Below are 115343 nucleotides of genomic sequence, written 5' to 3' on the forward strand. Positions count from 1 at the left end.
GCCTACTACGCCGGGCCGCTCTACCCCTACGGCCTCGCGGTGCTCCGAAAGCTCTTCGGATCGCCGTTTTTGCCCGCGCGGCTGCTTCAGCTGCTGCTCGCGTGTCTCGCTTCGGCTGCCCTTGCTGCGGCGGTCCAGAGACTCGGAGAAGATTTTCTCAGAAGGGGTAAGAGGGGAGAAGAGCCGGGTGACGGCGGCCCTTCGCGTGCGGCCGGTTGGTGCGCGGTGGGGGCGGGGGTCCTCTACGGCGCCTACGGACCCCTCGTCTTCCACGACTTCTTCCTCTACCGCGACGGCCCCGTCGCGCACCTGTCCACGCTGCTCGTCGCGCTGCCGATGTTCCTCGGCGGCGGCGCCGCGTTCGGACTGGGTCTCCTCGGCGGCGCGGCCGTCCTCATGAAACAAACGGTCCTGCCCCTCGCCCTCTTCTCTCTTTATTGTCTTTCTTCCCATTCACCTTCTAAGAACTCTTCCGGCGGCGCGCAGCGCCGCCGCAGAGTCTTTCTCTTCGGTCTCCTCGGTCTCTCTCTCCCCCTCGGCGTCCTCGCGGTGCGAAACATTTCCGCCGGCGTGCCGCCGCTGACCTTCGACACGCGGCAGGCGATCGGCATCGTGTGGGGAAACGGATTCGGAGCCGACGCGACGACGAACCCCCCGCCCGGCATGAAGGAGATCCTCGAGGAGGCCGGCGGCTCCACGTCGAAGACCGCGAGGCTCGTCCTCTCGGGCTACAGAGAGCAGCCGCTCGAGCTGCCGAAGCTGTTCCTGAAGAAGTTCGCGACGTTCTTCAACCGGTTTGAGGTGCCCGACAACGCGAACTGGTACTTCTTCCGGGAGCGCCTGAAGATTCTGAGAGTGCTCCCGGTCTTTCCATGCCTGCTCGGCATCGGGGGAGTCGGGATTTGCGCGGCGCTGACGCGCCGCGTTCTTCGAAAGGATGAATTCGCCCTCGCGCTCGTCGGGGTCCTTGCGCCTCTCGCGGCGTGCCTCCTCGTCCAGACGACGTCCCGCTACCGGGTGGGTGCGATCGGGCCGCTGGCCCTCGGCGCCGGCCTCTTTCTTCTCTTCACACTCGAAGAAATTCGTGCTCGCCGCTGGCGCGCCGTGAGCCTCCTGGCTGGAGCGGCGGCCGTGCTGTCTCTCGTCGCTCTCCTGCCCTCCACGATCTACGACGCCCGCCACCGTTTTTCCGACACGCTCGTGTACGCGACGCTCGCCGAGGCCGAGCTCGGCCCCGAGGCCGCGGCCGAGGAGATCCGGCGGTACGTGGAGGAGGGCGGCGACGACCGTGCGTACGACACCGCGGTCCGGGCGTTCCGGTACTGGGTCCGGACGGGAGAGCGCGCGCACGCGCTCGTCGAGCCCTCGGGAATGGCGCCGCCCGAGCGCCGCCTGAGGGAATTCCCGAAGACGAGCCGGGACGCGCTCTTCGCCCGCTAGGTTGCGCCCAGCGGGCGCGCGGCTTTCGGCGGGGGCGGCGCCGCACGCTTCTCGTCGCGCAGGTGGTGGTAGGCGAGGATCGGGTGCCGCAGCAGCATGCGCGGCCCCGCGAAGCGCATCACCTCCTGCATGAGGTCGCGCTTGGCGCGCGTGTAGCAGTGGATCGGGCACTTCTTGCACGTGGGCTTCTCTTCGCCGTACGGGCACTTCAGCAGGCGGTAGCTCGCGTAGTCGAGCAGGGAATCGCACCCCGCGCAGAGCCCGCCGTAGCGCACGCGGACGTGCAGCGGATGCGCCTCGCACCAGATGTGGAGCATGGCCTCGATCGTCCGCTGCTCGCGGCGGAGGCGGGGCGTCGTGAGGAGGACGCTCTGGAATTCGCCGGGGACTTCGCTCACGGGGAGATCCTGTCTCACCTCGCCAATCTGCGTCTTTCATGCACCTGCATCAAGAGCCCTGCATGACGCGCGTCATACGGAAGGGGTGAAATCAGGTCCGGAAGAGCCCCGTGTCGAGGTGCTGCATCAGGATGTCCGGCCCTTCGAGCCCGACGCTCATCCGGATCAGGCCCGGCGTGATGCCGCGGGCGAGGCGGTCCGCCTCGGGGACGACCGCGTGCGTCATCGTCGCGGGCTGCTCCACGTAGGTGATCGCGCCGCCGAGGCTCACGGCCAGCTCCATCGGGACGTCCTTGCGGGCGAGGTAGTTCATCAGCTTTTCGCCGGCCGCCGCGCCGCCCTTCACCTCGAACGAGATGAGCGAGCCGCCGTCGCGCATCTGCTTCTCGACGATGTCCTTCTGCGGGAAGTCGTGGAAACCGGGGTACGTCACGTGCGCGACCTTCGGGTGCGTGCGCAGGAACGCGGCGATCGTGGCGGCGCCGTCGCTCTGTGCCTTCTGGCGGACGGCGAGGGACTGCACCGTCATCGAGTTCAGCCACGAGTCGAAGGGGGAGGGAGTCGCGCCGAGGTCCTTGTACCAGGGGAAGAGGTCGGTTTTCAGGTACCGGAACGGCCCGAGGAGGGCGCCGCCGATGGACGCCGAGTGGCCGTTGATGAACTTCGTCAGCGAGTGGACGACGAAATCCGCGCCCAGCCGGAACGGCTGCTGGAGCCACGGCGAGCAGAACGTGTTGTCGACGACGAGGGGGATGCCGCGCGCCTCGGTGAGGCGCGAGATGGCCTCGATGTCGCAGATCCGGAGCGTCGGGTTCTCGGGCGACTCGAGGAACACGGCCGCGATGTTCGGGTGCATCTCGAGCGTCTTTGCGACCTCGGCCACGCTGCCCGTGTCGCAGAAGACGGCCTCGACGCCGTACTTCGACATGTTGCGCAGCAGGCTGTCCGTGCAGCCGTAGATGTTGCCGGCGAGGATCGCGTCGCCGGCCTTGAGGAGCGAGAGGACGAGCGTCGAGATGGCCCCCATTCCCGACCCGAAGATGAGGCAGCCGATCGTCGGCTCCGTCTCGTCGGCCGCGAGCGCCTTTTCGATGACGTGCTGCGCCTCGAGACGGAAGAGCACGCGCTCGAGGTACTCGGACGTGGGGTTGCCGAGGCGCGTGTAGATGCGCGCGTACGGCCGCTCGCCGCCCTTGGACATTCCGAGGAAGCGGTCGGCACCGTCCTTGACGTCGCGGAAGGCGAACGTCGAGCGCTGGTGGATGGCCGGCAGGCCCGTGCCCGCCGCGAGCGCGCGGAACAGGCCCTCGTCCATCTGGTGCACGTCGTCGCGCACCCAGCGGGTCTTGCGGTCGATCCACCAGTCCCAGAAGGAATAGCGCGCGGCGCCGTGCAGGACGGGGGAAGCGGTGGGGGTGCTCATACCCCCGAATTTAGACCTCGCGGCGCGCCGGGGCTAGAATGGTCCACGTTCGAAGGCCCAAGGAGTGCCCGTGGCCGAGCCCAATCCTCGGACAGAGCAGCGTCGGAGCCCCCGCAGCGACGTGCGGATTCCGGTCGCTCTGCGCCATGAAGGGGAAAGGTTCAAAGGCACGACACTCGTCGTGAACACCCACGGCGCGCTCGTGGGCTCCCACCGCAACGTCCCGATGGGCGACATGTTCGAGCTGGAGAACGTGCGGACCCGCGTCTTCTGCCATTGCCGCGTCGTGTTCCACGGCGGGCTCGCCGCCGACGGCTTCTTCCGCCTCGGCGTCGAGATGCTCGAGGCGCATCCCGCGGTGTGGGGCGCCGACTACTCTCCGGCCGCGTCCTGACCGGTCAGCTTCGCGGCGGCGGCGCGCGTCTCGGAGTCCTCTTCCCTCTTCCCCTCTTCGCGCAGCGACTTCAGGCTGAGCCCTCCCGCGAGGAGGAAGGCGAGGCCGAGGAGCGTGATCGGGACGAACGAGAGGGCGTGTGAGACGAGGGCGAACGCGCCGGCCGTGTCCTTGCCGACGCCGTAGAAGCCCGTCAGCGCATAGGCGACCGCCGTGTGGTAGCCGCCCACGCCGCCCGGCGTCGGGATCGCGAGGCCGAGGATCGCCCACGCGATGACGAAGAACGAGACCGGGTAGGGGAGCGCGAGGTCGAAGGCGAGAAGCGTCATCCAGACCTGGGTGGCGATGAGACCCCAGAGCGCGAGGGACGCGGCCGCGACGACGGCGACGTCCTTCGCGGTGCCGAGGGCGCCGAGTCCGTCGAGGAACGACAGCAGGATCGCCTCGATGCGCGCGCCGATCTTTTCGGGCAGCGGGCGGAGGAACGGCTTGACGAAGCGGTCCGTGCGCTCGGGCTTCGCGGCGAGCAGGCCCAGGACGGCGAGGCCGGCGAGCGTGCCCACGCCGAAGAGGAGCGCAAATTGGCGCAGCGTCGCGAACCGGCCTGCCGCCTCGCCGCCCATGTTCTGCGGCGCCCAGCCGACCGCGTAGACGACGAAGAGGAACACGCACGTCACGAGGTCGATGAGCCGCTCGAGTGCGATCGACGCGAGGCAGGGCGCGACGGGAAGCCCGGCGCGGCGCGCGAGGGCGACCGGGCGGACGATCTCGCCGGCGCGGGCGGGGAGCAGCGTCGACGCGGCGAAGCCGATCGACGTCGCCGAGTTGAGGTCGTACGCCGAGGGGCGCCCGGCCTTCCTGAGGAGCAGCCCCCAGCGCCACGAACGGAAGAGGGGCGTCGCGAAGAGGCCGCACGCCGTCGCGGCGGCGAGCCAGCCCACGTGCGCGCCCCGGATCGCCTTCCCCACGGCGGCGAAGTCGAGCGTCCGGAGAAAGAGCACGAGGAGGACGGCGGCGAGGCCGAGCGACACCGCCACCCGCACCGCCTTGCCGCCCTTTTCGGAGGAGCTCACCGCCGGATCGTAGCCCACACCTGCGGTACGCTTGCGGCGTGCGCGACGTGCCGGTCTTCACCGATCCCGTCTTTCTCGAGCACGACACCGGCCCGTACCACCCCGAGAACGCGCGCCGGCTCGAGGCCACGATTCACGCGCTGCGCCAGGAGGGCCGCCGGTTCGAGTCCCCGCCCGACCCCGAGCGCACGCTGAAGGCGCTCGAGCGCGTTCACGAGCCCGCCTACATCGCGCGCCTGAAGGCCGCGTGCGACGCGGCGCCGGCGGGCGGCACGGCGCCGTTTTCGCTGTTCGACTGCCCGGACAACCCGATCTCGGCCGCCACGTTCGGGGCCGCGTACCGCGCGGCGGGGCTCGTCCTCGCGGCCGTGGACGCGGTCCTGGAAAAGAGAGCGCCGGCCGTCTTCGTGGCCGCCCGGCCGCCCGGCCACCACGCGCTCGCCGCGCAGGCCATGGGCTTCTGTTTCTTCAACACGATCGCCGTCGCGGCGCGCGACCTCGTCGAGCACTCGGGCGCGACGCGCGTTCTCGTGGCCGACTTCGACGTCCACCACGGGAACGGGACGCAGCAGATTTTCTGGGAGGACGGGCGCGTCGCCTATCTCTCGGTCCACCGGTACCCGTTCTACCCGGGCACGGGCGCCGCGGACGAGCAGGGGGCGGGCAAGGGGCGGGGCGCGATCGTGAACGTGCCGCAGCGGGCCGGTGCGGGGGACGGAGCCTACGCGGGCGGCTTCTCGGCGGCCCTCGAGACGCTCGCGGAGAGGTTCAAGCCGGAGTTCGTCCTGATCTCGGCCGGCTTCGACGCCCACGCGGGGGACCCGCTCGGGGGGATGAGCGTCACGACGGCGGGTTTTTCCTGGATGACGCGGTCCCTGGAGGAGGTCGCCGAGACCTGGGCCGGCGGGCGGATCGTGTCCGTTCTCGAGGGCGGGTACGACGAGCAGGCCCTGGGCGAGTCGGCGGTCGCGCACGTGCGCGTTCTCGACCGGACGGGCGGCCTGCCATAGCGGGCCCACGCGTAAATGGCTCATTTGACAGAGCCTTTCGTGCCCGTTAGACTCAATACGCGTCAATCTCTCTTCATGATTTGGTGTCCGAGCGCGCCTTGGTATTTCTTCTCGACGCACGGAGGCTCGTGATGATTCGGAAGGCCCTGATCCTCTCGGCAACCGTCGCGGCTGCGGCCCTGCTCGCAGCGCCCCCTGCGGACGCCCGCAGCGCGGAAGTCCGCCGCGCCCTCGGGTGCCCCTCGCAAACGCTGGGATCCGTGGATGTTCCGGTCGACGGAGCGACGGTCAGCGGTTACGTGGTCGTCAAGGGATATGCGCTGGACGGCAACCTGGTGTCCAACGTCGATGTCTACGTTGACGGCACCGACGACGCGAACCGCGTCACGACGGCCGGCGGCGCGAACATCAACCTGCCCCGCCCCGACATCCTCCAGGCCTTCCCGCAGTACGCCGGCACGCCGGGCCAGAACCCCGGGTGGCTGGCGTCCTTCAAGGCGTCCAACTACTCGAACGGGTCGCACACGATCTACGTCGGGATCACGGACACGTCCGGCTGCACGTACTTCCTCGCGCCCAAGGCGATCAAGATCGACAACGCGAAGAACCAGGCGCCGTTCGGAAACATGGACTTCCCGCTCCCGAACAGCTCCGTGTCCGCCAACGGCGTCCTCACGGTCGTGGGCTGGGCGCTCGACGACCGCAAGGTCGACCACGTCGACGTTCTCGTCGACGGGCTTCTCGAGCGGCAGGCCGTCACGGGCGTCTACCGTGCCGACGTCGCCGCGAACTTCCCGGACAATCCGGCCGCGATCGTCGCGGGCTTCATCCTGAACGTCGACTCCACGCGTTACCCGAACGGCGTCCACACGGTCAGCGTCCGCGCCGTCGACGACCAGGGCCAGCAGGGCTTCCTCGGGACGTCGCGCGTGCAGGTTTTCAACAACGCCCCGAACACCGGCCCCTTCGGCGAGGTCGAATTCCCGCTCCTGAACGCAAACTGGTTCGGGAACTGCTTCCCGGTGTCGCCGGGCGGCCCGTCCGGCGGCCCGACGGACATCGTCGACCCGCGCATCCTCATGTTCGTCAACGGCTGGGCCCTCGAGGCCTCGCTCGAGAACACGGGCGGCGTCTCGGAAGTGCGCGTCGCGCTGGACGGCGTGCCGATCAAGAACTCGCGCGTGAACTGCCACCGCGAATTTCTCCTCGCGAACGCCCTGATCGACTGCTACGGGTACTACCGTCCCGACATCGAGGTCTTGTATCCGGGCTTCGCGCAGGCGCCGAACGTCGGCTTCCAGTTCTTCGTCGACGCCGGCTACCTCCTCACGCAGAAGGGCTTCCGGGAGGGAGCGCACATCCTCCAGGTGTCGGCCGTCGACAAGCGGAACACCGCCGTCCTTCTGAAGGAAGTTCCGATCACGATGGAGTGCGCGACGGGCCAGCTCGACCCGCCGCCGCTCGGCACCATCGACGATCCGACGAACTACAAGTTCATCGGCGGCGTGTTCCCGGTCATCGGCTGGGCGCTCGACCTCGACGTCGTCGTGAAGGTCCGCATCCTGATCGATGGCGTGGCGCAGGTCGACGCGGTCACGGGCGTGGACCGGGCCGACTACGGCTACGCGAGCCCGGACGTCGCGGCCTCGTACCCGTTCTACCCGCAGCGCGCGAACGCGCTTCCGCTTCTACCTCGACACGACGAAGATCTCGAACTCCGAGCACGACCTCCTCATCGAGGTCACGGACGCGCGGGGCAACGTGCGCTCGGCCGGCACGCGCCGCTTCATCGTGGACAACAACACGCTCGTCCGCTAAGAACTTCTTCCTGGAAGGTAAGAGAACGGGGGCCCGGCGGTTGCCGGGCCTCTTCGTTTATCCTCGCCGCTCGCCATGCAGCCCGCCCAGAAGAAGTTCCTGATCCGGTTCGCGCTCTTCCTCGTGGGGCTCTACGCTCTCGTCGCGATTCAGCCCGTCAACGACGCCGTCGTGGTGCCGTTCACCGGGTTCCTCGTGAAGGTGTCGGCGGGGATCCTCCGCGCGGTCGGGGAGCCGGTCGTCACGCGCGGCACGGTGATCCAGTCGGCGCTCTTCGCCGTGGACGTCAAGAACGGCTGCAACGGAATCGAGGCGGCGCTCCTGCTCCTCGCCGCGATGCTCGCGTTCCCGGCTTCGGCGAAGGCGCGCGCTGCGGGCATCGCGACGGGCCTTCTCGCGATCCAGGTCGTGAACCTCTTCCGGATCGTGTCGCTGTTCTGGCTCGGCGCGCACCGGCGCGACGTGTTCGACCTGTTCCACGCGGCGATCTGGCAGACGCTGCTCATCCTGCTCGCGGTCGGGATCTTCCTCGTGTGGGGCCGGAAGCTCCGCGGCGGAGAGGGCGCTGAAGCTCGCGCTTAGGGCCGCCTTGGGTTTCGCGCTCGGGCTCGGCCTCTGGCACGCCGGGACGCCCGCCTACGACCGCCTGCTCGTCGGGTTCGCCGAGCCTGTCGTGCGCCTGCTCGAGCGGCCGGCCGCGACGCGCCTCTACGCGGAGGGAACGCGCGTCGTGATCGACCGGGCCGACTTCACGTCCAGATCCGACCGGCCCGCGCTTCCGGCGGACGACCTCACGTTCGACGTCATCATCCTGCTGACGCTCGCCGCCGCGACGCCCGGCCTCTTCCAGGACGACGCGATGAAGGGGCTCGGGATCTCGCTTCTCGTGCTCTTCGCCCTGCACGTCGCGGCGCTCGTCGCCGCCGTCGAGTCGTTCTACGCGATGAAGCTCGGCGCCTGGAGCACGGCGACCTACGGGCCCTTCGCGCGGAACTTCTGGGCCACCGCGTCGCACTTCTGGCGCCTCGCGGGCTGCTTCGCGGCGCCGTTCGTCCTCTGGTGGCTGCTGATCCGGCCCGCGGGCGCGCCGGAGTCTGGGCGAGTGCGGAAGAAGAGCCGGTGGAGAAGGCGCGAGAGATGACAGCCGGCGAGGGCCGCTAGCGATAGACGTCGCGCCGATGGCCGACCTTCACGATCCAGACGACGAGCTCGCGGTCCGCGATCGAATAGAGGATTCGATAGCGCCCCTGGCGCACCCGGTAGCGGTCTTCGTAGCCAGCGAGCTTTTCGCTCCCGGGCGGACGAGGGTCTCTGGCCAGCGACGCGATCCTCGTGGCGCTACGCTCCCGGTCCTTTCGGGGGAGAGCCTCGAGCTCCTTCGCCGCGCTTTCCTTGAGGAAGATCCTATAAGAGCCCACGGCGCTTGAGGTCGCGAACGACCGCCTCGAACGGGATGGCTTTCTCCTTGCGGCGTTCGTCGAAAGCCTCGAGGTCCTCTGCGTCCTCGGAGAGTGCGAGCCGGACCGATTCGTTCACGACGTCCGAGATCGTCCTCTCGGACGCAGCGGCCTTCAACCGGAGGGCCTTGTGCACGGCAGGCTCGAAGTAGACGGTGGCGCGCTTCGCACCCATGGCCGAAGGTTAACGCTAAAACGTCATGACGTCAAAACGCTCACGGGCTCGTTCCGTCAGGGCTTGACCGGACCCTTGATGTCGGACTTCTTCGCGAGCTGCATCTGCTCGTGGGCCGTCGCGAGCTTCTCGGCGTCGGGGAAAAGGGTGAGCGCCTTCTTGAGCTGGACGTCGTTCTCGAGGCTGGCGCGGTAACCCGCGTCGCGCCCGAATTTCGCCGTCAGCATCTCCTCGCGGATCGCGTGGTCGACGACGAGGGGATCCTTCTCCTCGGCGTAGATCGCCTTGGAGCCCTCGCGGGGACCGTCGGGTGCTTCGCGAGGTAGTCGACGGCGAACTCGAAGAAGGGCCGCGCGCGTAGAGCGTCGTCGCGAAGCGCTGAGGGGGCGCCTTCACGAGGACGTCGGGCGTGATGCCGCCGCCGCCGTAGACCGTCCGGCCCGCCGTCGGTCTTGAAGGAGTCCTTCTTCTGGAGGCGCGTCGCGGGCGGGGTCTCGTCGGCGTCGCCGCCCTCCTCGTCCTCGGGCGCCAGGTACTCGAGGACGTCCTTTGTAGTCGCGCTGGATGCAGCGGCCGGAGGGGGTGTAGTACTTCGCCGAGGTGAGCGCCAGGCCGGCGCCGTCGGGGAGGGTGAAGACCGACTGGACGAGTCCCTTGCCCCAGGAAGTCTGGCCCACGATGAGCCCGCGGTCGTGGTCCTGGATGGCCCCGGCGACGATCTCCGAGGCGGAGGCCGACCCCTTGTTGACGAGGACGACGAGCGGGATGCGGGCCTGGTTGTTCTTGCCGGGCGCGGCGAAGCTCTGCTCCGAGCGGCGTTCCGGCCGCGGGTCATGACGACCTCTCGTTGCGCGAAAGGAAGAAGTCCGACACGGCGATCGCCTGGTCGAGCAGGCCGCCCGGGTTTCCGCGCAGGTCGAACACGAGCTTCTTCATCCCCTGCTTCTCGAGCCTGTCCCAGTCCCCGGCCACCTCGGGCGCCGACGTGTGGGTGAAGTCCTTCAGGCGGATGTAGCCGACCTCGGGCTCGAGCATGAAGGCATAGGAGACGGAGTTCGTCGGGATCTCGGCGCGGGTGACCGTCATCTGGAGGGGCTCGGTGAGGCCCGGCCGGACGATGGTGATGTTGACCTTCGTGCCCTTCGGGCCCTTGAGCTTCTTGACGACCGCGTCGACGGGGAGGTCGTCGATTGATTGGCCTTCGACCTTGTCGATGACGTCGCCCGCGCGGATGCCGAGGCGGTCGGCCGGCGAGCCCTCGACCGGCGTGATGACCGTGACCTTCCCGTTGCGCTTGCTGATGATGATTCCGAGCCCGTAGAACGACCCGCGCTGCTTCTCCTGCATCGACGCTGTATTCCTCGGGCTCGAGGAAGTTCGTGTGCGGGTCGAGCGTGGAGAGCATCCCCTGGATCGACGAGTAGACGAGCTTGTCGGCGGCCACGTCGTCGGCGTACCAGGCGCGTGCCGTGGCGAGCAGGTCGGAGTACTCCTTGAACCGGGCTCGAGGCGTCCGAGCCGGCGAACAGCGCCCCCCGCGGCGCTGCCGAGGACGGTGACGGCGAGGAGGAACGGGACGGCGGCGGCTTCACCCCGGGAGGGGAGGACGGTTGGAAGGCATGGTCACGGAGGCCTTAACCTTACACGGTGAAGGGTTCCTCCCGGACGCAATGAGACTAGCACGCGGGGCGGTCCGCCGCCTTGAGGGGCTTCGACAGGGGCGAGGACGCGGCGGACCATCGGCCGGCGGAGGAGCACGCAGGATCATGGGAAACCTCGGAATGCCGGAGATGATCTTCATCCTCGTTCTGGCGCTGCTTCTGTTCGGCCCCAAGAAGCTCCCCGAGATCGGAAAGCAGGTCGGCAAGGCGCTCGGCGAGTTCAAGCGCGCCTCGAACGACCTCAAGCGCACGATCGAGGACGAGATGGAGAAGGCGACGCTCCGAGGGGGCGCGGAAGACCGAGGATCGGCCGGGCCGAAGACCGAGGGAGGCCGCCCCCGGCGCTCGCCGCCCGGCCGACGGGACGATCTTCCCGCCCGTCCGAGACGACGAAGACGCTGCCGCGCCGTGCCGACTCCCTTGGACGCGACGCCTCGGAGGAGCACGACGACGACCTGCCCCGGATGTCCTTCCTCGAGCACCTCGAGGAGCTTCGCGCCCGGCTTTTCGCCTCCGCCCTCGCCATAGCCGTCGGCTTCTTCCTCTGCTGGTGGAAGGCGAAGGAGATCTTCCACTGGCTCTCCGTTCCCATCCTGGACGCGCTTCCGGCCGGTGACAAGAAGCTGGTCTTCACCGAGCTGACCGAGCCGTTCATGATCTACATCAACGTCGCCCTCCTCGCGGGCGTGTTCGTCGCGAGCCCGGTGCTCCTCTACCAGGTGTGGCTCTTCGTGGCTCCCGGGCTCTACAAGCACGAACGGCGCTGGGTGTGGCCGTTCGTCGTGGTGTCGGCGCTCTTCTTCGTGACGGGCGGCTATTTCGGCTACGCCGTCGGCTTTCCGATGGTCGCGAAGTTCCTGGTCCAGACGGGCGAGGACTTCCTGCCGATGATCAAGATTGACGACTACCTCGATTTCACATCGAAGATTCTCCTCGGCATGGGGCTCGTCTTCGAGACGCCGATCCTCGTCTTCTTCCTGGCGCGGATGGGCGTCGTCACCGAGCGGTGGCTGCTCGCGAAGTTCCGCTACGCCGTCCTCGTCATCTTCATCATCTCGGCGCTGATCACGCCGACGCCCGACATCCCGACCCAGTGCGCGTTCGCGCTCCCGATGTGCGCGCTCTACCTCCTCGGTGTCGGCATGGCGTGGGTCTTCAAGAAACGCGACCCGAAGGCCGCGTCGAAGACGGAATCCTGACGAGACTCATTCGCTGAGGTATCGTGCGCGCGGTGCGTGAGAAGCTGACCAGGGTCTTCAAGGCCTTCACGTACCGGGACTTCCGCCTCTTTGTGGGCGGGCTCTCGTTCACGTCGAGCATCGGGACGTGGATGCAGTCGGTCGCCCAGGCGCTGCTCCTGACGATCTCGGGAAACCCGCAATACCTCGCCTGGGCCGACGCTCTTCAGCAGGCGCCGTTCCTCGCCCTCTCGCTCGTCGGCGGCGTTCTCGCCGACCGGATGGACCGCCGGCGGATCCTCCTCCTCTCGCAGGTCGTCCAGCTTTCCTCGGCGTTCCTGCTCGCGTTCCTCGTTTACACGAATCACGTCGAGATCTGGATGATCCTCGCCCTGTCGCTGATTGTCGGCGTCGCGATGTCCTTCGGAGGTCCGGCCTACCAGGCGCTCGTCCCGACGCTGGTCGACCGGGAGGACGTCCCGAATGCGGTCGCCCTGAACTCGATCCAGTTCAACCTCGCCCGCGTCATCGGCCCGGTCCTCGCGGGTGCGGCGTTCGCGACCCTCGGCGCGGCGGCGTGCTTCGGGCTGAACGGCCTCTCGTTCTTTGCCGTCATCCTCGCGCTCCTCGCTCTCAGGCGCGGGGCGCCGACCGGAACGGCCAGCGGCAGCGTGATGGAGAACCTGAAGGCGGGCCTCGCAGCCGCGCACGCGGACCGCGCCCTTCGCGGCCTCATCGCCCTTTCCTTCATCGGCAGCATCTGCGCGTTCCCACTCCTCACGTTCCTGCCCGTCTTCGCGAAGGACGTCTTCAAGGGCGACGTCAAGGTCCTGAGCTATTTTCTCGCCGTCTTCGGTCTCGGGGCGGTGGTCGGCGCGGTCGGCACGGCAGGCTTCGGACACGTCAAGCGTCGCGGCGCCGTGGCGGTCGCGATGCAGATGACGCTCGGCGCCCTCATGATCGGGTTCGCCCTCTCGCGAACGAAGTGGCTCTCGTTCGGCCTGCTCTTTTTCGCGGGCGCGGCGCTCATGATCGTCTTCGCGATGTTCATGACGCTCGTCCAGACGAACGTGGACGACGCGCTGCGCGGCCGGGTCGTGAGCGTCTACTCGCTCGCGTTCCGCGGGGCGATGCCGCTCGGCAGCGTCATCGCGGGCTTCCTCGTCGGCATCATGCCGACGCCCTGGGTTCTCGCGGGGAACGGGCTTCTGCTCATGCTGGTCGGGGCGACCGTGTTCCTCCGGAACCATCCCAAGTGTTCCGAACCTCTGAGCCGTCCCCCTAGGGCCACGTCCGCCAGTCGGTCGTCTCCATCTCGAGGGCGACGGCGCGCTTGCCGCGCCGCATGTTCAGGAACACGCGCTTCGGCACCCAGATCGGCGCGACGTCGGCGCGCACCTGCGGGAGCGGCTCGAACGTGGCGCGGATGAAGGCGATGTCCAGGATGCGCGGGTCGACCGTCGTCTTGACCTCGAGGTAGGCGGCCGTCTTGGTCTTCGGGTCGAAGAAGAGGACGGCGTCGTCCAGCGGGCGGCCGAGGCCGCGGCCGTGCATGCGCACGAGGCCCGGGTGGTCGGCTTCGGGGGGGAGGACCTCGGCGTTCTTGGCCCACTCGGCGACGCGCTCGGGGGAGAGGCGCGCGTAGTACTGCATGAGGTCCTGCGCGATCTCCGAGAGGCGCTCCTCCTCGGTGCCCGTCGTCGGGGCGTAGACCCGCGCCCGGGGGTCGTTCTCGGCGAACGGCGTCGGCTCGGCAGGCTTGTCGAACTTGACCGTCTTCTTGACGAGGCCGCCGTCGGGCCCGAGGTGGACGTCCTCGACCTTCAACATCCGGATCGTCCCGTCCACCTTCATCTCGGTCTTGAGGCGCCACTGGTAGTTCGAGAGGCGCTCGCGCTCGCGCCGGAGGCCCGGTCCGACGTCCAGCTTGGACGGCGTGGGGTCTTGCGCGGCGAGGGGCAACGCGATCAGAGTGGCGAGGAAGAATACGGAGGTCCGGAACCGCATCACGCGGGCATGGTGCCACACCTCCGACGGGGGACCCATGAGGTTCGAGACGCTGGCGGTTCACGCGGGACGGAAACAGGAAGCGGGGACGGGCTCCGTCGCGCCTCCGATCTATCTCTCGACGACGTTCGAGCGCGGCGAGACGGGCGTCCCGCTGGGCGGCCACACGTACATCCGCGAGTCGAATCCCATGCAGACGCTCCTCGAGGACGCCCTCGCGCCCCTCGAGGGCGGCGAAGCCGCGCTCGTCCTCGGCTCGGGGATGGCGGCCGGGGTCGCCGTGTTCCAGGCGCTCCCGCGCGGCGCGCACGTCCTCCTCCCGGACGACGCGTACTACGGCTGGCGCGAGGTCGGGGAGGAGTTCTTTCCGGCGTGGGGTCTCACCGCCTCGTTCTGCGCGATGGACGACCTCGCGGCGGTCGCGAAGGCGATCCGGCCGGAGACGAAGCTGGTCCTCGTGGAGTCGCCGTCCAACCCCCTCATGAAGGTGGCCGATCTCGAGGCGATCGCGGCGCTCGCGAAAAAGGCGGGAGCGTTCACGCTCGTCGACAACACGTTCGCGACGCCCGCGCTGCAGCGGCCGCTCGACCTCGGGGCCGACGTCGCGCTCCACTCCGCGACGAAGTACTTCGGCGGCCACAGCGACGTGCAGGGGGGCGCGCTCGTCTTCCGCCGGAAGGACGACGTCTTCGCGAAGGTCGCGCACGTGCGGCATCTCCTCGGCGCGGTGCTCGCGCCGTTCAACGCCTGGCTCGTCCTGCGCGGGCTGCGCTCCCTTGCCGTGCGGATGAACGCGCACAGCGCGAACGCCCTCGCGGTCGCGCGCGCCCTCGAGGCGCACCCGAGGGTCGCGCGCGTGAACTACCCGGGCCTCGCGTCCCACCCCGGCCACGCCGTTGCGGCGAAGCAGATGTCGGGCTTCGGCGGGATGCTGTCCTTCCACGTGAAGGGCGGGCGTGACGCCGCGATCGCCGCCGCCGGACGCGTGAGGCTCTTCGTCCGCGCGACGTCGCTGGGCTGCGTCGAAAGCCTCCTCGAGCACCGCGCGACGAGCGAGGGGCCGGCGTCGACGACGCCGCAGGACCTCCTGCGCGTCTCCGTCGGCCTCGAGCATCCCGACGACCTGATCGCGGACCTGAATCAGGCGCTCGGCTGAATCGGAGGGAGCTCCGCGAACATCGCCGCCAGTGCGTCCTGAACGCGGCGCGGCGCCCCGGCGGCGCGCTCGCGCGCGTCGCGCCTGAGCCGGGAGCCGTCCGGGCCAAGGAGCAGAAGCCGGGCGTCGATGAGGTCGATCGGGCCTCCCGCGTCGACCTTCAGGAGCACCAGGTCCGGCGCATCCACGACCGGAATCGACTCGCCTCCGAGTGAGAGCGTCAAGCGCCTGGAGAGCACGTCGTCGAGCCAGCGTTCGCGCCCGACGACGAGGTCGACGTCCGGCTCGGGTTCGCGGCGCAGCCGAACGACTCCGAGAAGGGGGTCGTCCGGATCACCGCGATGGATCGTCACGCCGATTCCCTTGACGGCGAACCCGTCCCACGACTCCTTTCGAAGAAATCCCGGATCCGTTCCGAGAAGGTCGGCGTCGCGCGTGGCGCGCAGGACACCATGCGCCGCGAGCGCAAGGCCCCCTATCAGCGCGACCGGCGCACGCGCGGCGGCCGCGTCCACGACTTCCTTGAGGAGGGTCATCAGCGTGGCTGACTCATCACGCGCGAGGGGCGGCGCCCCGCGTGCGTCGCGAGCCGCAGCCGTTCGCCGGCTTCGTAGCGGGAAACGACCGGCGAGAGCGTGCGCAGGTGCATTTCGAAGAGCTCGCGGCCGAGGGCCAGCGCCTGGCGGACCCGCTCGTCTGGAGTCTCCTTGAAGTGCTTGGAAACCTCTGCGGAGAGATCGCGTCGGAACGGCGTCTGTGTCGCCATGGCCCATCTTAACGTCCGCGCTTGCCGGATGGGCCGGCGCCGTGCACCATGGACGCCCCCGTGCCCGCTTTCCGCGTCGACGACAAGCTCTTCCACAAGTTCAACCCGGACCTGGGGCCGGGGCGTGTCGAGCAGGTCGACGGTAGGAGGATCGTCGTCTGGTTCCCGGCGGCCGACACGCGCCTGACGCTCGCGGCCGACGACAACGCCCTGCGTCCGATGCCGCTGCGCGAGGGGCAGAAGGCGCGCCTCGAGGGCGAGGAGGGGCCGGTCGTCGTGGACGAGGTCGGCGCCGGGACCTCGCGCCTCGCGGACGGTCGAGTGGTGACCTCCACGCTGCTCTGGCCGCTCGCGGCGCCGGACGACCCCGTCGACCGCCTGGGCGCGCTCCAGACCGACCGGGCGGCCGCGTTTCGCAACCGCGTGGACGGCCTCCTCCTCTCCGAGATCCGCCAGGCCCGCGGCCTCGGCTCGTTCCTCGGCGGGCGGATCGCGATCTTTCCGCACCAGCTCCACGTTGCCGAGCGCGCCGCGGCGAGCGACCCCGTGCGCTGGCTTCTCGCGGACGAGGTCGGCCTCGGAAAGACGATCGAGGCGTGCCTCATCCTCTCGCGCCTCCTGCGCGCGGACCGCGCCGACCGCGCGCTGGTCGTCGCGCCCTCCACGCTCACGGTCCAGTGGCTCGGCGAGCTTTATCGCAAGTTTCACCAGACGTTCGTCCTCCTCGACCGCAGACGCCGGGAAGACGTCGCCAAGGAGCACGGCGAGGGGTTCAACCCGTTCGAGGCGCACCGCCATGCGATCGTCGCGCTCGAAGACCTCTCGGGGGAGCCCGGCCTCGCCGAAAAGGCCGGGGCCGCCGGGTTCGACCTTCTCGTCGTCGACGAGGCCCACCGCCTCGAGCGCGCGCGCGGCGAGGCCGGAAGCGACGCGTACCTGGCCGTCGCGCCGCTGACGCGCGCGGCAAAACACGTTCTTCTCCTCTCGGCGACGCCGCTCGAGGCCGACGCGCACGGGTTCTTCCGCCTCCTCGAGCTCCTCCGTCCCGACGCGTACACGAGCGAGGAAGCGTTCCTCGCCTCCCTCGAAAAGGAGGAGCCTCTGCCGCCCTGCACGAGCGCGACGCGGCGCGTGGACATCGGCGGCCTCATGCCGCGCGTCCCGCTGCCCGTCGACCTCGATCGATCGCCCGCGGCCGAAGGGCTGACGGGCGACGACGCGGCGGACGCGGACGACCCGCGCGTGGCGTGGCTCGCGGGAGAGGACGCGGCGTGGCGCGCGGAGGGCTCGGCCAAGACCCTCGTCTTCGTCCACGAGCGCGCGACACTCTCGGCGCTCAAGGCACGGCTGGAATCGGCCACGCGCAAGCGGGTCGCGATCTTCCACGAGGAGCTGACGCCCGAGCGCGGCGACGTCGAAGTGGCCGAGTTCCGGCGCGCGGACGGCCCGTCGATTCTCATCTCGACGGAAGCGGGCGGCGAGGGCCGCAACTTCGAGTTCTGCCGGCGCCTCATCCTCTTCGACCTGCCCGCGGACCCGGCTGCGGTCGAGCAGCGCATCGGCCGCCTCGACCGCATCAACCGGACGGCGCCCGTCGAGATCGTCTACTTCCGGCCTCCGGGCGGTTTCGGACGCGAGCTCGCGACGCTGTACGAGCGCATCGGGCTCTTCACGTCGCCGCTCGGCGGCCTCGAGCGCTCCCTCGCCGGTGTGGAGGCGGGGATCACGCGGGCGCGGCGGCTCGGAAAGCCGCTGCCGGTCGAGGATCTGGCGGCGGAAGTCGCCCGCGCGGCGGAGGCGCGGCAGAAGGCCGTCCATCACCACCTGCACCGGGACGGCTTCTCGCCCGAGAAGGCGGCCGGAATCCTCGCGCGCGTCCCGGCGGACCTCGACGCGCGCACGGAGCGTTTCGTCCTCGAGGCCGCGGACCTCTTCGGGTTCGAGACCGCCGAGCGCTCGGGCCGGCGGACGTGGTACCTCGAGTTCGGCGCGGATGCGCTCGTCGAGCACCTGCCCGGCGTCTCCGGAGGCTCGCGATGGCTCGGCACGTTCGACCGGGACGAAGCCGTCGAGAAGGAAGACCTCGACTTCTTCGCGTCGGGCCACGCGCTCGTCGAGGGAATCTTCCGCGAGCTCGAGGACGGGCCGCGGGGGCGCGTCGCGCTCCTGTCGCTCGAGAAGACCGGCGTCTCGACGGCGGGCCTCCTCTTCGCGCTGCGGCAGGGAGCGTCCCCGGAATTCGTCGCGACGTCGCTCGACGGGCGCGAGCAGCCGGCGTGGGCCGAGCTCCTTCTGTCACGGCGGACCGAGACGCGCGGGATCCGCCCGGAGGACTGGACGGCGCTCCTCGCGCGGGCGTCGCGCTCGGGCCGGGCGCCGGACTGGCCGGGCCTCGTCCGCCGCGCCGCGAAGAAGGTCCTCGCGTCGCGCCCCGGTCGCCGGCTCGAGGCCGTCGCGGCGTTTCCGGCTGACGCGCTGATCGGGAACCTTCGCGCATCCCCGGGGTCATAGACTCTCCGGAGACGCCATGAAAAACGCCCGACGAATCGCCCTCTTCGCCGCCGCCGCGCTCTTCGCCGCCGGGTCCGCCCGGATGGCGCTCACCTTCGCCGGGGCCCGCGTCACGGGCCCGGCCACGTGGAAGGACGTGGACCGGCTCGTCTCCGAGCAGAAATTCGAGGAGGCGGCCGCCGCGGCCGGGAAGATTCGCGAGGCGGCGCGCGCCGCGGGCGACGAGACGGACGAGGCGAAGGCCCTCGTCCGCGAGGTCCAGCTCCGGACCGCGCTTCACGGCTACGAGACTTCGGTCCGGTTCCTGAAGGACCAGCCGTGGCCGAAGGGCCTCCTGCAGAGGACGACGCTGCGCCTCTTCTACGCGCAGTCCCTCGTGACGTACGCCCAGGCCTACGGGTGGGAGATCGGCAAGCGCGAGAAGGTTTCCTCGACTGGCGCCGTCGACCTCAAGGCGTGGACGCGGGACGAGATCCAGGCCGAGGCCGTGCGGGCGTACGTCGAGGTCTGGAAGGACCGCGAGGCGCTCGGGCGCGTGCCGGTGAACGCCGTCGCCGACTTCGTCGAGCCGAACAACTACCCGAAGGAGATCCGCGGCACGCTGCGCGACGCCGCGTCGTACCTCTTCGCGGCCCTCCTCGCCGACACGTCCGGCTGGCGGCCCGAGCAGTCGAACGGCGTCTTCTCGCTCGACGCGAGGCTCCTGATCGCCGGTGACGCCGGGGTGTCGAGGCTCGTGAAGCTCGACGACCCTGCCGTCCACCCGCTCCTGAAGCTCGGCGCCGTCCTCGACGACCTCGAGGCCTGGCACGCGCGCGCGGGCGAGAAGGAGGCCGCGCTCGAGGCGCGCCTCGAGCGCCTGCGCCAGCTGGACGCGGCGCTGACGGACGCGGGAGATCGCGCCGCCATCCGGAAGGACCTCGCCTCGAAGCTCCCGGCGTACGCGGCCGTCCCCTGGTTCTCGATGGGAAAGGCCCAGCTCGCCGACTTCACGCGCGCCGAGGAAAAGCCCGGCAACCTCGTCAGGGCGCGGGCGCTCGCGCTCGAGGCGATCGCCGCCTGGCCGAAGTCGCTCGGGGCCGACCGCGCCCGCTCGATCGTCGGGCAGATCGAGGCGCCCGACTGGTCGATGGCCGCGATGGCGGCGGACGGTCCGGGGAGGCGCTCGATCGAAGTCACGCACCGGAACCTCCCGGTCCTCTTCTTCCGCGCCTACGCGGTCGACCTCGAGGCCCGGATCGGCCGGGCGAAGGACTACAACCTCATGCCGCAGGGTCCGGAGGTCGACGCGCTCGTCGCGAGGGAAAAGCCGGTCGCGTCCTTCGAGTCGGCGCTTCCCGCCACGACCGACTTCAAATCGCATCGCACGTTCGTGACGCCGCCGGCCCTCGGGCGCGGCCTGCACGTCGTCGTCGCATCGGCCGATCCCGGGTTCGCGCCCGACAAGGGTCCGCTCCGCGCGGTCGGGATGATCGAGACGGACCTCGTCCTCACGGTTCGCCAGACGGACACGAACGCCGTCGAGGCGCGGGTGTTGACGGGAACGACCGGCCGCCCCGCGGCCGGGGCGACGGTGTCGCTGTACCTCTACGACTGGCAGAAGGGGCATCGCCGCATCGCCGAGGCCACGGCCGGGAGGGAGGGGCTCGCCGTCTTCGAGCCGACTCCCGAGCGCAGCGGCAAGCCGCTCTTCCTCTTCGCGAGGCGCGGCGAGGACGTCGCGCTGGATGCCGCGTCCTTCTCGATGTGGGCGCGCGGGCAGTCCGGCGAGACGTCCTCCGCGCTCGTTTACACCGACCGGAGCATCTACCGGCCGCTCCAGAAAGTGCTCTGGAAGGCGATCCTCTACCGCGGCCGTCCCGACCAGGCGCGTTTCCAGGTGGCGCCGGCGTCGACCGTCTCGATCACTCTCGTCGACGCGAACGGGCAGGCCGTCGAGTCGAAGGCCGTCACGACGAACGCCTACGGCTCCGCGGCCGGGGAGTTCGCGCTCCCGGCCGGGCGCGCGCTCGGCGCGTGGAGCGTGCGCTGCGACTGGGGCGGCGCCGCTTCGATCCGCGTCGAGGAGTACAAGCGGCCGACGTTCGAGGCGACGCTCGAGGAAGCGAAGGACGCTCTGCGCCTGAACAGGCCCGCGACGTTCCGGGGGGAGGCGCGCTACTACTTCGGCCTTCCCGTCGCGAGCGGAAACGTCGCCTGGCGCGTCACGCGCGAGACAGAGTACCCGTGGTGGTGGTGGTGGGGATGGATGGGGCGCGGGCGCTCCGCCGGCGCGGAGACCGTCGCGACGGGCAACGCCGCGCTTGGCGCGGACGGAAGGTTCGCGGTCACGTTCACCCCGAAGGCGGACGAACGGCAGTCGAAGGAAATCACGTACCGCTACCGCGTCTCGGCGGACGTCACGGACGAGGGCGGCGAAACGCGCTCGGCCGACCGCTCCTTCCGCCTCGGGTTCGTGAGCGTGAAAGCGAGAGTGGAGAGAGAGAAGAATTTCTTCTTAGAAAGTAAGAAGGGAGAAGGCGCAGCGAAGATCGTCAGGACCGATCTCGATGGAGCGCCGCGTCCGGGCAAGGGGACCTGGCGGCTGCTGCGGCTCGTGTCGCCCGAGAAGCCGGTCCTCCCGGCCGAATTACCTTCAAAGAAATCCGAAAACGCCGTTGCACTTGGCGAGAAGGCCGCAGCAGGCGGCGTGTCGACCCCCGGCGACCTGCTTCGCCCCCGCTGGGCGACGTCGTACTCCGTCGACGAATGGCTGCACTCCTGGAAGGACGGGGCCGAACAGTCCTCCGGCGACCTGACGCACGACGCGAAGGGCGAGGCGAAGGTCGACCTGCCCGCCTTGTCCGAAGGCGCCTACCGCCTGCGCTACTCGACCGTCGACGACTTCGGTGCGAAGTACGAGACGGCGCAGGACTTCCTCGTCGCCGGCGGAAAGTCCGCCCCGGCGCTGCCCGTCGTCCTCCTCGCCGAGTCGTCCTCGGTGAGGGTCGGCGGCGTCGCTCGCTTCCTCGTTGCATCCGGCCTTCGCGATCAGACGCTCTTCCTCGATGTCGCGCGCGCTGGAAGGCTGATCGAGCGCCGCATCCTCAAGGCCGGGAGCGACGCCGTGCTCATCGAAAGGGCGATCACGGAGGAGGACCGCGGCGGGCTCGGTGTGACGCTGACCGCCGTGCGCGATCACCAGTTTCTCCAGCAGACGCAGAGCGTTTTCGTGCCGTGGGAAGACCGGGAGCTGAAGGTCTCCTTCGCCACCTTCCGCGACCGCCTGCGCCCCGGCCAGACCGAGACGTGGCGCGTAACGGTGAAGGGCGCGACGCCCGCGCACCCGCTCAAGGAGACGGCCGAGCTCCTCGCCTACATGTACGACCGGAGCCTCGACTCCTTCGTCCCGCACCGGCCCGTGAGCCCGCTCGCGCTCCTGCCGAATCGCGCGACGCCGCTCGTGGTCCGCGCGACGCTCGGTCCGGCGCCCCAGCTCTGGCTCACGAGCAGCGGCTTCCCGTCGCCTCCGTCCGGCCCGTACCTCGTCGGAGACCGGCTCAAGTTCGAGAGCGGCTACGGAATCGGCGGCCCTGGCGTGAGGAGCCGCGGGATGGGCGGCGCCTACAACCAGGTGAGACCCGCCTCGGCGCCGATGGCGATGAAGTCGGCCATGGCGAGGGAGGAGGGGGCGGCCAACGCGGTCGCCGAAGGCAAGCTCGCCGATTCGAAGAACGGGCGAGACGAGGAGGTCGATTCACTTTCGAAGAAGAAGGACGGCGATAAGGCGCGCGCGGACGCTGCAGGCGAAGGCACGGGTCTTCGCAGCAACTTCTCCGAAACCGCTTTCTGGCAGCCGCAGCTCCTGACGGGGCCGGACGGCTCGGCGTCCATCGAATTCACCGTGCCGGACTCCGTCACGTCGTGGAAGGTCTTCGTCCACGCGGTCACGAAGGACCTGCGCGGCGGGTCCGTGGACGCCGAGACGAAGACCGTCAAGGACCTCATGGTCCGGCCGTACGTCCCGCGCTTCCTGCGCGAAGGCGACAAGGCGGAGATCAAGGTCGTCGTGAACAACGCGTCGGGGAAACCGCTGAGCGGCACGCTGGCGTTCGAGATCACGGATCCGGCGACGGGGAAGAGCCTCCTCGCGGCATTCGGGCTCGAAGGTGGCGCGTCGAAGGCATTCACGGCGCCCGCGGGCGGCGGGACGAACCTGACGTTCCCCGTGACGGCGCCGAAGGGACTGACGACCGTCGCCTTCAAGGCGGTCGCGACGGCGGGCGACCTGTCGGACGGCGAGGTCCGCCCGGTGCCGGTGCTGCCCGGCCGGATGCACCTCGTCCAGTCGCGCTTCGTCACGCTCAAGAACAAGGACAAGAAGACGCTGCGCTTCGACGACCTCGCGAAAAACGACGATCCGAGCCTCGTCAACGAGCAGATGGTCGTCACCGTGGACGCGCAGCTCTTCTACACGGTCCTCCAGGCGCTGCCGTACCTCGTGAACTACCCGTACGAGTGCACGGAGCAGACGCTGAACCGCTTCCTCTCGACGGGCATCGTCTCGAGCGTTTACAAGGACTACCCGGCCGTCGCGAAGATGGCCGCGGAGATGTCGAAGCGGACGACGCCTCTCGAGTCCTGGGACGCGGCCGATCCAAATCGAAAAATGGCTCTTGAAGAGACGCCGTGGCTCGTGACGGCAAAGGGCGGCCGCACCGACCTCGACACGATCAACGTCCTCGACCCGCGCGTCGCGCAGGCGAACCGGGAGTCGTCACTCGCGCGGCTGAGGAAGGCGCAGACCTCGATCGGAGCGTTCCCGTGGTTCCCGGGCGGCCCGCCGTCGCCTTACATGACCCTCTACATCCTCCACGGCTTCGCGAAGGCGCTCGAGTTCGGGGTGGACGTTCCGAAGGACGTGACACAGCGCGCGTGGGGCTACGTCGCGCAGCACTACCGGAGCGAATGGCGTGCCTGCATGGCGGACAACCGCTGCTGGGAGTACATCACTCTCCTGAACTACGTCCTGTCGACGTACCCGGACGTCTCGTGGAGCGGCGGCGCCTTCACGGACGCCGAGCGCAAGGAGATGCTCGACTTCTCGTTCAAGCACTGGAGGCACCACGCCCCGTACCTCAAGGGCTATCTCTCGCTGACGCTCAAGCGCATGGGCCGACCGGCGGATGCGAAGCTCGTGTGGGACTCGGTCATGGACTCGGCGAAGTCGAACGAGGAGCAGGGGACGTTCTGGGCGCCCGAGGACCGGTCGTGGCTCTGGTACAACGACACGATCGAGACCCACGCGTTTGCACTGCGGACGGTCCTCGAGCTGGACCCTACGAGCGCGAAGAAGGACGGCCTCGTCCAGTGGCTGCTCATCAACAAGAAGCTCAACCAGTGGAAGTCCACGCGCGCGACGGCCGAGGTCATCTACTCGCTCGTCCACTACCTGAAGAAGGAAGGCGCGCTCGGCGTCCCCGAGGACGCGACCGTGACCGTCGGCGTCCAGAAGGTGACGTTCGCGTTCGACCCCGAGAAGTACACGGGGAAAAACAATCGGATCGTGATCCCCGGCGAGAAGGTCGACCCCAAGACCACGTCCACCGTCGTCGTCGAGAAGGAAGGCAAGGGCTTCGTCTTCGCCTCGGCCGCCTGGCACTTCTCGACGGAGAAGCTTCCCGCCGAGGACCGCGGAGACTTTTTTCAGGTCTCGCGGAAGTTCTTCCGGCGGGAGAACACGGGGAAGGAGTTCACGCTGACTCCGCTCGCCGAGGGCGCCGTCATCCGGCCCGGCGACCAGATCGAGGTGCAGATCTCGCTGCGGACGAAGCACGACGCCGAGTACGTTCACCTGCGCGACCCGCGGGCGGCCGGCCTCGAGCCCGAGAACGTCCTTTCGAAGTGGAAGTGGGACCTCGGGATCGCGTGGTACGAGGAGACTCGCGACTCGGCGACGAACTTCTTCTTCGAGCGCCTGCCCGTCGGCGAGTACACGTTCAAGTACCGCCTGCGCGCGAACATGGCCGGAACGTTCCGGGTCGGGCCCGCGACGGTCCAGTCCATGTACGCGCCCGAATTCAACGCCTACTCGGCGGGCACGGTCCTCAAGGTGGCGGGAGGATCGCCTCCATGAACCGGGTGCCCTCGATGGGGTGGTCGTTGTACGGAGGGATGTCCGTGAAGCCCAGCGAAAGGTATAGAGCCTGGGCGGCCGTCATCGAAGGCAGAGTATCGAGGCGGACGGCGCGATAGCCGATCGCGCGGGCCTCGGCCATCAGGGCCTCGACGAGCCGCCGGCCGAGGCCCGTCCCGCGAAAGGCGGGCTTCACCCAGAGCCTCTTCATTTCGCAGATCTCTTTTCCGATGTTCCTCAGAGCGATGCAGCCTGCCGGTTCGTCGCCCGCGAACGCGAGCAGGAGCCGGCCATCCGGAGGCGCGTACGCGCCCGGCAGGCCCGCCAGCTCCTCGTCGAAGTTCTGGAAGCAGAGCGAGAACCCGAGCGACTTCTGGTACTCCTCGAAGAGAGCGCGCGCCGTTGCGACGTCGGCTGCGCCGTCAGCGATTCTGATGAGAGTGGGCACGGTGTTCATCTCTTTTCCTCTCGAAGCTCTGCACGGCCAGCGCAAGACCGTCCCGGTCGATCGCCTCGAGGGCGTCGATCTCGGCTGCAGCAAGGCCCGCGGCGGCGGCGCGGCCGCGCGGATCCGCGAGGAAGAGCGCACGCTCGGCCTCGTTCGTGTAGAGGCGGGCAAGGTAGCCCTCGAAGCCGGGGCTCACGCGGCGGCCTCCGCTCGGCGAGCCCGGCCCTTTGCGAGTGAGGTTCTCGCTCGGGCGAGCTCGTCGAGGATTTCTTTGAAAGGGGGAAAGGCTCCGTCGCGCTCGAGGATCACCGTGAGTGGCTGCGGCGCCAGCTCGCCGACCCTCTCGAGGAGATCGAAGACCGCGTCGGGGGTCGCGTGGAGGTGATCGTCGAGGATCCTGCTCACACCCGCCCTGCCCGGCACCCCGATGCGCCGCCCGCCAGCGAGATGAACGGCCCTCACCCGGTTGCTCGGGACCACTCGAAGAAATCTCTCTTCCTCTTCCTCTCCTCCGAACCCAAAGTTCTTCGCGTTCGCGTGGAGGTTGTGCAGGTCGAGGAGGAGATCCGTGTCGCAGGCCTCGAGGACCTCCGCGACGAACGTTGCTTCGTCGCGGTCGCTGCCGGGCGGGTCGATCAGCGTCGCGACGTTCTCGAGGAGCGGCGCGCTGCCGACGACGGCGCGGGCGCGCGCGACGTTGCGCCCCGTCCCCTCGATCGTGGCCGCGCAGCGCGGCGGGGCCGCGAGGTGGCCGATCTCGATTCCGCCGCCGCGCACGAACGCGAGGTGCTCCGACCAGAACACGGGCTGTGCGAGGTCGAAAACGCGCGCGAACGCGTCGAGGCGCCTCGGGTCGACGGGCGCCGAGGAGGCGAGGCCGAGCGACACGCCGTGAAGGACGACCGGCACGTACGCGCCGAGCGTCCGGAGGGCGCGGACCTCGCGCGCCGGGCTCTTCATCCAGTCTTCGGCGATCACCTCGACGACGTCCAGCCGGTCCGCCGCCGCGAGGATGCGGTCGGCGATCGCGGGCCGCCAGCCGAGCCCGACGCGGTCCTTCACGTCAGCCCCCGCACCCGCCGCAGCCGCCGCCGCACCCGCCGCCTCCGCACGACGAGCCGCACGAGGATCCGCAGGACGAGCCTGAGATGCCGCCGTCCGAAGACGAGGCCTTCGGGTACAGCTTCTTCAGGTACCCGAAGTCGCCCGCCGGGAGGAGACCGACGCCGAACACCGCGGCGAGGAGTGCGACCTCGGCGCTCGCGGCGTGCGCACGAAGGGACGGCGCGCGGTGCCGGAGGCCGGAGAAGAGCGTCCTCAGGTCCGCGACGAGGCGGTCGCCCCTCGCCGTTCGGCGGGGGAAGGCGGCGACGACGAGCGCGAAGGCCGCGAGGAGCGACAGGATGATCAGAAAACCGACGTTTCGCCGCCCGCGCGAGATCGCCTGCGCCCAGCGCACGCCGGAGACTCCCCAGAGAACGACGAGCCCGACGACGAACGCGCGGATCCGGGCCGCGTTCTCTCCGGGGCCCGGCAGGAGGCGGAGGTCCTCGAGGGAGGTCCGGATCGGCTCGGTGGCCGCGCCGAGCGCGCGGTCCGTGAACACCGAGGCCGCCTCGCCGAAGGAGCGGAACTTCTCGAGCAGAGCCGTCTCGAGCGGATTCTTCGCCCGCGCGTCCTTTTTCGTCTGCAACGTCGTGCCGTCGGGGACGAGGAGGCCGCGGTCGACGAGCGTGACGCTCGCGACGCGGAGGGCTTCGTTCGGGCCGCCCCGAAGGTACGCGATCAGGTACGGGTCCGTGAGCGAGACGTGTGCGGGCCCCTCATCCTCGGAGCTCTTCCTCAGGTGCGCGACGACGAAGACAGTCGCTGCCGCGAGTGCGGCGTAGAACAGCAGGAACTGCGGGCCGGCGAGGTCGAACGGGTTCATGGCATCCGCCGGGCGCGCTCGCGCAGAAGAGCGGCGAGCGCCGGGAGCCGGGAGAGGATGCGCGCCGCCTCGCCCGGGGCGAGGGGGCGCCGCTCGCGCACGGCGGAGAGGCTCTCGACGAGCGCGGGCCATCCGTCGCCGGGCAGGGCGGAGGCAACCTGGCGCAATGCCTCTTTCGGCGAGGGAACGGGTTGGCCTTCGAGCGACAGGAGAGACGCGGCGGCGGCGCGGAGCGGGCCCGTGAAGTTCGCGACCGAGCGCCCGGCCTCGTCGTCGCTCCCGCCGTGCAGAGCCCAGGCTTCGCGGAGGCGCAGCACGAGGTTCAGGAGCGACTGCGAAAGGCGCCGGCGCAACGCATCCTCCGGGATTCTCAGAGCCGCAAAGGGGTCGCTGCCGAAGAGGACGCGGCGGCGCCGCGCGATGTCCGCGAACTTGACCGCGAAGGCTTCGGCGGCCTCGGCGATCTCACTCTCCAGGAGAAACATGACCTCGAGCCGGGCCGCCGCCTGCGCGAGACGCAAGGCGCCGCGCATGTCCTCGACGCCTTTCTCCGGAAGCGCCTTCAGGACGAGCACCAGGTTGACGTCCGATTCGGGCCGGAGCGCTCCCTCCGCCGCGCTGCCGAAGAGGACGGCCGAGGACAGATCGCCGCCGAGGCTCGTGCGGGCGGCAGCGAGAAACGCGTCGAGGGCGCGGGCGGTCGGCTCGGGCAGTTCCATGGCGAGATCCTCGTTTTGCCGTGTTAAGACGATGTGGAGGTGCGCGAGCGCGCCTTGGCGAGCAGCCGCTCCCGGAAGAGGCCCGGCGGGATCTGGCCCTCGGACAGGAACTCCTCGTGGAAGCGCTTCTCCGAGAAGCCCGGTCCCTCGATCCGGCGGCACTCCTCGCGCAGCGCGAGGATTTCGGCTTTCCCGAGGTAGTACGTGATGGCCTGCGTCGGCCACTTGGAGTACCGGAAGGCGGCCTTCTTCATCCCGTCCACGGCGGCGCGCTCGGAGGCGCTCGGGTTCGCCTTCGGGTCGGTCGAGACGGGGCCCTGCACGAAGCGCACGTTTCGCGCGAGGTACGTCACGGCTTCGTCGAACGTCATGAAGCCGCAGTGAAGACCCGTGTCCACCACGACGCGCGCGTCGCGCAGGAGCTGGTTCTGGAGCTGGATGAGGCGCTCCTCGGGCGTGTAGAAGCCTTCCGGGAAGCCGTCGCGCGGCTCGCCGATCAGCTGCTCGGTGTAGAGGGCCCAGCCCTCGGAGGACAGCGCGTCCTCCCACATCGACGCGGAATCCTCGACACCGCCGGGCAGCAGCCAGCGGATCACGGGAATCGACGCCGAGCGCGCGCGCGTGAACTGGTAGTACCAGTCGTGGCCGGGGAAACCCTCGTGGGCGGCCGTGGACGCGATCGCGGGCCGGTTGTGGTCGCGCAGCGCGGCGAGGTCGTTCCCCGTCGGCGTGACGTAGAACTGCCCGACGCCGCCCTTCTTGAACTGGGGCGCCGGGTAGTACGCGGCGTCGATCGAGTCGCGCAGGGGCGGCGGCGTGAAGAGGACGTCCAGCCGGTAGTCGGCCGGCAGGTCGAACATGCCCGTCTTCCGCCCGTACGCCACGAGGCGCTGGCACGTGTCCCGGTAGGACGCGAGCATCTCCGCGTCGGTCTTCGGGATCTCGTCCTCCAGCTTCGAAACGACGGCGGGCAGGGACGGGTCGGACCAGCCGCGCGAGATCGCGATGCGGCGCGCGAGAGCCGTCATCTCGGCGAGGGTCGCGGCGACGGCGGTCTTGCCGCGCGCGTGCAGCTCGCGCGGCGTCGCGGAGATTCCCAGGTTGTTCTTCAGCGCCCAGGTGTATTCGATCTCGCCGGCCGCGTAGCGATCGCGGTCGAAGGCGGGCTTCAGCGTCTTGCCGTCGGGCTGGATGTAGAGGTCGACGAGGCCCTTTCGGAAGTCGCGAAAGGCGGCGCCGGCGGCTGCGGACGCCGAGAGGAGAGCCGCGCGGCCCGCGTCGTCGAGGGCGGAGCCGGCTTCTTTCGCGCGCTCCGGGAGCGTCTTCTCGAAGTAGGCAGCCGTCGACGCGGCCGCCTCGACCGACACGGCGATGAGGCGCCGGTCGGGGATCGCGTCGCCGGAGGCGCCGCGCCGGACGTTCGCGAGAGCCACTTTCAGGTACGCGGGCACGGCGGCGGTGCGAGAGGCGATCGCGGCCCACTCCGCTTTCGTTCCGCGCGCGGAGCCCGCGCCCGGCTCCATTCCCTGGAGCGTCCACTCGATCCCGCGCAGCGGCTCCTCGAGGAAGACGTCGAGCGCCTTCTCGTGGATCCGGCGTTCGAGGTTGTGGATCAGGAAGGCGAGCTGGGACTTCATCACGGCCGCGTCGATGCGGTCGGATTCCGGGAGCTTCTTCCGGTCGATCTTCGCGAGGCGCGCTTCGAAACCGCGAAACTCGTCGCGCTCGGCGAGGAGCGCGGCGGGGGAGTAGTCGCGCAGCTTTCCGTCCAGCGCGGCGTAGGCCGGGTCGAGTCCGGAGGCGCCGAGGTACGTCGCGACGACGGGAAAGCGGCTCAGGAATGCACGGACGTAATCCTCTTCGAGCGCCGCGAAGACCGAGGCTTTTTGCTTCGGAGATTTCGGAGAAGAAGAGGAGGGGGATTTCTGCGAATGCGCGGGCAGGGCCAGCGCGGCGAGTAACGCCAGGGCCGCGACGGTTGCCGGGTGCGCGACGCGGGTGAATGCGGGGATCCGCCCTCTTACCCTTCTAAGCAATTTCCAGAACCTCCCGTCCTGTCTCTGCGCTAGTTGGAACGGGGATTCTCTCTCAACCGCCCGAGGAAGAATGCCAGCCCAACGGCCCCCGCCGCGAGCGTCGTGAGCAGGTGCAGGAGGCCGCCGAGGACGGCGCCTGTCGCGAGCGGCAGCCCGTCCAGCGCCGCGGCCGCCGCGAAGCCGGATTCGTACGGGCCGAACGTGCCCGCGGGCGACGGGATCACCGCGGCCGTCGTGATGGACGCGAGGAGCGCGACGGCAAGCGTCGCGGGGTGGAGGGGCAGGCCGAGGCCCTTCGCGGTCACGAAGAGCGCGGCGAGATGGAGCGCGAGGAATGCGATCGCGGCGAGCGCCGCCCCGAGGTAACGGTTGGGGGCGCGCCGCGCCACGGCGAGGCCCTCGAGGATCTCCTCGGCGATCGCGCGCCGCTTTCCGCCCTCCGGCAGGCGCGGGGCGAGCCACGCGACGAGGCGGCCGGAGACGGCGGGCAGAACGAGAAGAAGTCCGGCCCCGCCGACACACACCGCAGCGGCCGCGGCGCCGAGGACGGGCGTGCCACGCGCGACGAGCAGCCACGCCGCGCCCGCGACACCCGTGAGGAGGAGCGTCGCCGTGTCGAGGAGCTTCACGAGGGCGAAGACCGCCGCCGATCGCGCCCACGTGGTCCCGAGGACGGAGCGCAGCGCGGCCCATGTCCCGACCTCGCCGGTCCGGAAGGGCATCACCTGCAGGAGAAAAGTCGTCGCCCCCGACACGGACCACGCGCGGCCGAACGGCACCTCAGCGCCGCGCGGCAGCAGCAGGTTCAGCCGCAGCGCGCGGGGGGCGAAGGCGAGGACGTTGAGCAGGAACCCGAGCGCGACGAGCCACGGGTTCGCGGAAGAGAGTCGGGAGAAAAGGTCTGCTGAAGAGCGCGTGAACGCCACGGCGGCCAGCACGAGCAGCGCCGTCAAGAGAAGGAGAGAAAAGAGTTTCTTAGAAAGGGTAAGAGGGGCGGAGCCGGGGCGCGGCCCCTCCGCGCCCGGTTGCGGCGGCGCGTGTCCCGCGGCGGGCATCCGTACATTCACCTTCTAAGAAATCCGAATCCGAAATCCGAAATATTCATCCCCTGTCCCCCTCGCCTGTATTCCGCTTTCTCTTCTCCACGACGAGCTCCTCGAGGAGCGCGCGGTTGATGGAGATGAGGTCGGCGAGGAGGCCCGACAGGAAGCACACGACCGCGGCGACGAAGAGCACGGCCGCGAGGAGGAGCGACTGGATGTGGCCCGCGGGGTTCTGGGCCGTTGCGACGAACCACGCGTACCGTCCGACGAGCGCGAGCCCGGCGAGGCCGAGCAGGGCCGCAAATCCGAAGAAGACCGGCAGTGGCTTGTAGAGCGCCGTGATCCGGAGGATGTTCGCGCCCTGCACGAGGACGTAGTTCGACGTCCGCCGGATCAGGCGCGACGGCCGCACGGGGGCGTTCGTCCGGACGGGGACGGACGCGACGGCCATCTCCTTGTTGCCCGCCTGGATGAGCGTCTCGATCGTGTACGTCATCCGCGAAAAGACGTTCAGATGCATCGCGGCCTCGCGCGTGAGCGCGCGGAACCCGGACGTCGCGTCGGGCACGTCGGTGCCGGAGACCCGCCGGACCACCCATGAGCCGAGCCGCTGAGTCAGACGCTTGCCGGGCGAGAAGTCCGGCTTCGTCGCGACGCCGCGGTCGCCGACCACGATCTCGGCCTCGCCTCTCAGGATCGGGGCGACGAGGGCCGCGACGTCCGCCGCGGCGTACTGGCGGTCGGCGTCCGTCGAGACGATTACGTCCGCTCCGGCGCGGAGAGAGGCGTCCAGGCCGGCCCGCCACGCGAAGGCGAGGCCGCGGTGGATCGGGAGGCGCACCACGTGGTCGGCTCCCGCCCTCCGCGCGGCCTCCGCGGTGCCGTCGGTCGACCCGTCGTCCACGACGAGCGTCTCGACGGCGTCGAATCCCTCGAGCCGCTTTGGCAGCTCCGCGAGGGCGGCGGCGATCTGCTCCGCCTCGTCCCAGGCCGGGATCTGGATGACGAGCTTCATGGCGTGGACTCAGAAGGTTAGCAGGGGGCCGTGATATGACATCACGTGTATCAGGAGGTCTCGATATGAGCTTTCCAGACGAAGAAGAGAAAGAGCCCGATTTCTCGGACGTCGTGAGCGGCAGCTCCTCGACGGCCGGCGCGCCCGCCGGCGAGACCGTGACCCGGACGTACACCGTGGTCGCGGGCGACAGCCTCTCGAAGATCGCGAAGAAGATCTACGGCGACGCGAACCGCTGGAAGGAGATCTGGGAAGCGAACAAGGACAAGGTCAAGAACCCGGATCTCATCCACCCCGGCCAGGAACTGAAGATCCCTGGCGCCTGAGAGAAGGAGAAGACGATGAAGAACCGTTTCGCCCTGCCGGTGCTCGTCCTCGCGGCGGCCGTCTCGCTTGCCGCCTGCGGAAAGAAGGAGCCCCCGCCGCCGCCCCCGACGCCGATTCCGGTCGCGACCGCCGTCCCGACGCCGGTTCCGTTCAAGGTCGTGTCCGTCGACCTCGGCAAGTCCATCGGCGACGACAAGAAGATCAAGGACGCCGCGACGACGTTCGGACCGAAGGACACGATCCATGCCGTCGTGGCGACCGAAGGCGTCGCCCCGAAGGTCGCGCTCAAGGCGCGCTGGACGTACGGCGCGAAGGGCACGCTCGTGAACGAGGAAGGACGCGATATCTCTTCGACCGGCCCGGCCGCCACCGAGTTCCACATCGCGAAGCCGTCGGGCTGGCCCGTCGGGAAGTACAAGGTGGAAGTCTCGGCCGACGGCGCCGTCGCCGCGACGAAGGACTTCGAGGTCAAGAAGTAGCCTCGGTCCGGTGAGGACCCTCTCTCCCGCAACGTTACTCGTCCTCGCGCTCGCCGCATTGCCGGCGAGCGCAGAGGACGGCCCCCCGAAGGAAGACCGCGCGTTTCGCGCGCCGGACCTCGTCGAGCTCGTGACGCTCGACCCGACGATCCGCCTCGACGTGCGCTACGCGACGAAGAACAACGAGTTCGGCCGGCCCTTCTATTCGGAGGCGCGTGCCTTTCTCCAGCGCCCGGCCGCCGAGGCGCTTGCGCGGGTCCAGCGCGCTCTCAAGGCGAAGGGTTACGGCCTTCTCGTCTTCGACGGCTACCGTCCGTGGTCCGTCACGAAGCAGTTCTGGGACCTGACGCCGGCCGACAAGAAGGTCTTCGTCGCGAACCCGAAGAACGGCTCGCGTCACAACCGCGGCGGGGCGGTCGACCTCACTCTCGTCGACCTTGCGACAGGGAAGGAAGCCGACATGGGCGGCGCCTACGACGAGATGACGGAGCGCTCGTACGTGACGTACGACAAGGGCCCGAAGGAGGCGCTCCAGCGCCGCGACCTCCTCCGGGGAGCGATGGAGACGGAGGGCTTCTTCGTCTACCCCTTCGAGTGGTGGCACTTCGACTGGAAGGACTTCCGCGAGTACGCGGTGCTCGACATCCCCTTCGGGTCGCTGAAGCAGCCCGCGCCCGCGCCGGCCTCCGTGCGCTGACGATGGCCTCGCTCCGGCACCGGTTCCTGATGAGGTTCGTGAACCTCTACCCGCCGTTGCTCGGGGCCGGAATCCGGGTGACCTACCCGAAGGACGATCCGTACACGATCGTCGTGCGGATGAAGCTCCACTGGTGGAACAGGAATCTCTTCGGGACGCACTTCGGAGGGTCGCTCTACGCGATGTGCGACCCGTTCTTTGTCTTCATCGTGATGAAGAACCTCGGCCCCGGATACCTCGTGTGGGACAAGGCGGTGCAGATCGAATTCCTGAGGCCGGGCCGCGGACGCGTGACCGGGCGCTATCACGTCCCGCCCGAGGAGGTCGCGCGCGTGAAGGCGCTGGCCGACGGGGGGGAGAAGGTCGAGCCGGTCTACGTCGGCGAGATCGTGGCGGACGACGGGACGCTCGTCGCGCGCGTCACGAAGCGGCTCTGGGTGAGGAAGAAGACGGCCTTGTCGGCGCCCGGTCAGTCGTCGGCCGCTGCACCGGAGAACACGGCGCCGCCGCGTGCCGCCCAGAAGCCGTAGGCGGCGATCGCGAGGACGACCGCGAGGCAGAAGAGCCCGTACCCCGCGAACCAGCGGGACAGGTCGGGCGTGATCGGCGCGCCCGAAAGGAGCTGGAAGACTCCCATGCCGACCGCGAGGCCGAGGAGGCCGGCGCGGAAGAGAAGAAGAACGAAGACCGTCGCGCAGAGGGCGCCCCCCGGCATCTCGAAGAGGGGATTCTCGCGGCCCGCGAACGCCACGAAGAGGACGAGCCACGGCACGGCGGCGGCGAGCGCGGCCTTGCGGAACACGAGTCGTCCCAGGAAGAGCGAGGCGATGACGAAGAAGAGGCGGACCAGGCCGTCCGCGGCCGCGAAGAGGACGTGGGCCGCGATGCCGGGCAGCCCGGACAGGGCCATCGAGCTGACCGGCATCGGCGTCTGGCCGGGGGCCGCGAAGAGCGCGGGCGGGAGGTTCTCGACGCTCACGACGAGGCCGACGAACAGGCCCGCGAGGACGCCCCAGAGATGGTCGCGCCCGACGAGGGGGTCGCGCAGCCTGCCGGAGAGGAGCCGGGTCCACGAGACCAGGAGTTCGGGGTAACGTCGCCGGAAGTACGGCTCCAGGGCGAGATACACGACGCCGACGATGAGCCCCGCGGGAAGACTGTCGCCAAGACTCTCCCAGAACGCGCGGTCGAAGGCGCCCGGCGCCACGGGGACGTGGCGCACGAGGAGGTGACCGACGAGGATGAGGCTGAAGACAACCATCGTCACGCGGATGGCGCCGGCCTTGTCCCCGCGTCCGAGCCGGAGATTCCGCCTTGCGAAGTAGAGCCCCGCGGCGGTGAAAGCCAACGAGAGGACGAAGAAAGAAACATCGAAGACCTTTGCGCGAAGGCCCCTGGGGCGGATCGTGACCTGAGCGGCCTCGCTCCACGGCGCGATCAGCTCGAAATAGACGGGGCGCCCCTCGTGGACCGCGGCCACGACCTTCAAGACGGCGTCCGGTCTTTCGGGAACGGCTCCCGTCCAGCCGGCCACGGTGTCGAACGCGACGGGCGGCACCCATGAGGCCTCGGCGGGCGTGAAGGCCTTCAAGTCGAGGCCCGCCTCCCTGAAGAGCGCCTCCCATCCCGGCGGGGCCTGTGGGGGAGAGCCGTTCCGCAGCTGTCTCGGCACGGCGAGGAAGCTCCGGAGTCGGCCGCGGGTGTCGAGCGTGACGGTGACCATCCCCGAGACGTTCATCGCGGGGTCGTCCCCCCGGACTTCACCGCGAAAGTCGCGTGGCACGAGCGGTCGCGGGCTCTGTCGGTAACGGAAGGTGGCGGGCGTCCACCACGAGGAAGAGAGCTGCCGCGCCCAGCCAGGCGGGCCGTGCTGCGCGTTCCACAGAAGGAACGGGTAGTCCCGGAGGAAACTGACCGCTGTATCGGCTGGCGGATCAGTCCAGCCGAGGCGGGTTGCCACCTCGTGGGCCCGGTCCGTGAGCGAATCGCGGGATTTCTCGGGAGGCGCGAGGCCGAGGTCTCTCGTGAGGCCGGAGATGAGAAGCACCGCGACAAGGAGGACGACGACGCCCGCGAGAAGCGCCCACGCCGGGCCCGCGGCGAGCGTCCCTTCCTCTCCGGCGGCCGCGACCATCTCGGGAGAGGGCGTCTCGCCGGCGGCGAGCGCGGCGGCGAGAGGATCGCCACCGGGCAAGGCTCCTGCAACCTGCACCGCCGACGACGGCCGCGCGCGCGGGTCCTTCTCGAGACAGCGCAGGATGATGCGCTCGACCGCCGGGTCGAATCCCGCGAGAACGGCCGAGGGCGCCGTCGGCGTCTCCTGCTCGTGCTTGCGGCGCATCTCGGCCAGCGTGGGCGCGTCGAACGCCCTCTTGCCGGTCGCGACCTCGTAGAGGACGAGGCCGAGCGCGTAGAGATCGCTCCTCACGGACGACGGCTTGCCGGCGAGCTGCTCCGGCGCCATGTACGCGGGCGTGCCCGAGATTTCGCCCAGCGAGGCCGCCTCTTCGGCGGCGACCGCGAGACCGAAGTCCGTGATCCTCACGCGGCCGCGCCCGTCGAGCATGACGTTCGCGGGCTTGAGGTCGCGGTGCAGGACGCCTTTCTCGTGCGCCGCATGGAGGCCCGCGCAGAGCTGGCGGGCGATCTCGATCGTCTTGTCGACGGGGAGGCGGCCGATTCGCTTGAGGAGCGACGCGAGGTCCTCGCCGTCGACGTACTCCATGGAGAGGAAGTGGCGCCCTTCGATCTCGCCGATGTCGTAGATGCGGCACACGTTCGGGTGCGAGACCTGCCGCGCGAGCCGGACCTCGGCGTGGAAGCGCGCGAGGAGGCTCTCGTCCGTCGAGACCGCCTTGGGCAGGAACTTCAGGGCGACGGTCTGGCCGAGCTTGAGATCGTCGGCGCGGTAGACCTCGCCCATGCCGCCCTTCCCGAGCAGCCCGACGATGCGGTACCGCTCTCCGAGCATCGCGCCCGGGGCGAACGCGCCGAGGTCGAGCGAGCCAGAAGAGACGAGCCGGCGCACCGACGAAGGGGCCTTCCCGGTGACGGGCTTCGGCGCCGAGCCCATCTCGGTGGGGAGGTGAGACAGCGAAGCCGACACGGCCTGGCCGCACGCCGGGCAAAAGCGGCCGGAAGCCGGCACCTCGGCGTCACAGTGAGGGCAGCGCGTCACGGGTTGTCGAGATGCTATCTCAATGAATGCCGGACGGGCTGTGTTATCCTCCGCGGCTCCGGCCGAAACGCCGGAAATGCTCTTTGGAGAAGACGATCCGGGTCGAGGTCGGGGCTCAAAAGACGTTCCATCGCGAACGGCCCCCGGCGACAGCCCTCGGAGAGACAAACGCGGCACGCACAGGCGCTTAGCTCAGTGGTAGAGCACTACCTTGACACGGTAGGGGTCAGCAGTTCGATCCTGCTAGCGCCTACCATCCGCAGTCTCTCCCGTGCCGCCGCCGTTTGGCAGCTCGAAGGCGCTTAGCTCAGTCGGTAGAGCACTTCCTTCACACGGAAGGGGTCAGCGGTTCGAGTCCGCTAGCGCCTACCAACCTCATTCCTCGACCCATCTCGTTTTTCTTCTCGGAGAAGAGAAGAAGAAGATTTCTTCTGGGAAAGGGAAGAGGGGAAGACATGTCCGCGGCGGTGAGTTCGAGCGTGATCCGGTTGACGCTGCCCGATGGCTCGGTTCGGGAGGTGCCCTCGGGCACCACCGGCCGTGCCGTCGCCGAGTCGATCGGCCCCCGGCTCGCCAAGGACGCGCTCGGCGTCAAGCTCTCGGGCCACGTCCTCGACCTCTCCCGCCCCCTCACGGAGTCCGGTGCGTTCGAGGTCGTGACGCCGAAGCACGCCGACGCGCTCGAGCTCTACCGCCACTCCACGGCCCACCTCTGCGCGAACGCGGTCAAGCGCCTCTTCCCGGGCGTCAAGATCGGCATCGGCCCCGCCATCGACAACGGCTTCTACTACGACTTCGATCCGGGCCGCCCGTTCACGCCCGAGGACCTCGAGAAGATCGACGCCGAGATGCGGAAGATCGTCGCCGAGGACAACGTCGTCGTCCGCAAGGAGATGTCGAAGGCCGAGGCCGTGAAGCTCTTTCAGGGCCAGAACGACCCGCTCAAGGTCGAGATCGTCGACGGCATTCCCGAGGGCAGTCTCTCGTGCTACGAGCAGAAGGACTTCATCGACCTCTGCCGCGGCCCACACGTCCCGTCCACGGGGAAGCTCGGCGTCTTCAAGCTCACGCATTCCGCCGGCGCCTACTGGAAGGGCGACGAGCGAAACCCGATGCTCCAGCGCATCTACGGGGCCGTGTTCCTCACGCAGAAGGACCTCGACGAGCACCTCGCGCGCCTCGAGGCCGCCCGGGCCCGCGACCACCGCAAGCTCGGCAAGGAGCTCGGGCTCTTCGTGTTCCACCACTGGGCGCCCGCGTCGCCGTTCTTCCTCCCGAAGGGCGCGACGGTCTACAACCTCCTCGTCGCCTTCATGCGCGACCTGTACGTGAAGTACGGGTACCAGGAAGTCATCACGCCGCAGGTCTTCGACGTCGAGCTCTTCAAGACGTCGGGGCACTACCAGAACTACCACGACAACATGTACTTCACCGAGATCGACGAGCGCGAGTTCGGCGTGAAGCCCATGAACTGCCCGGGGCACTTCCTCATGTACGCCTCGCAGGCGTACAGCTACCGGGACCTCCCGGTCCGCTTCGCGGACTTCGGGCGCCTGCACCGCTACGAGAAGTCGGGCGTCACGCAGGGCCTGACGCGCGTCCGCACGTTCGCCCAGGACGACTCGCACATCTTCTGCGCGATCGACCAGATGGCCGAAGAGATGAACCGGTTCCTCGACTTCATCCGCGAGGTTTACGAGACGTTCGCGTTCCGCGAAGTGAAGGTCGGACTCGGGACGCGCCCCGAGAAGTTCATGGGCGAGATCGAGAACTGGGACAAAGCCGAGAAAGCGCTTTCGGACGCGTTCGAAAAGCGCGCCGCGTCGCTTCCGGGCTGGTCGTATTTCGTGAACGCCGGCGACGGCGCGTTCTACGGGCCGAAGCTCGACTTCCAGGTCACGGACGCGATCGGCCGTGCGTGGCAGCTCGGCACGCTCCAGGTCGACTTCTCGAACCCCGAGCGCTTCGAGCTGCACTACACGGCGGAGGACGGGTCCAGGAAGCGCCCCGTCGTCCTCCACCGCGCGATCCTCGGGTCGCTCGAGCGGTTCTTCGGGATTCTCATCGAGCACACGGGCGGCGATTTCCCGTTCTGGCTCGCGCCGGAGCAGGTCCGGGTGGTGCCGGTTTCGGAGAAGTTCAATGAATACGGGGAAGAGATTCTTAGAAGGGTAAGAGAAGCGGGCCTGCGCGCGTCGAGCGACCAGAGGAATGAAAAGCTGGGCGCGAAGATCAGGCTGGGCGAGATGGAGAAGGTCCCCGCCCTCCTGATCGTCGGCGAGAAGGAAGTCGCGGCGGGCACCGTCTCGCTCCGCGTCCGCCACGGCGGGGAATTCAAGGACCAGAAGATTGGAGAATTGCTTCGAATGATGAGAGGGGCGGTGGCGAACCGCTCGCTCGTTTGGCACGAAACGTCAACGGCTCGCTAACAGAAGGAGGAAATCCCCATCGCATTCTTCAGAGGTGGTCCCCGGGTCCCCCCGACCAAGAACTCCCCGATCAACGAGTACATCCTGCGTTTCAAGGGTGTCCGGCTGATCTCGTCCACGGGCGAGCAGCTCGGCGTCCTCGAGCCCCAGGCGGCGCTCGCGAAGGGTCGCGAGGAAGGCCTCGACGTCGTCGTGATCGCCGAGCAGGCCGACCCTCCGGTCTGCAAGATCATGGACTACGGGAAGTTCACGTTCGAGAAGAAGAAGAAAGAGCACGAGTCCAAGAAGAAGCAGAAGGTCACCCAGGTCAAGGAAATCAAGTTCCGGCCGAACATCGACGAGCACGACTACGACTTCAAGTTCCGCAACATCATCCGGTTCCTCGAAGAGGGGGACAAGGTGAAGGCGACGGTTCAGTTCCGCGGACGTGAGATGTCGCGACTCGACAACGGGCGGAAGGTCCTCGACCGGCTCATCAAGGACCTCGAGGGCAAGGCGCACGCCGAGTCCGGCACCGAGATGATGGGGAACCGCATGCACCAGATCCTGAGCCCCATCAAGAAGCACTAGAGATCGAAAAGGAGACCGTCATGCCCGGCAAGAGAAAGACGCACCGGGGCGCTGCGAAGCGCTTCCACAAGACCGCGACGGGGAAGTTCAAGCGCGGTCACGCGATGAAGCGTCACATCCTCACGAAGAAGAACGCGAGCCGGCTGCGGGGACTGAAGAAGTCGACGCTCGTGTCGAAAGCCGACACGAAGAACGTCCGCTCGATGCTCCCGTACGCCTGATCCGAATCCACTTAAGGAGATACGACCATGCCTCGCGTCAAGCGTGGACCCAAAAGGAAGAATCGCCGCGTTCGCGTGCTCAAGCTCGCGAAGGGCTACTACGGAACCAAGCACAACTGCTTCCGCATCGCCGAGCTCCAGGTCGAGCGCTCGCTCGCCTACGCGACGCGCGACCGCAAGCAGAAGAAGCGCGAATTCCGCGGACTGTGGATCGTGCGCATCAACGCCGCCGCCCGCGACCACGACCTGAGCTACAGCAAGCTCATGGCCGGGCTCAAGAAGGCCGGCTCGGACGTGAACCGCAAGGTTCTCGCCGAGATCGCCGTCGAGGACCCGAAGGGGTTTCGCGTCGCTCGTCGCGTCCGCCAAGTCCGCCCTCGGGCTGTCGGCCGCCGCCGCTCCCGCGAACGCCTGATCCGCGTCGACGAGTGGCGGATCTGCTCGCTTCGGTCGAAGAGAATCGAAGAGTTTTCTTCGAAGAGTTGAAGACCGCGCAGGAGAAGGCCGCGACGAGCGGCCTCTTCCCGGCGGACGTGCGCGCGCTGCACGTCAAGTGGCTGGGCCAGCAGCAGGGGGCGATCACGGCCCTCCTCAAGCAGCTCAAGGAAGTCCCCAAGGACCAGAAGGCGAGCGTCGGCGCCGCCGTCAACACGTTCAAGAGAGACGTCGAGGCTGCCCTCTCTTCACTCGAAGAATCTTCTCTTCTCTTCGAACGCCAGCAAAAGCAGAAGGCGCTGGCCGTCGACGTGACTCTCCCCCCGCGCGCCCCGCGCCTCGGGCGGCTGCACCCGCTGACGGTGGTCAGGCGCCGCATGGAGGAAGCCTTCTTCGCGCTCGGCTACGAGGTCGCCCACGGCCCCGAGGTCGAGTCGGACTGGCACAACTTCGAGTCGCTGAACTTCCCGCCCGACCACCCGGCGCGCGACGCCGTGGACACGTTCTTCGTGAAGGACGGCGGGGTGGGGCGCGACCGCCTGCTGCTGCGCACGCACACGTCGCCGGTCCAGATCCGGACGATGCTCGGAGAGAAGCCGCCGATCCGGATCGTCATCCCGGGCCGCGTGTATCGCAAGGACGACATCGACCCGCGCCACTCGCCGGTCTTCCACCAGATGGAAGGGCTCACGGTGGGCGAAGGCATCACGTTCGCCGACCTCAAGGGCACGCTCGCCGCGTTCTCGAGGCGGCTCTTCTCGCCCGAGACGAAGATCCGCTTCGGCCCGACGTTCTTCCCGTTCGTCGAGCCGGGCGTCGACGTCGCCGTCTCGTGCGTCTTCTGCAAGGGAACCGGTGCGGCGAACGGCGGCGCGTGCCGCCCGTGCTCGGGCTCAGGCTGGATCGAGATCATGGGCGCCGGGATGGTCCACCCGAACGTGCTCCGGAACGGCGGCATCGACCCCGAGAAGTACTCCGGCTTCGCGTTCGGCATGGGCATCGACCGCATCGCGTTCCTCCTCTACGGCGTCCCGGACCTGCGGCTCTTCTTCGAGAACGACGTGCGGTTCCTCGACCGCGTGTGGGCCTGAGATGAAGTTCGCGTACTCCTGGCTCGCCTCGTACCTGCCGGGCCCGGCGCCGGACCCGAAGGAGCTGGGCGACCGCCTGACGGCCGTCGGCTTCATCGTCGAGGGCGTCGAGGGCGCGGGCGCGGCCACCGTGTACGACGTCGAGATCACCGCGAACCGGCCTGACGGCATGAACCATCGCGGCCTCGCCCGCGAGGCCGCCGTCGCGCTGCGCCGCGCGTTCGGGGACGCCGAAGCGTCCGTCGCCGTTTCGGAAACCGGGCCGGCGGTGGAGACGCGCGCGGCCGTCGTCGTCGCCGAACCCGCGCTCTGCTCGCGCTACTCCGCGCGCGTGATCGAGGGCGTGACGATCCGCCCGGCGGCCGCCGCCGTGACGGCGCGCCTCGCCGCGATCGGCCAGGGCGCGATCTCCTCGCCCGTCGACGCGACGAACCACGTGCTCTGGGACATCGGCCAGCCGCTCCACGCCTTCGACCTCGACACGCTCGCGAAGGGGGCCGACGGCCTCCCGACGATCGTCGTGCGGCGCGCGAAGGCGGGCGAGACGCTCGTGACGCTCGACGGCGTGGAGCGCAAGCTCGGACCGCAGCACCTCGTGATCGCGGACGCCGAAAGGCCCGTCGCCCTTGCGGGCGTCATGGGCGGCCTCGCGACCGCGATCTCGGAGAAGACCACGCGCATCCTTCTCGAGAGCGCGCACTTCCACCCGGGCGCGGTGCGCAAGACGGCGCGCTCCCTCGGGATGCACACCGACGCCTCGCACCGCTTCGAGCGCGGCACGGACCCCGAAGCGACGCTCGACGGCCTGAACCGCGCCGCGCGCCTCATCGTCGCCGACTGTGGCGGCATGGTCGCGAAGGGCGTCGTCGACGTCCGCGCGGAAAGGGCGCCCGCGGCCGCGCTCTCCCTCCGCCTCTCACGGCTCGCCAGTTTCCTCGGCATGACGATCCCTGAGGGCCGCGTCGTCGAGATCCTCCGCGAGCTCGGGCTCGCGCCCGTCCTCGAGGGCGGCGCCGTGACGGTGAAGGTCCCGAGCTGGCGCATCGACGTCACGAGCGAGGAAGACCTGATCGAGGAAGTCATCCGCTGCGAGGGCTACGACCGCCTGCCCGAGACTCTCCCGGCGCCGTTCGTGCCGCGCACGGTTTCGCGCGCCGCGCAGGTGCCCGACCGCGCCCGCGACCTCCTCGCGGGGATGGGCCTTCTCGAGTGCGTGACGTACTCCTTCGTGTCGGAAGCCGAGAACGCGCCGTTCGCGTCCGCGGCTCCCGGCGCGCCGGTCGTCGTCGAGAACCCGCTCGGCGAGCCGTTCACGACGCTGCGCGCGACGCCCGTGATCGGCCTCCTCCAGAGCGCGCAGCACAACGTGCGGCGCGGCATGAAGGACCTCGCCCTCTTCGAGGTGGGCACGAGCTTCGGATGGAATCCGGAGAAGAAAGAGATTTCTGCTGAAGAGAAGACCGGGGATGGGAGAGTTTCTGAGAAGGTAAGAGTGGGGATCCTGCTCGCAGGCGCCCGGAACCGCCACTGGGCGCAGACGGAAACGGCGAATTCGGATTTCTTTGAAGGGGCGGGAATCGCAGAAGCCCTCATGAGGGGCCTCGGCTTGGGTGGGCCCCGTGCCCTCTTCACCTTCAAAGAAAATCCCTCTTCGCCTTTCTCTTCGTTCCTCGCGGCTGGCAGAGCGGCCGACGTTTTCGTGTCGGGCAAGCCCGCGGGCTGGGTGGGCGTCCTCGAGCCGGCTCTCGCCGCCTCGTGGGACCTCGTCGATCCCGTCGTCGCCGATCTCGACCTCGGTGTCCTCGCCGCCGCGCTGCCGCCGGCCGAGACGTCCGTCGAGCCGCCGTCGAAGTTTCCCGGCAGCGAGGTGGACCTCACGGCGACGCATGCGCTTTCTCTGCCCTGGGCGGCGCTCGAGGCGGCCGTTCGCAGCGGCGCGCCCGCCGAGCTCGTCGCAATCGAGGCTAAGGGGCGTTACCGCGGCCCCGGCGTCCCGGACGGATTCGTCAAGACGACCCTGACCCTGCGTTTTGGATCCCCGCGCGGCTCGCTCGCGCGCGAGGACGTGAACGGCTGGCGCGACGCGGCCGCACGGCGTCTTCTCGCCCTCGAGGGCGTGAAGGTCGACGGCGTGCCCGCGCCCGCCTGAGGAGGATGCGTGAAGGAAGCCAAGGGAAAGACCGAGAAATCCGAAGGCTCCCTCGAGCCCGTTCTCGACGCGATCGAGGAGCGGGTCGAGGCGCTCGTCGAGGTCGTGAAGAAGCTCGCCGCCGAGAACGCCCGGCTCGAGTCCGAGGTCGCGGCCGCGAAGGCCAAGGCGGACGAGGGCGGGGAGGCCGCGATGCTCCTCGCGCGTTACGAGGACGAGCGCAACGCCGTGAAGGAGCGCATCGAGCGCGTTTTGAGGACCCTGGACGAGGGAAAAGGCGCGGGTAAAGCGTAAGAGCGCGTGCTATCCTTTCCGCGCGGCCACGTGCCGCAGCGGAACAATGGCGAAACCCAGCGTCACACAGGTCGAGATCTTCGGGCAGACGTACTCCGTCCGCGCCGCGGGGGATCCCGGCTACATCAAGGAGCTGGCCGGTTTCGTCGACCGGAAGATGCGCGAGGTCTCGGAGCACGCGCCCACGATCGACGCCGCGAAGATCGCCATCCTCACTGCCCTCAACATTTCCGACGAGTTCTACCAGTTTCGTACCAAGTCAGGCTCCGAGGGTGATCCGGGCCGTCTCGCCGCACGGGCGGGCCGCCTCGTGGAAAAGCTCGACGAGGTCCTGAAGACGTCTCCCTCAATTCCGGCGAGGGCCGGCAACGAATCGATCGGCACCCTGCGCGGTGCGTGAATGGGATATGTCCTTGAACCGATATTTCTATCGTGGAGCCTTCGACATCGGGCCGACCGGTGACGCCCCTTCGGGGGAACTAAAGGTCTGCCCCGGGGTCTCCCCCTGTCTTTTGACGGGTTCAATCGACTTTTCCCACACGGCCGAGGCGGGGCGCCCTTCTTGGGCATCACCGGAGGGACGTCTCCAGGATCCTGTCGCGCTCTAGTTCCGGATCACCCTCTCAAACGAACGTTTCGAGGGGGACAGACCCGTGAGTTCGATTCAATTCATCGTCGTCGAGGTTGCGCTCGCGATTTTCGCCGTGGGCGTCCTCGTGTGGGCCATCCGGTCCCGCGGATCGGCCTCACTCGCGAGGGCCGAGGCCGAGCTCGAGGCCAAGAAGGTCCGCGAGGAAGCCAAGATCGCCGCCGAGGCCGCCGTCCGCAGGGCGGAAGCCAACGCCCAGAAGACCGAGCTGGACGCCAAGGAGCGGCAGCTCAAGGCCCGCGAGGCCGCGGACGCCGAGGCCGCCAAGCGTCGAGCCGAGCTTCTCGACCAGGAAAAGCGCCTCCTCCAGAAGGAAGAGACGCTCGACAAGAAGATCCTCGCGGCCGAGAAGCGCGAGCAGGACTCGGAGAACCGCGCCCAGAACCTCACGAAGCGCGAGAAGCGCATGGAGGAGCTGGAGGAAGAGGCGAAGAAGGCCGCAGAGGCCGTCGTCGCCCAGCAGCGCTTGAAGCTCGAGGCCATCGCCGGCCTGACGGCCGAGCAGGCCAAGCGCGACCTCATCCGCGAGCTCGAGAACGAGGCCCGCCTCGAGGCGACGGGTCTCGTCCGCCGCATCGAGGAAGATGCCGTCGAGAGCGCGAACTGGAAGGCGAAGCGCCTCCTCTCGATGACGATCCAGCGCATGGCGTCCGACCACGTCGTCGAGACGACCGTGTCGGTTCTCGACCTCCCGTCCGACGACATGAAGGGCCGCATCATCGGCCGCGAGGGCCGGAACATCCGCGCCGTCGAGGCCGCGACGGGCGTCGACATCATCATCGACGACACGCCGGAGGCGATCCTCCTCTCCTCGTTCGACCCGATCCGCCGCGAAGTCGCGCGCCGCGCGCTCGAGCGCCTCATCCAGGACGGGCGCATCCACCCGGCCCGCATCGAGGAAGTCGTCGAGAAGGTCCGGGAGGAGCTCTGGCAGGACGTCAAGACGGCCGGCGAAGCCGCGGCGTTCGAGTTCGGCATCGCCGACCTGCACCCCGAGGTCGTCAAGCTCCTCGGCCGCCTCAAATACCGCACGAGCTACGGGCAGAGCGTCCTCCAGCACTCGAAGGAAGTCGGCTGGGCCGCGTGCCACCTCGCGAGCGAGCTGGGCGCGGACGTCGCCGTGACGAAGCGCGCGGGGCTCCTCCACGACATCGGCAAGGCCGTCGACCGCGAGCAGGAGGGCACGCACCTCGAGCTCGGACGGCAGATCCTGAAGAAGTACGGCGAGAGCGAGGCCGTCATCCACGGGATGGAGTGCCACCACGGCGACTACGAGCCGCGCACGATCGAGGCGGTCCTCGTGAACGCGGCGGACGCGATTTCGGCGGCCCGCCCCGGCGCCCGCCGCGAGATCCTCGAGACCTACGTCAAGCGCCTCGAGAAGCTCGAGAAGATGACGGAAGGGATGAAGGGCGTCGAGCGCACGTTCGCGATCCAGGCGGGACGCGAGCTGCGCGTGATCGTGGACGCGAAGAAGATCTCGGACGACGAGTGCCTGTGGATGTCGAAGGACATCGCCAAGCGCGTCGAGGCCGAGCTTCAGTACCCCGGGCAGATCAAGATCACGGTGATTCGAGAGACGAGGGCCGTTGATTTTGCCAAATAGAAGAGGAAGAGAAGATTTTCTTGGAAGGGTAAGAGGGGCCGCTTGAAGCTCTTGTTCGTCGGTGATGTGGTTGGCAAGCCCGGGCGCCGGGCTCTCGGCCTGCTCGAGAAGCTGATCGCGCGCGAGCACGTCGACTTCACGGTCGTGAACATCGAGAACGCGGCCGGCGGGTTCGGCGTGACGGCGGAGCTTTTCGCCGACATGTCGAAGCTCCCGATCGACGTCTTCACGTCGGGAAACCACATCTGGGACAAAAAGGACTTCGTTCCCCTCCTCGACGACCTCGAGAACCTCCTGCGCCCCGCCAACTACCCGCCGGGCAATCCGGGCCGGGGCTGGACGATCCAGACGACGCAGGGCGGGATCCCCGTCGGCGTCGTGAACCTGCAGGGGCAGGTCTTCATGGCGAACACGGACTCGCCGTTCCGCGTCGGCGACGCGGTGCTCGCCGAAATGCGCGCCAAGCGGCCGGAGATGAAGGTCGTCCTGATCGACATTCACGCCGAGGCGACGTCCGAGAAGCAGGCGATCGGCTGGTGGTTCGACGGCCGCGCGTCGCTCGTGATCGGCACGCACACGCACGTCCCGACGGCCGACGCCCGGATCCTGCCGAAGGGCACCGCCTATCAGGGCGACGCCGGCATGACGGGCGCCTACGAGGGGATCATCGGGTTCGACCCGAAGCACATCCTCGAGAAGTTCCTCCACCAGACGCCGCGCTCCATGGAGACGGCCACCCGCGACGTGCGCCTCTGCGGCGCCATCGTGGACGTGGACGAGGCGACGGGGAAGGCCCGCACGATCACCTCGATCCAGGAGAAGCTGGCCACCTGACCGGCCGCGTCGTGGACAAGCGCACGCGGCTCCTCGCCCTCGCGGTCTTCGCGGTCACGTTCGCGTTTGCGGCCGAGCCGCTTCTCACCGGGCGGGGCACGGACTTCCGCGCCTACCTCGAGGCCGCGAACGCGTTGCGCGCCGGTCACGACCCGTATGCGGGCGTGTATCCGTACCTTTACCCGCCGCTCCTCGCGCTCGTCCTCGTGCCGCTCACGTTCCTGCCGCCCGCGGCGGCGGCGTGGATCTGGGCCGCGGCCTCTGCGGCGGCGCTCGCCGCGAGCGCCGCGTTCGTCGCGAAGGGCTCCGCGCGCGTCCTCGTCCTCGCGCTCCTCTTCGCGCCGTTCGCCGCGACGCAGTGGAACCTCCAGGCGAACGCGTTCGTCCTTCTCCTCCTCGTTCTCGCGCGCGACCGTCTGGACCGCGGGTTCGAAGGGAGCGGCGGGGCGCTCCTCGGCCTCTCGATCGCCCTCAAGCCCTTCGGCCTCCTCGCCGCGTGCGCCCTCGCCCTCGCGGGGCGGTGGCGCGCGGCCCTGGCCGCGGGCGCGGCGGCGGTCCTCCCGTTCGTCCTCGTCGTGCCGTTCCTGGGAGGGTCGGGAGCGGTCGACGCGGCGGGTTCGGTGAAGCGGATTCTCTCGTCCTCCTGGGTCGAGACGTACGGCGGAAACGTGGCGCTGAACGGCTCGCTCGACCGCCTCCTCCCGGAGGGCGCGGGCTCCTCCCGCCACCGGGCGGTGGGCCTCGCGATCGCGGGCTGGACGCTCGCCCTCGTCGCCGCCGCCGCCGCGGGCGCCGTCCGAGGCGGAAAGCGCCTGCGCCCGTCGGCGGTCGTGGACGCGGCGCTCGCCGCGACCCTCCTCGGCGCCTCGTCGTCGTGGCTGCACCACTCGACGGTTCTCTTCCCGGCCGTCGCGGCGCTCGGCCCGCCCGCGCAGATGGCCGTCGTCGCGCTGTACGGCGTCGCGGCGGCATGGCGCGCGTTCGCGGGGCTCGGCGTCGCCGGCGGCGCCGCGGCCTCGTTCGCCGGAACAGCGGCGCTCGCCGCAGTGTGGTTCCTCGCGTCCCGCCGGGCCGCGGAACCCTGCTAGGATCGCCGCATGGCCGTCGACAAGGAACTGCTCGACATCCTCGCGTGTCCCGCGTGCGACGCGCGGCCTGCCGTGACGCTGTGCACGCTCCGCGGCGACGTGGCGAAGGCGGTCGTCGAGAAGTACCGCGAGTCGCTGAAGGACGAGGAGCCGGTCGTGACGCAGGGGCTGTCCTGCGCCGCGTGCGGCCGCGTCTACCCGATCGTTTCGGACATTCCGGTCATGCTCGTCGAGGAGGCGCTTCCGGCGGACGCCCGGGAGGCCTGACCCTCCCCTGAGGCTTCTCCCCGAACCGATCGCGCGCCGGAGCGGATTCGAACGCGCGACGTTCGTGTTCTTCCTGCTCGGCATCGGATGCGTGCCGGGCATCGGCGTCGCGAACGTCGGTCTCGCGCTCTGCCTCGTGTCGGCGCTCGCGTGGCGGTGGCAGGCGCGGAAGGCGGGGGAGGACTTCCTCGGGCCGTTCCGGCGGACGACGCCGGTCCACCGGCCCATCGCGGCGTTCGTCTTCCTCTCGGTCGTCTCGTGCGTCTTCTCGACGCTTCCGTCGAAGTCGCTGCTCCAGATCAAGGGCTATGGGACCTTCCTGCTCGTCGTCTTCACCGCGGCGCTCCTCGACGACGAGGCGGACGTGAAGCTCGCCGTGGACGTGTGGCGTACGACCGCCCTCTACCTCGTCCTGCGCGGCTTCGCGGAGTGGATCTCCGGTTCGCCGAGCCTCGATTTCCGGATCGCGGGCGGCCTCTCCGTCTACATGACGTACGCGGGGCTCCTCCTCGTCCTCGTGCCGCTGCTCGGCGCGCGCGGGGTCTCGGGAGGATCGCGCTGGGCGCGGGTCGCCGACGTCGCCGTCGCGCTCGCGGGCGCGCTCGCGATGGCCCTCACGCTGACGCGCGGCGCCTACCTGGGCCTCGCCGTCGCCGTCGTCGCCGTCCTTCTCGCGGCGCGGCCGCGTCTCGCGCTCGCCGCGCCCTTCGCGATCGCGCTCTTCTTCGTCCTGATGCCGCTGCCGGTCCGGGACCGGCTCGCCTCTGCGACGAACCCGCGCGACGTGACGATGAACGATCGCGTCGCGATGTGGAAGGCGGGCCGGGCCATGGTCGCGGACCACCCGGCGACGGGCGTCGGGCCCGGTCGCGTCAAGGCGCTCTACCCCTCGTACCGCGTGCCTGGATTCGTCAACCCGATTCCGGGCCACCTCCACAACAACGTCGTCATGATCGCGGCGGAGACGGGGATCCCCTCCCTGCTCGCGTACCTCGCGTTCGTGGGGGCGTTCTTCCTCGGGGCGCTCCGGATCCTGCGCCGCACGCCGCGCGGTGATCCCGCGCGGGGCGTCACGCTCGGGGCCATCGGCGCGATGGCGGCGCTCTTCGCTGCCGGGATGTTCGAGTACAACTTCGGCGACGTCGAGGTCCTCATGGCGACGCTCGTCGTCGCGACGCTGCCGTTCGCCGCCGTCCGCTCCGCCCGCCCCGCCGACTAGAATCGGCCGATGTCGAGCCGCTTCCCCGGGCGCGTGTATCCCCTCCGGGGCGGAGCGCCGCGCCGCGTCGCCGAGACGCAGCTCTCGCTCGGGGACGCCGGACCGGAATCGACCGCGATGACGGTGTCGCAGGTGATCGCCGAGATCAACGGGATGCTTCGGACGGGATTTCCGAACGTGTGGGTCCGCGGAGAGGTCTCGGGCTTCCGGGGGCCGGCTGCGTCCGGGCACTGCTTCTTTTCCTTGAAGGATGAATCCGGCAGCGCCACCCTCCGCGTGAAGGTCTTCGCGAGCGACTTCCGCCGCATTCCCTTCACACTCGAAGAAGGGCTTCTCGTCCTCGCGCGCGGAACGCCGGACATTTATCCGGAGCGCGGAGAGCTGTCCCTGCGCATCGTCGAGATTCAGCCTTCCGGCATCGGCGCGCTCCAGCTCGCGTTCGAGCAGCTCAAGGCGCGTCTCGCGGCCGAGGGGCTCTTCGACGCCGCGAAGAAGCGCCCGCTCCCGCTCCTGCCGCGGCGCATCGGCGTCGTGACGTCCCGGCACGGGGCTGCGCTGCGCGACATCCTGAAGGTCCTCGACGCGCGCTTCCCGAACGCGCACGTGACCCTGTATCCGGCCTCCGTGCAGGGCGCGGCGGCGCCGGGAGAGATCGTCCGCGCCGTGCGGGCGTTCTCGCGGGTGGCGGGATCGGCCGACGTCGTCATCGTGGCGCGCGGGGGCGGCTCGAAGGAGGATCTCGCCGCGTTCAACGACGAGTCCGTCGTCCGGGCCGTCGCGGCTTCGAGGGTTCCCGTGATCTGCGCGGTGGGTCACGAAACCGACGTCTCGCTCGCGGAACTCGCCGCGGACGTCCGGGCGGCCACGCCCTCGCAGGCTGCGGAGATCGTCGTCGGGCCCCTCGCGCAATTCGAGGAGCGCCTCGCGCGGGGAAAGAGGGATTTGAGGATTTCTTTGAAAGGAAGAATGGAAAGGGCCACGCACCGTCTGGCCCGGCTCGCATCGGCTCCCGCTTTCGCAGGATTTCCCGCGACCGTGTCCGAGGGCCGCCTCGATTCGCGCGCTGCATCCGCCGCCCTCTTTTCTTCCTTTCAAAGAATCCCCTCTTCTCTTCTCTCCCTCGTCTCCCGCCTCGAGCAGAGCGTGCGAGCCTGGGCCGATCGCGCCGCATTTCCGCTCCTACTCGGCCGCGTCGCGGCCGAGCGGCGCGCCGCGGCCGACCGGATGGCGGCGCGCGTCGCCTCCGCGAACGAGAGCCTCGGCGTCGCCGTTGCGCAGCTCGAGGCCCTGAGCCCGCTGCGCGTCCTCGCGCGCGGGTATGCGATCGTGACGAAGGAGGGGGAGGCGTCGCCCGTGACGGACGCCGCGGCCCTCACTCCTGGCAACGGCGTGCGCATCCGGCTGGCCCGCGGGCGCGCCGTCGCCCGCATCCTCTCGACGGAGACCGAATGACCAAGACGAAGGCCCTGCCGAAAAACCTCTCGTTCGAGAAGGCTCTCGAACGCCTCCAGGAGATCGTGGCCGAGCTCGAGGACCCCGAGAAGGGCCTCGAGGCGAGCCTCGAGCTGTTCGAGGAAGGCGTCGCCCTGTCGCGATTCTGCCGCTCCCGGATCGACGAGATCCAGAAGCGCGTCGACGTCGTCCTGAAGGAGACGCCGGAGGGGCTCGTGACGGGCCCGCTGGACGAGGAAGACGAGGACGACGACGAGGACGCATCCCGATGACGGCCGTGCGCCCCGCGCGGGCGCTTCCGGCCGCGCTCGAGGCCCGCAGACGGGGAATCGAGGCGGCCCTCTCGAGCGTCCTGCCCCGTGAGGGATCCGAGCCCCGGGACCTCGTGGCTGCGATGCGCTACAGCGTCCTCGGCGGCGGCAAGCGCTTCCGGCCGCTTCTCTTCTTCGCGGGCGCGGAGGCGGGGCCGGAGCGCCTGCCGGAGGACGCGGTGGACGCCGCGGCCGCGCTCGAGCTTCTCCACACGTACTCCCTCGTTCACGACGACCTGCCCTGCATGGACGACGACGACTTGCGCCGCGGCCAGCCGACCTGTCACGTGAAGTTCGGCGAGGCGACCGCGCTCCTCGCGGGCGACGCGCTCCAGACGCTGGGAGTGGAGATCCTCGCGACGCGCCCCGCGGGGGAGGAGTGGGCGGCCCGGCGCGCGCGAGCCGTCGCGATGACGGCGCAGGCGATCGGCGTCGAGGGGATGGCGGGTGGGCAGGCGCTCGACCTCGCGTCCACGGGAAAGCCCGTGCCCCCCGAGGAGCGGCCCCAGCGCCTCAAGCGGATTCACGCGCTGAAGACCGGCCGCCTCATCCGGCTCTCCGTCGAGCTCGGGGCGCTGCACGCCGGTGCCGACGAAGCGGTTCTCGCCGGAATCGCGCGCTTTGGGGACACGATCGGCCTCCTCTTTCAGATCGCCGACGACCTCCTCGACGTCACGCAGGATTCCGCCACCCTCGGCAAGACCGCCGGCAAGGACGCCGAACAGGACAAGCTGACGTATCCGTCGGTGTTCGGCCTCGAGGGCGCGCTGCGCGAGCGCGACCGCGCGCTCGAGGAAGCGCACGCGGCGGCGGCCGAAGTCGAGGGCCCGGGCGGCCTCCTCGCCTCGCTCGCCGAGTACGTCGCGGGCCGCGACCGGTAAACTCGGCGCGTGGCGCTCACCGAAGACCGCAGGTTCGGCTGGACCGTGGGCGGCGTCTTCGCCGTCCTCGGCGGGCTGCTGCTCTGGCGGCACCGGACGGCCCTCGGGACCGTGTTCGCGTCCGCCGGCGGCGCGCTGCTTCTCCTTGCCGCGGTGGCTCCCTCCCTTCTCGCAGCGCCGCACCGCGGCTGGCTCGCGTTCGCGAAGGTTCTCGGCCGCGTGAACTCGGCCGTCTTTCTCTTCCTGACGTTCTTCCTCGTCCTCACGCCTCTCGCGTTCGTCCTCCGCCTCTTCGGCCGCGACGAGCTCCGGCGCCGGGGCCCGGCGCCCGCGTCCATGTGGGAGCCGTACCCGGAGCGGAACCGCGACCCGAAGCACTACGAGTCGATCTGGTGATGGGCAAGCGCGACGTCCTCTCGCAGCTCTGGGAGTTCCTCAAGTACCGAAAGAAGTACTGGCTCATGCCGATCGTCTTCCTGCTCGTCCTCGTCGGGCTCCTCCTCGTCCTGGCCGAGAAGAGCGTGATCGCGCCCTTCATCTACACGCTGTTCTAGTGACCGCGATCCTCGGCCTCTCGGCCTATTACCACGACTCGGCGGCGTGTCTCCTCGTCGACGGGAGGATCGTCGCGGCGGCGCAGGAAGAGCGCTTCACGCGGAAGAAGCACGATGCCGGCTTCCCGCTGAACGCGGCGCTCTGGTGCCTGAAGGAAGCGGCGCTCCCGCTCGGAAAGCTCGACCACGTCGCGTTCTACGACAAGCCGCTCGTGAAGTTCGAACGGCTGTTCGAGACGTACCTCGAGTACGCCCCGCGCGGCTTCGCGTCGTTCCGCAGGGCGATGCCCCTCTGGATCTCGGATCGCCTCTGGATGAGCGAGAAGATCGGGAAGGACCTCGGGTGGGAGGGGAAGATCCTGTTCGGCGACCACCACGAGTCGCACGCGGCCTCCGCGTTCTACCCGTCCCCGTACGAGGAGGCCGCGGTCCTCACGATGGACGGGGTGGGGGAGTGGGCCACGTCCTCGGTCGGCCTCGGGCGCGGGAACGCGCTCGACATGCTCTCCGAGCTGCGTTTTCCGCACTCGATCGGGCTCCTCTACTCGGCGTTCACGTACTTCTGCGGCTTCAAGGTGAACAGCGGCGAGTACAAGCTCATGGGCCTCGCGCCCTACGGCGAGCCGAAATACGCGGACCTGATCCGGGAAAAGCTCGTGCACGTCTGCGACGACGGGTCGATCCGCCTCAACATGGAGTACTTCACGTTCGCGACCGGCCTCACGATGACGGGCGCCGGGTTCGAGCGCCTCTTCGGCGGACCCGCGCGCGAGGCCGAGTCGAAGCTCACGCAGCGCGAGATGGACCTCGCACGGTCGATCCAGGACGTGACGGAGGAGATCGTCCTGAAGATGGCGCGGCACGCGAAGAAGGCGACGGGTGCGAAGTACCTCTGCATGGCCGGCGGCGTCGCGCTGAACTGCGTCGCGAACGGGAAGCTCCGCGAGGCGGCGATCTTCGACGATCTCTGGATCCAGCCCGCCGCGGGCGACGCGGGCGGTGCGGTCGGCGCGGCCCTCTCGATCTGGCACCGCCACCTCGGCATGCCGCGCGAGAGCGCGGAGAAGAGGGGAGCCTGGAGGGGGAAGAGAGAAGAGAAGATTTCTTCGAGTGGAAGAGGGGAGGGCGGCGGCGGCCCGCTGCCTCCCTACGAAGACGGCATGTCGGGCGCGTTCCTGGGTCCCTCTTACTCATCAGAAGAAATTGCTGCCTGGCTCGAGTCGCGCCATTACCCATACAGGACAATCGAACCGGCAGTGCTCCCTTCGGCGGTCGCCGACCTCCTCGCCACCGGCAAGGTCGTGGGCCTCCTGCAGGGGCGGATGGAGTTCGGGCCGCGAGCGCTCGGCGGCCGCAGCATCCTCGGCGATCCGCGTTCGGCGGCGATGCAGTCGGTCATGAACCTGAAGATCAAGTTCCGCGAGTCGTTCCGGCCCTTCGCTCCGTCGGTCCTTCGCGAGGACGCCGCTCGGTGGTTCGAGTTCGACGGGGACTCGCCGTACATGCTCCTCTGCGCGGACGTGGCCCGGGAGCGCCGTCGCGACATGACGGACGAGGAGCGCGCGCTCTGGGGGATCGAGAAGCTGAACGTCCCGCGTTCGACGATTCCGGCCGTGACGCATGTGGACTATTCGGCGCGCCTTCAGACCGTTCGGAAGGAGACGAACCCCGTTTACCACGCGATTCTTTCGGCGTTCCGGGAGCGGACGGGCTGCCCGGTCGTCGTGAACACGTCGTTCAACGTGCGCGGCGAGCCGATCGTCCGCTCGCCGGAAGACGCTTACCGCTGCTTCATGCGGACCTCGATGGACGCCCTCGTCCTCGAGAACCACGTCCTTGTCCGCGAGGGCCAGCCCCCGCTCGCGGAGAGCGGAGACTGGCGCCGCGAATTCACGCTGGACTGATCAGGGGAAGATCCCGAGCTCCATGTAGCTGACGGCGATCTTGTCGATGGCCGAGATGAAGGCGGCCGTGCGCAGGTCCGGCACCTTCGCGTTGCGGCGCTGGACGTCGCGGATCTGCTGGAAGGCGACGCTCATCGTCTCCTCGAGGCCCGAATTGACCAGGTCTTCCTCGGCCGCGCCGTGGATGAGGAGCTTGCGCTCGGCGTCTCCGAGGGTCTTTCCGGTCGCGCTCTCGATCGACTTGACCATGCGCGCGGCGCTCATCTCCTCGTAGCGCTTCTCCATGCGCCCGAAGCGCACGTGCGAGAGGTTCTTGAGCCACTCGAAGTAGCTCACCGTGACGCCGCCCGCGTTCAGGTACATGTCGGGCATCACGACGATGCCCTTCTGGCGCAGGACGGCGTCGCCGTCGGCCGTGACCGGGCCGTTCGCGCCCTCGGCGACGATCTTCGCCTTCACCCTCGCCGCGTTCGCGCCCGTGATCACGTTCTCGAGGGCGGCAGGAACCAGCACGTCGCATTCCGTGTAGAGGACGTCCTCGGCCGCAAGGTCCGTCGCGCCGGGGAAGCCGGTGATCTTCTTCGTCGCGGCGCGGTGCTTGACCACGGCGTCCACGTCGAGGCCCTTCGGGTCGAAGATCGTCCCTTCCCACTCGGCGAGGGCGACGATCGTCGCGCCGCCTTCCTGGAGGAACTTGGCGGCGTGGTAGCCCACGTTGCCGAGGCCCTGGACCGCCACGCGCTTGCCGGCGAGGCCGGCCGTCATGCCGAGCGTCTTCAGCAGCTCCGTGTCCGCGAGCGCTTCCTTGACGCCGAAGAAAACGCCGCGCCCCGTGGCTTCCTTGCGGCCCCGGATGCCCCCCTGGCTGATCGGCTTGCCCGTGACGCACCCGATCGCGTCGATCTCGCCCGGGTGGAACTGGGCGTACGTGTCCGCGATCCACGACATCTCGCGCGGGCCGGTGCCGTAGTCGGGCGCCGGGACGTCGATTCCCGGGCCGATGAAGTTCTTCTTCGCGAGCTCGGCCGTGTAGCGGCGCGTGATGCGCTCGAGCTGTTCGAGCGAGACCTTGCGCGGGTCGATCTTGATGCCGCCCTTGGCGCCGCCGAAGGGCACGTCGACGATCGCGCACTTGAACGTCATGAGGGCCGCGAGCGCCAGCACCTCGTCCTCGTTCACGTCGGGGGAGTACCGGATGCCGCCCTTGACGGGCAGCTTGTGGTGGCTGTGCTCGGCGCGCCAGGCTTCGATGACCTCGTAGCCCCCGCCCTCCTTGCGGACGGGGAACCGGAACTTGTAGACGCTGTTACAGACTTTGATCTGGTCGAGAAGGCCCGGGGGATAGTCGAGAAATGTGCCTGCGGCGTCGAAATTCCGGTTGACACTCTCCAAAAATCCGTTGGACTGGGTCATCAAAACCTCCGGTTGACCGAGTTTAGTGGAGTCGATATAGGATCTGGCACCAATGGAAGTCGGGGTCGCCGGCGTGGTGCGACTGGATCGCATCGCACTGCACCGCCTGAGCAAGGCGGCGGTATCGTCCCCCCGCCTGCGGCAGAACCGGAATCTCCACGCGATGGAGGATTCCGTGCACCGTCTTCTCAACGCGATCGAGCCCGGAAGCTACATCCGGCCCCACCGCCACCTGCATCCGCCGAAGGCCGAGACGATGTTCGTCGTGGCCGGCCGGCTCGGCTTCCTCTCGTTCCACGACGACGGAACCGTCGCCGAGAAGACCGTTCTCGACGCCGGCGGCGAGACGTTCGGCGTCGACGTCCCTCCGGGCGTCTGGCACACGTTCGTGTCGCTCGCCGCGGGCACCGTGGCCTTCGAGGCGAAGGCCGGACCCTACGTCGCGCCCGCGGGGAGCGACGCGGCGCCCTGGGCGCCTCCCGAAGGCGACCCGGCGTCCGTGCGGCTCGAGGCCGGGTGGCGCAACGCGTTTATCGAGCAGGCGGAGTCCTGATTCATGAAGATTCTACCGTGCAAGAGCAGTTTTCCCGGCCGTGCCGGGGTGATTTCGTTTCAAATGATGGAAGGGGTGTGCCCATGATCAATCTGCGTCGTCTCCTGCCGCTCGCCGCGTGCGTTGCGGTCCTCCTGTCGGCCGTACCCGCCCTCGGGCAGGAGACCGCCGCCGCTCTCCAGGGTGTCGTGACGGTCAAGTCGGACAAGAGCCCGCTGCCCGGCGCCTCGGTGGAGGCCATCCACGTCCCCACCGGCACCCGTTACGCGGCGGTCACGTCGGCCGCCGGCCGGTTCAACATCCTGAACGTCCGCGTGGGCGGCCCCTACACGGTCACCGCGAAGATCGGCGGCTTCAAGACCGAAACCGAGAAGGACGTCGTCGTCGCCCTCGGCGAGAAGCTCGAGCTCGAGTTCGCGCTGGAGCTCGCGGCACGGGCCGAGACGGTCAGCGTGACCGCCGAGCTCGAGCCGCTGATCAGCCCGAACCGGATGGGCTCGACGCAGGCGGTTTCGCAGGACGAGATCAAGTCGCTGCCGACCATCCGCCGGCAGTTCCAGGACTTCGCCAAGACCAGCCCCTACGTGAACGTGGCGGCCAGCGACCCGACGCAGACGAACATCTCCGTGGGCGGCAAGAACAACCGCTACAACACGATTCAGATCGACGGCGCGGTCAACAACGACCTGTTCGGCCTCTCCTCGACCGGCACCCCGGGCGGCCAGACGGACACGCAGCCCATCTCGATCGACACGATCCAGGAGATCCAGGTCGCGATCTCGCCCTACGACGTCAAGCAGGGCGGCTTCACGGGCGGCGCGATCAACGCGATCACGAGGAGCGGGACGAACGAGTTCCACGGCTCCGTCTACGGCTCCTCGCGGAACCAGAACTGGGTCGGAAGCAAGATCCCGCAGGCCTACGGCGACGCGGTCTCGAGCCCGCTCGCGGAATTCGTTTCGGACCAGTACGGCGCGCGCCTCGGCGGGCCGATCATCAGGGACACGCTCTTCTTCTTCGTCAGCGGCGAGCGGAACAAGACCTCGGCTCCGACGAACGGGGCCGCGGACGGCTCGGCGTCCAACAACTTCAACAACCCGGCGAATGCCGCATTGTTCAAGTCCGTGCTGACCAACAAGTACGGCTACGACCCGGGCGGCCTCGGCGACTACAACACCCGCACGAACAGCGACCTCCTGCTCGGCAAGCTCGATCTCAACATCTCGAGCGCCCACCAGCTGTCCCTGCGTTACAACTACGTCAACGCCCTGAACGACATCAACGGCGCGCGCAACTCGAGCACGTACACGTTCGAGACGGGCGGGTACACGATCACCGACAAGACGAACTCGGGCGTCCTGCAGCTCAACAGCGTTTTCGGGGCCGATTCGTTCAACCAGGGCCGCGTCGGCTACCAGACGGTCCGGGACAACCGGGCGGTTCCGGTCCAGTTCCCGTCCGTCTACATCTGCAACTCCCCGAACTCGAACTGCACCGGCAACGGGACTTATTCCCTCGCCGCCGGGACCGAGCGCTCGTCCGGAGCGAACTCGCTCAACCAGGACATCCTCGAGGTCACGGACGACTTCACGCTCATCAAGGGCAACCACACGATCACGATCGGGACGCACAACGAGTTCTTCAAGTTCGAGAACCTCTTCATCCAGGACGTCTACGGGACGTACTTCTTCAACACCATCGCCGACCTCAACGCCGGGAACGCCGCCCGGTACCAGGTCCAGTTCGCGAACGGCGCCGACCCGCGCCGCCCGACGCAGTTCAACGCCCGGCAGTGGGGCCTCTACGCGGGCGACCAGTGGAGGGTGAGCAACACCCTGACGCTGAACCTCGGCCTGCGCCTCGACATTCCCCAGCTGCCCGACAGCCCGAGCTACAACCCGCTCGTCCAGTCGACCTTCGGGGTCGACACGAGCGACGTGCCGAACGGCCAGATCATGGTATCGCCCCGCCTCGGCTTCAACTGGAACCCGAGCGGGTCCGGCAAGGACCAGATCCGCGGCGGCGTCGGCGTCTTCGCCGGCCGCACGCCGTACGTCTGGATCTCGAACAACTACGGGTCGACGGGCATCGAGATCACGAACCTGAGCGCCTCAAACGTGACGTTCACCGGGGATCCCAACAACCCGCCGAAGAACTTCCCCCCCGGCACGTCGGCGATCACGGTCAACGGCATCAACCCGGACTTCAAGTTCCCGCAGGTTCTTCGCTCGACGCTGGCGTATGACCGCGAGCTCCCCGGCGGGATCCGCGGAACCATCGAGGCGATGTTCACGAAGACGCTCTACGACGTCTTCTACTACAACCTCGGCAGGGTCGAGTCCGGCAACAAGACGTTCTACGGGGCGCCGATTTACAAGCAGTACTCGACGCAGATCTCGGACATGGTCTACCTCGACAACACGACGAAGGGCGAGCAGCAGAACCTCATCGTGCAGCTCGAGAAGCGCTTCCCCTTCGGGCTCTACGTCATGGGCTCCTACGCCTACATGAACGCCAAGGCCGCGTTCGAGGGAACGTCCAGCGTCGCGTACTCGAACTGGCAGTTCCAGACGACGGACGGCAACATCTACAACCAGGCGCTCACGCGCTCCTTCTGGGACGTCCCGAACCGGTTCAACATCGTCGCGTCCCAGGCGTTCCGGACCGGCGCGCTGGCCCATAACATCGGGCTCATCTTCACGGCCCAGTCGGGGCAGCCCTATTCGATCCTCATGGGCGGCAACGCGAACGCGGACGGCGCCTCGGGCAACGACCTCCTCTTCGTGCCCGCGAACTACAGCGACATCGTTTGGAAGGGCACGGGGGCTCCGACCGAAGGTCAGTGGAACGACTACCTGTCGATGACGGGCCTCGACAAGTACCGCGGCCGCGTCGCGGAGCGCAACGCGCTCGACGCCCCGTGGATCCACACGCTCGACTTCCATTACGACGTGACGCTGCCGATCTCGGTGGTCCAGGTGCAGCTCACGTTCGACGTCCTGAACCTCATCAACCTGGTGAATCACAACGCGGGGCTCCTCCGCTACGTCGCCAACCAGACGTACACGGCGCTCAACTACTCGGGGATCGACGCGGCCACCGGCAAGCCGATCTACACCGTCAACTCGGGCGCGCTCAATGAAGGGCGCCAGTACACGACGCAGGGCCTCCGCTCGCGCTACCAGCTCAAGCTCGGCGGACGCGTTTCGTTCTGAGACCGGTTCAAACGCTCGCTTGAACGGCAACGCCGGGGCTTCGGCCCCGGCGTTTTTCTTGCCTTTCCGATATTCTACGGACTCGGAGGATTTTTCCGATGTCCCTCGCAACTGAAACGCCCGCGATTCCGCCGGTCTCCGTCCTCGGGGACCACGAGCAGGAGCTCGCCGAGGGTGTGTACGACTTCGCGGTCGAGTCGATCGCGCCGCAGTCCGCCCGCATGGACCGCGACAACGTGATGGATCCCGACCTGATCCGGAAGTTCTTCGATCTCGACCTCATGGGGATCGAGATCCCCGAGGAGTACGGCGGCCTCGGCGCGAACTTCACCACGTCGATCGCGATCATCGAGGCGCTCGCGCGCGTGGACGCCGCCTGCGCGGTCGTCGTGGACGTCCAGAACACGCTCGTGAACAACGCGATCAAGCGCTGGGCCTCGCCCGCGATCCAGAAGAAGTACTTCCCCCAGCTCGCGAAACAGAAGGTCGCCTCGTACGCGCTCTCGGAGGCCGGCTCGGGCTCGGACGCCTTCGCGCTCGCGACGACCGCGGCGCCGAAGGGCGACCGCTGGATCCTGAACGGCGAGAAGCTCTGGATCACGAACGGCCTCGAGGCCGAGCTCTTCCTCGTCTTCGCGAACGTCGACAAGACCAAGGGCTACAAGGGCATCACGGCGTTCCTCGTGGAGTCGCAGTGGAAGGGCTTCACGAAGGGGAAGAAGGAAGACAAGCTCGGCATCCGCGCGTCGTCCACGCTCGCGCTCGCCTTCGAGGACCTCGAAGTGCCGGCCGAGAACGTCGTCGGCAACGTGGGTGAGGGCTACAAGATCGCGATCGAGACCCTCAACGAGGGGCGGATCGGGATCGGCGCCCAGATGGTCGGCATCGCGCGCGCCGCGCTCGACTACGCGACGAAGTACGTCAAGGAGCGCCGCCAGTTCGGCCAGCCTCTCGCGCAGTTCCAGGCCGTCCAGCACGAGCTCGCGCGGATGGACATGGAGCTGGAGTGCGCCCGACTCGCCGTCTACAACGCGGCGCGCCTCAAGGAGGCGGGCCTGCCGTTCGCGCGCGAGGGCGCGATCGCGAAGCTCAAGGGCTCCGAGGTCGCCGAGATGTGCACGTCGAAGGGCCTCGAGCTCCTCGGCGGCTACGGTTACGTGAAGGATTACCCGCTCGAGAAGATGTACCGCGACGCGAAAATCGGGAAGATCTACGAGGGCACGTCCTTCATGCAGCTCAACACGATCGCGAAAGACGTTCTGAAGCGCTGAACGGCGACTCCCCGGTCCGTCCGGCCCCGCGCGCGGCTCTCGTCGCGGGGCTCGCGCTCCTCCTCGGCACGGCGGTGTTCCTTCGCTCGGCGGGATGGGGCTTCTGGTCCTACTGGCTGGACGAGGCGATCCAGGCCGTCATCTCCCGCCAGGAGCTCGCGAAGCTGTTCGCGTCACTCCGGGCCGACGCCGCGCACCCGCCGCTCGCGTACCTTCTCACGTGGGCGATCGAGCGGGCCGGCGGGGGAGAAGCGGCGCTTCGCGGCGCGAGCGCCGCCGCCTCGGTCGCGGCGGTGTTCTTCGTCTTCCGGCGCGCGGGCGGTTTCGCGCGTGCCGCCGCCGCGTTCGGCGCCGCGGCCGTCTTCGCCGTCCTGCCGGCATCCGTCCACTACGGCCAGGAGGTGCGGCCCTACGCGCTCGCCCTCGCGTGCGTCGCGGGGGCCGACCTCGCCCTCGACGCCGCGCGGCGCGGCGTGCGCGGGGCCGGAATCGCGCACGTCGTTTTCGCGGCGGCCTCCGTCGCGACGCTCTACTTCGCCCTCTTTCCGCTCGTCGCGCTCTGGGCCGACGCGGCGTGGCGCGCCCGGCGCGAGGGGCGCCGGTTCCCCGCGTGCGCAGCCGCCGCACTCGCCGTCTCGGCGGGCTTCCTTGCCGCGTGGTTCCTCTGGATCGGGCCGCGGCCGCCGTCGCCCGTCGCGCCGGGGGGGCTCCTGCGCCACCTGCCGGGCATTCTTTCGGGCCTCGTCACGTTCCGCGAGTCGAGCCTCGAATGGCCCGTCCTCGCGGCGATCCTGTGGGCCGTCGCTCTCCTCGGCGTCGCGGCCGCGGGCCGCGAGCGGCCGCGCCTCGCGCTCCTTCTCGCGGCGACGCTCGGCGGCCCGGTTCTCGTGCTGGGCGCCCTCGGTTGGTTCGTCGCGCTGCGGTACTTCCTCTTCGCGCTGCTCCCGCTCTCGTGGGGGATCGGGGAGGCGCTGGCGCGCGTGCGGCCCGGGGCCCTGCGGGCTGCGGCGGGGTTCCTCCTTCTCGCTCCGCTCGCGCCGGCGGTCGCAAACGTCGTCCGGGAGGGGCGACCCGACTGGCGCTCGGTCAGCCGGGGAATCGAGACCGCCCACGCCGCGGGGCTCGCGGGCGACGTCGTCGCCGCGGACGGCTGGTCTTACTGGGCGCTCTCCGCGCAATGGCCCGCGGGCCCTGGCGTGCGACTCGCGGACGGCGAGGCCGCCCTCGGCGAAGCGATCGGCGCCGGGCGGCCGCTCTGGGTCGTGCGCACGCCGCACCACCCCGGACCCCCTGCGGTCGACGCCCGGCTCACGGCGCCGTGGTGGCGGGCGACAGCCGCGGAAGACACGGCGGTTTACAGATTCGAGTCAGGCCGGGCGGTCGAACCCGGCGCGCACGTCTGGAGCTTCTTCGGCGGAGGGGTGCGTTTTCCGAAAGGCGGAGGCGTCGCGTCTCGCGACATGATCGAGACGTTCTCGAAGGACGTCACCATCCTGGCTTCCGAAGGGCCGTGGGCCGACGGCTCCGTGACGGCCACGGTCCGCCTCACCGACGATCTCGGCTCCGCGCACAACTGGGTCGGCGTCGCGGCGCGGCGCTCGGGGCCTGCGGACGGGTTCCGCGACTCGGGAGTCCTCGGACTCCTGCGAGGAAACGGCGAGGCCGTTCTGTTCTGGCCGGGGGGCGAGAAGAAGGCCGCGACCGGAGCCGACCCGCGCCGCGGGCCGGTCCGACTCGCGCTCGTCTGCCGCGGCCCCCGCGTCGCGTTCCTCGTGGAGGGACGGGAGGTCGCTGCGTTGGAGGACGCTCCCGCCGCCCCGGGATGGGCGGGGGTGCACGCCTGGGGCCTTGCGCGGGTCACGGAGCTGCGGATCGATGGAACCGGGGTTCCGCGCGAGGGTCGGGAGCCGCCGAAGACCGGCCGCTCGGCGCAGAAGTAGAGGAACATGGAGCGCTCGTCCTACGCCCGATGTGCGACGGAGATCGCCCGGATTTCCCCTCTTCCGAAGCGTAAACGGCCACGCGGCCAGCACAGGAGAAGAAAATGAACGACAAGTGCCCGATCACAGGCACCTCTGCCCGAGCCACCGTCGGCAGTGGCACATCGAACCGCGACTGGTGGCCCAGGCAGCTGAATCTGGGCATCCTCCACCAGCACGCGCCCGCGTCGAACCCGATGGGCCCCGATTTCGACTACGCCGAGGAATTCAAGAAGCTCGATCTGGCCGCCCTGAAGAAGGACCTGGTCGCGCTGATGACCGACTCGAAGGACTGGTGGCCAGCCGACTGGGGCCACTACGGCGGCCTGTTCATCCGCATGGCGTGGCACAGCGCGGGCACGTACCGCACCGCGGACGGACGCGGCGGAGGCGGCACCGGCAACCAGCGCTTTGCGCCGATCAACAGCTGGCCCGACAACGGCAACCTCGACAAGGCCCGCCGCCTGCTCTGGCCCATCAAGCAGAAATACGGGAACCGGGTCTCCTGGGCCGACCTGATGATCCTCGCCGGCAACTGCGCGCTGGAGTCGATGGGCTTCAAGACCTTCGGCTTCGGCGGCGGCCGCGCGGACATCTGGCAGCCCGAAGAGGACATCTACTGGGGCAAAGAACACGAATGGCTGGCCACCAGCGACAAGCCCAACAGCCGTTACTCCGGCGAACGCGACCTGGAGAACCCGCTGGCCGCCGTGCAGATGGGCCTGATCTACGTGAACCCCGAAGGCCCCGATGGAAACCCCGACCCCGTGGCCTCGGGCCGCGACGTGCGCGAGACATTCGCCCGCATGGCCATGAACGACGAGGAAACCGTCGCCCTCGTCGCCGGCGGCCACACGTTCGGCAAGATGCACGGCGCGGGCGACCCGAAGCTCGTGGGCCCGGAGCCCGAGGGCGCTCCCATCGAAGAGCAAGGACTGGGCTGGATCAACCGGTTTGGCACCGGCAAGGGCGCGCACACCACCACGAGCGGTCTCGAAGGCGCGTGGAAGCCCAACCCGACGAGATGGGACAACGGCTACTTCGACATGCTGTTCGGCTACGAGTGGGACCTGGTCAAGAGCCCGGCCGGCGCCTGGCAATGGCAGGCCAAGGACGTCAAGGAAGAGCACATGATTCCCGACGCCCACGACCCGTCGAAGAAGCACCGGCCCATGATGACAACCGCCGACCTGTCGCTGCGTCTCGACCCGATCTACGAGCCGATCTCGCGCCGCTTCCACGAGGACCCGCGGGCCTTCGCCGACGCATTCGCCCGCGCCTGGTTCAAGCTGACCCACCGCGACATGGGGCCCAAGGCCCGTTACCTCGGTCCTGAAGTTCCAGCCGAAGACCTGATCTGGCAAGACCCGGTCCCCGCCGTCGATCACGCCATCATCGATTCCACGGACGTCGCCGACCTCAAGGCCAAGGTCCTGGCCTCGGGCGTGTCGGTGGCGGATCTGGTCTCCACTGCATGGGCCTCGGCCTCCACCTTCCGGGGCTCGGACATGCGCGGCGGTGCCAACGGCGCGCGGATTCGCCTGGCGCCGCAAAAGGACTGGGAAGCCAACCAGCCGGCGCAACTGGCCAGGGTGCTGGGCGTGCTCGAGACCATCCAGCGGGCCTTCAACGGCGCCCAGACGGGCGGCAAGAAGGTCTCCCTGGCGGACCTCGTCGTGCTGGCGGGCTGCGCTGCCGTTGAAGCGGCGGCCAAGGCTGCCGGGCACGCCGTCGACGTGCCCTTCACCCCGGGCCGCACCGACGCCTCGCAGGGCCAGACCGACGTGGAGTCGTTCGCCGTGCTGGAGCCGGAGGCCGACGGTTTCCGCAACTACCAGAAGAAGGCCTTCACCGTGCCGGCCGAGGAAATGCTGGTGGACAAGGCGCAGCTCCTGACCCTCAGCGCGCCGGAAATGACGGTGCTCGTCGGCGGCCTGCGCGTGCTGGGTGCCAACGCGGGTCGATCGACGCACGGCGTGTTCACGAAACGGGTCGGAACCCTCACCAACGACTTCTTCGTGAACCTGCTCGACATGGGCACCGTGTGGAAGCCCACGTCCGATGCCGGGGACACGTTCGAAGGGCGCGATCGCAGGACAGGCGCCCTCAAGTGGACCGGCACCCGTGTGGACCTGGTTTTCGGCTCCAACTCCCAGCTGCGGGCCCTGGCCGAGGTCTATGCGCAGGAGGATGCCAAGGAGAAGTTCGTGAGCGACTTCGTCGCGGCCTGGAACAAGGTCATGAGCCTGGACCGCTTCGACATCAGCTGACCGGAGTTCCCAGGGTGGGACGGGACGTGCGGGCGGGGGTGTCCATCAGGTAAGGTGCGCGGCGTGGCGGAGGGCACGGCAGGCACCGGGGGAGGGCTGCGCCGGGAGATCGGCATCTGGCAGGGGACCGCCCTCAACGTGATCGACATGGTGGGGATCGGTCCGTTCGTGACCCTTCCCCTCATCCTCGCCGCGATGGGTGGGGGGCAGGCGCTCCTCGCGTGGCTCCTCGGCGCCCTCCTCGCGATCTCGGACGGGCTCGTGACGGCCGAGCTCTCGGCCTCGCTCCCGCGCGCGGGCGGCTCGTACGCGTTCCTGCGCGAGGCCTACGGACCGGCGCGCTGGGGGCGGCTCGTCTCGTTTCTCTTTCTCTTCCAGATCGCGTTTTCGGCGCCGCTCTCGATGGCGTCCGGCGCCATCGGCTTCTCGCGGTACCTCCGCTTCGTCTTTCCGGGGATCCCATCCGGCTGGGAGGGCGCCGTCGCGTCGGTCCTCTGCGTCGCCGTCACCCTTCTCCTCATGCGGCGCATCGGCGCGATCGGGAAGTTCTCCGTCGTTCTGTGGATCGGCGTCCTCGCGACGCTCGGGATCGTGATCGGGCTGGGCCTCCCGCACATGAAGATGGAGGCGTGGCGATTCTGGGAAGCGCCCGTGGTCTCCGCGGCGGGGGTCCCGCCGCCCGGAGTCCTCGGAGGGCTCGGCGCCGCGCTCCTCCTCGCGGTCTATGACTACCTCGGCTACTACAACATCTGCTACCTCGCCGAGGAGATCGTCGAGCCGACGAAGACGATTCCCCGCGTGATCGTCGTGTCCATTCTCGTGGTCGCGGTTCTCTACATCCTCATGAACGTCTGTATCGTCTCGGTCCTTCCGATGGAGAAGGCGATGACGTCGAAGTCGACGGTGGCGGACTTCGTCGAGGTGCTCGCGGGAAGGCCCGTCGCGCGGGGCGTCACGCTCCTGATCCTGTGGACGGCCTTCGCCTCGGTCTTCTCGCTCACGCTCGGCTACTCGCGGATTCTGTGGGCCGCGGCGCGCGACGGAAACTTCTTCCGCGTGTTCTCGCGCCTCCACCCGACGGAGGGCTACCCGATCGTCGCGATCGCGGCCCTCGGCGGGGCGGCCGCGCTCTTCTCGTTTCTCGACCTCAGGGTCGTCGTCTCGGCGATCATCTCGATCCGCGCGATCATCCCGTTCATCGCGCAGATCACGGGCGCGCTCGTCCTCCGGAAGACGCGCCCGGACCTCAAGCGCCCGTTCAAGATGTGGCTCTACCCGCTCCCGGCGCTCGTCGCGCTCGCGCTCTGGGCCTTCGTCCTCTCCTCGCCCGAGAAGGGCTTCAAGGCCGCGGGCCTCGCCGTGATCGCGGCGGGCGTCGGCGCGTTCCTCGTGAGATCCCGTCTCGCGAGAGAATGGCCGTTCGGCCGGAACGCCGGACAGGAGACACCCGCGGCATGAAACGCATCGCCGTCCTCACGAGCGGGGGAGACGCCCCGGGCATGAACGCCGCAATCCGGGCGGTCGTGCGGACGGGGATCGTGCGGGGGGCGAGCGTGATCGGCGCCCGGCACGGGTTCTCGGGCCTCATCGCGGGGGATCTCGTCCCGCTCGGCGCGCGGGCCGTGGGCGGCATCATCCAGCAGGGCGGCACGATTCTCGGCAGCGCCCGCTGCGACGAGTTCCGGACGCCCGAGGGGCGCGCCGGGGCGCTCGAGGTCCTGCGCCGGAACGAAGTCGAGGGCCTCGTCGTGATCGGCGGCAGCGGCTCGCAGGCGGGCGCGCACGAGCTGCAGAAGCTGGGATTTCCGGTCGTCGGCGTCGCGTCGACGATCGACAACGATCTCTTCGGTTCGGACATCACGATCGGCGTCGACACGGCCCTCAACATCGCGCTCGAGGCGATCGACCGTCTCAAGACGACGGCGTCCTCGCACGAGCGGGCGTTCCTCGTCGAGGTCATGGGCCGCGACTGCGGGTACCTCGCCCTGATGGCGGGCATCGCGGGCGGCGCGGAATCCGTCGTCGTGCCCGAGGTGCCCGTCGATCCCGAGGAGCTCGCGCGCGAGCTCGACGCGTCGCGCGAGCGCGGCAAGAAACACGCGATCATCGTCGTCGCCGAGGGAGCGTCCTACGACGCCGAGGGCCTGGCGCACTACTTCAAAGAGCACAAGAAGCGTCTCGGTTTCGACCTGAGAGTCACGATCCTCGGCCACGTGCAGCGCGGCGGGGCCCCCGGCGCCTACGACCGGCTTCTCGCGACGCGGCTCGGGTTCGCGGCGGTCAAGAGCCTCATGGACGGGCAGGGCGGGGTCCTCATGGGCCTCCGGGACGGCCGGATCACCGCGACCCCGCTCCACGCGGTCGCCGGGGCGAAAAAGCCCCTCGATCCGTCGCTCTTCGAGCTTCTCCGGACGATGGCGAAATAGCCGCCGTCCCGGTTAAGATCCGCGTCCGGCTCTGGGACGGCGACGTACCCAAGTGGTTAAGGGAAGGCTCTGCAAAAGCCTCATTCGTCGGTTCGACTCCGACCGTCGCCTCCAGCTTCGTCCCGGCCGAGCATCCCACGCCTGAAGGCCAGCGACACCGCCTCGACCTGACTGTGCACGTCCAGCCGCCGGAGCAGGTGCTGGACGTGATTGCGGACCGTTGCGTGCGAGAGCCCGAGGCGGGCCGCGATGTTGATCGAGCCGTATCCGCCGGCGAGGAGCTCGAGGATCTGCTGCTCGCGGGGCGAGAGCGTGATGGTCTCCTCCGGGGGGCCGGCGATGGGCTCGGCCGGCGCCGCGACGACGGACCTGATGCTGGCGAGCATCGCGTCGAGAGCGGCGCCGTCGCCGTTCTCGAAAACGTGAACGAGGCTGCGGTAGGCGTCTCCCGGCGAGGGGAGCGCGATCGTGCGCGTGACGAGCCGCAGAGCCGTACCGTCCCGCTTCCGCACGTCCATCACGAACGGCGCCGGAGCCTCCCCGCGCGAGGAGGCGACCGCGACGCCGCAGTCCCGGAAGCAGCAGACGTTCCCGAAGACGTCGTGCCCCGCGAAGACGTCGTAGCATTTCTTGCCCAGCGCCTCGCGGGACGTCCAGCCGAGGAGCTCGCGCGCGCCGTCGTTCCAGAAGACGATGCGGTGGCGGCGGTCGATGCCGCACGCCGCCGCACGTGCTTCGGCGATGAGCTCGAGGGCGTCGTCGATGCGGGCCGCGGCGGTTCTCATGGGCAATTGAGACTCAATTTGACCGTGCGCCGGGCCGGTGTCAAGGCGATTCCATCCCCGTCGTAAGCTTGATTCCGCCGGAGTGGCGGAATGGCAGACGCAGGGGACTTAAAATCCCCGGACTCGCAAGGGTCGTGAGGGTTCGAGCCCCTCCTCCGGTACCACGAGACGACATGACCGAAAGCCCTCACCCGACCCGCGAGAACGAGCTCGACGCCGTGGAGCGGGTCCTGGGGCGGCGCTTTCGCGACAGGCGGCTCCTGGTCCGCGCGCTCACGCATTCCTCCTTCGCGAACGACGACGCGGACGCCGAGGACAACGAGACGCTCGAGTTCCTGGGTGACAGCGTCCTGAACTACCTCGTCTCCGAGATGCTCTTCGACGCGTTCCCGCTCGAGACCGAGGGCACGCTGTCGAAGGCGCGGTCCGTTCTCGTATCGGAAAACCACTTCGCGTACCTCGCGCGCCGGATGGACCTGGGCGCCGCGCTCCGGCTGTCGCCGGGAGAGGAGCGCGCCGGCGGGAGGAACCGCGACGCGCGGCTCGCGGACGCATTCGAAGCCGTCTTCGCGGCGCTCGCGCTGGACGCCGGCCTCGACGAGGCACGGTCCTTCGCGCGGAGGATCTTCGAGGAGGACATCGTGGCGCTCGACCTCGGCGGTCTCCACCGTCGGGATCCCAAGACCGCGCTTCAGGAGCGCGCGCAGGGAGAGGGGCTGCCACTTCCTCTCTACCGTCTCGTGGAGGAGTCCGGCCCGGCGCACGAAAGGCGCTTCGTCTACGAGGTGGCCTTCGGAGAATCCCTGAGAGCGATCGGCGAAGGGAGTTCCAAGAAGGAAGCGCAGAGCCGGGCGGCCGACGCCATGCTCGAGCGGCTCAGCGGGTCAGGTCCGCCTTGAGCAGCACCCAGCCCTCGAGCGCCTTCTGCACCCGGGCGTCCGTGAAGGTCTTGTGGTCGAGCTCCTTGCACGGCAGACACCAGTCCGCGTAGAAGTCGATCATCACGGGCTTGCCGGCGGCCTTCGCCGCGGCGACCGCCGCGTCGGAGTAGGGCGTGAACTTCAGCTCGGCGCCCGCCTTGCGCGGAAGCGCGAACGCGGCGCCGGCGGCGAGGAGTAAGACCGCAATCGCGACCTTCACGGCCGCAAAGCCGCGGAGGGAGGAGCCGGTCTTTTCGAAGAAGAGGAACCAGACTCCGCCTGCGAGGAGCGGCAGCGCGACTCCGAGCTCGTAGACACGGGGCGCGAGCAGCGGGCGCAGGAAGTAGACGGCGAGCGCGAGGAGCGCGAAGCCGAAGACCTTCCTCACGGCCGTCATCCACTCGCCCGACCGCGGGAGCGCCTTGAGGCTGCCCGAGACCGTGCCGAGGACGAGGTAGGGCAGGCCGAGGCCCATCGCGAGCGTGAAGAAGAGCGCGAAGCCGAGGGGCGCCGAGCCCTTCGCCGCGACGTACGTGAGGAGCGACAGGACGAACGGCCCGATGCAGGGGGCCGCCACGAAGCCGACGAAGAGGCCCATCGTGAGGGCGCCGAGGGCGCCGGCCTGCGAGCCCGTGCGGTCCGTGACGAAGTGCGGAGCCTGGATCTCGTAGAGCCCAAACATCGACAGCGCGAGCGCGACGACGATCGCCGCGATTCCCATGAGGACCGCCGGCATCTGCAGCCAGGCGCCGAAGAGCGAGCCCGAGAGGGCCGCGAAGACGCCGAGCGCCGAGTACGTGACGCTCATCCCGAGGACGTAGGCGACCGCGAGCCCGAAAGTGCCGCCCTTCTTCCCGCCGCTCTGCCGGCTGAAGAAGCCGAGCGTGATCGGGATGAGCGGGTAGACGCACGGCGTGAGGTTGAGGGCGAGCCCCGAGACGAAGACGAGGCCGAGGAGAAGGGGAAGGGACTTGCCGGCGAGGCCGCCGCTCTCCTCAGGGGAGCCGCCGGCGATCCGGCCGAGGAACTGCTCGGGCGGCTCGAAGCCGACGACGCGGCCCCCGCGCTCGTTCCCGTCGGGGCCGAGAAAGAGGATCGTCGGGACGCCCACGACCTTCCACGCTTCGCGCAGGGCGGCCGTGCCGCCCGGCGCGGCGCCGGACGCCGCGCCGCTGCCCGACCCGGCGTCGATCGCCGCAGACCCGTGGGCGCCACCGCCTGCGGGAGGCGGTGAGAAGACGTCCGCGTTCGCGGGCTTCGTGTCGCCCGTCTTCACGACCTCGATCGTGAGCGTCGCCGTGAGCTCCGCGGGCGGGAGACACGAGTTGTCGTTGCACGGCTGGTATGCGAGGACCGCCTTGATCGTGCGCGGGCCGGGCGCGGCGGCGGCGTCGACGGCGCCGGGCACCACGAAGATGGTCCGGCCCTCGTACACGGCGAGCTTCTGCTCGGAGAACGCGAACTTTCGTTCGAGCTGATTCGGGTACGCGACGGCCGAGAGCTTCAAGCCCGGCACGGGCGTGACCTTGACCTCGGTCGGGATCAGAAAGTCTTCCTTCGGCGTGTGGCTGTTCACGTGCCAGCCGGGCTTGACGTCGGCCACGACGGCGAGGCGGAACGCCTTGCCGGCGACGAGCCGGTCGGCGTCTGCCACGAGCCTGGGCGCGACGATCTCGGACGACTTCGGAATGCCCTGTGCGGGCGCGCGGCCGGAGCCGGCGGCGAGGGCGATCGCGCCCGCCGCGAGGAGGCCTCGGATCGGGGACATCACTTCTCCTTTGCCGCCGGGGCCGCTGCCGGCGCCGGCGCGGCGGGCTGCTTGCCCTGCAAGGCGTCGAGAAGCGCCTGGGCCTCGGCGGCGAGCGGTGAGTCCGGATGGGCTTTCTTGAACTCCCGGAGGCGGTACGCGGCAAGGTCCCGGCGCCCGCGGGCGACGTCGACGTCGGCCCGGCGGAGCTCGGCCCGTTCGCGCAGCTGCGGGTTCTTCGCGTCCTTGACGAGCTCGTCGAGGATGCGCGCCGCGTCGTCGATGCGGCCCGCGTCGAGGTCGATCGAGGCGACGTACGCGCTCGCCTGCTCGCGGATATCCGGGCCCACGGCGGGGTCGGCCGCGAGGCGGCGGAAGCGCCCCTCGGCCTGCTCCCGGGCGCCGCGCTGGAACAGCTGCCTGGCGACCTCGTAGACGGCCGTGGCGTTGGCGGGGTTCGCGTTCTCGGCGGCCTGGGCCCTCCGGAATTCGGCCCAGGAGCGCTCGCCGGCGACGAACGTGTTGACCCAGCCCTGCTGAGTCGTGACGCCCTCCTGCCGGCTGCATTCGAGGAGATCGGGTGTCGCTACGATCCACGTCGGGACCCCCACGACGCGCATCCTCTGCGCGAGCTTCAGGCCCTCGGGCGTCGAGATGGGCACGGGCACCGGCACCTTGTCGCGCGTGAACGAGTAGAACGAGGTGGACGGCGCGATGATCTTGAGCATCCGGCTGCACTCGCCGCAGTCGGGGTCGGTGAAGAAGAACAGGATCCGCCCGTCCTTCATCCCCCGCGCGCTCTCCTGGGCCTGCTCCGGGGTCGCGGCCCAGATCACGTCGAGGCCGGCGGCACCGGCAAATGCTGAACCAGTAGCGGGGGGGTTCTCAGGGGGGGCCGTAGCCGGGGGGCCTGGGGGGGCCGGCATAGAGGCCCCCCCAGCCGGAGGCGTCTGAACAAGCTGAGCAAGGAGAGCGAGAGCGGAAATCAGCATCGTGTTCCTTCGGTTGACTATTCTAGGCGCGCCACTTATAACGCGCAGGCGTCCGGGGCGATTCCCTCCGCAAGAGGCGTGCCCGGGCGTGGTGCCGAGTGCCTAGGTAGCTCAGTTGGTAGAGCACGCGACTGAAAATCGCGGTGTCGGCGGTTCAACTCCGCCCCTGGGCACCATCATTTCCTTCCGGCGGGCGCGAAGACGCGCAGGGCGCGCGGAAGAATCCTGATCCGGAGAGGCTCGGGGTGCGCAACGCCGGTCGCGAGGTTCCCGTCGATGTGGGCCGTGAGCGGCCGGTCCGACGCCAGAACGACCTCGCGGGCCCGCAGGATCGTCACCCAGGGCAGACCCACGTGCGAGCCGTCCAGCGCCTTCGGCAGGTGGCGGAGCGCCTCGAGCTTCCCGAGATCGCCCAGGCGGCAGACGTCGAATTGGCCGTCGTCGGCGTTCGCATCCGGCGCGAGGAGGAACCCGCCGCCGCTGCGCGGCCCGTTCGCGACCGCCGCAAGGAGGGCGCGGCCGGAAATCGTACGGCCGTCGCACGTCATCGTCAGCTCGAAGTTCTCCCAGCTCTTGAGTACGGCGAAGACCGACCACAGGTAGGCGGGAAAGCCCTTGAGGTATCGCACCTTCGCGGCCGTCTCGGCGACGGCGCCGTCGAAGCCGAGGCCGACGCCGTTCGCGAAGAAGCGGCCGTTCATCTCGCCCGCGTCGAGGACGCGCGTGGCGCCGGCGGCGATGACGCGCGCGGCGCCGTCGAGGTCGCCGGGCCTGAGGCCGAGCAGGTACCCGTAGTCGTTGCCGGTCCCGTCCGGCACGACGCCGAAGATGGGGCGCCTCGCCTCCGGAACCCGCAGGAGGCCGTTCGCCACCTCGTTCACGGTGCCGTCGCCGCCGACCGCGACGACCGCCTCGGCGCCGTCCTTCGCGGCGTCCTCGGCCAGCGTGATCCCGTGGCCGGGCCGCTCGGTCTCCACGAACGTCCCGTGCGCGCCCGCCTTCTCCAGCGCGGCGTGTATGGCGTCACGGTCACGGACCACGCGGCCCTTGCCGGCGGCGGGGTTGAAGACGAAGACGGTGCGGATGCCCGATTGTAGGCGGACGGGCCGTTACAATGCCCCCGTGGCCATTCTCAGAGTCGCCAAGCTCGGCTCGCCGATCCTCCGCCGGCGGGCCTCCGAGATCGAACCCGCAGACCTCAAGAAGGGGCGGCTCAAGCCATTCTTCGAGGACATGATGGAAACCATGATCGAGTACCACGGCACGGGCCTCGCCGCGCCGCAGGTCTCGACGGGCCTGCGCGTCGTCCTCTACGAGGTGCACGGGGAGAAGCGCGGCAAGGACGTGCTCGAGATCCCGCCGACCATCCTCGTGAACCCGTCGTTCGACGTCCTCGACCCGGCCGAGGAGGAGGACTTCGAAGCCTGCCTCTCGGTGCCGTTCCTCGCGGCGAAGGTCCCGAGGCCGAAGGCGATCCGGGTAAAGGCGCTCGATACGAGCGGCAAGCCCGTGACGTACGTCGCCGAGGGCTTCCACGCGCGCGTCGTCCTGCACGAGAGCGACCACCTCGACGGCGTCGTCTACCTCGACCGGGTCAGGGACCGGACGTCGATCCGCTACACCGTCGACTTCTGATGTCCGCGGCCCGCCCGCTCACAACCGAAGAGAAGCGCCAGCTCATGCTGCTGAAGTTCCGCCCCGTGTGTATCTGCAACACGATCCGGGGACCGCGCGTGACGGAAGCGATCGCGCGCGGCGCGCGCACCGTCGAGGACGTCGCGACGGCGACGGGCTGCACGACGGGGGAGTGTCAGGGCGAGCGCTGCCGCCCCGTGATCGAGGCGATGCTCGCGGAGGCTCAGGCGAAGGTGTAGGTGCCCGCCATGAGCTTCTTGACGACGTCTTCCGTCTCTTCCTTGCCCGGCACGCAGAGCGTGACGTTCTTCTCGGTGCCGTTCGCGATCGCCTTCGCGTAGCCCTCGCAGTCGTACCCGCAGGCCGTGCAGTCGGTCTGCGCCATTGCCGCGTAGAGCTTCAGCGCGAGGTCGCCGGTCTTCGCCATCTCCATCCGCTTCGGGAGCGGGATCGTCTCGTCGTGGAACGGCGGAGCCTCTTCCTTCCTTTTCGTCGGCGGGATCGTGGATTCGTCCTTCTTGTCCGTGTACTCCCACGTGCCGAAGGAGAGGCACTTCGGGCAGCAGAACGTCCAGTCCCACTCGCCGGGGAATCGCGTCGCGGGGACGCGCTTGACGTACAGCGCCTCGAAGTCCTGCGGGCAGACCGGGTTCTCGCGCTCCTTGGCGTCGCGGACCATCGACTTGATGTGCGACGCCGAAAACACGATCTGACGCGGCTTCTGGTCGAAGCGGAAGTGCTCGCCCTTCGTCCCGATCATGACGACCTGCGGCGCGAACGTGCGCTCGACGAAGAAGGCACGCATCGGCCTGCCCGTCTTCGGAGACGGCACCGGCTCGCCCGACCAGAACTTGTGCAGGAGCCCCGCGCTCTCTTCGTACGTGAGTCTCATGTGCGGGAATGATAAATCAGGTCAGGCGGGCTTGTAGCCGGGATCCCCGACGAAGGGGTTGCGGCGGCCCTCCTCGGCGATCGTCGTGTCCGGGCCGTGGCCGGGGATCACCCGCAGGCCGCCCGGCAGCGTCAGCAGCTCGCGCCGGATCGAGTCGAGGATCTGCTCCTGCGAGCCGCCCCAGAGGTCCGTCCGCCCGATCGAGCGCCGGAAGAGCGTGTCGCCCGAGAACAGGACGTCCCCCTCCGCGCCCTCCATCCGGAACGACAGGCTGCCCGGCGTGTGGCCTGGGGTGTGGAGGACGTGGAGCGTGCCCGAGCCGACCGGGATCCGGTCCCCGTGGACGAGGAGCCGGTCGATGATTCCGGGCTTCTCCAAGGTGATCCCGAACGCTTTACCCTGCTCGTCGAGGTTCTGGTAGAGGGGCCGGTCGTCCTCGTGCATGTAGATGGGCGCGCCCGTGATGCGCTTGAGAAGCCCCGAGCAGCCCACGTGGTCGAAGTGGGCGTGCGTGTGCACGAGCGCGATGGCCTTCAGGCCGGCGCCGGAGAGCGTCTCGAGGATGCGGTCCGGCTCGTCGCCGGGATCCACGACAACGGCCTCCCGCGTCGTGGGGTCGGCGAGGATCGCGCAGTTGCACGCGAGCGGCCCGACGGGGAACGTCTCGATGAGGTAGAGGCCCATGTGCGCCCCCATTATCCCGCTAGACTCGCGAAATGCCCCTTTCCGATCTTCCGCTCGAGGCTTCCCGCGTCCTCGTGGCGCTGGGCCTCTCCGTCTTCGTGGGCATCCCCCTGGCCCGCTTTTTCGGCTGGATGACGAGAGGGGAAGAGGAGAAAGAGAAAGAGAAGAGGAAGATTTTCTTAGAAGGTGAAGAGGGGAGAGAGCGCCTCGGGCGGGCACGATTCGTGGCTGCGGGCTCCCTGCTCGTGGGCGTCCTGCTGGAAGTCCAGGTCATGGGAAGTTCGCTGCCGCCGCGGCACGTCTGGCGGGCCGTGACGATCTTCGTGCTCCTCGCATCGCTGGTCTATGCCGTCATGGTCGTGGCGCCGAAGGCCCGGTACTACGACGAGCGCTCTTCCACCTTCGAAGAAAATCTTCGAGCGCCCTGGCATGCCCGCCGCGACGCTGCTCGTGCGCGCGGGAGCAAAATCGATTTCCTCGGCTTCCTTCTCGCCCTCGCCGCGCTCGTTCTGGGATGATCGGGGCATGAGCGCCCACGTCTCCGACTTCCGCTCCGACACCGTCACGAAGCCCACGCCGCGCATGCGGCAGGCCATGGCCGAGGCCGAGGTCGGCGACGACGTCTACGGGGAAGACCCGACCGTCCGCCGCCTCGAGGAAAAGACCGCCGAGGTCCTCGGGCACGAGGCGGCTCTGTTCGTCCCGACCGGCTCGATGGGCAACCAGCTCTCGCTGCGCGTCCACGCGCGCCCGGGCACGGAGGTCATCCTCGAGAGCCGCTGCCACATCTTCCACTACGAGATGGCGGGGATGGCGGCGCTGTCGGGGCTCCTGCCGCGCCCGGTCGACGGCGTCCGCGGGCGGATCACGCCGGATCAGGTCGCCGCGTGGATCAGGCCCGAGTCCGTCTATTACCTGCCGCGCACGTCCGTCCTGGCGCTCGAGAACACGCACAACGGCGCGGGCGGCACCGTGACGCCGCGCGAGGCGACGGAGCCGCTCCTGGCGCTCGCGAAGCAGCACGGACTCAAGGTCCACCTCGACGGCGCGCGCCTCTGGAACGCCGCCGCGGCGCTCGGCGTGACGGAAGCGTCGCTCGCGGCCGGCTTCGACTCGGTCATGACGTGCTTCTCGAAGGGGCTGAGGGCCCCGGTCGGGAGCGCGGTCTCGGGATCGAAGGACTTCATCGCCGAGGCGCGGCGCGTGCGCAAGCTCTTCGGCGGCGGGATGCGTCAGGTGGGCGTCATCGCGGCCGCGGCGCTCGTCGCGCTCGAGGAGGAGCGCAGCCGCCTGCCGGAGGACCACGCGCGGGCGACGAAGCTCGCGGCGGGGCTCGCGGGCTTGCGCGGCATAAGGATCGACCCGAGCGAGGTCGAGACGAACATCCTGCGGTTTTCCTTCGACGACAAGTGGGGCGACGCGGAATCACTCATCACCCGCCTCGCCGATCGCGGCGTCCTCACCGGCTCGGGCGGCTCGAACGCGATCCGGATGGTCACGCACGCCGACGTCAACGACATCGACGTCGAGCGCGCGCTCCGCGCCTTCGGCGAGATCGCGAAGGGTCACTGAGCCCCGGGGCGCCTGCCTACCCTCCCATATTGCGCAGGACTGCCATCGTGGAGTCGCTGATCATCTTCGAAATCTCCGACAGCATCGACACGAATTGCTGCGCCTTCTGGAGTACGTTCTGAAGGTCGACGTTGGCGAGTTGGGCGTCGTCGCCAGCCTGATTCAGCCGGACCTCGAGCTGCTTGACGGACGCGTCGGCCGTCCCGCTGGCGGGGGTCCTGGAACGGGCTTTCTCGAGGTCGGATCGGATCGCTGCTTTCGTCCCGTTGGTCTTCTTCACCTTTTCCGCGGCGGAACGAAGGTCTTCGGCCGTCTCCCGGTAGGTCTCGCGGAGGAGCCACTGCATCAGGGTTTCCACGTCCGAGGCCGTCGTCTCCTTCGGCAGGCTCCGGAGGAGCTGTTCCCAGTTCCGCTGAAGAGAAGGCGAAGGTCCCCTCCGGGCGAGCTGAGCGATCTGTTGCATCTGCGCCGCCTGTGCGCCCGTCAGTTTCGCCGGCAGGGCCAATTGCCGGTCGACGAGCTGCTGCAGGGAGGCTTGAGTCACCGGGAACGGCCGCGCCGCCTCGAAGGCCGACCGGAGCGCACGAAGGCGCACGGAATCCGCCGTCGGCGTGGGCGTGGGAACCGGCCGTGGCTGCGTGGCGGAGAGCGAACCGGCGCACATGCAGGCCACCACGGCCGCGTGTGAGAGAGAGTGATTCATGGCGGCACGACCCCTCTTGCAAGGTCGTGCCGCCAGGGCGCCCCGTCAAGGGCGCTTCGGATTCACGTCAGGGCAGGACGGTCCTCGGGTCGTTCGTCTTCTGGTCGATGATCGCGGCGTAGGTCGCGATGCGCGCGCCGCCCGTGGTCGTCGAGACGACGAGAGCCGCGTTCGCGGTGCCGTCGGGCGCGCCGAGCGCCGTGACGACGGCGCCGATCTGCCGCATCTCGTACGGGAGGAGGTCCGCCGACCCCGAGCCGATCACCGCGCCGCCCTCGGACTTGAGGACGAGGTCGACGTGCGTGGGCAGAGCGGTCGCATTCGCGATGACGGCATTCGTCCGGAAGGCCGAATCCTGCCGCAGGCCGACGAGCGTTTTCGGCGCCGCCAGCGTCACGAAATCCGCCGCGCCGGCCGCGGGAACCGACTGGCCGAACGTCCCGACGAGGCTCGGCGGGGGCGTCGACGTCTGGCTCAGGACCTTGAGGTTCTGTGAGGTCGACGTGACGAGAATCGCCCCGAAGCCGCTGGAAACGCCGAAGACCGATCCGAGGACGTCCGTGTACGTGGCGACGGAGTTCGCCGGGATCGTCTTGATCACTTCGGGGCCGCCGCTGCCGTCCTGGTCGTGGCCGAGGAACTTGAGCGTCACGGTCGCGGCGGCCGTGCCGGCGTTCCCGATCGTGAGATCCGTCGTGTAGAACGCGTTGTTCGCGCCCTGGGCGTGCGCGCTGGACGGGAGCACCCACGCGCCGTTCGTCCCGAGCGTCCCGAGCGTCGCGGGCAGGATCGTGCGCGGGTCGTTCGTCGTCTGGTCGATCACGGCGGCGTACGTCGCGATGCGGGCGTCGGCGGTCGGCGTCGACACGACGAGGAACGCGTCCTTCGTGCCGTCGGGCCCGCCGAGGTTCGTGACGACCCCGCTGATCTGCCGCATCTCGAGCGGGTTCAGGTCGGCGGAGCCGCTCCCGATCTGCACGCCCGAGGAGTTGAAGAGCGCGAGGTCCACGTGCGCCGCGGCCTCCGTCGCGTTCGCGATGACGGCATTCGTCCGGAACGCCGCGTCCTGCCGGAGGGAGAAGAGCGCCTTCGCCGCCGCCGTCGTGACGAAATCGTTCCCCGTGGCCGCGGGCACGGCCTGGCCGAACGTGCCGACGCCCGAGGGCGGCGGCGTGGAGGTCTGGCTCACGATCCTGAGGTTGTTCGTGTCGGCGTTGATCCGGAGCGCACCGAACCCGCTCGAGACTCCGAAGAGCGAGGCGAGGACGTCCGTGTAGGTGACGGTCTGTCCGGCCTGGACGACGCGCGTGACCTCCGCGCCCGTGCGGCCGTCCCCGTCGTGGCCGAGGAACTTCAGCGTGAGGTTCGCAGCGACCGAGCCCGCGTTCGAGACGGTGAGGTCCGTCTTGTAGAAGGCGCCGTTCGCGCCCTGCGCGTGCGCGCTGGACGGGAGGATCCACGCCGTGGGGAGGGCCGTCGAGCCCTCGAACCAGCCGATGTCGCGGAACAGCGAGAGCGTCGCGTCCGTCGCGATCGGGAGGTCGCTGCTGATGTTCGGCTCCATGAGGAGGTTCGGGGAGGCGCTCGTGTCGAAGTGCGAAACGGACGAGCCGCCCTCGAACGGGTTCGGCGCGTACATGAGCAGGCGGCCGGAGGCGTCCGTGCCCGCGAGGACGACCGGGTCGGGGCCGATCGTGGCCGCGGTCGGGAGCGCCGCCTTCAGCCTGTTCCCGTCGTCGAAAACCACGCGCACCGAGGGGATGGTGACCGTCGCGTCGGTGCCGGACATGCCGGCGACGCCGACCGTCGGATCCCAGTCGGCGACGATCAACCCGATCGCGCCGGCGTTCTGGACGTTTTTCGCCTTTACGGTGAAGTTGCACGTCCCGCGGTCGACGAGGGCGATCTTCCCCGCGACGGCGGAGGCGTTCGTGATCGCGCTGCAGCCGTCCGTCGTCAGCGGCCCGGCGGCGTCCGCGGCGTCCGTCGCGAGCACGACGGGGCCCGAGACGGAAACGACGGCGGGGGAGGCGCCGAAGTCGGCGGTGCCGACGGCGTAGGTGCCCGCCGAGCCGGCGGGCGCCGTCACGACGAGCGTGGCCTTGCGGCCCATGTTCGCCTTCGCGTACGTGGTCGCGTTCGGGCCGTTCCACACGAGCTTTCCGGTGTTCGTTCCCGAGGTCACGCGGTCGGCGTCCGTCGCCATCTGGTCCCACGTCTTGCCGGCGGTGGCGTCGTAGAGGAAGCGGTCGAATGCGCCGGGATACTGGTTCGAGCCCGAGCCAATGAACTTCCCGCTCGAGTTCGCCGAGGAGGTGAACCCGAGGCCGTGCCCGAACTCGTGGAGGAGGACGGTGAGGAGGTTGACGTTCGAGCCGTGGTTGTTGTCGAGGCCGAGGTAGAAGAACGTGCCGGTCAGGCAGCCCGTCTTTCCGAGCTCGCTGTTGAACTGCGCGTTGATCGACGCCGCGTTCGTGCCGAGGAACGTCCCGCTGTGCTTGTCGGCCTCGGGCTTGTTGTACCAGGTGTTCGCGACGGGCGCCCCCGCGAAGTTCGCGTGCACGGTCGTCGCGCCCGCCGAACCGAGGACGGCGGTCGTGGAGCTGCACGTGAGGGCCGAAAAGCTGGAGTTGACCTTGATCGTCACGTTGGAGGGGAGAAGCGCGCCCCAGACGCGCGCGGCCTCCTGGAAGACGACGAGGCGCTGCGCGCCGATCGTCGTTCCCGTGTTGCCGCCGACCGGAGTCGCGGGAGTCGGATCGTTGAAGCCGACGCCGGCGGCGTCCGCCACCACGATCTGGAATTCGGCCGCTGGAAGCGGCAGGGCGGCGGCCCCGAGCGCGAGGGCGAGGGTGGCCCGGAGGAGGTGCGTCTTCATCGGCGCCTTCCTCAGCGGTCCGTCTTCGGCGCCGGCGCGGGGGCCGCGGCGGGGGCGGGCGACGCGACGGCCTTCGCGGCCTCCGCGGCGCCGTGGACGCAGGTGCGCGAGATCGTGCCGTCCGGGTTCTTCGTCGCGACGGCGTAGGACCGGTCGGCCTCGCCGAGCTCGACCATCACGCTTCCGTCCGGCAGCGTGACGACCTTGTGCTCGGGAGCCGCCAGCGGCTGCCGGCCGAGGAGCTTCTCGCGCTCCGCCGGCGTAGCCGGGCGCAGCTCGCCGGTTTCGGCGTCCTTCGTGACGATCATGTTCGCGGAGCCCGCCGCGGGCAGCGGCGCAGCTTTCTTCGCGGCCTTCTTCGCCTCGGTCTTCACGGCCGGAGCCGCGGGGGTCGCGGCGGGCGTGGAAGACGGCGCGGGTTCGTCCGCGAAAGCGGGGAGGGAGAGGAGTGCGGACAAGACAAGGATTGCACGGGTACTCTTCATGGAAATCTCCTCCCGCCGCCGTCCGCGCCGACGCGAACCCCTAGTGTAGCTTTGCGACGAGGTCGATCTCCACCCGGGCGCTGGCGGGAAGGCCCGCGACCTGCACGGTCGTGCGCGCCGGACGGTGGCTCCCGAAGCGCGCCGCGAAGACCTCGTTCATCTTCGCGAAGTCGCCCATGTCCACGAGGAAGACTCCCGCCTTGACGACGTCCGCGAACGTCAGACCGGCGCCCTTCAGCACGGCCTCGAGGTTGTCGAGGACGCGCGTCGTCTGCGCGGCGACGTCGCCTTCGACGAGCTTCATCGTCGCGGGATCGAGCGGCGTCTGCCCGGCGGTGAAGAGGAAGCCTCCGGCGGCGATGCCCTGCGCGTAGGGTCCGATGGCCTTCGGGGCGTTGTCGACGGCGATGGTCTTGAAGTCGCTCATTTCTTCGGGTCCCAGACCGCCACGTGCGGCAGATTCCGGTATTTCTCGTCGAGGTCGAGGCCGTAGCCCACGACGAACTCGGGGCCGATTTCGAAGCCGAGGAAGTCCACGGGGATGTCGCGATTCTCGGGGAGCTTCTTCTTGAGCAGCGCGGCGATCCCGAGCGAGCGCGGGCCGCGCGACGAGAGAAGCTCGAGGATCTTGCGGAGCGTGAGGCCCGTGTCGACGACGTCCTCGAACAGCAGGACGTCCTTGCCCGCGACGTCCATCGAGAGGTCCTTGAGGAGCTGGATGTTGCCCGACGAGCTCGTGCCCGCGTAGGAGCGCACCTGCATGAAGTCGACGGCGACGGGCACGTTCAGCCGCTTCAGGAGGTCGGTCAGGAAGAAGACGGATCCCTTCAGGACTCCGACCGCGAGGAGGTCCTTGCCGACGTAGCGGGCGTCGATCTCCTTCGCGAGGACGTCGAGGCGCCGGGCGATGGTCTCTTCGGAGAGCAGGATGTGGTCGATCACGGCGCGGAAGATATCATCGTAGAATAGGTGGTCATCGTGAGCGAACCAGAACGCGAGCCTGAGAGCGTTTCCCGGGCATACGCCCGCCTGTCGGAGAAGTTCAAGGCCCTCTGGATGTTCCACCAGTTCCTGCAGGGCGTGCACCGCACGAGCCTGAAGGGAGCGCCCCTGCCCGACGTTCCGTTCGCGCCCCTCTACGAGCAGATCAAGCGCATCAAGGAGACGAAGGGCGTCGAGCCCGAGGACGCGACGAAGGCCGCGATGCAGCGGCTCGACGGCGAGCTGGACGGCCTGCACGCCGCGCTCGCGGACGACGACCGCCTCATCCCCCCGAGCACGCTCCGGCAGTTCTTCGAGCGCGTGAAGGCGGGCGACGAGGAGCTGCTCCTTTCGATCCTGAAGTTCTACTACTACGCCGGCAGCCTCGGACCGGACGAGATGGACAAGGTCGACTTCCTCCTCACGCGCCTCGGCACCGCGAAGGACGCGGACGGCGAGATCGTCCTGAAGCCCGCGGCCGACCTCGAGAAGCTCTCGGGCGCCCTGCTCGGCCTCACGGCCCGCCCGCCGATCGCGCCCTCGGAGGTCCAGTCCGTCGTCACGCTGCTCGACCTGCTGCGCCGGGACCTCGACGCCTGCGAGCGGTTCGAGGACCTCACGAAGAAGAAGACGCTCGAGAACCTCCGCACGCTCAAGCACCGGCTCGGCGCCGCGTTCTACTCGGCCGAGGTCATGGAGGCCGTCCTCGCCTCGAACGTCGCGTTCAAGAAGAAGTTCCAGCTCCTCTACAAGGAAGAGGAGCGGCGCATTCTCACGGCGTCGCGCGACGTCATCGCCAAGGAGAAGGACCTCGAGAAGGACACGCGCTTCATGAGCGCCGAGTTCCGCGAGGACCTCGAGCGCTTCCGCAAGGACAAGGACGAGTTCGAGAAGGCCAGCCGCAAGCACGGCGTGAGGCCCCGCGACGTCAAGCGACTGAAGGAGTCCCTCCACCGCCTCCTCGCCCGGCTCGACCCGGCGGCCGCCGACGAGCTCGACATCGGGTCCGACTCGACCGCGGGCCGCTCCGGCGGCGGGCGGAGCGGAAGCGGCGTGCGCCGCCGCAAGGCCGCGGTCTCCGGATCGACGCCCGTGCCGAAGAGCATCGCGGGGTGGAGGGCCGAGAACGACCGGGTCACGAGCGAGACGGCGCGGCGAATCCTGTCGGCCGTGGACCTCGTGCGCTCGGGCGGCGGGCCGTCCGTGGCGGACCCCTCGGCGCGCCTCGAAAACTGGGAGGTGCGTGCGGCGCTCCGCGTCACCCGCGCGAATCACGAGCCGGACTCCGAGCCAATCACGGCCCACGAGCGCCTCTTTTTCAACGGGGCCGTTCTCCGGTGCCGGATGGACGAGGAGGCGCAGAAGCTCCGCGACCTCGTGCAGGAGGTGGGCGAGTCGTCGGCCTCGGACGCCACGATCGCGCCGGCGGGAAAGTGCCTCGTCCGCGCCCGGGAGGTCGACCGGACGTTCCGCGAGGCCCTTCTCGCGGCCGAGAGCGACCGCGCGGCCTGGAAGCAGATCACGCGCTCGCGATTCCGGCACCTCAGGGCCTTCGCGGGCCTCTGGCTCCTCTACAGCTCGCTCGGCGGCGAGTAGCGCGCCGGGGCGCGGCGAGGTGGTTTAATCCGCCTCGATGTCTGAGACCCCGAAAACCGCAGAGCCGAAGATCCCCGAAGCGGACGTCCCCGAACAGATCGCGAACCGCCGCGCGTCCCGCGAGCGCATCGCAGCGCTCGGCCGGCCCCTCTATCCGAACCGCTGGGACCCCACGCACCTCGTCTCGGACGTCGTCGCCCGGTGGTCCGCGAAGGACGCCGCGGCCCTCGAGGCCGAGCCCGAGGCGGACCGCCGCGTGCGCGTTCCCGGCCGCATCCTCGCGATCCGCAAGATGGGGAAGGCGATCTTCGTCGACCTCTCGGACGGCGCCCACCGCGTCCAGTCGTACCTCAAGAAGGACCTTCTCCGCCCCGGCGACTGGGAGCTCCTCGAGCAGCTCGATCTCGGCGATCACGTGGGCGTCGCCGGCACGGTTTTCCGGACGCGAACGGGCGAGCTCTCCGTGAAGGGCGCCGAGCTCGACTTCCTCGCCAAGTCGCTCCGGCCGCTGCCGGACAAGTGGCACGGCCTCACGGACGTCGAGCGCAAGTACCGCCAGCGCTACGTCGACCTCGTCGTCTCGCCCGAGACGCGCAAGACGTTCGAGGTGCGCGCGAAGATCGTCGCGTACATCCGGCGCTTCTTCGACGGGCGCGGCTTCGTCGAGGTCGAGACCCCGATGATGCAGACGCTCGCGGGCGGCGCGGCCGCGCGTCCGTTCGTGACGCACCACAACGCGCTCGACCTGCAGCTCTTCCTGCGCATCGCGCCCGAGCTCTACCTCAAGAGGCTCGTCGTGGGCGGGTTCCCGAAGGTCTACGAGATCAACCGCAATTTCCGAAACGAGGGAATCTCGACGCAGCACAACCCCGAGTTCACGATGCTCGAGTTCTACACGGCGTACGCGGACGCGCGCGACCAGATGGCGCTCACGGAGCAGCTCTTCGCGGGCGCGGCCGAGGAGATCCTCGGGACGACCGAGCTGCCTTGGGGCGACGAGACGATCTCGCTGAAGGCGCCGTTCAAGCGGGTCTCTATGGTGGACGCGATTCTGGAGAATATTTCTGCTTCGGAGGAAGAGAAGATTTCTTCGAGTGGTCCCGTGCGGGCAAGTGAACGCACGCGCGTCACGAGGGAAGCCCTCGGCGATCTTCACCTTCTAAGAAAAATCGCCAGTGAGGTTGGTGTGGAATCCGTCGAGCGCTTCGGCGAGTCCAAGGGGAAATTACTTGCAGAGATCTTCGGAGCCGTCGCGGAGCGGCGGCTTCTTCAGCCGACGTTCGTCATCGACTACCCGGCGGAGATCTCGCCGCTCTCGAAGACGAAGCCCGGAGATCCTTCGACCGCCGACCGCTTCGAGCTCTTCATCGGCCGGATGGAGGTCGCGAACGGGTTCTGCGAGCTGAACGACCCCGACGAGCAGGCCGAGAAGTTCCGCGCCCAGGTGGCCGAGCGCACGAAGGGCGACGACGAGGCGATGCTCTACGACGAGGACTACGTCGAGGCGCTCGCGTACGGGATGCCGCCGACGGCGGGCGAGGGCGTCGGCATCGACCGCCTCGCGATGCTCTTCACGAACTCGCACTCCATCCGCGACGTGATCCTCTTCCCGTTGATGCGGCCGAAGTGATCTCCCTCTTTCTTGCCAGGAAATATCTCCTCGCGTCCAGGCGCGACGCGCAGGTGGGGGTTGTCGCCCTCGCGGCGTTCCTCGGCCTTCTGCTCGGCGTCGCGGCGCTCGTCGTGTCGCTCGCGCTTCTCTCGGGCTTCCAGACGAACATCAAGAACCGCCTCCTCGCCGAGACGCCCCACCTCCTCGTGACGCCTGCGGGGCGCGGGGAGTTCCACGACGTCGACCGGATCGCGGGGAAGCTCGCCGCCGTGCCGGGCGTCGCGTCCGTCTCGCCCGTCGCGAAGGGTCGCGTGTGGGTGAGCCTCGGCTCGCAGGCCATGCCGGCGATGGTCGTCGGGCGCGAGAAGCAGCAGGGGCTCGTCCTCGACGTGGCGCAGGCGCGGCCGATCGGCCTCGTCGCGGGCGAGACGGTCACGCTCGTCTCGTCGCGTTCGCGCCTGTCGCCGCTCGGGCCCGTGCCCATCGTCGCGACGATGAAGATCGCGGGAGTCGTGCCCTCCGCCACGGGGCGGAAGGCCGCGGAAGCCTCGATGCCTCTCGAGGAGGCGCGCCGCCTGTTCGCGCTCGGGCCGGACGGCTCGACGGGCTACGAACTGCGCCTCACGAATCCTGAACATCCGGCGCGTGCCGCGGCGGCGGTTGCCGCGGCGCTCGGCCCGTCGGTCGCGGTCGCGACGTGGGAAGAGCAGAACCGCGCCCTCGTCCTCGCGCTCAGGATCGAGCGGACGGTCCTCTTCGCGGCCGTGTTCCTGATCGTGATCGTCGCGGGCCTGAACCTCGCGGCCACGTCCGCCGTGCTCGCGGCGACGCGCGCGGGCGACGCCGCGGTGCTGTCGGTTCTCGGCGCCTCGCCGCGTGCCGTGGGCCGCGTGTTCCTCGCCGCCGGCGCGGGCGTCGGCGCGGCGGGAACGCTCGGCGGCCTCGCCCTCGGCGTCGGCGTCGCGGTGCTCCTCGAGCGCGCGGGGCTCGTGCCTTTGCCCGCGCAGCTCTACGGCATGGCGCACGCGCCGTTCCGCGTCGAGGCCCTCGACGTTCTCGCCGTGGGAGTCCTTTCGATCCTCTGGTCGCTCCTCGCGGCCTCGATCCCGGCGCGGACGGCCGCGCGGCTCTCGCCCGTGGAGGCGCTGCGTGGCGCCTGACGGCGCGCCGCTCCTCGCGGCCGAGGGCCTCGCGAAGGGCTTCGGCTCCGGCGCCGGGCGCGTCGACGTCTTCCGGAACGTCTCGCTCGAGGTGCGCGCGGGCGACCTTCTCGCGATCACGGGGCCGTCGGGCTGCGGAAAGTCGACGCTCCTCCACCTGTTCGCCGGGCTCGACACGCCCGACGCGGGCGCCGTGCGCGTGGACGGGACCGACTGGAGCTCCCTTTCGCCCGAGGCGCGCGCGGCCCTGCGCGGGACGACGATCGGATTCGTGTTCCAGTTCCACCACCTCCTTCCCGAGCTCACGGCGGAGGAGAACGTCGCGCTGCCGCTCTTCCTCGCGGGCCGGTCCGAGGCGGACGGGCGGAAGGAGGCTCGCGACGTGCTCGATCGCGTCGGCCTCTCGGCGCGCGCGTCGGCCCTCCCGCGGACGCTTTCCGGGGGCGAGCGCCAGCGCGTCGCGATCGCACGCGCGGTCGTGAGGCGGCCGCGGATCCTCCTCTGCGACGAGCCGACGGGCAGCCTCGACGCGGTCCACGCGGCGGCCGTTTTCGACCTCCTCACGACGGTCGCGAAAGAGCGCGCGGGGGCGGCGATCGTCGTCACCCACGACCCGGAATGGGCGCGTCGCTGTGCTAGCATCAAATCGTTGGGAGGAGAAGGCTTGAGCGACGGCGCGTAGGCGCGGCTCGACCCTTTTTCCGGCCCGAAACGGCAGTCAAAACGATGTTCGAGAAATACAACGAGAAGGCGCGCCGGGCCCTGTTCTTCGCCCGGTATGAGTCCTCGAAACTGGGCTCGAAGGTCATCGAGTCCGAGCACATCCTCCTCGGGATCCTCCGGGAGGGTGAGGACGTCATCAAGGAGATCTTCGCGCGCTTCAACGTGAGGCCCGAGGACATCCGGCACGAGATCGAGGGCGACCGCGTCTTCGTCGAGCGCGTCTCCTCGACCCAGGAACTCCCGCTCTCGGAGGAGTCCAAGAAGATCCTCGCCTACGCCTCGCACGAGGCGGAGTCGATGATGCATCCCTACGTCGGCACGGAGCACCTCCTGATCGGCATCCTCCGCGTCGACCCCTGCGTCGCGGGCCGCATCCTGATGGCGCACGGCTTCAACCTCTACGGCGTCCGCGAGGAGACGATCGCGCTCATCAAGGAGCGCGAGGCCTCCAAGCAGAAGAAGGAGCTTCCGTTCCTCGCCGAGTACTCGCGCGACCTCACGGCGCTCGCGCAGACGGGCTCGTTCGACCCGCTCGTCGGGCGCGACGCGGAGGTCGAGCGGATCGTCCAGATCCTCTCGCGCCGCACGAAGAACAACCCGATCCTCCTCGGCGAGCCCGGCGTCGGCAAGACCGCCATCGTCGAGGGCCTCGCGCAGAAGATCGTCGAGGGCGGGGTGCCGCTGTTCCTCGCGCAGCGCAAGATCCTCGCGCTCGACCTCTCGCTGATCGTGGCGGGGACGAAGTACCGCGGCCAGTTCGAGGAGCGCCTCAAGGGAATCCTCAAGGAGCTCAAGGAGAACCAGGATCTCATCGTCTTCATCGACGAGATCCACTCCCTGATCGGCGCGGGCTCGGCCGAGGGCTCGCTCGACGCCGCGAACATCCTCAAACCGGCCCTCTCGCGCGGCGAGATCTCGTGCATCGGCGCGACGACGCTCAAGGAATACCGCAAGTACATCGAGAAGGACCGCTCGCTCCTCCGGCGGTTCCAGGCGGTCACGGTCGCTCCGCCGGACGAGGAAGAGACGCTTCAGATCCTCGAGGGCGTGCGCGAGCGGTACGAGAAGTTCCACCGCGTCCGCTACACGCCCGACGCGATCAGGACCGCCGTCTACCAGGCGAGCCGCTACATCCCCGACCGCTTCTTCCCCGACAAGGCGATCGACATCCTCGACGAGGCCGGCGCGAAGGTGAAGCTCCGCAAGACGGCGGACACGCAGAACCTCCGCAGGCTCGAGAACGAGATCAAGGGGATCGTCAAGGAGATGAAGAAGGCGATCTCCGAGAAGGACTTCGAGCGCGCCGTGTTCCTGCGCGAGCGCGAGATCGAGATCAAGGAAGAGATCGAGCGGACGAAGACGGCCGCACAGGACGAGTCCGCGGCCGTCGACGTCACCCGGGCCGACATCGAGGAAGTCATCTCGAGCTGGACCGGGATCCCCGTGACGTCGCTCCAGATGGAAGAAGCCGAGAAGCTCCTCCACATGGACGAGACGCTCAAGAAGCGCGTGATCGGGCAGGATCAGTCGATCGGCGCGATCAGCCGCGCGATCCGCCGCTCGCGGCTCGGCGTGAAGAACCCGAACCGCCCCATGGGCTCGTTCATCTTCCTCGGGCCCTCGGGCGTCGGAAAGACCGAGGCCGCGCGCCGGCTGGCGGAGTTCCTGTTCGACAACCAGAAGGCGCTCGTGCGCTTCGACATGTCCGAGTACATGGAGAAGCACGCGGTCTCCAAGCTGATCGGTTCGCCTCCGGGCTACGTCGGCCACGAGGAAGGCGGGCAGCTCACGGAGCGCATCCGCCGCCAGCCCTACTCCGTGATCCTCCTCGACGAGATCGAGAAGGCGCATCCCGACATCGCGAACCTGCTCCTGCAGATCCTCGAGGACGGGCAGCTGACGGACGCCTACGGAAACGTCGTCGACTTCAAGAACACGCTCATCATCATGACCTCGAACGTCGGGACGAAGTACCTCGTGACCGGGAGCCGCATGGGCTTCGGCGAGGGCAAGAACGCGCCCGAGCAGCGCGAGGTCGAGGAGATGGTCCTCAAGGAGCTTCGGCGGGAGTTCTCGCCGGAGTTCATCAACCGCATCGACGAGGTCATCGTCTTCAACCCGCTCGGCCTCGAGCAGCTGCGCGCGATCGGCCGCCTGCTCCTCGACGACGTCGCCGACACGCTCAAGCACCGCGGGCTCACGCTCGTCGCGAGCCAGGCCGCGGTCGACTGGCTCCTGAAGGCCTCCGGCCACGACGCGCACTCCGGCGCCCGCCCGCTCCGGCGGACGATCCAGCGGCACGTCGAGGACGCGGTATCGGAATTGCTGATCGCATCCCGAGAGCCTATCGAGTGCGTCGAAGTGACCGTGGAAGGGGACGAGCTCAAGGTCCAGATCCGGGCGCCCGAGCCCGTCGGGACGGGCCGGTAACCGCCTTGATGCCCTGTCTCCGCTTCTCCGGCGCCGCCGCCGGGAGTGTCGTGCGCTCGATCCGCGCTCTCGCAGGGGCAGGCCTTTTCGGCGCGCTCCTCCTGGCCGGACCCGCGCGGGCGCAGGCCCCGCCGCCGGCCGCCGCGCCGGCTCCCGCACCGACTCCCGCTCCCGACCAGGGTTTCGGCCCGAAGACCGAGTCGCCGCTCTCGGGCGCCATGGGCGCCGCTCCCTCGGTCCGGCTCGCGCCGGAGGGGGAAAAGGGGGCCGCCCGGACGCTTCCCCGGCTCGTCCAGATCGTCGTCAAGGGCGGGAAGACCACCGCGTCCGAGACCGTCGGGTTCTACCTCGGCCTCAAGCCCGGCGACCCGTACGACGACGATCTCGTCAAACGCAACTTCTCGAAGCTCTGGGACTCCGGCCTCTTCGAGGACGTCACGCTCGAGAAGGACGAGACGCCGCAGGGCGTCGTCCTCACGGCGACGGTCGTCGAGCGGCCGACCATCGCGGACCTCGAGTTTCGGGGAAACAAGAAGCTCACGACCTCGCAGCTGAAGGACAAGCTCAAGGAGGGCAAGGCCGAGATCCGGATCGGCGCCCCCGTCTCCCTGCGGGACGTGGCCAAGGCCAAGGGCGTCCTCCTCGACGGCTACAAGGCCGAGGGCTTCCGGTCGGCCGTCGTCGAGGCGCAGCTCGAGATCGTCTCGCCCGCGCAGCGGCGCGTCGTCTTCAACGTGGACGAAGGCGACAAGATGAAGGTCGAGTCCATCAACTTCTCGGGGAACACCGTCTTCGGCGCCCAGACGCTGCGCAACGCGATGAAGAAGACGGCGACCGCCCACTGGTGGCGGTTCTTCGACAGCAAGTCCACGTTCAACCAGGCGAGCTACGACGAGGACGTCGAGAGCCTTCGCAAGGCCTACCAGGACGCGGGCTACAAGGACGTCGTCGTCAAGGACGCGGTCATCGACACCTTCGTCGTGAACCCGAAAGAGAAGCGCCCGGACAAGATCAAGCGCCGCGCGCGACTCACGATCCCGATCGTCGAGGGAGAGCGCTGGTTCTTCGGCAAGCTCAACGTCGACGGGTCGACCGTCTACAAGCCGGAGGTCCTCGAGAAGTTCTTCGGGTACCGCACCGGCAAGCCGCTGAGCCGTGCCGTCCTCGCGGACGGGATGAAGTCGATCGAGGCGATCTACCGCAGCCGCGGCTACATCTACGTGTTCATGAACCCGGAGTTCGCGGAGAAGCCGAACCGCACCGTCGACGTCACCGTGAAGATCGCCGAGGGCGACCAGTACCGGCTCGGCCGGGTGGAGTTCCAGGGGAACAAGACGACGCGCGACAAGGTCCTGCGCCGGGAGCTGCAGCTCTACGAAGGCGACATCATGGACATGGAGACCTTCAAGAAGAGCATCCAGAAGGTCACGCAGCTGGGCTACTTCAAGGTCGAGGAAGACCCCGACTTCAAGGTCAACAACGACAAGAAGACGGTCGACATCACGATCAAGGGCACGGACACGAACCGCAACGAGGTCCAGTTCGGCGCGGGCTACTCGCAGCTGGACGGCCTCTTCGGGCAGTTCCAGTTCAACACGCGCAACTTCCTCGGCCGTGGCGACACGCTCGGCCTGCAGTTCCAGCGCGGCAACCGGTCGAACTTCTTCGACGTCTCGTTCTCCGAGCCGTGGTTTCTCGACCAGCGCATGTCCGTCGGCGGGGCGATCTTCAACCGCACGCTCGACTACGCCGACGTCGCCGGCGGCACCAACCAGAGCTCGAAGGGCCTGAACCTCTCGCTCGGGGTCGGACTGGGCGTGTGGGACGTGGTCTCTTTCTTCTACGGGTTCACGGACACGAAGAGCCGCTACCAGGTCTACCCGCCCCCGGCGCCTCCGGGCGGGGGGTACACCCCGCCTGCGTTCGCGGACTACACCGGCACGACGTCCTCGATCACTCCGGGCTACCGCTTCGACAGCCGCAACGACCCCTTCGACCCGACGCGCGGCACGCGCTACGGCGCCTCGGTGACGATCGCCGGCGGCGCGCTGGGGGGCGACTTCTCCTACGTGAAGAGCGCCCTCAGCTTCACCACCTACCTCCCGGCCACGAAGAAGTCGAACTTCGCCGTGAACGGGGAGCTCGGGATGCTGTTCCCGTACGACAGTCAGGCGCAGCGCGAGGCCGGGCACAGCGAGATCCCGATCTTCGAGCGCTACCGGATCGGCGGCGACCGGTCCGTGCGCTCTTTCAAGTACGGGGCGATCTTCCCGCTCGACGAACAGAACCGGGCGTTCTTCGACCAGAACGGCGCCCTTCTCGGCGGGAACCGGTTCGTCGTCTTCAATCTCGAGTACGTCTACCAGCTCGCCCAGCCGCTGAAGCTCGTGGTGTTCTTCGACGCGGGAAACACCTGGATCGAGGGCCAGACGGTGGACCTCCTCAAGATGAGGACTGCGGTCGGCCTCGAGATGCGGATCTTCCTGCCGATCTTCCAGGCCCCCCTGCGCTTCATCTACGGCATCAACCTCCATCCGAAGCTCATCCTCGACCAGACCGGGAAGCCGCTGGCCAACGGCGAGGAGAGCAAGACGGACTTCCAGTTCTCCATCGGAACCACGTTCTGACCGTCGAATTGCTATCATCCGGCGCTCGGCCGGCCTCCGGCCCCGGAAAACACCTTAAGGAGTCAGATTCCATGAAGCGCATCGTCACGTTCGCGGCCGGCGCCCTCGCCCTCGCCGTCGCCGCCGCTCCGGCTTTCGCCCAGACGGCCGCGGCCCCCGCTCCGGCCGCCGGGAACTCGAAGATCGGCGTCATCGAAGTCCAGCGGATCGTTCAGGAGTCGGCCATCGGCAAGGAGAGCCTTGCCCGCGTCCAGAAGGTTCAGCAGGCGAAGCAGGAAGAGCTCACGAGGCGCCAGAAGGAGCTTCGCGACCTCGAGACGAAGATCCAGGACCAGGGCAAAGCCCTGTCCGAGGACGCGATGGAGAAGCTCCAGAAGGAATACCAGGCCAAGGCGGTAGAGCTCAAGCGCTTCCAGGACGACGCGCAGAAGGAGCTGGAGGAAACCCAGCGCAAGGAGCTCGGCGACCTCGAGAAGCGGATCATGCCCGTCATCACCGAGGTGGCGAGGGAGCAGGGCTATCAGCTCGTCTTCAACAAGTTCAACAGCGGGCTCCTCTTCGCCGACGACAAGTCCGTCGACCTGACGGAGGCCGTCATCACGAAGTTCAACTCGCAGATCGCCGCGCCGAAGGCGGCCGCTCCGAAGCCGGCCGCCGCCGCGCCCGCCCCGGCTGCCGCCAAGCCGGCCGCCGCCGCGCCCAAGAAGTAACGGCCGCGTGGCTGCGTTCACCGTCGCCGAGGTGGCCGCCGCCTGCGGCGGGCGCGTCGCCGGCGACGGAGGCGCGTCGCTGACCGGGGTTCGCGCCCTCGAGAGCGCGGACCCCGAGTCTCTCTCGTTCGTGACCGACGCGAAGGCGCTCAAGCGCGCCGCCGCGTCGCGTGCCGGAGCGTTCCTGGCGCGCTCGGCCACGGATCTGCCTGGCCGGACCGTCATCGAGGTGGCCGACCCCCAGCTGGCGCGCATCGCCGTCTTGCGCCTCTTTCACCCGCGCCGGACCGCCCGGCCGGGGATCCACCCGACCGCGGCCGTGGATCCCGCTGCGTCCGTCGATCCCTCGGCCGAGATCGGGCCTTACGCCGTGATCGGTCCCGAGAGCCGGGTCGAAGCCGGCGCCGTCGTCGAGGCGCACGCCGTCGTCGGCGCCCGCTGCCGCGTCGGCGCCGGGTCTTGGCTCCACCCCCCACGTCGTCCTCTACGACCGCATCGCCCTCGGCGAGCGCGTCGAGATCCACGCCGGCGCCGTGCTCGGGGCGGACGGCTTCGGCTACGCGACGACCGCGCAAGGGCTCGTGAAGATCCCGCAGGTCGGCGTCGTGACCGTCGGGGACGACGTGGAGATCGGCGCGAATACCTGCGTCGACCGCGCCGCCCTCGAGACGACGACGCTCGGGGCCGGCACGAAGGTCGACAACCTCGTCCAGATCGGCCACAACGTGATCGTCGGCCGCCACGACGTCATCTGCGCCCAGGTCGGCATCGCGGGTTCGGCCGTGCTCGAGGACGGCGTCGTCCTCGGCGGCCAGGTCGGGGTCGCGGGGCACCTCACGGTGGGCGCGGGCGCCCAGGTGCAGGCCCAGAGCGGAATCGGCGCGGACGTGCCGCCGAAGCAGGCGCTGCACGGTTCGCCCGCGTTCGGGTATCGCGACTACCAGAGATCCTGGATCGAGCTCCGGCGGCTGCCGGAGACCGCCCGTCTCGTGCGCCGGCTCGCGGAGAAGGCCGGGCTGCTCAAGGGAGGAGACTCGTGAGCGAACCCGTTACGAGGGCCGACATCCTCGAGATCCTGCGGCTGCTGCCGCACCGCTACCCGTTTCTGCTCGTCGACCGGATTCTCGAGATGTCGCCGGGCCCCGTAGCGGTCGGCTCGAAGGTCGTCGGCCTGAAGAACGTCACGGTGAACGAGCCGTTCTTCCAGGGGCACTTCCCGGGGAACCCCGTGATGCCGGGCGTCCTGATCATCGAGTGCATGGCGCAGGTGGCCGGCTGCCTCTTCTTCGCGAAGGAGCCGGATCCGTCCGCCAAGCTCATGTTCCTGTCGGGAGTCGACAAGGCCCGCTTCCGGCGGCCCATCTTTCCCGGCGACCAGATCATGGTGTCGGGCGAGATCGTGAATGTGAAGCTCGGTATGGTGAAGTTCAGGGCCGAGGCCCGCGTGGACGGCGCGCTTTGCACGGAGGCCGAGATCATGTCGAGCCTCGTGAACCGTCCGGGAGCCGTGTGATGCCGATCCACCCGACCGCCGTCGTGGACCCGACGGCCTCCGTCCATCCCACCGCCGACGTCGGCCCCTACGCAATCGTCGGCCCGAACGTCACGATCGGCGCCCGCACGACCGTCGGCGCCCACGCGGTCATCGAGGGGCCCACGACGATCGGCGAGGACAACCGCATCTGCCCGCTGGCCGCGCTCGGAGGGCCGCCCCAGGACCTCAAGTACAAGGGCGAGCCGACGACGCTCGTGATCGGGAACCGGAACATGTTCCGGGAGTTCTGCACGATCCACCGCGGGACCGTCACGGGACACAAGACGACGATCATCGGCGACGACAACCTCTTCATGGCCTACGCGCACGTCGCCCACGACTGCACGGTCGGGAGCCGCACGGTCTTCGCGAATGGCGCGTCCCTCGCGGGCCACTGCACGGTCGAGGACGACGTCATCCTCGGCGGTTACGCGGCGGTGCGCCAGTTCCTGAGGGTCGGGCGCTACGCGTTCGTCGGAGCGTTCTCCGGGATCAACCGCGACATCCTGCCGTTCGTGTGGAGCTCCTCGGACCGCGACGTGAAGGCCTACAAGGTGAACGCCGTCGGCCTCTCGCGGAAGGGCTTCTCGAAGGAGCGCGTCGACGCCCTTCAGAAGGCCTACCGCATCCTCCACAAGCACCGCCACGACAAGACCGCGCTCCTCGCCGGCCTCGAGCCGCTCGCCGCGGCCTCGGACGACGTGAAGTTCCTCCGAGACTTCATCGTCGCCTCGAAGGAAGGCGTCCACGGGGCGTAGAGGGGGCGGAAGACCCTAGTCCCGGGCCGGTAGCGTGCGCTGCCAGTGCCTTCCGAGGCGCTCGCCTGCCTTCTCGATGACCCGGCAGAGCCGCTTGATCCCCTCGTCGATGACGTCGGGCGCCGCGTAGGAGAAGTTCAGGCGCATCGTCCGCTCGCCGCCGCCCGCCGGGTAGAACGCGGCGCCCGGCACGAAGGCCACCTTTTCGGCGATCGCCTCGTCGAGGAGCTTGACGGTGTCGAAGCCCTCCGGAAGCGTCGCCCACAGGAAGAGCCCGCCGCCCGGCTTCGTCCAGCGGACGCCCGGAGGGGCGTAGCGGTCGAGGGCGCGGAGCATCGCGTTGCGGCGCTCGCCGTAGACGCGGCGTATGACCTTCACGTGGCGGTCGAGGAAGCCGCCGCGCGCGACCTCGTACGCGACGTACTGGCAGAACGTGGACGTGTGGAGGTCCGCGCCCTGCTTGATCTGAACGAGCTTGGAGATGACGACCTCGGGCGCGACGACCCACGCGATGCGCAGGCCGGGAGCGAGCGTCTTCGAGAGCGTCGAGAGGTAGAGGACGTTCCCCGTGAACGTCTTCTCGCCGCTCGCGCAGCCGTGCGTCTCGGCGTCGAGCGCAACGAGCGACGGGAGGTGCTCGCCCTCGTAGAGGAGCTGGCCGTAGGGGTCGTCCTCGACGATCGGAATCCCGAGCGCGGACGCGCGCTGGACGAGCTGGCGGCGGCGCGGGAGGCTCATCGTGACGCCCGCGGGATTCTGGAAGTTCGGGAGCGCGTAGACGAACTTCGGGCCGCCGCGGAGCTGGACGTCGAGGGCCTCCATGTCCATGCCGTCGTCGTCGATCGGGACGGAGAGATAGTCCGCCTGGTAGGCGTTGAACGCCTGGAGCGCCCCGAGGTACGTCGGGGCCTCGGTCAGGACGCGGTCGCCCGGGTTGATGAGGAGCTTGCCGATCAGGTCGAGCGCCTGCTGGGAGCCGGACGTGATGAGGACGTTTTCGGGGCCCACCTTCACGCCGTAGCGGCTCATGTGCCGGACGAGGAGCTCGCGGAGGGGGCGGTAGCCTTCGGTCGTCGTGTACTGGAGGGCCGACGTGCCCCAGTCCGAGAGGACGCGCTCGGTGGCGGCGCGGATCGCCTCGATGGGGAAGACCTCCGGGGCGGGGAGCCCGCCGGCGAAGCTGATGATCTCGGGGCTTTCCGTGAGCTTCAGGAGCTCCCGGATCATGGAGGCCGTGATGCGCTGCGTGCGCTGCGCAAACCGCTGGGACCAGAGCGTATCCGGAGCGGGCGCGGGCGGGCGCGCGGCGGTCCCGTCCGCCCTCAGACTGCCGAGGACTTCCTCCCCGGGCAGAGCAACGCTAACCATGGGCACACCCCCGACTTGAGAGCGTCTCGCCGGGCGCTTCCGGCCGCCATGATGCGGGCTGATCAGGGCGAAAAACGCCGAAAACTTCCAGTCCGCGTGCGCCCTCGCCAGCGGCGTGAAGTGCCAAGAGGAGTCTGATAGACTCATAGCGATGAGTAAGCGACTGCAAGTGCTTCTCGACGAGCCGGAAATCCGGGAAATCCAGCGTGCGGCGCGCGCGAAACGGATGACGGTCGCGGAATGGGTGCGTGGCGCTCTGCGCGAGGCGCGCCGGCGTGAGCCGCTTGGAGACGTGTCGGACAAGCTCGCAGCGATCCGACGCGCCGTTCGCCACCAGGGTCCGACCGGAGACATCGGACAGATGCTCGCCGAAATCGAGAAGGGCTACGGATCGGGCGAGTGATCTTCGTCGATTCCAACATTCCGATGTACCTCGTCGGCGCGCCGCATCCACGCAAGGCGGACGCGCAACGCATCGTCGAAGGATTCATCTCCGAGAAAAGGCGTCTCGTGACGGACGTCGAGGTCCTCCAGGAGATCCTCCACCGTTATGCGGCGATCGACCGCCGGGAAATGATCCAACCGGCGTTCGACGCCCTTCTCGGCGTCGTCGACGAAGTGTTCCCGATCAAGGCCGTGACAGTCGAACGAGCGAAGGCGATCGTTCTCGCGCGCCGAAAGCTCTCGGCCCGTGACGCCCTGCACCTCGCGGTCATGGAGGAACAGGGCGTGAGCGAGATCTTGACCTTCGACGCGGGATTCGACGGTTATCCCGGCGTGACGCGTCTGCACTAATTGGCGCGACGTTCACTTCGGGCGAACACCCCGTGGCCGCATCACGAACCCGTCGTGCCAAGACGTGTCGTACGGGTCGAGGACTTCCTCCCAGTAGTCGTCGGTTCCTTCGACGCTGAACGACAAAAGGGCGCGCTCGTACTCGAAAGTGAGGACGGCGAAGAAACGGCTCTCGTCTTTCGCCCAACCGAGAGCCTCCACTTCGCCGATGAAGAAATCTGTCTTCCAGCCCTTGAGTGAGCGAACGACTTGGCCCTCTCTGGTAGTCAGTATCACTTCGTTCTCCGTCGAGGGGCTGTCGGAGAGGCGGATGCGGAATCGGCCGTTCGGCGAATTCACGGACCTTTCGAGGCCGGTGAGTCCTGTCAGCTGCGGCTTCACACGCACCCACGTGTCGGAGCGAACCGGCAAGGAGAGGGGAAACGTCGACGAGGGCGCCCGATCGACGCGCTCGCTGCGCGTGGAGACCCTTGACATGACGCCCGACTCCCTCTGTACGACCCAGAGCTCTTTTCTGCGGATCTCTACGATCCCGCCCCAGTCGCTTTCGCATGGCATGTTCGAGAATTCCGGATCTTCGTCCTCGGTGTCGTACTCCTCTTCGTTTGCGGCCACACCGAAAAAGGTGCGCCGACGATAAGTCCACTCCCTAGCTCGCGGCCCCGGAGTCATCGACGCACAGCGCGAGTGCCACATGACTCCGTTCGCTCCCAGACCAGCTCTTGAGGAGACGAGATCCGACCAAACGAGGTCGCAGTCGACGCCGCCCGCCTCCGTCCGCCGCGGCCGGTAGATCGCCTTCATCCCGTACGAGTTGTGCTCATGGGCTCCGCGGTCCCATTGGAAAGCAAACGCGAGCTGCGAGTCGCCCGGACGGAGTCTGAGGAGCTCCAATCCGTGCCCCCAGTAGTGGTCAGGCTCCACTTTCCAAACCAGCAACGAACGCGTGAGGTCGATGATCCCGACGATGGTGAACCCGCATTGTGCGCACGCCCCCGTGCTCCCGTTCACGATGGCGAGAAGGTATCGGCCCTTGAGGAGGCCGAGATCGGTTTCGATTGCCTCGAAGACCTTTGCCCTCGTGACGTTCCATTCGGGCTCGGCTTGCGGATCATGGGCGGGTTCAGGCGGCGCCTCGTAACCCGGCAGAAGGAACTCCATGACCTCCGGTTCGGAAAGGCCTCCGAGCTGCAACGTGGGTTTTGGGGGGCCTTCGGGTTGCCCCGCGAGAACGGCTGGCCGAAGCGCAAGGGCGAAGGTGAGGGCGATCAGGAGCCTGTGGAGCACGTCTCGGCTCCCTGCAAACAGCAAACCGCCCGCGCGTTGGTCCCTGGCGGGCAACGCGCGGGCGGCTTTCATTCGTCCTGGATCGTCTGATGCGTTCTGGAGACCTACTCCTCGACGACCTCCACCTTGCGGTGCTTGGCGCGCTCGGCGATGAGCTTCTCCTGGAGGGGCCGCGGGACCTCTTCGTAGTGGCCCATCTCCATGTGGAAGCTGCCGCGCCCCTGCGTGATCGACCGGAGGATCGACCCGTAGGAGATCATCTCGGCGAGCGGGACCTCGGCACGGATGATCGAGTCCTCGCCCTCCTGGTCCATGCCCGCGGGCCGCCCGCGCCGCGACGTGAGGTCGCCCATGAGCTCGCCCATGTACTCCTGCGGGGCATGGATCGCGACCTTCATGATCGGCTCGAGGATCGTCGGCTTCGCGCGCTCCATGGCGTCCTTGTACGCGAGCGAGCCGGCGATCTTGAACGCCATTTCCGACGAGTCGACGTCGTGGAACTGTCCGTCGTAGACCTCGACCCGGAAGTCGACCATCGTGAATCCGGCGAGGTACCCGCGCTTCCTGATGTCCTGGATCCCCTTCTCGATCGCGGGGATGTAGTTCCGCGGGATCGAGCCGCCGAACGTGTCGTCCTCGAACTCGAAGTCCGCGCCGCGGCCGAGCGGCTTGATGCGGATCTTGCAGTCCGCGAACTGTCCGTGGCCGCCGGTCTGCTTCTTGTGCCGGCCATGGCCTTCGGCCGGGCGCGTGATCGTCTCGCGGTACGGGACCTTCGGCGGGTGGAGGATGACTTCGACGCCGCTCTTCCGCTTCATGCGCGCGACGGCGATCTCGACGTGGAGCTGGCCCGCGCCCGAGAGGAGGAAGTCGTGGGTGTCGGCGTCGCGGGAGAAGTGCAGCGACGGGTCTTCCTCGATGAGCTTCGCGAGCGCCACCGAGATCTTCTCCTCGTCCCCCTTGGCTTTCGGCTCGATCGCGAACGAGATCGCGGGCTCGGGAAAGGCGATCCGGTCGAAGACGAAGGGCTTGTCCTTGGTCGAGAGCGAGTCGCCCGACAGCGTCTCCTTCAGCTTGGCCACGCCGCCGATGTCGCCGGCCGGGATCTCGGAAACCGTCTGGAGGTTCTTGCCGAGGGGCGAGAAGACGGGGCCGAAGCGCTCCGCGGTCTCGCGCGAGGCGTTCCAGTACGTTCCGTCGCCCTTCACCGTGCCCGAATAGACACGGAAGAGCGTGAGCCGGCCCGCGTACGGGTCGGAGATCGTCTTGAAGACGAGGGCGGCCACCGGTCCCGCCGGATCGGGCGCGAGGGCCTCGGCCGAGCCGCTCTTGCCCTTCGCGACGGACTGGAAGGCGTCTGCGGTCGGGAGCAGGTCCTCGATCTCGTCGAGGAGTTTCTCGACGCCCGTTTCGTGGCTGCCGCTCGCCGTGAAGAGGACCGGGGCGATCTTGCGCTCCTGGATCGCTTTCTTGAGGGCGGGCTTCATCTGCTCCTCGCTGAGGTTGCCCTGCGAGAAGAACGTTTCCATGAGCTTGTCGTCGCCCTCGGCGACCAGCTCGACGAGGGTCTCGTGGAGCTGGGCGGCGTCGGCCGCGAACTCGTCGGGGATGACGCCCGGCGCCGTCTTGCCGGCGTCGTCCGTGAGCCAGCCCTGCATCGCGACGAGGTCGATGACGCCGCGGAAGCCCTTCTCCTTGCCGATGGGGGCCTCTACGCAGGCGCACGCGCGCCCGAACTTCTTCTGGAGCTGGTCCATGACGCGGCCGCCGTCGGCACGCTCGCGGTCCATGCGGTTCACGACGACGAGGCGGGGGAGGCCGAGCTCGTCGCACACCTTCCAGGCCTTTTCGGTCTGGACCTCGACGCCCGCGACGGCGTCGACGACGATGATCGCCGCGTCGGCGGCGCGCAGGCCGCAGAGCATCTCCGAGACGAAGATGCCGTAACCCGGCGTGTCGATCAGGTTGATCTTCTTCTTCTTCCACTCGAGCGATGCGACCGCGAGGCCAATCGAGATCTTCCGCTCGACCTCCTCGGGGTCGAAGTCCGTGGGAGCGTTGCCTTCCTCGACGCGGCCGAACCGCGGCGTGGCGCCGGCTTCGTGGAGCAGCGCGGAGACGAGCGTCGTCTTGCCGACGCCGTTGTGCCCCACGACGGCGACGTTGTGGATGGCGGACGCGGGATAAACCTTCATGAACAACCCTCCGATCCCTGTTTGAAGGGAGCGCGATTATAGGGAGAGGAAGGCCCGGAGCGAGCCCCGGCAATTGCATCAGGTCCGGTCCCGTGTGCGCACCCCGCGGACACCCTGCGTGAACGGCTCGGGGGCCGGCGGGCCAGGGGCCCGCTGATAGAATCGCGCTCTGCGCCCTGCGCGCTCATGGAGGCCGTCTGCCGCGCGAACCAGGCACGCCGAACCCGCCGCGCAAGTTCGCGCGTTACGAGGTGGAGCGCGAGCTCGGCAAGGGGGCGATGGGAGTCGTCTACCTCGGCCGGGACCCGGTCATCGGCCGGCGTGTCGCCCTCAAGACGATCCGGGCCACCGCCGAGGACGATTCGGAGCAGCGCGAGTTCAACGAACGGTTCATGCGCGAGGCTCAGGCCGCCGGGACGCTGTCGCATCCGAACATCGTCACGATCCACGACGTCGGCGAGGAAGTCGAGACCCAGACGTCTTTCATCGCGATGGAGTACGTCGAGGGCAAGAACCTCAAGCAGCTCCTGAAGGACAAGGTTGCGTTCTCGTGGGACCGCGTCGCGGAGATCGCGATGTCCGTCGCGGACGCCCTCGACTACGCCCACCGCAAGGGAATCGTCCACCGCGACGTCAAGCCCGCGAACATCATCATCCTCACCAGCGACGGAACCGTGAAGATCACGGACTTCGGAATCGCGAAGATCGAGGCGTCCAGCCTCACGGAGACCGGCCAGTTCCTCGGCACGCCGAACTACATGTCGCCCGAGCAGGTCACGGGCGAGACCGTGGACGGCCGCAGCGACCTCTTCTCCCTCGGCGTCGTGCTGTACGAGCTCCTCACGAAGAGGAAGCCGTTCATCGGCGACAACCTCACGTCCATCTCGTACAAGATCGTCCACGAGGAGTTTCCGCCGCCCGAGACGTACGACGCCACGATCCCGGGCGAGTTCGGCCCGATCCTGGCTCGGGCGCTCGCGAAGGACCCGGCGGCGCGGTTCCAGAGCGGCAAGGACTTCCACGCCGCGCTGGCCGAGTTCCGGACGCGGCACGCCGAGATGGAGATGCTCAAGGACCTCGGCGAGATGGTCGCGCAGGCCGAGAACCTCGGCCCGGTGTCCACGGTCGAGTCGAAGAAGACTCCTCTTCCCGAAGTGCCGGCCCCGCCGCAGGGCGGCCTCTCGAAGGGTCCCGCGGGTATGGGAGGCGGGGCGACCAGCCTCGAGGACCTGGCGCGGCGCGGGCGCAGCGACCTCAACCCCGCTCTCGTCGGGCCCGCGCCGACGAATCTCGAGAGCTCGATCCCCGACTGGAGCCTCGACACGGACGCGCTGAAATCGCCCGCCGAGCGGGAAGCCGCGAAGAAGAAGGAGCGGGAGACGCCCGAGCCGGTGTCCTCGCCGGGCACGCTCGTCTCGGACCTTCAGCGCGGAAAAAAGGCGGTCCCGCCGCCGCCAGACGAGGCGAAGATCTCGACGGGGGAAATAAAGCGGCCCGCGCCGGTTCCGCCTCCTCCGTCGCAGGCCTCCGTCCCGACGCCGCCGCGCGGCGTGCCGCCGATCGCGGGGCCGCCTCCGGTGCGCGTCGCTTCGCTGCCGCCGAACGGTGCGGTGCCGACTCCCGTGCGCGGCGTTCCGGCGCTCCAGACCGTGCCGACGCCGGCGGTCCCGCCGCGCACGCCGGCGTCGCCCGTCGCACCGCTGCCGCGGCCCGCCCCGCCGCCCGCGCCCGCCGCTCCCACCCTCCCCCCCGCGGTCGCGGCGTCTCCGGCCCGGCCCGCCGGCGCGCCGCCGGTCCGCGACCTTTCGGCGCCGATTCCCCAGCAGCGTTCCGCGGGCCCGCGCCCGGGCGGGCCGCGCCCTCCCGGCCGCGACCTCACGGGTCCGGTCGGCCCGCGTCCCGCGACGGGACCGCTCCCGCTCGCGGACTCGAAGGCGAAGAACTTCAGGGAGGCGCTTCGCCTGAGCGTCAATCGCCGCTGGGTTCTCGTCGTGATCGGGGCTGCCATCCTCGCGGGCGTCGCGATCGTCGGGCTTCTCGCCCAACGCTCGTCCTCGATCGCGGGGCGCGGCGCCGACGAGGCCGCCGCCCGTGAGACCCTCGCGAACAAGAAGCTCCTCGAGGACGGAACGCGCCTCCTCGGCGCGGGCCAGCCCGCCGAGGCGCGGCTGAAGTTCCTCGAGCTCGTCCGGCTCGCCCCGGAGTCGGCCGCGGCCCGCAGCGCGCTGCAGCAGGCCGAACAGCTCCTCGCGAAGACGCAGGAGGCCGAGCGCAAGGCCGCCGAGGCCGGGGCGTATCTCGCCGAGGCGCGCCGGGCCCGCACGTCGGGGGACTGGGCCCGGGCGGTCGTCGAGTCGGACGGCGCCCTCGCAAGCGACCCCGCGAACGCCGAGGCGAAGGAGATCCGCGACGCCGCGCAGGCCGAGATCCGGAAGCAGGGCCGGGCGGCGCAGAAGAAGGCCGAGAGCCAGATTCGGACGATGAAAGCTTCGCCGAGGCCGAGGCCCACCGTGGCGGCCGAGCCGGTTGCGGCCGGTCCGGCCACCGCGGAGCCCCTGCCGGCGCCCGCCCCCGCGGCCGCGGGGCCGCGCGTGCGCCTCAAGGTCGCGTTCAAGGCGCCGATTCCGCAGGGCTACGTGATGATCCGGCGGAACGACGTCGAGATCTGGCGCCGCGCCTTCGACTTCGGCCGCAAGTCCGGCGGCGGAACCCTCGAGGGCGAGGTCGACGTCGCATCGGGAGCGGGCGAGTACAAGGTCTGGGTCATCGCGACGGACCGGAGCGTCAGCGAGTACCAGGTGGTTCCGCTGACCGTGGGCGAGGGCCGCACGCTCGCTCTCGACGTGGACTCCCAGAAGAAGCTCGCCGTTTCCCTGCGGTAGTCTGCGGGGATGTACGCCCTCCTCGCCGCGGCTCTCGCCGCCACACTCCTTCCGTCCGCGTCGGCCCCGTTCGGCCCGGCTCCCGTCGCGCACTCGAGGCGCGGGGTCGTCGCGTCCGCGACCGCCGAGGCGTCGGACGCCGGCGCGGAGATCCTCGCGTCCGGAGGGAACGCCGTGGACGCCGCGGTCGCGACGGCGCTCGCCCTCGCCGTGACGTATCCGTCCGCCGGAAACCTCGCGGGCGGGGGCTTCGCGGTCGGGCGCACCCCGTCGGGCGAGCTCTGGGCGCTCGACTTCCGCGAGACGGCGCCCGCGGCCACGTGGCGAAACAGCTTCCTCGGTCCGGACGGCAGGGCCCGGCCCGGCGCGTCGATGAACGGCGGCCTCGCGGTCGGGACGCCCGGCACCGTGCGCGGGCTCGAGGCCCTGCACCGGAGGTATGGAAGGCTCCCGTGGGCGCGGCTCTTCGCGCCCGCCGTGCGCCTCGCGCGCCAGGGCTTCCGCGTGCAGCCGGGGCTCACGCGAATAATTGCGGCCTACGAAGCCGATCTCGCGCGCGACGCGGAGGCTGCGCGGCTTTTTCTCGCGAACGGCCGGGCGCTCCCTCCCGGCTCCCTCCTCGTGCAGGAGGACCTCGCGCGGACGCTCGAGATCATCGCCGCGAAGGGCGCCGACGGCTTCCACCGGGGCGACGTCGCGCGCAGGATCGCTGCGTTCGTGCAGGCGACCGGCGGCGTCCTCACGGAGGCGGATCTCGCGGGCTACCGGCCCGAATGGCGCCCGCCGTTCGTCTTCGACGACGGGAGATTCCGCCTCGTCACGATGCCGCTGCCCTCCTCGGGCGGTTTCCTTCTCGCGTCGATCCTCGGCCAGCTCCGGTTCGTCCACGGGTCGATCGCCGACCGCGACGCGGCCGGGTCGATTCATCTGGTGGCCGAGGCCGAGCGCCGCGCGTACGCGGACCGCAACAGCTATCTCGGCGACCCCGCGTGCGTGGACGTCCCCCTCGCCACCCTTCTCGCGCCGGCGCGCCTCGCGGCCCTGGGATTCTCCATCGACCCGTCCCGCGCGACGCCGTCCAGCGCAATCGCGGGCGGCGCATGGCCGCGCGACCCGGACCAGACGACGCACTTCACGACGGCGACGGCCGACGGCGGCGTGGTCGCCGTCACGTACACGCTCAACGACACGCTCGGGAACCACACGGTCGTGCCCGGCGTCGGCGTGCTCCTGAACAACGAGATGGACGACTTCGCGACCGAGCCCGGCGCCGCGAACTCCTACGGCCTCGTGCAGGGCGAGTCGAACGCGGTGCGCGCCGGGGCGCGGCCGCTCTCGTCCATGGTGCCGACGATCGTCCTGGAGGACGGCCGCCCGCGCCTCGCGCTCGGTTCGCCCGGGGGTGCCCTCATCCCGACGACGGTCCTGCAGGTGTACCTCAACGCCCTCGTCCGCGGCGAGCCCCTGGGCGAGGCGGTCGCGGCCCGGCGCTTCCATCACCAGCATCTCCCGGACCGCATCGAGGTCGAGCAAGGCGCGTTTTCGGAGGACGTGCTGGCGGCGCTCCGCGCGAAGGGCCACGCGCTCTACGTGCGCGGCGACAGGTTCACGGAGGGGAAGATCGGCCGCGTCCACGCGGTCGCGTTCGAAAAGGACGGCTCGCTGACGGCGGCGGCCGACCCGCGCGGCTACGGCGCGGCGAGGGGGGCGGAGAACGCGACCTCCTCCTCCTCGAGCCTCCTCGAGAGAAACCGCCTCTCCGACCCGTTGCCGGCGAGCGCGAGCGCCGCGCGGTAGCTCTCCGCGGCCTCGGCGTGGCGGCCCAGCCGGCGCAGCAGGTCGGCCTTCGCGGCGGGCAGCAGGTGGTAACCCGCGAGCGCGCCGGAGCGCTCGAGCTCCTCGACGAGCGGCAGGCCCGCCTCGGGCCCGGCCGACATCGCGACGGCGACTGCGCGGTTCAACGCGACGACGGGGGAGGGGCGCACGCGGTGGAGCGTGCCGTACAGCGCCGCGATCTGCCGCCAGTCCGTCTCGGAGGGCGACGCCGCCCGCGCGTGGAGCGCCGCGATCGCGGCCTCGACGGCGTAGGGTCCGGGAGGGGAGCCTGAGAGCGCGCCCGGCAGGAGCGCCATGCCCTCCGCGATCGCCGCACGGTCCCACAGGCGCCGGTCCTGTTCTTCGAGGAGGACGAGATCGCCCCGGCCGTCCACGCGGGCCTCGCGTCGCGCGTCGGTCAGGAGCATGAGTGCGAGAAGGCCTCGCGCGTCGCGCTCTCCCGGAAGGAGCTCGACGACGAGTCGCGCGAGGCGGATCGCCTCGGCCGAGAGGTCGCGGCGCACGAGCGCGTTGCCGCCCGTCGCCGCGTAGCCCTCGTTGAAGATCAGGTAGAGCGTTGCAAGAACGCCGTCGAGCCTCTCGGGGAGCTCGGCACGGCCCGGGACGCGGTAGGGAATTCCCGCGTCCCGGATCTTCCGTTTGGCGCGCACGAGGCGCTGGGCCAGGGTGCTCTCCGGGACGAGGAACGCGCGCGCGATTTCCGGCGTGGAGAGGCCGCCGAGCGTATGCAGCGTCAGCGCGACGCGGGCCTCCAGGGCGAGCGCCGGGTGCGAGCACGTGAAGACGAGCCGCAGCCGGTCGTCCGGGAGGCCCTCGGGCGCGCCGTCCGGGTCAGGCGCGTTCACGGCCTCCTCATCCTTCAGGAGCGCCGCCTTGCCCGCGAAGATGCGCTCGCGGCGCAGCCGGTCGAGCGCCTTGTGGCGGGCCGTCCCGACGATCCACGCCCGGGGGGTCGCGGGGACGCCCTCACGGGGCCAGCGCTCGGCCGCCACCGTGAACGCCTCCTGCATGGCCTCCTCGGCGCGGTCGAAGTCCCCGACGAGAGCGATGAGGCTCGCGAGGATGCGTCCGGACTCTTCGCGAAAAAGGCGGTCGAGGTCCACGGGCGTAGGGAGATACGCAAGCCCGTGGACCTGGGTTGCTTCGCTCGCTGCGGGCGTCACATCTTCTGGATCGGCCGGACCTCGATCGAGCCGGTCCGAGCACCCGGGATCCGGGCCGCGATGGCGATCGCCTCGTCGAGATCCTTCGCCTCGACGAGGTAGTAGCCGCCGAGCTGCTCTTTCGTCTCGGCGAAGGGCCCGTCCGTCGTGAGCGTCTTGCCGCCCTTCACGCGCACGGTCGTGGCCGTGGACGTGGGCTGCAGCGGATTGCCGCCCTTGTAGTTTCCTTTCTTCTTGATGTCCTCGGTGAAGGACATGTACTCGCCGAACATCGCGCCCTGCTCGGCCTTCGGCATCGCTTCCCAGCTCTTCTCGTTCTCGTAGATCAGCAGCAGGTATTCCATGGGCGCCTCCTCGCGGCCCCTCGGGGGCCTTTCCTCCTGGTCGAACGGGAGTGCCCCAAATCGACATCCCGTGTTATCGTCCGCCCTCCTCGGGGCGTAGCGCAGCCTGGTAGCGCACACGGTTCGGGACCGTGGGGTCGGAGGTTCGAATCCTCTCGCCCCGACCACTTCTCACGTCAGCCCCGCTCCCGAAGGCGGGGCTTTTTCATTCCCGGACCGTGGGTCGGTAAGATCTCCCCGCCATGACGCGACCCGTCCGTCCCGAGTCCCGCGGCGGAGGCGTCCTCTCGCGCCGCCGCCCTCCGTCGCCGCACGTCGAGACGAAGCGACGGGCCAAGCGCGCGCGCATCCTCGAGAGCGCGGTCCGGAGCTTCGCCGCCAAGGGCTTCTACGGGACGTCGATGGACGACATCGCCGAAGAGCTCCTCCTGACGCGGGGCAGCCTCTATTACTACTTCAGGGACAAGGAAGAGATCCTCGCCCTCTGCCACGAGACGGCCCTCGAGGCGATGCTCGAGGTGACCGGGCGCGTGCGGGCCTCGCAGCTGCCGCCCGACCAGGCCCTGCGCCGCATCGTCCTCGAGCACGCGCGCGTCATGGTCGACAAGTTCCACGGCACGGCGCTCGCTCTCCAGTTCGACGCCCTCGACCCGAAGCGCCGCGCCACCGTCGTCGCCGCGCGCGACGCCTATGAGCGAAGCGTCCGCGACGTGGTCGCCGACGGGATCGCGAAGAAGGTGTTCCGGCCGGTCGACCCGAAGCTCGCGACGTTCGCGATCCTGGGCGCGATCAACTGGCTCGCGCGCTGGTACCGGGCCGGCGGCGGGGCCTCGGTGGACGACGTGGGCGAGTCCTTCGCGGACCTCTTCCTCGCGGGCCTTCTCGCGAAGTAGCCGGGCGGGCGCTCAGCGTTCGACGATGTCGAGCGTCCCGAGGAAGCTGTCCTGCGGCGGTCCGGCCGGGCCGCGCGACCGGAGCCGGACCGCGTAGCCGCCCGCGGGCGGCACGCCCGGCGGCAGACGGAGCGAAAGGTCTCCGTCCTCGGCGCTTTTCGCGGGCAGCTCGCCGGAGTCCCAGACGACCTGACCGCCGCTCGCGAGCGTGACGCCGAAGGCGACCGCCTGCGGGGCGAGCGCGGCGCGCGGAAGGACGAGGAGCAGCGCGCCCCCGGCCGGCCGGTTCACGCGCACGATCGACGGGCCCGCGCCCTGAGCGGGCGCGAGGACGACCGTGCGGGCGAGCGGCACGACGCCCGCCTCGGCGGCGGCGTCCGCGTGAGGCGCGCGCTCCGCGAGCTCGCGGCGGGTGCGGGAGAGCGCCGACTTGAGAAACCACGCCGACGCGAGCGACGCGATCGTGAGGAGAGCGAGGAGGCCGAAGCCGACGGCGATGCCCGTCCCGCCGGGGAAGAGGCGCGAGTCCGCGGCGCGGGAGGCCTGCGGGCCGGCGGTGGCCGCAGCCTTCTTGCGGAAGAACCGCTCCTCGGCGAGCTGGAGCTTGATGCCGCGCGTCGTCTCGACGCGGTCGCGGTAATACGGCGTGTCGAGGAGCGACTGTTCGAAGAGCTGGCGCTCGGTGTCGGGGAGGCGCCCGAGGACGTAGTCGGCCACGAGGAGGTCTTCCTCGCTCTCGATGCGGTCGAGGAGCCGGTCGTCCTTGAAGTACGCCTCCTCGAACTTCGCGCGCAGGGAGTCGGTCATCCGGCGCAGGAGGTAGTCGCGGATCTCGGGGGATCCGGGGGCGGTCGCGCTCACGCCGGTCCTCCGCCTCCCGGCGGGCGCGGCCCCTCGAGCAGCGCCTTCTCCTTGTCGGACTTCTCCTTGTCCATGCGCTTCTTCAGCTCGCGCTTGGCGCGGTAGACGCGCATGTCGACCGCGTCCGTCGTGATGCCCTCCTCGCGGGCGATCGTGCGCGACGGCACTTCCTCGACGAAGCGCTTGACGAGGAGGTCGCGCATCCGGTCGGGGAGGAGCTGGAGGGCCCTCCGGAACCGGAGAGCCTGGCTCGAGATCAGGACGTCCGAGAGCGGATCGTCGACGCCTGCGAGGTCGACGGCGCCCGAAAGGCCGTCGTGGGTGTTCGCCTTCGCGACGCGCCGGCAGTACTCGAAGAAGACGTTCTTTGCGACACCGAGGGCGTAGGCCTCGTGCGATTCCATCCGCTCGCCTCGCGAGATCCGCTGGAGGACGCGCAGGAGGGTCTCCTGGGCGAGGTCCCGGGCGTCGTCCTCGGTGCGGACGCCGCGGGAAAGGAAGAACCGGCGCAGCTTCTCCGGGAGGCGCCCGAGCTCCGTCTCGTAGGCGTCGGAGAAATGCGAGGTGTCCACGCTCCGATTCTAGCCGTGCGGCCCCCGGGGTGGGGTGCTCTCCGTCACCGAAAGAAATCGGTTGACACGGGGCTCGAATGAATGAATATTCTCATTCGTGAATACTCATGCGACCGGCTCCGCCCTGCGGCGCCGCGACGAGATCCTGAGGGTCCTGAAGGACGGGGCGGTCCACTCGCAGGAGGAGCTCCAGCAGCGCCTCGCGCGGCGGGGCTTCGACGTCGCGCAGCCGACTCTCTCTCGGGACCTGAAGGACCTCGGCCTCGCCAAGACGGCGTCGGGCTACGTCGTCCCCGGCGAAGCCGGCGCCATGCCGGACCCCGAGCGGGACGCCCGCGCCCGCGAGAAGCTCGAGCGCGCCCTGCGCGAGTGGCTGCTCGACGCGAGGACGGCAGGCACGCTCGTCGTGCTGAAGACCCCGCCCGCGGCCGCCCACCACGTGGCGCGCGCCGTCGACGAGGCGGGGCTCGACGGGATGGCCGGGTCGATCGCCGGCGACGACACGATCTTCCTCGCGACGCCGTCGGCCGCCGCTGCGGCGAAGCTCGCCCGCCTCCTCGAGAGCGGGATCGCCGGCCGCCGCGCGCGGCGGGGACGGCCTTGAGCGCCTCCGCGGTGCGCGCCGCCGTCGTCGGCGCGACCGGCTACTCCGGCGGCGAGCTCTCGGCGATCCTCGCGCGCCATCCGCACGCGTCGATCGCGTCGGTCTTCTCGTCCGGCCGGAAAGACGCGAAGCCCATCCCGTTCGCGCGACTGCATCCGTCGCTCGGCGGCGCCAGGGGTCCTTCTACCGAGGCGTTCTCGCTCGACGCCCTCGCGGCGGGCAAGCCCGACGTCGTATTCCTCGCGACGCCGAACGAGACGTCCGCGGAGGTCGCGGCGGAGATTCTCGCGCTCGGCGCAAAGGTGGTCGACATTTCGGGAGCTTTCCGTCTGCGGAACGCCGCGGACTACCCGAAGTGGTACGGCTTCGACCACCCGGCGCCCGCGCTTCTCGCCGAGGCCGTCTACGGCCTCACGGAGTGGTGCGGGCCGGAGCTCGCGGGCGCGCGCCTCGTCGCGAATCCCGGGTGCTATCCGACGTCCGTCCTCCTTGCGTTGAAGCCCGTGCTCTCCCTGCTCGAGCCCGGAGCTTCCGTGGTGGCGGACAGCAAGAGCGGCGTGTCGGGAGCGGGGAAGAAGGCCGACCTCGCGTTCTCGTTCTCCGAGCTGGCCGGGAACTTCAAGGCCTACGGCGTCGGGAGCCACCGGCACGAGCCCGAGATGCGCCAGGAGCTCGGCCTCTCCGGCGGCGCGCCGTTCGTCTTCGTCCCGCATCTCCTCCCGGTCGTGCGCGGCATCCTCTCGACCCTGCACGTCACGTTTCGCGCGGGCGTGGGACCCGACGACGTCGCCGCCGCCTACGCGCGGTACGCGGATGCCCCGTTCGTGTCCGTGAGGCCCGCAGGCGAGCTGCCCGACCTCGCGAGCGTCGTCGGGACGCCGCGCGCCGAGATCGGATTCGCGCTGCTTCCGGGCCGGAGAGGCGGAGTCGTGGTCTCGGTGATCGACAACCTTCTCAAGGGAGCGGCCTCGCAGGCCGTGCAGAACATGAACCGTGTCTTCGGATTCGCGGAGACGGAGGGACTCGTTTGAGCGCGAACCGCCCCGGCCGCCCGATCGTCGTGAAGCTGGGGGGAAGCCTCCTCGAGGACGCCGTCCCGCGCGCCAACGCCCTCGCAGCGATCGCGGCGAGCTGGACGTCCGGCGAAAACGTGGTCGTCGTCCACGGCGGCGGCAAGCGCATCGACGCATCGCTGCAGGCCCTGAAGATCCCGAAGAAGACGTACCGGGGCCTCCGGATCACGGACCCCGAGACGCTCGACGTCGTGGTGTCCATCCTGTCGGGCCTCGTGAACAAGTCGCTCGTCGCCGAGCTGCGCTCCCTCGGCGTCACGGCCGCGGGCGTCTCGGGCGCCGACGGCGAGACGCTCTGGGCCGAGTTCCACCCCCGGCTCGACGGCGTCGACTTCGGCTACGTCGGGCGCGTCACGTTCTCGGACCCCCGCCTCATCCGCGCGATCCTCGGCGCCGAGCTCCTGCCGATCGTCGCGTCCGTCGCGCTGGGCCGCGAGGGCACGCTCCTCAACGTCAACGCCGACTCGGCCGCGTCCGCCCTCGCGGTGGCGCTGCAGGCCGAGCGGCTCGTCTTCCTGACCGACGTCGAGGGAGTCCTCGACGCGAGCGGCAAGGTCATCGAAGGGCTCGGGCCCGACGCGACGTGGGAGCTCCTGAACTCGGGCGCCGTCGCGGGCGGCATGCGTCCGAAGCTCGTCGCCTGCCTCGAGGCGCTCAAGGCCGGCGTCTCGCAGGTCGTCATCGCCGGGCCGGGGCGCCACGCCTCGGCCCTTGCCGAGGGAATCGGAGGGACTCGCATTGCAAACATCGGCTGAAGACACCGCCGCCGTCGAGGCGCGGGATGCCGCGTACATCCTCGGGACGTACAAGCGCACGTCCTTCCATCCCCGCACGGGCAAGGGCGCGAAGCTCGTCGACGCGGACGGGAAGGTCTACTGGGACCTTCTCGCCGGCATCGCCGTGAACGCGCTCGGGTACAGACATCCGCGCCTCGTGAAGGCGCTGAAGGACGAAGCAACTCACGTCCTTCACGTCTCGAACCTCTTCTACCAGCCTGCGCAGGGCCTCCTCGCCGAGCAGCTCGTCAAGCTCTCGGGCTTCCCGAAGGTCTTTTTCTGCAACACGGGGACCGAGGCCACCGAGGCCGCCGTGAAGTTCACGCGCCTCGCGACGCCCGGAAAGAGCCGGATGATCGCGCTCGAGGGCGGGTTCCACGGCCGCACGATGGGCGCCCTCGCGCTCACGGGCAACGAGGGCTACAGAAAGCCGTTCGAGCCGCTCGTCGGGACGACGGTCTTCCTGCCGCCGAACGACGCCCTCGCCCTGAACGCGGCCGTCACGCCGGACACGTCCGCGATCTTCCTCGAGCCGATCATGGGCGAGGGGGGCATCATCCCGCTCACGCCCGAGTACGTCGCCGCCGCTCGCGCGGCGGCCGACCGCGTCGGGGCGTCTCTCGTCTTCGACGAGGTCCAGAGCGGCCTCGGGCGGACCGGGCATCTCTTCGTCTTCCAGGAGCTCGGCGTCACGCCCGACCTCGTCACCCTCGCCAAGCCGCTCGGCGGCGGCCTCCCGCTCGGGGCGGTTCTCGTCGGGCCGAAGATCGCGGCGCTCGTGAAGGCGGGCCAGCACGGCACCACGTTCGGCGGCAATCCCGTCGCCTGCCGGCTCGGCCTCGAGACGCTGGACGAGATCGTGAACGGCGGACTGCTCCCGAAGATCCTCGAGACGGGCGCGTGGTTCGGAAAGAAGCTCAAGACCGCGAAGCGGAAGAGCAAGGGCGCGATCCGGGACGTGCGCGGGCGCGGCCTCATGTGGGGCGTCGAGCTCGACCGCGACGCCGCCGAAGTCCAGAAGAAGCTGCTCGCGAAGGGCTTCGTCGTCGGGACGTCCCGCACGAACGTCCTGCGCCTCCTGCCCCCGTACGTCGTTCCCCGCCCGGCGCTCGCCGGGTTCATCAAGGCGCTCGAGGAGATCCTCCGCGAGACGCCCGCGAATGCCCAAGGAGAAAAGCCGTGAAGCCGAAGATCAAGAAGGCGTGCCTCGCGTACTCGGGAGGCCTCGACACGTCCGTCATCATCCCGTGGCTCAAGGAGAACTACGGCTGCGAGGTCGTCGCGGTCGCCGTCGACGTCGGCCAGGCCGAGGAGACGTCCGGCCTCGAGGAGAAGGCGAAGAAGACGGGCGCGTCGGAGTTTCACCTGATCGACGCCAAGGAGGAGTTCGCGAAGGACTTCCTCTTCCCGGTCCTCAAGGCCGGCGCCGTGTACGAGCACGACTACCTCCTCGGGACCTCGACGGCGCGGCCGCTCATCGCCCGCAAGCAGGTCGAGATCGCGCTCCAGACCGGCTGCGACGCCCTTTCCCACGGCTGCACCGGCAAGGGCAACGACCAGGTCCGCTTCGAGCTCGCCTACATGGCGCTCGCGCCGGAGCTCGCGATCATCGCGCCGTGGCGCGAGTGGGAGATCCGCTCGCGCGAGGACGCGATCGACTACGCCGCGGCGCGCGGCATCCCCGTGCCCGTCACGAAGAAGGACCCCTATTCCCGGGATCGCAATCTCTGGCACATCTCGCACGAGGGCGGGCCGCTCGAGGAGCCGGGCTTCGAGCCCGAGGAGTCGATGTTCAAGCTCACCGTGGACCCGAGGAAGGCGCCGGACGAGCCCGAGCGCGTCGTGATCTCGTTCGAGGCGGGCCTGCCCGTCGCCGTGAACGGAAAGAAACTCGCGCCGGTCCCGCTCATCGAGACGCTGAACGCGATCGCGGGCCGGCACGGCGTCGGCCGCGTGGACCTCGTCGAGAACCGCCTCATCGGGATCAAGTCGCGCGGCGTCTACGAGACGCCCGGCGGCACGCTGCTCGTGCAGGCGCTCCGCGCGCTCGAGACGCTCACGCTCGACCGCGACAGCGCGCACGAGAAGGAGAAGCTCGCGGCGCGCTACGCCGAGCTCGTCTACTTCGGCCAGTGGTTCTCGCCGCTGCGCGAGGCGCTGGACGCCTTCATGAACGCCCTGATGCCGACCGTGACGGGCGACGTCACGCTCAAGCTCTTCAAGGGCGCCTCGTCCGTCGTCGGGCGCACGTCGCCCTTCGCGCTCTACTCGACGAGCCTCGCGTCCTTCGACATGCGCGGCTACACCCCGGCGGACGCCGCCGGGTTCATCCGGCTCTTCGGCCTGCCGACGAAGGGCCGCCTCCACCTCAGGCCGGGCACGTACCAGGCCGTCGTCGGCGGGGAAGGCTGACCTTGACCCGCAAGCAGCTCTGGGGCGGCCGGTTCTCCGAGCCGCCCGCGCAGGCCCTGAAGGCGTTCAACGACTCCTTTGCGTTCGACCGCGCGCTCCTCGCCGAGGACGTGCGCGGCTCGATCGGCTGGGCGCAGGCGCTCGGCGCAGCCGGCGTCCTCACGGGAGGGGAGGTCAAGAAGCTCGTCTCGGCCCTCGAGGAGGTCGCGGCCGAGGCCGCGCGATCGGGTATCCCCGCCGACGCGGACGACGAGGACGTCCACTCGTTCGTCGAGGGGCGGCTCGCGGCGAAGGTCGGGCCGCTCTCGGGCAAGCTCCACACGGGCCGCTCGCGCAACGACCAGGTCGCGACGGACTTCCGGCTCTACGTCAAGGACGCCCTCGCCGAAGGCGCCGTCGCGGCGCGGGCGCTCGCTCTCGCGCTCGCGAGGCGGGCCGAGGCCGAGGCCGCGACGCCGATGCCCGGCTACACGCACCTGAAACGCGCCGAGCCCGTCACGTTCGGGCACTGGTGCCTCGCGTACGTCGAGATGCTGAGGCGGGACGCCGCGCGCTTCGACGCCGCGTTCTCGCGGGCCGACGAGTGCCCGCTCGGCTCGGGCGCGCTCTCGGGCACGCCGGTTCCGGTGGACCGCGAGGCCCTCGCGCGCAGCCTCGGGTTCCTGCGCCCCACCGCGAACTCCCTCGACGCCGTTTCGGACCGCGACGCGGCCGCCGAATACCTCTTCACGGCGGCGCTCCTCTTCGTGCACCTCTCGCGCCTTGCCGAGGACCTCATCGCCTTCACGTCCGACGAGTTCGGTTTCGCCGCGCTCCCGGACGCGCTCGCGACGGGCTCCTCGCGCATGCCGCAGAAAAAGAACCCCGACGTCCTCGAGCTCGCCCGCGGCCATGCGGCCCGCACGATCGGCGAGCTCACGGGCCTCCTCGCGCTCCTCAAGGGCCTGCCGCTCGCCTACGACAAGGACCTGCAGCTCGACAAGGAGCCCGTGTTCCGGGTGCGCGGCATCGTGCCGGTCGCGCTCCTGGCGCTCACCGGCGTCGTCGAAGGGCTTCGGCTGGACCGCGAGCGGATGGCCGCGGCGGCGTCGGACGACCGCCTCCTCGCGACGGAGCTGGCGGACGCGCTCGCGAAGCGGGGCATCCCGTTCCGCGAGGCGCACGAGATCGTGGGCCGCCGGATCGCCGAGGCCGAGGCGCTCGGCGTGACCCTTCTCGCGCTCGGGCCGAAGGACGAGATCACGGACAAGGACCTCCAGGCGCTCGACGTGCGGCGCGCGCTCGCCAAGCGCGACGTCTTCGGTGGAACCGCCCCGCGGCAGG

102 protein-coding genes, 6 tRNA genes, 1 other RNA gene and 2 pseudogenes (2 of these 111 only partly in view) are annotated in these 115343 nt (G+C 69.3%); 73 read left to right on the forward strand and 38 right to left on the reverse strand.

Going from position 1 to position 115343, the window contains the following annotated elements:
- Window positions 1–1440 carry the 3' portion of a hypothetical protein gene (locus tag IPL89_17755; GenBank protein MBK9065003.1) on the forward strand. 273 nt of this gene lie to the left of the window's left edge, so the window shows 1440 of its 1713 coding nt (coding positions 274–1713); its start codon lies off the left edge, out of view; the stop codon is at window positions 1438–1440.
- Here IPL89_17755 and IPL89_17760 read toward each other — a convergent pair.
- Together IPL89_17760 and IPL89_17765 are read right to left on the reverse strand one after the other, a co-directional pair.
- The gene (locus IPL89_17760; protein MBK9065004.1) at window positions 1437–1757 is read right to left on the reverse strand and encodes a nitrous oxide-stimulated promoter family protein; all 321 of its coding nucleotides are present in this window, start codon (window positions 1755–1757) and stop codon (window positions 1437–1439) included. The two genes, IPL89_17755 and IPL89_17760, sit on opposite strands and share 4 nt — an antisense overlap.
- 172 nt (window positions 1758–1929) lie before the next feature.
- On the reverse strand, window positions 1930–3261 hold the full coding sequence (locus IPL89_17765) for an aminotransferase class I/II-fold pyridoxal phosphate-dependent enzyme (GenBank protein MBK9065005.1): 1332 nt from the start codon (window positions 3259–3261) through the stop codon (window positions 1930–1932).
- A gap of 121 nt (window positions 3262–3382) precedes the next feature.
- Between IPL89_17765 and IPL89_17770 the strand changes: the two genes are divergently transcribed.
- Complete coding sequence (locus IPL89_17770) at window positions 3383–3655, forward strand: hypothetical protein (protein MBK9065006.1); 273 nt, start codon at window positions 3383–3385, stop codon at window positions 3653–3655.
- On the opposite strand, the gene IPL89_17775 is transcribed toward IPL89_17770, so the two are convergent.
- Window positions 3634–4728 (reverse strand): flippase-like domain-containing protein, encoded by a 1095-nt coding sequence (locus IPL89_17775; protein MBK9065007.1) that lies wholly within the window; start codon window positions 4726–4728, stop codon window positions 3634–3636. The genes IPL89_17770 and IPL89_17775 overlap by 22 nt on opposite strands.
- Window positions 4729–4766: 38 nt before the next feature.
- Here IPL89_17775 and IPL89_17780 point away from each other — a divergent pair, with 38 nt between their 5' ends.
- From IPL89_17780 to IPL89_17790, 3 genes are all read left to right on the forward strand, one after another.
- Entirely contained in the window at window positions 4767–5738 is a 972-nt protein-coding gene (locus IPL89_17780; protein MBK9065008.1) for a histone deacetylase, read from the forward strand.
- Window positions 5739–5869: 131 nt separating this feature from the next.
- Window positions 5870–8125, forward strand: a complete 2256-nt coding sequence (locus tag IPL89_17785; protein ID MBK9065009.1) for a hypothetical protein — start codon at window positions 5870–5872, stop codon at window positions 8123–8125.
- A gap of 20 nt (window positions 8126–8145) precedes the next feature.
- Window positions 8146–8697, forward strand: a complete 552-nt coding sequence (locus IPL89_17790) for a hypothetical protein (GenBank protein MBK9065010.1) — start codon at window positions 8146–8148, stop codon at window positions 8695–8697.
- A gap of 16 nt (window positions 8698–8713) precedes the next feature.
- Here the strand turns inward: IPL89_17790 and IPL89_17795 are convergent, their stop codons facing one another.
- The 5 genes and pseudogenes from IPL89_17795 to IPL89_17815 all read right to left on the reverse strand — a co-directional run bounded on the left by IPL89_17795 (window position 8714) and on the right by IPL89_17815 (window position 10535).
- Window positions 8714–8974, reverse strand: coding sequence for a type II toxin-antitoxin system RelE/ParE family toxin (locus IPL89_17795; GenBank protein MBK9065011.1), 261 nt, complete (start codon window positions 8972–8974; stop codon window positions 8714–8716).
- Complete coding sequence (locus tag IPL89_17800; protein MBK9065012.1) at window positions 8961–9188, reverse strand: CopG family transcriptional regulator; 228 nt, start codon at window positions 9186–9188, stop codon at window positions 8961–8963. Before IPL89_17800 ends, IPL89_17795 begins: the two co-directional genes overlap by 14 nt.
- A 56-nt stretch (window positions 9189–9244) precedes the next feature.
- A complete protein-coding gene (locus IPL89_17805; protein MBK9065013.1) occupies window positions 9245–9415 on the reverse strand; it encodes a hypothetical protein in 171 nt (56 codons plus the stop codon).
- A gap of 165 nt (window positions 9416–9580) precedes the next feature.
- Window positions 9581–10006 (reverse strand): annotated as a pseudogene (locus IPL89_17810) (hypothetical protein).
- A 13-nt stretch (window positions 10007–10019) separates the two neighbouring features.
- Window positions 10020–10535, reverse strand: coding sequence for a PDZ domain-containing protein (locus IPL89_17815; protein ID MBK9065014.1), 516 nt, complete (start codon window positions 10533–10535; stop codon window positions 10020–10022).
- 419 nt (window positions 10536–10954) lie between these two features.
- Between IPL89_17815 and tatA the strand changes: the two genes are divergently transcribed.
- From tatA to IPL89_17835, 4 genes are all read left to right on the forward strand, one after another.
- Window positions 10955–11377: a twin-arginine translocase TatA/TatE family subunit gene (tatA, locus tag IPL89_17820; GenBank protein MBK9065015.1), complete on the forward strand. Its 423-nt coding sequence runs from the start codon at window positions 10955–10957 to the stop codon at window positions 11375–11377.
- A complete protein-coding gene (tatC, locus tag IPL89_17825; protein MBK9065016.1) occupies window positions 11314–12048 on the forward strand; it encodes a twin-arginine translocase subunit TatC in 735 nt (244 codons plus the stop codon). The genes tatA and tatC overlap by 64 nt, the downstream gene beginning before the upstream one ends.
- Window positions 12049–12179: 131 nt before the next feature.
- Window positions 12180–13457 (forward strand): MFS transporter, encoded by a 1278-nt coding sequence (locus tag IPL89_17830; GenBank protein ID MBK9065017.1) that lies wholly within the window; start codon window positions 12180–12182, stop codon window positions 13455–13457.
- A gap of 614 nt (window positions 13458–14071) precedes the next feature.
- A complete protein-coding gene (locus IPL89_17835) occupies window positions 14072–15190 on the forward strand; it encodes an aminotransferase class I/II-fold pyridoxal phosphate-dependent enzyme (GenBank protein MBK9065018.1) in 1119 nt (372 codons plus the stop codon).
- On the opposite strand, the gene IPL89_17840 is transcribed toward IPL89_17835, so the two are convergent.
- Window positions 15175–15726 (reverse strand): hypothetical protein, encoded by a 552-nt coding sequence (locus IPL89_17840; protein MBK9065019.1) that lies wholly within the window; start codon window positions 15724–15726, stop codon window positions 15175–15177. The two genes, IPL89_17835 and IPL89_17840, sit on opposite strands and share 16 nt — an antisense overlap.
- The gene (locus tag IPL89_17845) at window positions 15726–15956 is read right to left on the reverse strand and encodes a hypothetical protein (protein ID MBK9065020.1); all 231 of its coding nucleotides are present in this window, start codon (window positions 15954–15956) and stop codon (window positions 15726–15728) included. Before IPL89_17845 ends, IPL89_17840 begins: the two co-directional genes overlap by 1 nt.
- Window positions 15957–16004: 48 nt before the next feature.
- Between IPL89_17845 and IPL89_17850 the strand changes: the two genes are divergently transcribed.
- Together IPL89_17850 and IPL89_17855 are read left to right on the forward strand one after the other, a co-directional pair.
- The gene (locus IPL89_17850) at window positions 16005–18467 is read left to right on the forward strand and encodes a DEAD/DEAH box helicase family protein (GenBank protein MBK9065021.1); all 2463 of its coding nucleotides are present in this window, start codon (window positions 16005–16007) and stop codon (window positions 18465–18467) included.
- An 82-nt stretch (window positions 18468–18549) separates the two neighbouring features.
- Window positions 18550–24582, forward strand: a complete 6033-nt coding sequence (locus IPL89_17855; protein ID MBK9065022.1) for a hypothetical protein — start codon at window positions 18550–18552, stop codon at window positions 24580–24582.
- On the opposite strand, the gene IPL89_17860 is transcribed toward IPL89_17855, so the two are convergent.
- From IPL89_17860 to IPL89_17895, 8 genes are all read right to left on the reverse strand, one after another.
- Window positions 24554–25039, reverse strand: coding sequence for a GNAT family N-acetyltransferase (locus IPL89_17860; protein ID MBK9065023.1), 486 nt, complete (start codon window positions 25037–25039; stop codon window positions 24554–24556). The genes IPL89_17855 and IPL89_17860 overlap by 29 nt on opposite strands.
- A complete protein-coding gene (locus IPL89_17865) occupies window positions 25005–25226 on the reverse strand; it encodes a hypothetical protein (protein MBK9065024.1) in 222 nt (73 codons plus the stop codon). Before IPL89_17865 ends, IPL89_17860 begins: the two co-directional genes overlap by 35 nt.
- Window positions 25223–26092 carry a DUF692 family protein gene (locus IPL89_17870; protein ID MBK9065025.1) on the reverse strand — a complete coding sequence of 290 codons (870 nt, stop codon included), beginning with the start codon at window positions 26090–26092 and terminating at the stop codon, window positions 25223–25225. Before IPL89_17870 ends, IPL89_17865 begins: the two co-directional genes overlap by 4 nt.
- Before the next feature lies 1 nt (window position 26093).
- Window positions 26094–26960 carry a TIGR04222 domain-containing membrane protein gene (locus tag IPL89_17875; protein MBK9065026.1) on the reverse strand — a complete coding sequence of 289 codons (867 nt, stop codon included), beginning with the start codon at window positions 26958–26960 and terminating at the stop codon, window positions 26094–26096.
- Window positions 26957–27679, reverse strand: coding sequence for a hypothetical protein (locus IPL89_17880; protein ID MBK9065027.1), 723 nt, complete (start codon window positions 27677–27679; stop codon window positions 26957–26959). Before IPL89_17880 ends, IPL89_17875 begins: the two co-directional genes overlap by 4 nt.
- Before the next feature lie 23 nt (window positions 27680–27702).
- Window positions 27703–29715, reverse strand: a complete 2013-nt coding sequence (locus IPL89_17885; protein ID MBK9065028.1) for a DUF885 domain-containing protein — start codon at window positions 29713–29715, stop codon at window positions 27703–27705.
- Between the two features lie 29 nt (window positions 29716–29744).
- The gene (locus IPL89_17890; GenBank protein ID MBK9065029.1) at window positions 29745–30668 is read right to left on the reverse strand and encodes a flippase-like domain-containing protein; all 924 of its coding nucleotides are present in this window, start codon (window positions 30666–30668) and stop codon (window positions 29745–29747) included.
- A 148-nt stretch (window positions 30669–30816) separates the two neighbouring features.
- A complete protein-coding gene (locus tag IPL89_17895; GenBank protein ID MBK9065030.1) occupies window positions 30817–31773 on the reverse strand; it encodes a glycosyltransferase family 2 protein in 957 nt (318 codons plus the stop codon).
- A gap of 35 nt (window positions 31774–31808) precedes the next feature.
- Here IPL89_17895 and IPL89_17900 point away from each other — a divergent pair, with 35 nt between their 5' ends.
- The 4 genes from IPL89_17900 to IPL89_17915 are packed head-to-tail and all read left to right on the forward strand — an operon-like array spanning window position 31809 to window position 33806.
- Entirely contained in the window at window positions 31809–32099 is a 291-nt protein-coding gene (locus tag IPL89_17900) for a LysM peptidoglycan-binding domain-containing protein (GenBank protein MBK9065031.1), read from the forward strand.
- Between the two features lie 15 nt (window positions 32100–32114).
- Window positions 32115–32579: a hypothetical protein gene (locus IPL89_17905; protein MBK9065032.1), complete on the forward strand. Its 465-nt coding sequence runs from the start codon at window positions 32115–32117 to the stop codon at window positions 32577–32579.
- Between the two features lie 58 nt (window positions 32580–32637).
- Entirely contained in the window at window positions 32638–33276 is a 639-nt protein-coding gene (locus IPL89_17910) for a M15 family metallopeptidase (protein ID MBK9065033.1), read from the forward strand.
- Window positions 33277–33278: 2 nt separating this feature from the next.
- Window positions 33279–33806: a DUF4442 domain-containing protein gene (locus IPL89_17915; protein ID MBK9065034.1), complete on the forward strand. Its 528-nt coding sequence runs from the start codon at window positions 33279–33281 to the stop codon at window positions 33804–33806.
- Here IPL89_17915 and IPL89_17920 read toward each other — a convergent pair.
- Window positions 33746–36454: a protein kinase gene (locus IPL89_17920; protein MBK9065035.1), complete on the reverse strand. Its 2709-nt coding sequence runs from the start codon at window positions 36452–36454 to the stop codon at window positions 33746–33748. The two genes, IPL89_17915 and IPL89_17920, sit on opposite strands and share 61 nt — an antisense overlap.
- Before the next feature lie 181 nt (window positions 36455–36635).
- Between IPL89_17920 and IPL89_17925 the strand changes: the two genes are divergently transcribed.
- From IPL89_17925 to IPL89_18030, 22 genes and pseudogenes are all read left to right on the forward strand, one after another.
- Window positions 36636–36710, forward strand: a tRNA-Val gene (locus IPL89_17925).
- Between the two features lie 40 nt (window positions 36711–36750).
- Window positions 36751–36826, forward strand: a tRNA-Val gene (locus IPL89_17930).
- 83 nt (window positions 36827–36909) lie between these two features.
- Entirely contained in the window at window positions 36910–38883 is a 1974-nt protein-coding gene (gene thrS / locus IPL89_17935; protein ID MBK9065036.1) for a threonine--tRNA ligase, read from the forward strand.
- 18 nt (window positions 38884–38901) lie between these two features.
- Entirely contained in the window at window positions 38902–39453 is a 552-nt protein-coding gene (locus IPL89_17940; GenBank protein ID MBK9065037.1) for a translation initiation factor IF-3, read from the forward strand.
- 20 nt (window positions 39454–39473) lie between these two features.
- Window positions 39474–39674, forward strand: a complete 201-nt coding sequence (gene rpmI, locus IPL89_17945; protein MBK9065038.1) for a 50S ribosomal protein L35 — start codon at window positions 39474–39476, stop codon at window positions 39672–39674.
- 27 nt (window positions 39675–39701) lie between these two features.
- Window positions 39702–40160 carry a 50S ribosomal protein L20 gene (gene rplT / locus IPL89_17950; protein MBK9065039.1) on the forward strand — a complete coding sequence of 153 codons (459 nt, stop codon included), beginning with the start codon at window positions 39702–39704 and terminating at the stop codon, window positions 40158–40160.
- A complete protein-coding gene (gene pheS, locus IPL89_17955) occupies window positions 40112–41200 on the forward strand; it encodes a phenylalanine--tRNA ligase subunit alpha (GenBank protein MBK9065040.1) in 1089 nt (362 codons plus the stop codon). The genes rplT and pheS overlap by 49 nt, the downstream gene beginning before the upstream one ends.
- Window position 41201: 1 nt before the next feature.
- Window positions 41202–43349 carry a phenylalanine--tRNA ligase subunit beta gene (pheT, locus tag IPL89_17960; protein ID MBK9065041.1) on the forward strand — a complete coding sequence of 716 codons (2148 nt, stop codon included), beginning with the start codon at window positions 41202–41204 and terminating at the stop codon, window positions 43347–43349.
- Between the two features lie 9 nt (window positions 43350–43358).
- Window positions 43359–43643, forward strand: a complete 285-nt coding sequence (zapB, locus tag IPL89_17965; protein ID MBK9065042.1) for a cell division protein ZapB — start codon at window positions 43359–43361, stop codon at window positions 43641–43643.
- A gap of 46 nt (window positions 43644–43689) precedes the next feature.
- A pseudogene (gene zapA / locus IPL89_17970) lies at window positions 43690–43962 on the forward strand (cell division protein ZapA).
- 60 nt (window positions 43963–44022) lie between these two features.
- Window positions 44023–44202: non-coding RNA, 6S RNA (gene ssrS, locus IPL89_17975), on the forward strand.
- Between the two features lie 94 nt (window positions 44203–44296).
- Entirely contained in the window at window positions 44297–45898 is a 1602-nt protein-coding gene (rny, locus tag IPL89_17980) for a ribonuclease Y (GenBank protein MBK9065043.1), read from the forward strand.
- Between the two features lie 42 nt (window positions 45899–45940).
- On the forward strand, window positions 45941–46732 hold the full coding sequence (locus tag IPL89_17985) for a YmdB family metallophosphoesterase (GenBank protein ID MBK9065044.1): 792 nt from the start codon (window positions 45941–45943) through the stop codon (window positions 46730–46732).
- Between the two features lie 11 nt (window positions 46733–46743).
- The gene (locus IPL89_17990) at window positions 46744–47820 is read left to right on the forward strand and encodes a DUF2029 domain-containing protein (GenBank protein MBK9065045.1); all 1077 of its coding nucleotides are present in this window, start codon (window positions 46744–46746) and stop codon (window positions 47818–47820) included.
- A gap of 9 nt (window positions 47821–47829) precedes the next feature.
- Window positions 47830–48087: a hypothetical protein gene (locus tag IPL89_17995; GenBank protein ID MBK9065046.1), complete on the forward strand. Its 258-nt coding sequence runs from the start codon at window positions 47830–47832 to the stop codon at window positions 48085–48087.
- Between the two features lie 64 nt (window positions 48088–48151).
- Entirely contained in the window at window positions 48152–49306 is a 1155-nt protein-coding gene (locus IPL89_18000; protein ID MBK9065047.1) for an O-antigen ligase family protein, read from the forward strand.
- Between the two features lie 9 nt (window positions 49307–49315).
- Entirely contained in the window at window positions 49316–50758 is a 1443-nt protein-coding gene (gene xseA / locus IPL89_18005) for an exodeoxyribonuclease VII large subunit (GenBank protein MBK9065048.1), read from the forward strand.
- Window positions 50755–51030: an exodeoxyribonuclease VII small subunit gene (gene xseB, locus IPL89_18010; GenBank protein ID MBK9065049.1), complete on the forward strand. Its 276-nt coding sequence runs from the start codon at window positions 50755–50757 to the stop codon at window positions 51028–51030. Before xseA ends, xseB begins: the two co-directional genes overlap by 4 nt.
- Window positions 51027–51950, forward strand: a complete 924-nt coding sequence (locus IPL89_18015) for a polyprenyl synthetase family protein (GenBank protein MBK9065050.1) — start codon at window positions 51027–51029, stop codon at window positions 51948–51950. The genes xseB and IPL89_18015 overlap by 4 nt, the downstream gene beginning before the upstream one ends.
- Window positions 51951–51959: 9 nt before the next feature.
- Window positions 51960–52346, forward strand: coding sequence for a hypothetical protein (locus IPL89_18020; protein MBK9065051.1), 387 nt, complete (start codon window positions 51960–51962; stop codon window positions 52344–52346).
- The gene (locus tag IPL89_18025) at window positions 52343–52504 is read left to right on the forward strand and encodes a hypothetical protein (GenBank protein ID MBK9065052.1); all 162 of its coding nucleotides are present in this window, start codon (window positions 52343–52345) and stop codon (window positions 52502–52504) included. The genes IPL89_18020 and IPL89_18025 overlap by 4 nt, the downstream gene beginning before the upstream one ends.
- Window positions 52504–54408, forward strand: a complete 1905-nt coding sequence (locus tag IPL89_18030) for a carbamoyltransferase (protein ID MBK9065053.1) — start codon at window positions 52504–52506, stop codon at window positions 54406–54408. The genes IPL89_18025 and IPL89_18030 overlap by 1 nt, the downstream gene beginning before the upstream one ends.
- Here IPL89_18030 and IPL89_18035 read toward each other — a convergent pair whose 3' ends face one another.
- Window positions 54409–55821 (reverse strand): Glu/Leu/Phe/Val dehydrogenase, encoded by a 1413-nt coding sequence (locus IPL89_18035; GenBank protein ID MBK9065054.1) that lies wholly within the window; start codon window positions 55819–55821, stop codon window positions 54409–54411.
- Window positions 55822–55873: 52 nt separating this feature from the next.
- Between IPL89_18035 and IPL89_18040 the strand changes: the two genes are divergently transcribed.
- The 8 genes from IPL89_18040 to IPL89_18075 all read left to right on the forward strand — a co-directional run bounded on the left by IPL89_18040 (window position 55874) and on the right by IPL89_18075 (window position 67649).
- The gene (locus tag IPL89_18040) at window positions 55874–56374 is read left to right on the forward strand and encodes a WbuC family cupin fold metalloprotein (protein ID MBK9065055.1); all 501 of its coding nucleotides are present in this window, start codon (window positions 55874–55876) and stop codon (window positions 56372–56374) included.
- An 83-nt stretch (window positions 56375–56457) separates the two neighbouring features.
- Window positions 56458–59589 carry a TonB-dependent receptor gene (locus tag IPL89_18045; protein MBK9065056.1) on the forward strand — a complete coding sequence of 1044 codons (3132 nt, stop codon included), beginning with the start codon at window positions 56458–56460 and terminating at the stop codon, window positions 59587–59589.
- Between the two features lie 98 nt (window positions 59590–59687).
- The gene (locus tag IPL89_18050; protein MBK9065057.1) at window positions 59688–60860 is read left to right on the forward strand and encodes an acyl-CoA dehydrogenase family protein; all 1173 of its coding nucleotides are present in this window, start codon (window positions 59688–59690) and stop codon (window positions 60858–60860) included.
- Between the two features lie 74 nt (window positions 60861–60934).
- Entirely contained in the window at window positions 60935–62800 is a 1866-nt protein-coding gene (locus IPL89_18055; protein ID MBK9065058.1) for a hypothetical protein, read from the forward strand.
- Window positions 62801–62904: 104 nt separating this feature from the next.
- Window positions 62905–65109, forward strand: coding sequence for a catalase/peroxidase HPI (katG, locus tag IPL89_18060; GenBank protein MBK9065059.1), 2205 nt, complete (start codon window positions 62905–62907; stop codon window positions 65107–65109).
- A gap of 63 nt (window positions 65110–65172) precedes the next feature.
- The gene (locus IPL89_18065) at window positions 65173–66567 is read left to right on the forward strand and encodes an amino acid permease (GenBank protein MBK9065060.1); all 1395 of its coding nucleotides are present in this window, start codon (window positions 65173–65175) and stop codon (window positions 66565–66567) included.
- Window positions 66564–67535 carry a 6-phosphofructokinase gene (pfkA, locus tag IPL89_18070; protein MBK9065061.1) on the forward strand — a complete coding sequence of 324 codons (972 nt, stop codon included), beginning with the start codon at window positions 66564–66566 and terminating at the stop codon, window positions 67533–67535. The genes IPL89_18065 and pfkA overlap by 4 nt, the downstream gene beginning before the upstream one ends.
- A 38-nt stretch (window positions 67536–67573) precedes the next feature.
- A tRNA-Cys gene (locus IPL89_18075) sits at window positions 67574–67649 on the forward strand.
- On the opposite strand, the gene IPL89_18080 is transcribed toward IPL89_18075, so the two are convergent.
- The gene (locus IPL89_18080; GenBank protein MBK9065062.1) at window positions 67616–68320 is read right to left on the reverse strand and encodes a PAS domain-containing protein; all 705 of its coding nucleotides are present in this window, start codon (window positions 68318–68320) and stop codon (window positions 67616–67618) included. The genes IPL89_18075 and IPL89_18080 overlap by 34 nt on opposite strands.
- 76 nt (window positions 68321–68396) lie before the next feature.
- Between IPL89_18080 and IPL89_18085 the strand changes: the two genes are divergently transcribed.
- Together IPL89_18085 and rnc are read left to right on the forward strand one after the other, a co-directional pair.
- Window positions 68397–68484: transfer RNA gene (locus tag IPL89_18085), tRNA-Leu, on the forward strand.
- 9 nt (window positions 68485–68493) lie between these two features.
- Window positions 68494–69219, forward strand: a complete 726-nt coding sequence (gene rnc / locus IPL89_18090) for a ribonuclease III (GenBank protein ID MBK9065063.1) — start codon at window positions 68494–68496, stop codon at window positions 69217–69219.
- Here rnc and IPL89_18095 read toward each other — a convergent pair.
- Both IPL89_18095 and IPL89_18100 read right to left on the reverse strand, forming a co-directional pair.
- Window positions 69197–71008 (reverse strand): thioredoxin family protein, encoded by a 1812-nt coding sequence (locus IPL89_18095; GenBank protein ID MBK9065064.1) that lies wholly within the window; start codon window positions 71006–71008, stop codon window positions 69197–69199. The two genes, rnc and IPL89_18095, sit on opposite strands and share 23 nt — an antisense overlap.
- Window positions 71008–71775: a hypothetical protein gene (locus IPL89_18100; protein MBK9065065.1), complete on the reverse strand. Its 768-nt coding sequence runs from the start codon at window positions 71773–71775 to the stop codon at window positions 71008–71010. The genes IPL89_18095 and IPL89_18100 overlap by 1 nt, the downstream gene beginning before the upstream one ends.
- Before the next feature lie 304 nt (window positions 71776–72079).
- Between IPL89_18100 and IPL89_18105 the strand changes: the two genes are divergently transcribed.
- Window positions 72080–72155, forward strand: a tRNA-Phe gene (locus tag IPL89_18105).
- Here IPL89_18105 and IPL89_18110 read toward each other — a convergent pair.
- Window positions 72156–73019: a diacylglycerol kinase family lipid kinase gene (locus IPL89_18110; GenBank protein MBK9065066.1), complete on the reverse strand. Its 864-nt coding sequence runs from the start codon at window positions 73017–73019 to the stop codon at window positions 72156–72158.
- A gap of 82 nt (window positions 73020–73101) precedes the next feature.
- On the opposite strand from IPL89_18110, the gene IPL89_18115 reads away from it, so the two are divergent.
- Entirely contained in the window at window positions 73102–73614 is a 513-nt protein-coding gene (locus IPL89_18115) for a peptide deformylase (GenBank protein ID MBK9065067.1), read from the forward strand.
- A 44-nt stretch (window positions 73615–73658) separates the two neighbouring features.
- On the forward strand, window positions 73659–73853 hold the full coding sequence (locus IPL89_18120) for a (2Fe-2S)-binding protein (protein MBK9065068.1): 195 nt from the start codon (window positions 73659–73661) through the stop codon (window positions 73851–73853).
- On the opposite strand, the gene IPL89_18125 is transcribed toward IPL89_18120, so the two are convergent.
- Both IPL89_18125 and IPL89_18130 read right to left on the reverse strand, forming a co-directional pair.
- On the reverse strand, window positions 73838–74506 hold the full coding sequence (locus IPL89_18125; protein MBK9065069.1) for a hypothetical protein: 669 nt from the start codon (window positions 74504–74506) through the stop codon (window positions 73838–73840). The genes IPL89_18120 and IPL89_18125 overlap by 16 nt on opposite strands.
- 21 nt (window positions 74507–74527) lie before the next feature.
- Window positions 74528–75202 carry an MBL fold metallo-hydrolase gene (locus tag IPL89_18130; protein MBK9065070.1) on the reverse strand — a complete coding sequence of 225 codons (675 nt, stop codon included), beginning with the start codon at window positions 75200–75202 and terminating at the stop codon, window positions 74528–74530.
- 20 nt (window positions 75203–75222) lie between these two features.
- Between IPL89_18130 and IPL89_18135 the strand changes: the two genes are divergently transcribed.
- Together IPL89_18135 and IPL89_18140 are read left to right on the forward strand one after the other, a co-directional pair.
- Complete coding sequence (locus tag IPL89_18135; GenBank protein ID MBK9065071.1) at window positions 75223–75708, forward strand: hypothetical protein; 486 nt, start codon at window positions 75223–75225, stop codon at window positions 75706–75708.
- A gap of 7 nt (window positions 75709–75715) precedes the next feature.
- Entirely contained in the window at window positions 75716–76762 is a 1047-nt protein-coding gene (locus IPL89_18140; protein ID MBK9065072.1) for an aminotransferase class I/II-fold pyridoxal phosphate-dependent enzyme, read from the forward strand.
- A gap of 16 nt (window positions 76763–76778) precedes the next feature.
- Here IPL89_18140 and IPL89_18145 read toward each other — a convergent pair whose 3' ends face one another.
- From IPL89_18145 to hpt, 5 genes are all read right to left on the reverse strand, one after another.
- Entirely contained in the window at window positions 76779–77465 is a 687-nt protein-coding gene (locus IPL89_18145; protein ID MBK9065073.1) for a hypothetical protein, read from the reverse strand.
- Window positions 77466–77532: 67 nt separating this feature from the next.
- On the reverse strand, window positions 77533–80343 hold the full coding sequence (locus tag IPL89_18150) for a hypothetical protein (GenBank protein ID MBK9065074.1): 2811 nt from the start codon (window positions 80341–80343) through the stop codon (window positions 77533–77535).
- Window positions 80344–80354: 11 nt separating this feature from the next.
- Window positions 80355–80828 carry a hypothetical protein gene (locus tag IPL89_18155; protein MBK9065075.1) on the reverse strand — a complete coding sequence of 158 codons (474 nt, stop codon included), beginning with the start codon at window positions 80826–80828 and terminating at the stop codon, window positions 80355–80357.
- A 40-nt stretch (window positions 80829–80868) separates the two neighbouring features.
- Window positions 80869–81255 (reverse strand): RidA family protein, encoded by a 387-nt coding sequence (locus IPL89_18160; GenBank protein MBK9065076.1) that lies wholly within the window; start codon window positions 81253–81255, stop codon window positions 80869–80871.
- The gene (hpt, locus tag IPL89_18165) at window positions 81252–81782 is read right to left on the reverse strand and encodes a hypoxanthine phosphoribosyltransferase (GenBank protein MBK9065077.1); all 531 of its coding nucleotides are present in this window, start codon (window positions 81780–81782) and stop codon (window positions 81252–81254) included. Before hpt ends, IPL89_18160 begins: the two co-directional genes overlap by 4 nt.
- 24 nt (window positions 81783–81806) lie before the next feature.
- Between hpt and IPL89_18170 the strand changes: the two genes are divergently transcribed.
- From IPL89_18170 to lpxA, 9 genes are all read left to right on the forward strand, one after another.
- Complete coding sequence (locus IPL89_18170) at window positions 81807–83405, forward strand: hypothetical protein (protein MBK9065078.1); 1599 nt, start codon at window positions 81807–81809, stop codon at window positions 83403–83405.
- 37 nt (window positions 83406–83442) lie between these two features.
- Window positions 83443–85035, forward strand: a complete 1593-nt coding sequence (gene lysS, locus IPL89_18175) for a lysine--tRNA ligase (GenBank protein ID MBK9065079.1) — start codon at window positions 83443–83445, stop codon at window positions 85033–85035.
- Window positions 85032–86177, forward strand: a complete 1146-nt coding sequence (locus IPL89_18180; protein ID MBK9065080.1) for an ABC transporter permease — start codon at window positions 85032–85034, stop codon at window positions 86175–86177. The genes lysS and IPL89_18180 overlap by 4 nt, the downstream gene beginning before the upstream one ends.
- Window positions 86167–86859, forward strand: coding sequence for an ABC transporter ATP-binding protein (locus tag IPL89_18185; GenBank protein ID MBK9065081.1), 693 nt, complete (start codon window positions 86167–86169; stop codon window positions 86857–86859). The genes IPL89_18180 and IPL89_18185 overlap by 11 nt, the downstream gene beginning before the upstream one ends.
- Window positions 86860–86903: 44 nt before the next feature.
- Window positions 86904–89330 (forward strand): ATP-dependent Clp protease ATP-binding subunit, encoded by a 2427-nt coding sequence (locus tag IPL89_18190; protein MBK9065082.1) that lies wholly within the window; start codon window positions 86904–86906, stop codon window positions 89328–89330.
- An 8-nt stretch (window positions 89331–89338) separates the two neighbouring features.
- Window positions 89339–91957 carry an outer membrane protein assembly factor BamA gene (gene bamA, locus IPL89_18195; GenBank protein MBK9065083.1) on the forward strand — a complete coding sequence of 873 codons (2619 nt, stop codon included), beginning with the start codon at window positions 89339–89341 and terminating at the stop codon, window positions 91955–91957.
- Between the two features lie 71 nt (window positions 91958–92028).
- Complete coding sequence (locus IPL89_18200; GenBank protein ID MBK9065084.1) at window positions 92029–92667, forward strand: OmpH family outer membrane protein; 639 nt, start codon at window positions 92029–92031, stop codon at window positions 92665–92667.
- 7 nt (window positions 92668–92674) lie between these two features.
- Window positions 92675–94180 (forward strand): 3-hydroxyacyl-ACP dehydratase FabZ, encoded by a 1506-nt coding sequence (gene fabZ / locus IPL89_18205; GenBank protein ID MBK9065085.1) that lies wholly within the window; start codon window positions 92675–92677, stop codon window positions 94178–94180.
- The gene (gene lpxA / locus IPL89_18210; protein MBK9065086.1) at window positions 94177–94959 is read left to right on the forward strand and encodes an acyl-ACP--UDP-N-acetylglucosamine O-acyltransferase; all 783 of its coding nucleotides are present in this window, start codon (window positions 94177–94179) and stop codon (window positions 94957–94959) included. Before fabZ ends, lpxA begins: the two co-directional genes overlap by 4 nt.
- A 15-nt stretch (window positions 94960–94974) precedes the next feature.
- Here lpxA and IPL89_18215 read toward each other — a convergent pair whose 3' ends face one another.
- Window positions 94975–96327 (reverse strand): PLP-dependent aminotransferase family protein, encoded by a 1353-nt coding sequence (locus tag IPL89_18215; GenBank protein MBK9065087.1) that lies wholly within the window; start codon window positions 96325–96327, stop codon window positions 94975–94977.
- Between the two features lie 151 nt (window positions 96328–96478).
- Here IPL89_18215 and IPL89_18220 point away from each other — a divergent pair, with 151 nt between their 5' ends.
- Both IPL89_18220 and IPL89_18225 read left to right on the forward strand, forming a co-directional pair.
- On the forward strand, window positions 96479–96730 hold the full coding sequence (locus tag IPL89_18220) for an antitoxin (protein ID MBK9065088.1): 252 nt from the start codon (window positions 96479–96481) through the stop codon (window positions 96728–96730).
- A complete protein-coding gene (locus IPL89_18225; GenBank protein ID MBK9065089.1) occupies window positions 96727–97122 on the forward strand; it encodes a type II toxin-antitoxin system VapC family toxin in 396 nt (131 codons plus the stop codon). The genes IPL89_18220 and IPL89_18225 overlap by 4 nt, the downstream gene beginning before the upstream one ends.
- 12 nt (window positions 97123–97134) lie before the next feature.
- On the opposite strand, the gene IPL89_18230 is transcribed toward IPL89_18225, so the two are convergent.
- Both IPL89_18230 and IPL89_18235 read right to left on the reverse strand, forming a co-directional pair.
- Window positions 97135–98481: a hypothetical protein gene (locus IPL89_18230; GenBank protein ID MBK9065090.1), complete on the reverse strand. Its 1347-nt coding sequence runs from the start codon at window positions 98479–98481 to the stop codon at window positions 97135–97137.
- 32 nt (window positions 98482–98513) lie between these two features.
- Entirely contained in the window at window positions 98514–100604 is a 2091-nt protein-coding gene (locus tag IPL89_18235) for an elongation factor G (GenBank protein ID MBK9065091.1), read from the reverse strand.
- Window positions 100605–100855: 251 nt separating this feature from the next.
- On the opposite strand from IPL89_18235, the gene IPL89_18240 reads away from it, so the two are divergent.
- Both IPL89_18240 and ggt read left to right on the forward strand, forming a co-directional pair.
- Window positions 100856–103486, forward strand: a complete 2631-nt coding sequence (locus tag IPL89_18240) for a protein kinase (protein ID MBK9065092.1) — start codon at window positions 100856–100858, stop codon at window positions 103484–103486.
- A gap of 9 nt (window positions 103487–103495) precedes the next feature.
- Entirely contained in the window at window positions 103496–105283 is a 1788-nt protein-coding gene (ggt, locus tag IPL89_18245; GenBank protein MBK9065093.1) for a gamma-glutamyltransferase, read from the forward strand.
- Here ggt and IPL89_18250 read toward each other — a convergent pair.
- On the reverse strand, window positions 105175–106485 hold the full coding sequence (locus tag IPL89_18250) for an RNA polymerase sigma factor (GenBank protein ID MBK9065094.1): 1311 nt from the start codon (window positions 106483–106485) through the stop codon (window positions 105175–105177). The two genes, ggt and IPL89_18250, sit on opposite strands and share 109 nt — an antisense overlap.
- The gene (locus IPL89_18255; protein MBK9065095.1) at window positions 106482–106829 is read right to left on the reverse strand and encodes a YciI family protein; all 348 of its coding nucleotides are present in this window, start codon (window positions 106827–106829) and stop codon (window positions 106482–106484) included. The genes IPL89_18250 and IPL89_18255 overlap by 4 nt, the downstream gene beginning before the upstream one ends.
- 90 nt (window positions 106830–106919) lie before the next feature.
- Between IPL89_18255 and IPL89_18260 the strand changes: the two genes are divergently transcribed.
- Together IPL89_18260 and IPL89_18265 are read left to right on the forward strand one after the other, a co-directional pair.
- A tRNA-Pro gene (locus tag IPL89_18260) sits at window positions 106920–106996 on the forward strand.
- A 75-nt stretch (window positions 106997–107071) separates the two neighbouring features.
- Window positions 107072–107722, forward strand: a complete 651-nt coding sequence (locus IPL89_18265; protein ID MBK9065096.1) for a TetR family transcriptional regulator — start codon at window positions 107072–107074, stop codon at window positions 107720–107722.
- A 12-nt stretch (window positions 107723–107734) separates the two neighbouring features.
- Here IPL89_18265 and IPL89_18270 read toward each other — a convergent pair whose 3' ends face one another.
- Window positions 107735–108583 (reverse strand): hypothetical protein, encoded by an 849-nt coding sequence (locus tag IPL89_18270; GenBank protein ID MBK9065097.1) that lies wholly within the window; start codon window positions 108581–108583, stop codon window positions 107735–107737.
- Window positions 108580–109155, reverse strand: coding sequence for an RNA polymerase sigma factor (locus IPL89_18275; protein MBK9065098.1), 576 nt, complete (start codon window positions 109153–109155; stop codon window positions 108580–108582). The genes IPL89_18270 and IPL89_18275 overlap by 4 nt, the downstream gene beginning before the upstream one ends.
- A 97-nt stretch (window positions 109156–109252) precedes the next feature.
- On the opposite strand from IPL89_18275, the gene IPL89_18280 reads away from it, so the two are divergent.
- The 6 genes in view from IPL89_18280 to argH are tightly spaced (at most 11 nt apart) and all read left to right on the forward strand, a layout consistent with a single transcriptional unit that may run on beyond the window.
- A complete protein-coding gene (locus IPL89_18280; GenBank protein MBK9065099.1) occupies window positions 109253–109759 on the forward strand; it encodes an arginine repressor in 507 nt (168 codons plus the stop codon).
- Window positions 109760–109770: 11 nt separating this feature from the next.
- On the forward strand, window positions 109771–110790 hold the full coding sequence (gene argC, locus IPL89_18285; GenBank protein ID MBK9065100.1) for an N-acetyl-gamma-glutamyl-phosphate reductase: 1020 nt from the start codon (window positions 109771–109773) through the stop codon (window positions 110788–110790).
- Entirely contained in the window at window positions 110787–111587 is an 801-nt protein-coding gene (gene argB, locus IPL89_18290; GenBank protein ID MBK9065101.1) for an acetylglutamate kinase, read from the forward strand. Before argC ends, argB begins: the two co-directional genes overlap by 4 nt.
- Complete coding sequence (locus IPL89_18295; GenBank protein ID MBK9065102.1) at window positions 111571–112791, forward strand: acetylornithine transaminase; 1221 nt, start codon at window positions 111571–111573, stop codon at window positions 112789–112791. Before argB ends, IPL89_18295 begins: the two co-directional genes overlap by 17 nt.
- The gene (locus IPL89_18300; GenBank protein MBK9065103.1) at window positions 112788–114020 is read left to right on the forward strand and encodes an argininosuccinate synthase; all 1233 of its coding nucleotides are present in this window, start codon (window positions 112788–112790) and stop codon (window positions 114018–114020) included. Before IPL89_18295 ends, IPL89_18300 begins: the two co-directional genes overlap by 4 nt.
- 2 nt (window positions 114021–114022) lie before the next feature.
- Window positions 114023–115343, forward strand: partial view of an argininosuccinate lyase gene (argH, locus tag IPL89_18305; GenBank protein ID MBK9065104.1) — the 5' portion only. It continues 53 nt past the right edge of the window; only the first 1321 of its 1374 coding nucleotides appear in the window; the start codon lies at window positions 114023–114025; its stop codon lies off the right edge, out of view.

The sequence above is a fragment of the Acidobacteriota bacterium genome (assembly GCA_016716715.1).
Classification (GTDB): domain Bacteria; phylum Acidobacteriota; class Thermoanaerobaculia; order UBA5066; family UBA5066; genus Fen-183.

What these genes read in the sequence shown, in the direction of transcription:
- pfkA (MBK9065061.1), top strand. Translation starts at nt 66,564, where the DNA reads ATGAAACGCATCGCCGTCCTCACGAGCGGGGGAGACGCCCCGGGCATG.
- IPL89_18150 (MBK9065074.1), bottom strand. Translation starts at nt 80,343, where the DNA reads ATGAAGACGCACCTCCTCCGGGCCACCCTCGCCCTCGCGCTCGGGGCC.
- IPL89_18190 (MBK9065082.1), top strand. Translation starts at nt 86,904, where the DNA reads ATGTTCGAGAAATACAACGAGAAGGCGCGCCGGGCCCTGTTCTTCGCC.
- IPL89_17995 (MBK9065046.1), top strand. Translation starts at nt 47,830, where the DNA reads ATGGCCGTCGACAAGGAACTGCTCGACATCCTCGCGTGTCCCGCGTGC.
- IPL89_17830 (MBK9065017.1), top strand. Translation starts at nt 12,180, where the DNA reads ATGCAGTCGGTCGCCCAGGCGCTGCTCCTGACGATCTCGGGAAACCCG.
- bamA (MBK9065083.1), top strand. Translation starts at nt 89,339, where the DNA reads ATGCCCTGTCTCCGCTTCTCCGGCGCCGCCGCCGGGAGTGTCGTGCGC.
- IPL89_17875 (MBK9065026.1), bottom strand. Translation starts at nt 26,960, where the DNA reads ATGAACCCGTTCGACCTCGCCGGCCCGCAGTTCCTGCTGTTCTACGCC.
- IPL89_17845 (MBK9065020.1), bottom strand. Translation starts at nt 15,956, where the DNA reads ATGGCGACACAGACGCCGTTCCGACGCGATCTCTCCGCAGAGGTTTCC.
- xseB (MBK9065049.1), top strand. Translation starts at nt 50,755, where the DNA reads ATGACCAAGACGAAGGCCCTGCCGAAAAACCTCTCGTTCGAGAAGGCT.
- IPL89_18230 (MBK9065090.1), bottom strand. Translation starts at nt 98,481, where the DNA reads ATGAAAGCCGCCCGCGCGTTGCCCGCCAGGGACCAACGCGCGGGCGGT.
- IPL89_18235 (MBK9065091.1), bottom strand. Translation starts at nt 100,604, where the DNA reads ATGAAGGTTTATCCCGCGTCCGCCATCCACAACGTCGCCGTCGTGGGG.
- IPL89_18015 (MBK9065050.1), top strand. Translation starts at nt 51,027, where the DNA reads ATGACGGCCGTGCGCCCCGCGCGGGCGCTTCCGGCCGCGCTCGAGGCC.
- IPL89_18035 (MBK9065054.1), bottom strand. Translation starts at nt 55,821, where the DNA reads ATGACCCAGTCCAACGGATTTTTGGAGAGTGTCAACCGGAATTTCGAC.
- rplT (MBK9065039.1), top strand. Translation starts at nt 39,702, where the DNA reads ATGCCTCGCGTCAAGCGTGGACCCAAAAGGAAGAATCGCCGCGTTCGC.
- IPL89_18265 (MBK9065096.1), top strand. Translation starts at nt 107,072, where the DNA reads ATGACGCGACCCGTCCGTCCCGAGTCCCGCGGCGGAGGCGTCCTCTCG.
- IPL89_18095 (MBK9065064.1), bottom strand. Translation starts at nt 71,008, where the DNA reads ATGTCCCCGATCCGAGGCCTCCTCGCGGCGGGCGCGATCGCCCTCGCC.
- IPL89_18120 (MBK9065068.1), top strand. Translation starts at nt 73,659, where the DNA reads ATGCTGCTGAAGTTCCGCCCCGTGTGTATCTGCAACACGATCCGGGGA.
- IPL89_18155 (MBK9065075.1), bottom strand. Translation starts at nt 80,828, where the DNA reads ATGAAGAGTACCCGTGCAATCCTTGTCTTGTCCGCACTCCTCTCCCTC.
- IPL89_18100 (MBK9065065.1), bottom strand. Translation starts at nt 71,775, where the DNA reads ATGAAGGACGGGCGGATCCTGTTCTTCTTCACCGACCCCGACTGCGGC.
- rnc (MBK9065063.1), top strand. Translation starts at nt 68,494, where the DNA reads ATGACCGAAAGCCCTCACCCGACCCGCGAGAACGAGCTCGACGCCGTG.
- IPL89_18130 (MBK9065070.1), bottom strand. Translation starts at nt 75,202, where the DNA reads ATGGGGGCGCACATGGGCCTCTACCTCATCGAGACGTTCCCCGTCGGG.
- tatC (MBK9065016.1), top strand. Translation starts at nt 11,314, where the DNA reads ATGTCCTTCCTCGAGCACCTCGAGGAGCTTCGCGCCCGGCTTTTCGCC.
- IPL89_18080 (MBK9065062.1), bottom strand. Translation starts at nt 68,320, where the DNA reads ATGAGAACCGCCGCGGCCCGCATCGACGACGCCCTCGAGCTCATCGCC.
- IPL89_17800 (MBK9065012.1), bottom strand. Translation starts at nt 9,188, where the DNA reads ATGGGTGCGAAGCGCGCCACCGTCTACTTCGAGCCTGCCGTGCACAAG.
- IPL89_18135 (MBK9065071.1), top strand. Translation starts at nt 75,223, where the DNA reads ATGCCCCTTTCCGATCTTCCGCTCGAGGCTTCCCGCGTCCTCGTGGCG.
- IPL89_17915 (MBK9065034.1), top strand. Translation starts at nt 33,279, where the DNA reads ATGGCCTCGCTCCGGCACCGGTTCCTGATGAGGTTCGTGAACCTCTAC.
- IPL89_18215 (MBK9065087.1), bottom strand. Translation starts at nt 96,327, where the DNA reads ATGGTTAGCGTTGCTCTGCCCGGGGAGGAAGTCCTCGGCAGTCTGAGG.
- IPL89_17840 (MBK9065019.1), bottom strand. Translation starts at nt 15,726, where the DNA reads ATGACCCTCCTCAAGGAAGTCGTGGACGCGGCCGCCGCGCGTGCGCCG.
- IPL89_17880 (MBK9065027.1), bottom strand. Translation starts at nt 27,679, where the DNA reads ATGGAACTGCCCGAGCCGACCGCCCGCGCCCTCGACGCGTTTCTCGCT.
- IPL89_18040 (MBK9065055.1), top strand. Translation starts at nt 55,874, where the DNA reads ATGGAAGTCGGGGTCGCCGGCGTGGTGCGACTGGATCGCATCGCACTG.
- IPL89_18160 (MBK9065076.1), bottom strand. Translation starts at nt 81,255, where the DNA reads ATGAGCGACTTCAAGACCATCGCCGTCGACAACGCCCCGAAGGCCATC.
- thrS (MBK9065036.1), top strand. Translation starts at nt 36,910, where the DNA reads ATGTCCGCGGCGGTGAGTTCGAGCGTGATCCGGTTGACGCTGCCCGAT.
- tatA (MBK9065015.1), top strand. Translation starts at nt 10,955, where the DNA reads ATGGGAAACCTCGGAATGCCGGAGATGATCTTCATCCTCGTTCTGGCG.
- IPL89_18255 (MBK9065095.1), bottom strand. Translation starts at nt 106,829, where the DNA reads ATGGAATACCTGCTGCTGATCTACGAGAACGAGAAGAGCTGGGAAGCG.
- IPL89_18145 (MBK9065073.1), bottom strand. Translation starts at nt 77,465, where the DNA reads ATGAATCACTCTCTCTCACACGCGGCCGTGGTGGCCTGCATGTGCGCC.
- IPL89_17905 (MBK9065032.1), top strand. Translation starts at nt 32,115, where the DNA reads ATGAAGAACCGTTTCGCCCTGCCGGTGCTCGTCCTCGCGGCGGCCGTC.
- rpmI (MBK9065038.1), top strand. Translation starts at nt 39,474, where the DNA reads ATGCCCGGCAAGAGAAAGACGCACCGGGGCGCTGCGAAGCGCTTCCAC.
- IPL89_18200 (MBK9065084.1), top strand. Translation starts at nt 92,029, where the DNA reads ATGAAGCGCATCGTCACGTTCGCGGCCGGCGCCCTCGCCCTCGCCGTC.
- IPL89_17860 (MBK9065023.1), bottom strand. Translation starts at nt 25,039, where the DNA reads ATGAACACCGTGCCCACTCTCATCAGAATCGCTGACGGCGCAGCCGAC.
- pheT (MBK9065041.1), top strand. Translation starts at nt 41,202, where the DNA reads ATGAAGTTCGCGTACTCCTGGCTCGCCTCGTACCTGCCGGGCCCGGCG.
- IPL89_17785 (MBK9065009.1), top strand. Translation starts at nt 5,870, where the DNA reads ATGATTCGGAAGGCCCTGATCCTCTCGGCAACCGTCGCGGCTGCGGCC.
- IPL89_17760 (MBK9065004.1), bottom strand. Translation starts at nt 1,757, where the DNA reads ATGCTCCACATCTGGTGCGAGGCGCATCCGCTGCACGTCCGCGTGCGC.
- IPL89_17815 (MBK9065014.1), bottom strand. Translation starts at nt 10,535, where the DNA reads ATGCAGGAGAAGCAGCGCGGGTCGTTCTACGGGCTCGGAATCATCATC.
- IPL89_17850 (MBK9065021.1), top strand. Translation starts at nt 16,005, where the DNA reads ATGGACGCCCCCGTGCCCGCTTTCCGCGTCGACGACAAGCTCTTCCAC.
- IPL89_17895 (MBK9065030.1), bottom strand. Translation starts at nt 31,773, where the DNA reads ATGAAGCTCGTCATCCAGATCCCGGCCTGGGACGAGGCGGAGCAGATC.
- katG (MBK9065059.1), top strand. Translation starts at nt 62,905, where the DNA reads ATGAACGACAAGTGCCCGATCACAGGCACCTCTGCCCGAGCCACCGTC.
- lysS (MBK9065079.1), top strand. Translation starts at nt 83,443, where the DNA reads ATGTCTGAGACCCCGAAAACCGCAGAGCCGAAGATCCCCGAAGCGGAC.
- IPL89_18050 (MBK9065057.1), top strand. Translation starts at nt 59,688, where the DNA reads ATGTCCCTCGCAACTGAAACGCCCGCGATTCCGCCGGTCTCCGTCCTC.
- IPL89_17765 (MBK9065005.1), bottom strand. Translation starts at nt 3,261, where the DNA reads ATGAGCACCCCCACCGCTTCCCCCGTCCTGCACGGCGCCGCGCGCTAT.
- IPL89_17805 (MBK9065013.1), bottom strand. Translation starts at nt 9,415, where the DNA reads ATGCTGACGGCGAAATTCGGGCGCGACGCGGGTTACCGCGCCAGCCTC.
- IPL89_18140 (MBK9065072.1), top strand. Translation starts at nt 75,716, where the DNA reads ATGAGCGCCCACGTCTCCGACTTCCGCTCCGACACCGTCACGAAGCCC.
- ggt (MBK9065093.1), top strand. Translation starts at nt 103,496, where the DNA reads ATGTACGCCCTCCTCGCCGCGGCTCTCGCCGCCACACTCCTTCCGTCC.
- IPL89_17835 (MBK9065018.1), top strand. Translation starts at nt 14,072, where the DNA reads ATGAGGTTCGAGACGCTGGCGGTTCACGCGGGACGGAAACAGGAAGCG.
- IPL89_18220 (MBK9065088.1), top strand. Translation starts at nt 96,479, where the DNA reads ATGAGTAAGCGACTGCAAGTGCTTCTCGACGAGCCGGAAATCCGGGAA.
- IPL89_17900 (MBK9065031.1), top strand. Translation starts at nt 31,809, where the DNA reads ATGACATCACGTGTATCAGGAGGTCTCGATATGAGCTTTCCAGACGAA.
- IPL89_18045 (MBK9065056.1), top strand. Translation starts at nt 56,458, where the DNA reads ATGATCAATCTGCGTCGTCTCCTGCCGCTCGCCGCGTGCGTTGCGGTC.
- IPL89_17855 (MBK9065022.1), top strand. Translation starts at nt 18,550, where the DNA reads ATGGCGCTCACCTTCGCCGGGGCCCGCGTCACGGGCCCGGCCACGTGG.
- IPL89_18125 (MBK9065069.1), bottom strand. Translation starts at nt 74,506, where the DNA reads ATGAGACTCACGTACGAAGAGAGCGCGGGGCTCCTGCACAAGTTCTGG.
- xseA (MBK9065048.1), top strand. Translation starts at nt 49,316, where the DNA reads ATGTCGAGCCGCTTCCCCGGGCGCGTGTATCCCCTCCGGGGCGGAGCG.